Origin of the sequence: Bacillus sp. AR13-1 (assembly GCF_008042285.1) — a bacterium.
GTDB classification, from domain to species: Bacteria; Bacillota; Bacilli; order Bacillales; family Bacillaceae_G; genus Bacillus_A; species Bacillus_A mycoides.
Genome location: NZ_QNUA01000007.1, coordinates 228,457 through 343,799 on the forward strand (window position 1 = coordinate 228,457; position 115,343 = coordinate 343,799).

The 115,343-nt window shown below is 36.1% G+C and carries 105 protein-coding genes, 4 pseudogenes and 1 riboswitch (2 of these 110 only partly in view); of the genes and pseudogenes, 31 read left to right on the forward strand and 78 right to left on the reverse strand.

Features of this window, described 5'->3' with window-relative positions; translation table 11 throughout:
• On the forward strand, positions 1-968 hold the 3' portion of the coding sequence (abc-f, locus tag DN408_RS05625; protein WP_147739988.1) for a ribosomal protection-like ABC-F family protein. It extends 667 nt beyond the left edge of the window; only the last 968 of its 1,635 coding nucleotides appear in the window; its start codon lies off the left edge, out of view; it ends in the stop codon at positions 966-968.
• A 281-nt stretch (positions 969-1,249) separates the two neighbouring features.
• Here abc-f and DN408_RS05630 read toward each other — a convergent pair whose 3' ends face one another.
• The 10 genes from DN408_RS05630 to DN408_RS31905 all read right to left on the reverse strand — a co-directional run bounded on the left by DN408_RS05630 (position 1,250) and on the right by DN408_RS31905 (position 13,131).
• Complete coding sequence (locus DN408_RS05630; RefSeq protein ID WP_002112849.1) at positions 1,250-1,561, reverse strand: YbjQ family protein; 312 nt, start codon at positions 1,559-1,561, stop codon at positions 1,250-1,252.
• A 65-nt stretch (positions 1,562-1,626) separates the two neighbouring features.
• Entirely contained in the window at positions 1,627-3,342 is a 1,716-nt protein-coding gene (locus tag DN408_RS05635; RefSeq protein ID WP_002034767.1) for an ABC transporter ATP-binding protein, read from the reverse strand.
• A 128-nt stretch (positions 3,343-3,470) separates the two neighbouring features.
• Complete coding sequence (locus DN408_RS05640; protein WP_016121049.1) at positions 3,471-4,655, reverse strand: PDZ domain-containing protein; 1,185 nt, start codon at positions 4,653-4,655, stop codon at positions 3,471-3,473.
• Positions 4,656-4,750: 95 nt separating this feature from the next.
• Complete coding sequence (locus tag DN408_RS05645) at positions 4,751-6,187, reverse strand: S41 family peptidase (RefSeq protein ID WP_012261984.1); 1,437 nt, start codon at positions 6,185-6,187, stop codon at positions 4,751-4,753.
• A 118-nt stretch (positions 6,188-6,305) separates the two neighbouring features.
• Positions 6,306-7,199, reverse strand: coding sequence for a permease-like cell division protein FtsX (gene ftsX / locus DN408_RS05650; protein WP_002089596.1), 894 nt, complete (start codon positions 7,197-7,199; stop codon positions 6,306-6,308).
• Positions 7,189-7,875: a cell division ATP-binding protein FtsE gene (ftsE, locus tag DN408_RS05655; protein ID WP_003192357.1), complete on the reverse strand. Its 687-nt coding sequence runs from the start codon at positions 7,873-7,875 to the stop codon at positions 7,189-7,191. The genes ftsX and ftsE overlap by 11 nt, the downstream gene beginning before the upstream one ends.
• Positions 7,876-8,198: 323 nt before the next feature.
• The gene (gene cccB, locus DN408_RS05660; protein WP_002124013.1) at positions 8,199-8,522 is read right to left on the reverse strand and encodes a cytochrome c551; all 324 of its coding nucleotides are present in this window, start codon (positions 8,520-8,522) and stop codon (positions 8,199-8,201) included.
• Between the two features lie 453 nt (positions 8,523-8,975).
• Positions 8,976-10,074 (reverse strand): peptide chain release factor 2 gene (prfB, locus tag DN408_RS05670; protein ID WP_098632007.1). Its coding sequence is split into 2 segments (ribosomal slippage): positions 8,976-10,001 and positions 10,003-10,074, totalling 1,098 coding nucleotides; the frame shifts between segments, so codons are not numbered across the junction.
• Between the two features lie 143 nt (positions 10,075-10,217).
• Entirely contained in the window at positions 10,218-12,725 is a 2,508-nt protein-coding gene (gene secA, locus DN408_RS05675; protein WP_147739990.1) for a preprotein translocase subunit SecA, read from the reverse strand.
• 283 nt (positions 12,726-13,008) lie between these two features.
• Positions 13,009-13,131 (reverse strand): hypothetical protein, encoded by a 123-nt coding sequence (locus DN408_RS31905; protein WP_002167387.1) that lies wholly within the window; start codon positions 13,129-13,131, stop codon positions 13,009-13,011.
• On the opposite strand from DN408_RS31905, the pseudogene DN408_RS31910 reads away from it, so the two are divergent.
• Positions 13,094-13,294, forward strand: a pseudogene (locus DN408_RS31910) (tyrosine-type recombinase/integrase); the annotation flags it as partial. The gene DN408_RS31905 and the pseudogene DN408_RS31910 overlap by 38 nt on opposite strands.
• A gap of 55 nt (positions 13,295-13,349) precedes the next feature.
• Here the strand turns inward: DN408_RS31910 and DN408_RS05685 are convergent.
• The 14 genes and pseudogenes from DN408_RS05685 to DN408_RS05750 all read right to left on the reverse strand — a co-directional run bounded on the left by DN408_RS05685 (position 13,350) and on the right by DN408_RS05750 (position 24,661).
• Positions 13,350-13,877: a hypothetical protein gene (locus tag DN408_RS05685; protein ID WP_147740024.1), complete on the reverse strand. Its 528-nt coding sequence runs from the start codon at positions 13,875-13,877 to the stop codon at positions 13,350-13,352.
• A gap of 41 nt (positions 13,878-13,918) precedes the next feature.
• The gene (locus DN408_RS05690) at positions 13,919-14,557 is read right to left on the reverse strand and encodes an ATP-binding cassette domain-containing protein (protein ID WP_002129921.1); all 639 of its coding nucleotides are present in this window, start codon (positions 14,555-14,557) and stop codon (positions 13,919-13,921) included.
• A 3-nt stretch (positions 14,558-14,560) separates the two neighbouring features.
• The gene (locus tag DN408_RS05695; protein WP_002129923.1) at positions 14,561-15,325 is read right to left on the reverse strand and encodes a hypothetical protein; all 765 of its coding nucleotides are present in this window, start codon (positions 15,323-15,325) and stop codon (positions 14,561-14,563) included.
• Between the two features lie 71 nt (positions 15,326-15,396).
• Positions 15,397-16,092, reverse strand: coding sequence for a hypothetical protein (locus DN408_RS05700; protein ID WP_002129924.1), 696 nt, complete (start codon positions 16,090-16,092; stop codon positions 15,397-15,399).
• Complete coding sequence (locus tag DN408_RS05705) at positions 16,079-16,867, reverse strand: hypothetical protein (protein WP_147739991.1); 789 nt, start codon at positions 16,865-16,867, stop codon at positions 16,079-16,081. The genes DN408_RS05700 and DN408_RS05705 overlap by 14 nt, the downstream gene beginning before the upstream one ends.
• 31 nt (positions 16,868-16,898) lie before the next feature.
• On the reverse strand, positions 16,899-17,483 hold the full coding sequence (locus tag DN408_RS05710) for a hypothetical protein (RefSeq protein WP_002068272.1): 585 nt from the start codon (positions 17,481-17,483) through the stop codon (positions 16,899-16,901).
• 118 nt (positions 17,484-17,601) lie between these two features.
• Positions 17,602-18,096: a hypothetical protein gene (locus DN408_RS05715; protein ID WP_147739992.1), complete on the reverse strand. Its 495-nt coding sequence runs from the start codon at positions 18,094-18,096 to the stop codon at positions 17,602-17,604.
• 288 nt (positions 18,097-18,384) lie between these two features.
• A complete protein-coding gene (hpf, locus tag DN408_RS05720) occupies positions 18,385-18,927 on the reverse strand; it encodes a ribosome hibernation-promoting factor, HPF/YfiA family (RefSeq protein ID WP_002034758.1) in 543 nt (180 codons plus the stop codon).
• A gap of 320 nt (positions 18,928-19,247) precedes the next feature.
• Positions 19,248-19,445: a cold shock protein CspC gene (cspC, locus tag DN408_RS05725; RefSeq protein ID WP_001990088.1), complete on the reverse strand. Its 198-nt coding sequence runs from the start codon at positions 19,443-19,445 to the stop codon at positions 19,248-19,250.
• Positions 19,446-19,571: 126 nt separating this feature from the next.
• Complete coding sequence (locus DN408_RS05730; RefSeq protein WP_147739993.1) at positions 19,572-20,276, reverse strand: ComF family protein; 705 nt, start codon at positions 20,274-20,276, stop codon at positions 19,572-19,574.
• The gene (gene comFA / locus DN408_RS05735; protein WP_147739994.1) at positions 20,276-21,625 is read right to left on the reverse strand and encodes an ATP-dependent helicase ComFA; all 1,350 of its coding nucleotides are present in this window, start codon (positions 21,623-21,625) and stop codon (positions 20,276-20,278) included. The genes DN408_RS05730 and comFA overlap by 1 nt, the downstream gene beginning before the upstream one ends.
• Positions 21,626-21,755: 130 nt before the next feature.
• Positions 21,756-23,208 (reverse strand): annotated as a pseudogene (locus tag DN408_RS05740) (C40 family peptidase).
• Between the two features lie 133 nt (positions 23,209-23,341).
• Positions 23,342-23,656, reverse strand: coding sequence for a winged helix-turn-helix transcriptional regulator (locus DN408_RS05745; RefSeq protein ID WP_002089608.1), 315 nt, complete (start codon positions 23,654-23,656; stop codon positions 23,342-23,344).
• Positions 23,657-23,818: 162 nt separating this feature from the next.
• Entirely contained in the window at positions 23,819-24,661 is an 843-nt protein-coding gene (locus tag DN408_RS05750; protein WP_098167536.1) for a DegV family protein, read from the reverse strand.
• A gap of 238 nt (positions 24,662-24,899) precedes the next feature.
• Here DN408_RS05750 and DN408_RS05755 point away from each other — a divergent pair, with 238 nt between their 5' ends.
• Both DN408_RS05755 and DN408_RS05760 read left to right on the forward strand, forming a co-directional pair.
• Positions 24,900-25,535 carry a YigZ family protein gene (locus DN408_RS05755; RefSeq protein WP_002034752.1) on the forward strand — a complete coding sequence of 212 codons (636 nt, stop codon included), beginning with the start codon at positions 24,900-24,902 and terminating at the stop codon, positions 25,533-25,535.
• Between the two features lie 74 nt (positions 25,536-25,609).
• The gene (locus tag DN408_RS05760; RefSeq protein WP_002016146.1) at positions 25,610-26,737 is read left to right on the forward strand and encodes an LCP family protein; all 1,128 of its coding nucleotides are present in this window, start codon (positions 25,610-25,612) and stop codon (positions 26,735-26,737) included.
• 53 nt (positions 26,738-26,790) lie between these two features.
• On the opposite strand, the gene wecB is transcribed toward DN408_RS05760, so the two are convergent.
• A complete protein-coding gene (wecB, locus tag DN408_RS05765; RefSeq protein WP_002034751.1) occupies positions 26,791-27,906 on the reverse strand; it encodes a non-hydrolyzing UDP-N-acetylglucosamine 2-epimerase in 1,116 nt (371 codons plus the stop codon).
• Between the two features lie 75 nt (positions 27,907-27,981).
• Positions 27,982-29,352: a UDP-glucose dehydrogenase family protein gene (locus tag DN408_RS05770; RefSeq protein ID WP_033709574.1), complete on the reverse strand. Its 1,371-nt coding sequence runs from the start codon at positions 29,350-29,352 to the stop codon at positions 27,982-27,984.
• Positions 29,353-29,803: 451 nt separating this feature from the next.
• Between DN408_RS05770 and DN408_RS05775 the strand changes: the two genes are divergently transcribed.
• The 3 genes from DN408_RS05775 (at position 29,804) to DN408_RS05785 (ending at position 34,606) form a co-directional block, all read left to right on the forward strand.
• On the forward strand, positions 29,804-30,877 hold the full coding sequence (locus DN408_RS05775) for a glycosyltransferase family 4 protein (protein WP_147739996.1): 1,074 nt from the start codon (positions 29,804-29,806) through the stop codon (positions 30,875-30,877).
• A gap of 208 nt (positions 30,878-31,085) precedes the next feature.
• The gene (locus DN408_RS05780; RefSeq protein ID WP_002129943.1) at positions 31,086-31,823 is read left to right on the forward strand and encodes a polysaccharide deacetylase family protein; all 738 of its coding nucleotides are present in this window, start codon (positions 31,086-31,088) and stop codon (positions 31,821-31,823) included.
• A gap of 104 nt (positions 31,824-31,927) precedes the next feature.
• The gene (locus tag DN408_RS05785) at positions 31,928-34,606 is read left to right on the forward strand and encodes a sigma-54-dependent transcriptional regulator (protein ID WP_147739997.1); all 2,679 of its coding nucleotides are present in this window, start codon (positions 31,928-31,930) and stop codon (positions 34,604-34,606) included.
• A 73-nt stretch (positions 34,607-34,679) separates the two neighbouring features.
• Here the strand turns inward: DN408_RS05785 and exsM are convergent, their stop codons facing one another.
• Positions 34,680-35,093 (reverse strand): exosporium regulatory protein ExsM, encoded by a 414-nt coding sequence (gene exsM / locus DN408_RS05790; RefSeq protein ID WP_002166452.1) that lies wholly within the window; start codon positions 35,091-35,093, stop codon positions 34,680-34,682.
• 189 nt (positions 35,094-35,282) lie between these two features.
• On the opposite strand from exsM, the gene DN408_RS05795 reads away from it, so the two are divergent.
• Positions 35,283-36,464, forward strand: a complete 1,182-nt coding sequence (locus tag DN408_RS05795) for a chromate transporter (protein WP_147739998.1) — start codon at positions 35,283-35,285, stop codon at positions 36,462-36,464.
• Positions 36,465-36,504: 40 nt separating this feature from the next.
• Here DN408_RS05795 and chbG read toward each other — a convergent pair whose 3' ends face one another.
• From chbG to DN408_RS05820, 5 genes are all read right to left on the reverse strand, one after another.
• Complete coding sequence (gene chbG, locus DN408_RS05800; protein ID WP_147739999.1) at positions 36,505-37,209, reverse strand: chitin disaccharide deacetylase; 705 nt, start codon at positions 37,207-37,209, stop codon at positions 36,505-36,507.
• Between the two features lie 51 nt (positions 37,210-37,260).
• Positions 37,261-38,586, reverse strand: coding sequence for a 6-phospho-beta-glucosidase (gene celF / locus DN408_RS05805; protein ID WP_078177887.1), 1,326 nt, complete (start codon positions 38,584-38,586; stop codon positions 37,261-37,263).
• 3 nt (positions 38,587-38,589) lie between these two features.
• Positions 38,590-38,913 carry a PTS lactose/cellobiose transporter subunit IIA gene (locus DN408_RS05810; protein ID WP_000989054.1) on the reverse strand — a complete coding sequence of 108 codons (324 nt, stop codon included), beginning with the start codon at positions 38,911-38,913 and terminating at the stop codon, positions 38,590-38,592.
• A 183-nt stretch (positions 38,914-39,096) separates the two neighbouring features.
• Positions 39,097-40,404 carry a PTS cellobiose transporter subunit IIC gene (gene celB, locus DN408_RS05815; RefSeq protein ID WP_002129949.1) on the reverse strand — a complete coding sequence of 436 codons (1,308 nt, stop codon included), beginning with the start codon at positions 40,402-40,404 and terminating at the stop codon, positions 39,097-39,099.
• 16 nt (positions 40,405-40,420) lie between these two features.
• Positions 40,421-40,723 carry a PTS sugar transporter subunit IIB gene (locus tag DN408_RS05820; protein WP_001023565.1) on the reverse strand — a complete coding sequence of 101 codons (303 nt, stop codon included), beginning with the start codon at positions 40,721-40,723 and terminating at the stop codon, positions 40,421-40,423.
• A gap of 425 nt (positions 40,724-41,148) precedes the next feature.
• Here DN408_RS05820 and DN408_RS05825 point away from each other — a divergent pair, with 425 nt between their 5' ends.
• Together DN408_RS05825 and speD are read left to right on the forward strand one after the other, a co-directional pair.
• Positions 41,149-42,630, forward strand: coding sequence for a polyamine aminopropyltransferase (locus DN408_RS05825; protein ID WP_147740000.1), 1,482 nt, complete (start codon positions 41,149-41,151; stop codon positions 42,628-42,630).
• A 29-nt stretch (positions 42,631-42,659) separates the two neighbouring features.
• On the forward strand, positions 42,660-43,031 hold the full coding sequence (gene speD / locus DN408_RS05830; protein WP_002129953.1) for an adenosylmethionine decarboxylase: 372 nt from the start codon (positions 42,660-42,662) through the stop codon (positions 43,029-43,031).
• A 352-nt stretch (positions 43,032-43,383) separates the two neighbouring features.
• Here the strand turns inward: speD and DN408_RS05840 are convergent, their stop codons facing one another.
• Genes DN408_RS05840 through DN408_RS05850 form a run of 3 tightly spaced genes read right to left on the reverse strand, consistent with a single transcriptional unit; the run spans position 43,384 to position 45,329 of the window.
• Complete coding sequence (locus DN408_RS05840) at positions 43,384-43,701, reverse strand: PTS sugar transporter subunit IIA (protein WP_002016162.1); 318 nt, start codon at positions 43,699-43,701, stop codon at positions 43,384-43,386.
• Positions 43,702-43,710: 9 nt separating this feature from the next.
• Positions 43,711-45,012, reverse strand: coding sequence for a PTS cellobiose transporter subunit IIC (celB, locus tag DN408_RS05845; protein ID WP_002016164.1), 1,302 nt, complete (start codon positions 45,010-45,012; stop codon positions 43,711-43,713).
• 14 nt (positions 45,013-45,026) lie between these two features.
• Positions 45,027-45,329 carry a PTS sugar transporter subunit IIB gene (locus DN408_RS05850; RefSeq protein ID WP_002016166.1) on the reverse strand — a complete coding sequence of 101 codons (303 nt, stop codon included), beginning with the start codon at positions 45,327-45,329 and terminating at the stop codon, positions 45,027-45,029.
• Between the two features lie 224 nt (positions 45,330-45,553).
• Between DN408_RS05850 and DN408_RS05855 the strand changes: the two genes are divergently transcribed.
• From DN408_RS05855 to DN408_RS05870, 3 genes are all read left to right on the forward strand, one after another.
• Positions 45,554-46,771: a dicarboxylate/amino acid:cation symporter gene (locus tag DN408_RS05855; RefSeq protein WP_147740001.1), complete on the forward strand. Its 1,218-nt coding sequence runs from the start codon at positions 45,554-45,556 to the stop codon at positions 46,769-46,771.
• Between the two features lie 167 nt (positions 46,772-46,938).
• The gene (locus DN408_RS05865) at positions 46,939-48,096 is read left to right on the forward strand and encodes an acyltransferase (RefSeq protein WP_147740002.1); all 1,158 of its coding nucleotides are present in this window, start codon (positions 46,939-46,941) and stop codon (positions 48,094-48,096) included.
• A 195-nt stretch (positions 48,097-48,291) separates the two neighbouring features.
• Positions 48,292-48,672, forward strand: coding sequence for a VOC family protein (locus tag DN408_RS05870; protein ID WP_002034775.1), 381 nt, complete (start codon positions 48,292-48,294; stop codon positions 48,670-48,672).
• A 56-nt stretch (positions 48,673-48,728) separates the two neighbouring features.
• On the opposite strand, the gene DN408_RS05875 is transcribed toward DN408_RS05870, so the two are convergent.
• A complete protein-coding gene (locus DN408_RS05875; protein ID WP_147740003.1) occupies positions 48,729-50,729 on the reverse strand; it encodes a YhgE/Pip family protein in 2,001 nt (666 codons plus the stop codon).
• Between the two features lie 135 nt (positions 50,730-50,864).
• Between DN408_RS05875 and DN408_RS05880 the strand changes: the two genes are divergently transcribed.
• On the forward strand, positions 50,865-51,749 hold the full coding sequence (locus tag DN408_RS05880; RefSeq protein ID WP_002129960.1) for a LysR family transcriptional regulator: 885 nt from the start codon (positions 50,865-50,867) through the stop codon (positions 51,747-51,749).
• Between the two features lie 67 nt (positions 51,750-51,816).
• Here the strand turns inward: DN408_RS05880 and DN408_RS05885 are convergent, their stop codons facing one another.
• Positions 51,817-52,902, reverse strand: a complete 1,086-nt coding sequence (locus DN408_RS05885) for a hypothetical protein (RefSeq protein WP_002129962.1) — start codon at positions 52,900-52,902, stop codon at positions 51,817-51,819.
• Positions 52,903-52,991: 89 nt separating this feature from the next.
• Positions 52,992-53,141 (reverse strand): hypothetical protein, encoded by a 150-nt coding sequence (locus tag DN408_RS31310; RefSeq protein ID WP_002129963.1) that lies wholly within the window; start codon positions 53,139-53,141, stop codon positions 52,992-52,994.
• Between the two features lie 252 nt (positions 53,142-53,393).
• On the opposite strand from DN408_RS31310, the gene cydA reads away from it, so the two are divergent.
• The 3 genes from cydA to DN408_RS05900 all read left to right on the forward strand — a co-directional run bounded on the left by cydA (position 53,394) and on the right by DN408_RS05900 (position 57,345).
• Positions 53,394-54,749 (forward strand): cytochrome ubiquinol oxidase subunit I, encoded by a 1,356-nt coding sequence (cydA, locus tag DN408_RS05890; protein ID WP_002034780.1) that lies wholly within the window; start codon positions 53,394-53,396, stop codon positions 54,747-54,749.
• Positions 54,742-55,767 carry a cytochrome d ubiquinol oxidase subunit II gene (locus DN408_RS05895; protein ID WP_002089640.1) on the forward strand — a complete coding sequence of 342 codons (1,026 nt, stop codon included), beginning with the start codon at positions 54,742-54,744 and terminating at the stop codon, positions 55,765-55,767. The genes cydA and DN408_RS05895 overlap by 8 nt, the downstream gene beginning before the upstream one ends.
• 219 nt (positions 55,768-55,986) lie before the next feature.
• A complete protein-coding gene (locus DN408_RS05900) occupies positions 55,987-57,345 on the forward strand; it encodes an arsenic transporter (protein ID WP_050000986.1) in 1,359 nt (452 codons plus the stop codon).
• A 250-nt stretch (positions 57,346-57,595) separates the two neighbouring features.
• Here the strand turns inward: DN408_RS05900 and thiC are convergent.
• A pseudogene (gene thiC / locus DN408_RS05905) lies at positions 57,596-59,357 on the reverse strand (phosphomethylpyrimidine synthase ThiC).
• 112 nt (positions 59,358-59,469) lie between these two features.
• Positions 59,470-59,585, reverse strand: a riboswitch (TPP riboswitch).
• Positions 59,586-59,656: 71 nt separating this feature from the next.
• Positions 59,657-61,318, reverse strand: coding sequence for an L-lactate permease (lldP, locus tag DN408_RS05910; protein WP_078177883.1), 1,662 nt, complete (start codon positions 61,316-61,318; stop codon positions 59,657-59,659).
• A gap of 286 nt (positions 61,319-61,604) precedes the next feature.
• Here lldP and DN408_RS05915 point away from each other — a divergent pair, with 286 nt between their 5' ends.
• The gene (locus DN408_RS05915) at positions 61,605-61,922 is read left to right on the forward strand and encodes a magnetosome magnetite crystal formation protein family (RefSeq protein ID WP_002016181.1); all 318 of its coding nucleotides are present in this window, start codon (positions 61,605-61,607) and stop codon (positions 61,920-61,922) included.
• Positions 61,923-62,099: 177 nt separating this feature from the next.
• Here the strand turns inward: DN408_RS05915 and DN408_RS05920 are convergent, their stop codons facing one another.
• Positions 62,100-62,591, reverse strand: a complete 492-nt coding sequence (locus DN408_RS05920; protein WP_002089644.1) for a metal-binding protein — start codon at positions 62,589-62,591, stop codon at positions 62,100-62,102.
• 50 nt (positions 62,592-62,641) lie between these two features.
• Complete coding sequence (locus DN408_RS05925) at positions 62,642-63,007, reverse strand: YkvA family protein (RefSeq protein WP_002016186.1); 366 nt, start codon at positions 63,005-63,007, stop codon at positions 62,642-62,644.
• Between the two features lie 550 nt (positions 63,008-63,557).
• Here DN408_RS05925 and DN408_RS05930 point away from each other — a divergent pair.
• The 6 genes from DN408_RS05930 (at position 63,558) to DN408_RS05955 (ending at position 72,774) form a co-directional block, all read left to right on the forward strand.
• Positions 63,558-65,486 carry an LTA synthase family protein gene (locus DN408_RS05930; RefSeq protein ID WP_002129972.1) on the forward strand — a complete coding sequence of 643 codons (1,929 nt, stop codon included), beginning with the start codon at positions 63,558-63,560 and terminating at the stop codon, positions 65,484-65,486.
• 575 nt (positions 65,487-66,061) lie between these two features.
• Positions 66,062-66,946, forward strand: coding sequence for a D-amino-acid transaminase (locus tag DN408_RS05935; protein ID WP_147740004.1), 885 nt, complete (start codon positions 66,062-66,064; stop codon positions 66,944-66,946).
• Between the two features lie 211 nt (positions 66,947-67,157).
• A complete protein-coding gene (locus DN408_RS05940) occupies positions 67,158-68,885 on the forward strand; it encodes a C40 family peptidase (protein WP_147740005.1) in 1,728 nt (575 codons plus the stop codon).
• A gap of 362 nt (positions 68,886-69,247) precedes the next feature.
• Positions 69,248-70,459, forward strand: coding sequence for a NupC/NupG family nucleoside CNT transporter (locus DN408_RS05945; RefSeq protein ID WP_002016182.1), 1,212 nt, complete (start codon positions 69,248-69,250; stop codon positions 70,457-70,459).
• A gap of 261 nt (positions 70,460-70,720) precedes the next feature.
• Complete coding sequence (locus DN408_RS05950; RefSeq protein WP_078421824.1) at positions 70,721-71,476, forward strand: diguanylate cyclase domain-containing protein; 756 nt, start codon at positions 70,721-70,723, stop codon at positions 71,474-71,476.
• Positions 71,473-72,774 carry a glycosyltransferase family 2 protein gene (locus DN408_RS05955; RefSeq protein WP_078203610.1) on the forward strand — a complete coding sequence of 434 codons (1,302 nt, stop codon included), beginning with the start codon at positions 71,473-71,475 and terminating at the stop codon, positions 72,772-72,774. The genes DN408_RS05950 and DN408_RS05955 overlap by 4 nt, the downstream gene beginning before the upstream one ends.
• 153 nt (positions 72,775-72,927) lie before the next feature.
• Here DN408_RS05955 and DN408_RS31915 read toward each other — a convergent pair whose 3' ends face one another.
• Positions 72,928-73,062, reverse strand: coding sequence for a hypothetical protein (locus DN408_RS31915; protein ID WP_002034792.1), 135 nt, complete (start codon positions 73,060-73,062; stop codon positions 72,928-72,930).
• 306 nt (positions 73,063-73,368) lie between these two features.
• Complete coding sequence (gene opuD / locus DN408_RS05960; RefSeq protein ID WP_078177880.1) at positions 73,369-74,883, reverse strand: glycine betaine transporter OpuD; 1,515 nt, start codon at positions 74,881-74,883, stop codon at positions 73,369-73,371.
• Between the two features lie 665 nt (positions 74,884-75,548).
• Between opuD and DN408_RS05970 the strand changes: the two genes are divergently transcribed.
• Both DN408_RS05970 and DN408_RS05975 read left to right on the forward strand, forming a co-directional pair.
• Entirely contained in the window at positions 75,549-76,433 is an 885-nt protein-coding gene (locus tag DN408_RS05970; RefSeq protein WP_179957884.1) for a cell wall-binding protein EntA, read from the forward strand.
• A gap of 85 nt (positions 76,434-76,518) precedes the next feature.
• Positions 76,519-76,821 (forward strand): DUF3910 family protein, encoded by a 303-nt coding sequence (locus DN408_RS05975; RefSeq protein WP_002129987.1) that lies wholly within the window; start codon positions 76,519-76,521, stop codon positions 76,819-76,821.
• 194 nt (positions 76,822-77,015) lie between these two features.
• On the opposite strand, the gene DN408_RS05980 is transcribed toward DN408_RS05975, so the two are convergent.
• The 3 genes from DN408_RS05980 to DN408_RS05990 are packed head-to-tail and all read right to left on the reverse strand — an operon-like array spanning position 77,016 to position 80,456.
• Positions 77,016-78,395 (reverse strand): zinc ribbon domain-containing protein, encoded by a 1,380-nt coding sequence (locus tag DN408_RS05980; protein ID WP_078421823.1) that lies wholly within the window; start codon positions 78,393-78,395, stop codon positions 77,016-77,018.
• 13 nt (positions 78,396-78,408) lie between these two features.
• Positions 78,409-79,962: a zinc ribbon domain-containing protein gene (locus DN408_RS05985; protein ID WP_147740007.1), complete on the reverse strand. Its 1,554-nt coding sequence runs from the start codon at positions 79,960-79,962 to the stop codon at positions 78,409-78,411.
• Between the two features lie 5 nt (positions 79,963-79,967).
• A complete protein-coding gene (locus tag DN408_RS05990) occupies positions 79,968-80,456 on the reverse strand; it encodes a zinc ribbon domain-containing protein (protein WP_002034798.1) in 489 nt (162 codons plus the stop codon).
• 158 nt (positions 80,457-80,614) lie between these two features.
• On the opposite strand from DN408_RS05990, the gene DN408_RS05995 reads away from it, so the two are divergent.
• Both DN408_RS05995 and DN408_RS06000 read left to right on the forward strand, forming a co-directional pair.
• Positions 80,615-82,234, forward strand: coding sequence for an SWIM zinc finger family protein (locus DN408_RS05995; protein ID WP_002016258.1), 1,620 nt, complete (start codon positions 80,615-80,617; stop codon positions 82,232-82,234).
• Entirely contained in the window at positions 82,218-84,974 is a 2,757-nt protein-coding gene (locus DN408_RS06000) for a DEAD/DEAH box helicase (protein ID WP_078206540.1), read from the forward strand. The genes DN408_RS05995 and DN408_RS06000 overlap by 17 nt, the downstream gene beginning before the upstream one ends.
• A 99-nt stretch (positions 84,975-85,073) precedes the next feature.
• Here DN408_RS06000 and DN408_RS06005 read toward each other — a convergent pair whose 3' ends face one another.
• Entirely contained in the window at positions 85,074-85,559 is a 486-nt protein-coding gene (locus DN408_RS06005; RefSeq protein ID WP_001080696.1) for a VanZ family protein, read from the reverse strand.
• A gap of 111 nt (positions 85,560-85,670) precedes the next feature.
• On the opposite strand from DN408_RS06005, the gene DN408_RS06010 reads away from it, so the two are divergent.
• Positions 85,671-85,895 carry a DUF1659 domain-containing protein gene (locus DN408_RS06010; RefSeq protein ID WP_078177878.1) on the forward strand — a complete coding sequence of 75 codons (225 nt, stop codon included), beginning with the start codon at positions 85,671-85,673 and terminating at the stop codon, positions 85,893-85,895.
• 20 nt (positions 85,896-85,915) lie between these two features.
• A complete protein-coding gene (locus DN408_RS06015; RefSeq protein ID WP_002034804.1) occupies positions 85,916-86,131 on the forward strand; it encodes a DUF2922 domain-containing protein in 216 nt (71 codons plus the stop codon).
• 20 nt (positions 86,132-86,151) lie between these two features.
• Here DN408_RS06015 and DN408_RS06020 read toward each other — a convergent pair whose 3' ends face one another.
• Positions 86,152-86,550 carry a DUF4359 domain-containing protein gene (locus DN408_RS06020; RefSeq protein WP_002034805.1) on the reverse strand — a complete coding sequence of 133 codons (399 nt, stop codon included), beginning with the start codon at positions 86,548-86,550 and terminating at the stop codon, positions 86,152-86,154.
• 194 nt (positions 86,551-86,744) lie between these two features.
• Between DN408_RS06020 and DN408_RS06025 the strand changes: the two genes are divergently transcribed.
• A complete protein-coding gene (locus DN408_RS06025; RefSeq protein WP_002016252.1) occupies positions 86,745-87,221 on the forward strand; it encodes a competence protein ComK in 477 nt (158 codons plus the stop codon).
• 83 nt (positions 87,222-87,304) lie between these two features.
• Here DN408_RS06025 and DN408_RS06030 read toward each other — a convergent pair.
• The 29 genes and pseudogenes from DN408_RS06030 to DN408_RS06175 form a co-directional block, all read right to left on the reverse strand.
• Positions 87,305-87,737 (reverse strand): annotated as a pseudogene (locus tag DN408_RS06030) (sigma factor).
• A 213-nt stretch (positions 87,738-87,950) separates the two neighbouring features.
• Positions 87,951-88,619, reverse strand: a complete 669-nt coding sequence (yknW, locus tag DN408_RS06035; protein WP_078177877.1) for a YknW family membrane protein — start codon at positions 88,617-88,619, stop codon at positions 87,951-87,953.
• Positions 88,620-88,746: 127 nt separating this feature from the next.
• Positions 88,747-89,946, reverse strand: coding sequence for an ABC transporter permease (locus tag DN408_RS06040; RefSeq protein ID WP_078177876.1), 1,200 nt, complete (start codon positions 89,944-89,946; stop codon positions 88,747-88,749).
• Positions 89,943-90,623 carry an ABC transporter ATP-binding protein gene (locus DN408_RS06045; RefSeq protein ID WP_002130002.1) on the reverse strand — a complete coding sequence of 227 codons (681 nt, stop codon included), beginning with the start codon at positions 90,621-90,623 and terminating at the stop codon, positions 89,943-89,945. Before DN408_RS06045 ends, DN408_RS06040 begins: the two co-directional genes overlap by 4 nt.
• On the reverse strand, positions 90,620-91,804 hold the full coding sequence (locus tag DN408_RS06050) for an efflux RND transporter periplasmic adaptor subunit (protein WP_147740008.1): 1,185 nt from the start codon (positions 91,802-91,804) through the stop codon (positions 90,620-90,622). The genes DN408_RS06045 and DN408_RS06050 overlap by 4 nt, the downstream gene beginning before the upstream one ends.
• Before the next feature lie 249 nt (positions 91,805-92,053).
• Entirely contained in the window at positions 92,054-93,388 is a 1,335-nt protein-coding gene (pgtP, locus tag DN408_RS06055) for an MFS transporter (RefSeq protein WP_002130007.1), read from the reverse strand.
• Positions 93,389-93,407: 19 nt separating this feature from the next.
• The gene (locus DN408_RS06060; RefSeq protein ID WP_016102279.1) at positions 93,408-94,442 is read right to left on the reverse strand and encodes an ABC transporter substrate-binding protein; all 1,035 of its coding nucleotides are present in this window, start codon (positions 94,440-94,442) and stop codon (positions 93,408-93,410) included.
• Positions 94,439-95,221, reverse strand: a complete 783-nt coding sequence (locus DN408_RS06065; protein WP_016102280.1) for a DUF3919 family protein — start codon at positions 95,219-95,221, stop codon at positions 94,439-94,441. Before DN408_RS06065 ends, DN408_RS06060 begins: the two co-directional genes overlap by 4 nt.
• 66 nt (positions 95,222-95,287) lie before the next feature.
• A complete protein-coding gene (locus DN408_RS06070) occupies positions 95,288-96,718 on the reverse strand; it encodes a HAMP domain-containing sensor histidine kinase (protein ID WP_002034822.1) in 1,431 nt (476 codons plus the stop codon).
• A gap of 11 nt (positions 96,719-96,729) precedes the next feature.
• A complete protein-coding gene (locus tag DN408_RS06075; RefSeq protein ID WP_002166430.1) occupies positions 96,730-97,401 on the reverse strand; it encodes a response regulator transcription factor in 672 nt (223 codons plus the stop codon).
• Between the two features lie 112 nt (positions 97,402-97,513).
• Positions 97,514-98,344 carry an SGNH/GDSL hydrolase family protein gene (locus DN408_RS06080; protein ID WP_078177874.1) on the reverse strand — a complete coding sequence of 277 codons (831 nt, stop codon included), beginning with the start codon at positions 98,342-98,344 and terminating at the stop codon, positions 97,514-97,516.
• A 99-nt stretch (positions 98,345-98,443) separates the two neighbouring features.
• Positions 98,444-99,352, reverse strand: coding sequence for a polyisoprenyl-teichoic acid--peptidoglycan teichoic acid transferase TagU (gene tagU / locus DN408_RS06085; protein WP_078177873.1), 909 nt, complete (start codon positions 99,350-99,352; stop codon positions 98,444-98,446).
• Positions 99,353-99,494: 142 nt separating this feature from the next.
• The gene (galE, locus tag DN408_RS06090) at positions 99,495-100,517 is read right to left on the reverse strand and encodes a UDP-glucose 4-epimerase GalE (RefSeq protein ID WP_147740009.1); all 1,023 of its coding nucleotides are present in this window, start codon (positions 100,515-100,517) and stop codon (positions 99,495-99,497) included.
• Between the two features lie 222 nt (positions 100,518-100,739).
• Entirely contained in the window at positions 100,740-102,062 is a 1,323-nt protein-coding gene (locus DN408_RS06095; protein ID WP_147740010.1) for a UDP-glucose dehydrogenase family protein, read from the reverse strand.
• A gap of 61 nt (positions 102,063-102,123) precedes the next feature.
• On the reverse strand, positions 102,124-102,912 hold the full coding sequence (locus DN408_RS06100) for a glycosyltransferase family 2 protein (RefSeq protein WP_088291057.1): 789 nt from the start codon (positions 102,910-102,912) through the stop codon (positions 102,124-102,126).
• Between the two features lie 32 nt (positions 102,913-102,944).
• A complete protein-coding gene (locus DN408_RS06105) occupies positions 102,945-103,751 on the reverse strand; it encodes a glycosyltransferase family 2 protein (protein ID WP_147740011.1) in 807 nt (268 codons plus the stop codon).
• Positions 103,752-103,767: 16 nt separating this feature from the next.
• On the reverse strand, positions 103,768-104,982 hold the full coding sequence (locus DN408_RS06110) for an O-antigen ligase family protein (RefSeq protein WP_088291055.1): 1,215 nt from the start codon (positions 104,980-104,982) through the stop codon (positions 103,768-103,770).
• Positions 104,983-104,984: 2 nt separating this feature from the next.
• Positions 104,985-106,403, reverse strand: coding sequence for a flippase (locus DN408_RS06115; protein ID WP_088291054.1), 1,419 nt, complete (start codon positions 106,401-106,403; stop codon positions 104,985-104,987).
• A 47-nt stretch (positions 106,404-106,450) separates the two neighbouring features.
• Complete coding sequence (locus DN408_RS06120) at positions 106,451-107,110, reverse strand: sugar transferase (protein WP_131246487.1); 660 nt, start codon at positions 107,108-107,110, stop codon at positions 106,451-106,453.
• A gap of 18 nt (positions 107,111-107,128) precedes the next feature.
• Positions 107,129-108,007 carry a UTP--glucose-1-phosphate uridylyltransferase BpsC gene (gene bpsC / locus DN408_RS06125; protein ID WP_131246486.1) on the reverse strand — a complete coding sequence of 293 codons (879 nt, stop codon included), beginning with the start codon at positions 108,005-108,007 and terminating at the stop codon, positions 107,129-107,131.
• 250 nt (positions 108,008-108,257) lie between these two features.
• Positions 108,258-109,025 (reverse strand): tyrosine-protein phosphatase, encoded by a 768-nt coding sequence (locus DN408_RS06130; RefSeq protein ID WP_088291051.1) that lies wholly within the window; start codon positions 109,023-109,025, stop codon positions 108,258-108,260.
• Positions 109,026-109,084: 59 nt separating this feature from the next.
• Complete coding sequence (locus tag DN408_RS06135; protein ID WP_088291050.1) at positions 109,085-109,789, reverse strand: CpsD/CapB family tyrosine-protein kinase; 705 nt, start codon at positions 109,787-109,789, stop codon at positions 109,085-109,087.
• Positions 109,779-110,522: a YveK family protein gene (locus DN408_RS06140; protein WP_088291049.1), complete on the reverse strand. Its 744-nt coding sequence runs from the start codon at positions 110,520-110,522 to the stop codon at positions 109,779-109,781. The genes DN408_RS06135 and DN408_RS06140 overlap by 11 nt, the downstream gene beginning before the upstream one ends.
• A gap of 275 nt (positions 110,523-110,797) precedes the next feature.
• A complete protein-coding gene (locus DN408_RS06145) occupies positions 110,798-111,475 on the reverse strand; it encodes a CpsD/CapB family tyrosine-protein kinase (protein WP_012262036.1) in 678 nt (225 codons plus the stop codon).
• 365 nt (positions 111,476-111,840) lie between these two features.
• Positions 111,841-112,275, reverse strand: a complete 435-nt coding sequence (gene fabZ, locus DN408_RS06150) for a 3-hydroxyacyl-ACP dehydratase FabZ (RefSeq protein WP_000931959.1) — start codon at positions 112,273-112,275, stop codon at positions 111,841-111,843.
• Between the two features lie 564 nt (positions 112,276-112,839).
• Positions 112,840-113,841, reverse strand: a complete 1,002-nt coding sequence (gene mreB / locus DN408_RS06160; RefSeq protein ID WP_002130035.1) for a rod shape-determining protein — start codon at positions 113,839-113,841, stop codon at positions 112,840-112,842.
• A 161-nt stretch (positions 113,842-114,002) separates the two neighbouring features.
• Entirely contained in the window at positions 114,003-114,275 is a 273-nt protein-coding gene (gene spoIIID, locus DN408_RS06165) for a sporulation transcriptional regulator SpoIIID (protein ID WP_002089714.1), read from the reverse strand.
• 309 nt (positions 114,276-114,584) lie between these two features.
• Positions 114,585-114,716, reverse strand: a complete 132-nt coding sequence (locus DN408_RS06170; RefSeq protein WP_078178186.1) for an ABC transporter ATP-binding protein — start codon at positions 114,714-114,716, stop codon at positions 114,585-114,587.
• A 141-nt stretch (positions 114,717-114,857) separates the two neighbouring features.
• Positions 114,858-115,343, reverse strand: the 3' portion of a protein-coding gene (locus DN408_RS06175; protein ID WP_002143849.1) for a stage II sporulation protein SpoIIQ. It continues 510 nt past the right edge of the window; the window shows 486 of its 996 coding nt (coding positions 511-996); its start codon lies beyond the right edge, outside the window; it ends in the stop codon at positions 114,858-114,860.

The window sequence follows — 115,343 nt, forward strand, 5'->3', positions numbered from 1 at the left end:
TCCCAACACGGTTCAGTTCATCTGAATCTAAACTTTATAAGTGCAGCGGGGCTCATGGGCAAGAAAATGTTAGCAAAGTAGCGCAAGCACTAGAAACACGCCTTGAAAAGTTGGAACAGAAAGAAAAACCGAAGGACTTTTCTCAAGCTCAGTTTGACGTACAATACCACACACCAATTCATAGTAAAGCAGTTGTTCAGTTTAATAAAACAACGAAGAAAATAGGGGATCGCACATTATTTAAAAATATGAATGGAACAATTGTCCCTGGGGCAAAGCTTGCTATTTTAGGGGCAAACGGAAGCGGAAAAACAACTTTGTTCAAAATGCTTCTCGCGAACGAGCGTGGCATTCAGCTTTCGAAAAGTTGTAAAATTGGATACTTTGAACAAACATTATCTATTTTAAAAACAGATAAAACAATTTTAGAAAACGTTCTAGAAGAAACAAACTATACAGAATCGTTCGTTCGAACAATACTTGCACGGCTCCTATTCCGCCGTGAAGATGTTCATAAACCTGTGCACATCTTAAGTGGTGGAGAACGCATGAAGGTTGCACTCGCAAAAGTATTTTTAGGAAACTATAATATGCTTCTGCTCGACGAACCGACAAACTATTTAGACTTGGCAACGCAAGAAGAATTAGAAAGCATGTTACAGGAGTATCCTGGTACAATACTTTTCATTAGCCATGACCGTGCCTTTATTCGTTCTGTTGCAAACCATATTCTACAAGTAGATGAGAGCGAACCAAGAATATTCCACGGCAATTACGAGCAATACACAAAAAGAACCACCCAAGCTTCTGTAAACGTTACTGAACAAGAATTATTACGATTACAAACAAAATTAACAGAAATCATCAGCCGGATTTCTATCCCAAATCAGCATGATGACATCACATTTCTCGAACAAGAATACGAAAAATTATTAGTTCGAATTCGGCAGTGTAAAGAAGCGCTCTAATGTCTTCCCCATATATCGACGGGACCTTCCACATTTCCCAAGAAATATCGAGGCTTCGACATAGAATATCACCCTACCTATCATGTTAGACACAATAACAACAAAAAGCCGTGCACCAGCACGGCTTTTCACTTTATCCCGCATTAACGGGCAGTAAGACTCCCACCTCAAAATTCGGCTTGAGCAAAGAAATTAGGTGGGAGATCAACTGCCCGTAAACGCCCGATTGGTTCAACTAATAATCAGTGGGGGATGAACCCCCCACTGATTAAAGTTTCACTTTATATACGGACAGCAGTCCCGCTCACCGCAACCATTAGCATTCCTTCGCGAACTACTTCGTAGTCCACGTCGATACCAACAATGGCGTTCGCATTTTTTTGTCTTGCGAGAGTTTTCATCTCTTCCATTGCAATGTCGCGCGCTTCTTTTAATTTACTTTCGTAAGCGCCTGCGCGACCACCGACAACGTCGCGGACAGAAGCGAAAAGGTCACGCACGATATTCGCCCCCATAATTGCTTCGCCATTGACGATATCGATATAATCAATAATCTCTTTTCCTTGAATTGTAGAAGTTGTTGTTACAATCATGATTGATAGCCTCCCGTATAAGATTTCCACTTACTTATGGTGCACTAATTCAGCAGAAATTATATTTACGAACTAAACTGCGCCTCATACAATCGGCTGTAACCCTCGCCTCGTTTAATTAGTTCCTCATGTGAACCTTGTTCTGCAATACCGTCTTTATTTACAACGACGATGCGATCTGCATTTTTAATAGTTGCAAGCCTGTGAGCGATAACTAATGTTGTACGGCCAACAGATAGTTCTGCAAGTGATTTTTGGATAGCAAGTTCTGTCTCTGTATCTAGCGCAGAAGTTGCTTCATCTAAAATTAAAATTGGCGGGTTCTTCAAGAACATACGGGCAATTGCTAAGCGCTGCTTTTGTCCTCCTGAAAGTTTCACACCACGCTCACCAATAACTGTATCTAAACCGTCTGGTTGCGAGTAAATTAAGTCCTCTAGCTGAGCACGTTTTACCGCCTGCCAAATTTCAGATTCTGAAGCTTTTAAGTTTCCGTAAGCGATATTTTCACGAATTGTTCCTGAGAATAAGAAAACATCTTGCTGTACAATTCCGATTTGCTTACGAAGTGAAGATAACGTCATCTCTTTGGTGTCAATGCCATCAATTTGAATTGATCCAGATGATTGTTCATAAAAACGAGGTAATAAACTACATAGTGTTGTTTTCCCTGCCCCTGATGGTCCAACGAAAGCAACTGTTTCACCTGCATGTATTTTCAAACTAATATCGTTTAAAATCGGCTCTTTATTTTCATATCCGAACGTGATGTTATTGTATTGAATATCGCCGTGTACATGTTTAACTTCTATTGCATCTTTAGAATCTACAATATCCGGCTCTGTTTCCAGAAGTTCTACATATCTTTTAAAACCAGCGATTCCTTTCGGATAACTTTCAATAACCGCATTAATTTTTTCAATTGGGCGGAAGAAAATATTCGTTAATAAAACGAATCCAATAAATCCACCGTACGTTAATTCACCTTGCAGAACAAACCATGTACCACATATTAATACAAAGAGTGTTACAAGACGCATCAGCATATAACTAATCGATGAATTTAACGCCATAATTTTATACGCCATTAATTTTGTTGTACGGAAACGAGCATTATTTACAGCAAATTGCTCTTTCTCAAACTTTTCATTTCCGAATGCTTGTACAACGCGGATACCACCTACATTGTTCTCGATACATGCATTGAAATCAGCAACGTCTGAGAATAAACGTCTAAACGTACCTGTCATTTTTTTATTGAAGTAAAGTGCCAACCATAATAAGAACGGGATTACGAAGAATGTTAGAAGTGCTAACTTCCAGTTAATCATCATCATAAATGAAAATGCTCCAACTAAAGTCATAATGGCAATGAATAAATCTTCTGGTCCATGGTGAGCAATTTCCCCAATTTCCATTAAATCGTTTGTAAGACGTGAAATTAAATGACCTGTTTTATTATTATCAAAAAATCTGAATGATAGCTTTTGAATGTGATCAAACAATTTCTGCCTCATATCTGTTTCAATGTTAACCCCAAGCATATGTCCCCAATATGTAACGACATATTGCAAACCTGCATTTAACACATAAACTACGAACAAACCGAAACAAGCCCATAAAATAAGCGTCCAGTTTTGTCCTGGTAATAACTTATCAATAAATTGATTTACGATAAGCGGGAAACCAAGTTCGAGTAAACCTGCGATAACTGCACAGGAAAAATCGAGTACGAATAAACCTTTGTACGGTTTATAGTAAGAAAAAAATTTACGTAGCATATCTTTCCTCCCTTTTCCAAATTAAAAGACTCTCTAAATGATAACCATTATCAAATAATTATTCAAGTTATCCGTCTATGAAACTAAAAAAACCTTCATCTATATTTGATGAAGGTTTCCATTTTATTTTATATAGCTTCCGAATCCCACTCGTGCTCTTGCTGAACAAATACAACACCTAATTCATGATGTCCCCCGGCGTATAATGCCGTTTGAGCAAGACGAAGCTCACCATTTGTATCTACTACTTCTAATTTACAAAACGCTCCTGTCGTCTTCGTTTGAAGCGCGTCATAAAACTCTTCGGTACTTCTTGGAATGATTCCATTTACTTTCGTAATAACTTCTCCAGGCTTTAAATTCATCTCTGCCCCAATTGTATTAGGAATTGTATCTAACACAACAAGTCCATCATTACGTGCTGCAAAGTATGCTGGTCTTTTCTCGTCTGCAATTTTCTCTTGCATCGAGATTGTAAAGCGCCCAAGCATTGCGACTCCCATCGCGATAATTGCGAATACGTGCCACCAGTAACTTGCGATACCTAAAACGAGTACGAGCCCCGCTAAACCATAGACACGTCTTCCTGTAAATAATAAAGCTTCCGTCGGCTCATAACTTCTAACCTTTCTCATAAATCCAATTAAAAATGGAACGAGGAATAAAGAGTATGTAGTCGAACCTATTGAAACGACAGGCCACCAAGAAATAAATCCTGTCACCGCGTCTCCTGGTATAAGAATAAATACTGGTACAAGCCATAAACGATTGGATTCATGTAGTCCAATTCGTAGCCCACGCTTACCTTTGTTAATTTTCGGCGTAGAATAACGAACTGCATTTTTAGAGATTAATAAACCCTCTACAACGAGCATAACGCCTAGTAAAATAGCAAGGGATACAATCGTACCCTCTTCACCTTCTCCAAGCTGTAAGAAGGAAACTGGCATCTTAGACGATAACAACACGAGTGCAATCGCGATTCCGAAAGTATAAGCTACAGATAAATATCGATACATAGCAGTTAATCCGAATAATAACGTCCAAAGTAAAATTGCCCATAAACTCGCTTTTGAAACAACAAGCCCAAGCCCAATCGTAATAATAGATACGATTAATCCGTACCCAATACCTGCAAATAGAGTTGTTCGTAGTTCAAACCAAATATCATATACTTTAAAAGAAAAATCTTTTCGTTCTCGTAATATACGTAAGTATCCAACGAAGATACTACTAATTAAAAATACATAGACAGCAGGGTGTAAGAAAAAACGTCCAACTGCTCGTAGTATTTCAAAAAGCCATGCCTCCACGAATTCATTCACCACCATTTATATCATTCTTTCTTTTTATCTTATCATATTTAACACATAAAAAAATACAGGCATCAAAGTGCCTGTATTCTTTCTTATTTCGCTATTAATTTCAATGCCGTCTGTAATTGTAAATCATTTTCTCCAGAACGGATTTTTTCAATGATTTTAGTTTGAATCGCTTCAGCTGTCTTTTTATCAAGTTGTCCTGTTGCTTCCATCTCATTCGCATTTTGGAATGCTTTTAGTGCTGATTCTGTCTCTTTGCTAAAGTATCCATCTTCACGTCCTGGTACATATCCTAAGCTCTTAAGCATTTCTTGCGCGTGTTTTACTTGTACATCATTTGAATTGTATGAAAGTGTCTTTTCAATTTGAATTGGTGTCGCATGATAATAATCTGGTTGCTTCACTTCTACAGTTGGCGCGATTCCTTTTTTATGAATCCAATTGCCATCTGGTGTTAACCATTTAAACATTGTTAATTTAATGTTGCTGCCATCTTTAAATGGAACAGCCTGTTGAACAGTACCTTTACCAAACGTTTTTTCACCAATTAAATCGTATCCTTCTCCTTCTTTTAGCGCACCAGCTAAAATCTCTGAAGCAGAAGCACTTCCGTTATCAATTAATACTGAAATTGGATATGACTTTCTCTCTTTCAGTTCCGTAGAGAATTTCTTCTTCTCACCATTTCGCTGTTCTACTTGTAGCATTGGCTTTTTATCTGTCATGATGTCTCCTAGTATATCTTCTACACTATTTAAATAACCGCCAGGATTACCACGCACGTCAATAACTAAGCCCTTTATGTTTTTCTTCTCTAGCTCTTTTAACTGATCCTTAAATTCTTTCGCAGTATTTTCAGCGAAAGAAGTAATTTGCATATAACCGATATCTTTTCCGCTATCTTGCTTTACGGAACTAAATACAGTAAAAATCGGAATCTTTTCACGCTTAATTTTAAATTCTATCGGATCAGCCACTCCTGCGCGCTTAATTTCAATTGCAACAGTCGTTCCTTTTTTACCACGAATTTTTAATACTGCTTCTTCACGTGATAAATCTTTCACACTATTTCCATCTACAGATAAAATTTGGTCATTCGGTTTAATTCCTATCTTTTCTGCTGGTGAACCTTTAATTGGCGATACGATAATAAGCTTACCGTCCGTCTTGTTCACTTCAGCTCCAATCCCTTCAAGTTCAGGATCCAATGACTGACTAAACTGTTTTGCCGTTTCTTTATCCATATACGTGGAATAAGGGTCCTTCAGCGTAGACAACATTCCCTGTATCGCACCTTCGACTAATTTGTCGTCTTTCACGTCTTCCACATAACGTGAATCAATTAGTGCATACGCCTCATTAATCTTTACCAAATTCCCTTGCGCTGTGCCAGCATTACCATTCGATACTGTTTGCGTTACATACGCTGGGTTTATCCCAAACCAGTACATACCACCAAACATCCCGCCAGCACCAATTAAAAATGCAACAACCATTCCAATAATTGCAACTCTACGTTTCAATGCGGAATTCCCCTTTCCAGAACACACAGGTGGTGTAGCAAAAGGCATCACACGATGTGTGATGCCTTTACCTATTTCTACTATATGATAAGCTTGTACGAATTATGTTTGCAACTTTTTATACTTTTAAGAAGCGACGAATTGACATTACACTTCCCCACATACCGATTAATGCACCGATTAACATTAATAAACCAGCTAATTGGAATACGAATGGGTTGTATGGTAGAAGCTCGAAAATTGTTCCGCCAAGTTTTTCATTAAACACACCTTGCAATGAATTATACATAACTAAAATTAGGCCAATTGGAATAATTGATCCTAATACTCCTAGGAATAATCCCTCTAACAAGAACGGCCAACGAATAAACCAGTTTGTTGCACCAACAAGTTTCATAATTTCAATTTCAGTACTACGAGCATAAATTGTAATTTTAATTGTGTTAGAGATTAAGAACATCGCTGTGAATAGAAGACCCGCAATTAACGCAATCCCGATGTTACGACCAGTTTTTACAGTATCAAATAATTTTTCAACTTGACCTTTACCGTATTGAACATTACTTACAAACTGCATTTTCTCAATCTTTTTCGCAATTGTTGCCGTATCTGTTGGTTCTTTCGCCTTTACAACAAATACGTTTTTCAGTGGGTTATCTTGCTCAAATAACTCGAACGTTTTTCCACTATCGCCTAAGCTTTTAATTAAACGTTTCAACTCTTCTTCTTTAGAAGAATATTTAATAGAATCTACTTTCGCAATTTTACTCATATCTTCTTCTAATTTCTTTTGATCAGCTTCTTTTGCTGCTGGATCAACATGCACACGAATTTCTACATCTTGCTCTACTTTCGTCGCAAAATGGTTCATATTCATAATCGCTGTCAAAAAGACACCTACAAGTAATAATGTAACTGTTACTGCACTTACAGAAGCAAATGTCATCCATCCGTTACGGGATAGATTTTTCACACCTTCTCGCAAATGTCGACTAAGGGTTTTAGCCTTCATATCCGTATCCTCCCTCAATCTCGTCTCGAACAATTTTTCCGCCTTCAATTGCAATTACACGATGACGAATTGTATTTACGATATCTGCGTTATGTGTCGCCATAACAATCGTTGTACCACGCTCATTAATACGTTTAAAAATCTTCATAATATCAAGAGCTGTTTCAATATCTAAGTTACCTGTTGGCTCATCGGCAATTACAACCTTTGGCTTATTTACAATCGCTCTTGCAATCGCCACACGTTGTTGCTCTCCGCCCGAAAGCTCATTTGGAAGTGCATCGGCACGCTCTTCAAGACCAACAAGACCTAACACTTCTGTAACGCGCTCACGAATCGCTTCCTTCTCTTCTTCAATTACTTCTAAAGCAAACGCAACATTCTCATATACCGTTAATTTAGGTAGCAATTTAAAATCTTGGAAAATCACGCCTAATTGACGACGGAAATATGGAACATCTCTTTCTGCTAATGTTTCAATTACAAGTCCATTTACATTAATTGATCCTGTAGATGGCTTCTCTTCACGATACATCATTTTAATAAATGTAGATTTTCCGGCTCCACTCGGTCCAACTACGTATACGAATTCACCTTGTTTAATGTTAACTGTGAGACCAGCAATGGCTTTCATACCATTTGGGTACTCCTTATAAACATTCGTCATTTTTATCATTATTTATCACCCAATACTTAATGATTTTTTTAGAAATACTTTTCTGTACATTTGAAAATAAAAGAAAAACCTTTATTTTCATTCGACCATTCTTGTTGAAGGTAGCTTCCATACATACTTTTTATTAGCAATGCTACTCTATGTAATATATTTCATCAAAATTCTACAAACCCCATTGTAACATCAATCGGTTTCCAATTCGGATACAATTTTGTTACAGTTATGTTACATCCTAATAAAAGGTAAACGAGCTCATGTAATTACTTAACTCGAAGCACTTTTCGGTCAAGTTATACAATCAGCTCGTTTATTAATTACGTTTCTTATTTATGCTCCGCTAACCATTCAGCTACTTTTTTCGCATCTTCACCTTGAATAATTCCTGGTGACATTGAACCGCGGCCTTTTTCAATAATCTTTTCAATCTCTGCTGCGTCATATTTCTGTCCTACTTTTCGTAAATCTGGTCCAGTTGCTCCTGATAAATCTTTAGCGTGACAACCTATACAACTTTTTTGGAAAATTTGCTCTGCGCTATCTGTGCTTGCAGATTGTTTTGATGGTTTACTCTCTTCTTTATTTCCACATGCTCCTAAAGCAAAAACGACTGACGTCCCCAGCGTAATAGCCAACAATTTCTTTTTCACTTCTATCGCTCCCCATTGTTGATATTCTTTTCATTCATAACTAGGCAATAGTTTTCATAACACATTCAATATTCATTATAAGCATTATCTTTATATAGAAAAACTAAGGTGTATTTCATATTTTTCACAAATATAGTGAGAAGCCTAATAAAATAAGCTTTCATAAATTGTTTCAATTCTGTGAACACCTTAGAAAGTTCTATAAAGAGCCTTTTTCTCCAATCAAAACTGAGAAATTCTATATAAAGTCCTACTCTATTACCACTTTGTTTTACTATTTACCTTTTACAAAACAATATACGGCATTGTATTCTACATATAATCTCATCAAAAAGAGAAGTTGTCGTTTCCAACTTCTCTTCCTCTTTATTTCATCAATATAAATAAGATAAGCCTCTTTATATCCTCTTGGACCTCAGCATGTGCCAACAATTCTGTTGGCTTTTTCTCTTATTAAATACGAGAACGTAAATACGCATCAATAAACGGATTAATTTCTCCATCCATAACTGCTTGTACGTTACCAACTTCTGTATTTGTACGATGGTCTTTCACAAGAGAATACGGGTGGAATACGTAAGAACGGATTTGGCTGCCCCATCCAATTTCTTTTTGCTCTCCGCGAATCTCATCTAATTGTGCTTGTTGTTCTTCTAATTTCTTTTGATATAATTTCGCTTTTAGCATTTTCATCGCATGCTCACGGTTTTTAATTTGAGAACGCTCTGACTGACATGTTACAACCGTGTTTGTCGGTAGATGAGTTATACGAACTGCTGAATCTGTCGTATTAACGTGCTGTCCACCTGCACCACTTGCACGATACGTATCTATTTTCAAATCTTCTGTACGCACTTCAATTTCAACTTCATCATTGAATTCAGGTACAACTTCACAAGATACGAACGATGTATGACGACGACCTGAAGAATCGAACGGTGAAATACGTACAAGACGATGTACACCTTTCTCCGCTTTCAAGTAACCGTAAGCGTTATGACCTTTAATTAATAATGTAACACTCTTAATACCAGCTTCATCGCCCGGTAAGTAGTCAACCGTTTCTACTTTAAACCTACGTTTTTCAGCCCAGCGCGTGTACATACGTAATAACATAGAACCCCAGTCTTGTGACTCTGTTCCACCTGCACCTGGGTGTAATTCTAAAATAGCGTTATTTTTATCATAAGGATCGCTTAATAGTAACTGCAGCTCGTACTCATTCATTTCTTGAATTAAAGTTTTCACTTCAGATTCTAGTTCCTCATGTAAATCTTCATCATACTCTTCTTTAAGTAAGTCATGCGTCATTTCTAAGTTTTCGAACGTCTCATCTAACTGACGGAATCTTCCAACCATATCTTTCAGCGCATTCGCTTCATTAATTACAGCTTGTGCGCCTTGTTGGTCATCCCAAAATCCTGCGCCCATCATCGTTTCTTCTAATTCTGCAATTTGTTTTTCCTTAGCAGGAAGGTCAAAGAGACCCCCTAAAAGCCGCTAATCTCTTAGCCATTTTTTCTAATTCTTGCCTAATTTCTACTAATTCCATTTCCTTCACCTCTATGTAATTGCTGTTACTTTCATATGAAAACAAGGGAAACTCTCTCCGCTTATTACGGAGAGAGTTTAATCCTTTTCATTATACATTTTTGATGTAAAAATTTGCAAAGCAGTCTAAACTACAGTTTCTTATTACTGCCCAATGCCACAACAGTTTTTATATTTCTTGCCACTACCACATTTACATAAATCGTTGCGTCCCATTTGGTCACCTTTTACAACCGGTTTTTTCTTCGCGTCTTCGCCATCGCTTGATGGATGAACAGCTTCACCTTGAACAACTTCTTGACGCTCTAAGTTTTGCTCAATTTCAGCTTTCATAATGTAACGAGAGATTTCCTCTTCAATAGAAGCGATCATCGACTCGAACATTGCGAACCCTTCCATTTGGTATTCACGAAGTGGATCGATTTGTCCGTAAGCACGTAAATGAATACCTTCACGAAGGTGATCCATTGCATCGATATGATCTGTCCATTTCGTATCTACAACACGGAATACAACAACCTTTTCGAATTCACGCGTCTGCTCTTCAGGTAGAAGCTTCTCTTTTTCGTTATAACGCTCTAATAATTTCGCGATAATTGATTCGCTCATTTCTTCTGGAGCAAGGCGACGTAACTCTTCTTCTTTTACATCTCCTTCTTCAAGAAGGTTTGTATTTAAGTAATCGACAAGACCTTTAATGCTCCAATCTTCTTCGATTTCTTCTTGCGTATGAAGTGCAACAGCACGTTCTATCGTAGATTTCATCATACCTTCAATAATACTGCGTAAGTTCTCTGAATCCATTACTTCTTGACGCTGTTTATAAATTACTTCACGTTGTTGACGAAGTACATCGTCGTATTGCAATAGCTGCTTACGTGCATCATAGTTATTTCCTTCCACACGTTTTTGTGCAGATTCTACAGCACGAGAAACCATTTTACTTTCGATTGGCTGTGAATCATCCATACCAAGACGATCCATCATCGCTTTCATATTGTCAGAACCGAAGCGGCGCATTAGTTCATCTTCCATTGATAAGTAGAACTGTGTTACACCAGGGTCCCCTTGACGACCAGAACGACCACGTAACTGATTATCAATACGACGGCTTTCGTGACGCTCTGTACCGATAACTGCTAGACCGACGTTTCTAATATCCTCGCCTAACTTAATATCCGTACCACGACCAGCCATATTCGTCGCAATTGTTACAGCGCCTTTCATACCAGCTTCTGCAATGATATCTGCTTCACGCGCATGGTTTTTTGCATTTAAGATATTATGACGTACACCTTTACGTGTTAACATTTTTGAAATAAGCTCTGACGTTTCAATTGCAACTGTACCAACAAGAATAGGTTGCCCTTGCTTATGACGATTTACAATATCCTCAACAACTGCATTGAATTTACCTTCCATTGATTTGAAGATTAAATCAGCACGATCATCACGAATAATATCTTTATTCGTTGGAATTACGATAACATTCATATTGTAAATACTACGGAATTCTTCTTCTTCCGTTTTCGCTGTACCAGTCATACCAGATAATTTTTCGTACATACGGAAGTAGTTTTGGAACGTAATTGTTGCAAGCGTCATACTTTCATTTTGAATTTCTACGCCTTCTTTTGCTTCAATAGCTTGATGTAAACCTTCGCTATAACGACGACCTTTCATGAGACGACCAGTGAATTGGTCTACGATTACGATTTCGCCTTCTTGTACAACATAATCTGTATCAAGGTGCATAACAACGTGTGCACGAAGCGCCTGATTAATATGGTGAAGAAGTGCTACATGTTTTAAATCGAATAAGTTATCGATATGGAAAGCTTTCTCAGCTTTCGTAATACCATCTTCTGTTAACATTACATTTTTCGTTTTCACATCAAATGAATATTCTTTTTCATTTTCTAATGTACGAACGAATGCATTTGCAAACATGTATAGCTCTGCTGATTTTTGAGCTTGTCCCGAAATAATAAGCGGCGTACGTGCTTCATCAACTAAAATAGAATCGACTTCATCGATGATAGCAAAATTAAGTGGACGCTGAACGCACTGCTCTCTATATAACACCATGTTGTCACGTAAGTAATCGAACCCAAGCTCGTTATTTGTGCTATACGTAATATCAGCAGCATAAGCAGCTTGTTTCTCTTCACGTGACATACTATTTAAGTTAATCCCTACAGTTAGGCCAAGGAACTCATGAAGTTGTCCCATTTCGCTCGCATCACGTTGCGCTAAGTATTCATTGACTGTAACAACGTGAACACCTTTTCCTGTTAATGCGTTTAAATATACAGGTAAAGTAGATGTTAACGTTTTACCTTCACCTGTTTTCATCTCAGAGATATTTCCTTCATGTAAGGCGATACCACCCATTAGCTGTACGCCATATGGACGCATTCCAAGAACACGATTCGCTGCTTCACGAACAACCGCAAAAGCTTCAGGAAGTAGATCATCTACTGTCTCACCTTTTGTTAGACGTTCTTTAAATTCAATCGTCTTTCCTTTTAATTGTTCATCAGTTAGCGGCTTAATAGATGATTCTAATGCATCAATTTGCTCCACTGTCTTCTGCATACGTTTAATTTGGCGTTGGTTGACATCAAATACCTTTTTTAAAATACCGATCATAGGAAATACGCTCCTCTTTTATTAAAATAAAACTTCCGATTGCTTTCTTTTTCTCTTTACAATCAGTCGTTATAAAAATCAAATTTATGTTATGCCAATTTTTCTCCTAATTAAAAAACTAAAATGTATAAACCTAATGATAATTGTAACACTTGTCTTATAACTATGACAACAATCGTCCAAATGTCGAGCCGTAGATTCAGAAAAAGTTTTTATTTTATTCGTTTCAACAAATTAATAATTCTTTTCCCTACCTCTCTATTTCAAATTCATATTCCAAATTTCATATTAATTCTAAATAATATTCTTTCCCGTTCCCTTTAAAGAGAGTAGCTGGAATGAACATATTAGTAAGATTCAAATCGACAATTACAAAAGCCAAAGATTTTGCCGGTGCAGCATCCATAGATACTCACACAATGCGCAAAACCTTCAGCTTTTGATTTCTATAAACAATATCTATCATTATATTGCAAGATATACTCAACCACAGCAACTCAAAAATAAACTTAAAATATATAGATATCAATAAAGAAGAAAAAGACACTCTACTTAATACATTTTATATAGAACTTTTTCTTTTTTTACAATTACACTTCAAATTAATACTACTAATAAATGTTATTAATTTATTGGTATTTCTAATTCATGATATTTCCCTTTCTTATCCTTCATAAAAGAAATGAATTTCACCTTAGTTGATTCATTTGAAAAGTTTTTATAATTTTTATAAGGGTCATCTCCTATAAAATAATTTGTCCCTATATATCCTCGTACTGTTTTACCAGCAGGTATTACAGGATCAAACTGATATTTTTCAGGTAATTCCATTGAATAAGGAACTAAATTATAAAACTCCCCTATTTTAGAATAAAACATTGTATTAGAAATAGACTTATTACTAAATAAGTTAATATCCCGATTTGTTGTATTTGTAATATTTAAAAGTAACACATACGTCACTACTTCACGGTCTTCATAAGGATCATAAACTTTTGTAGGATCAAGAGGCTCAAGTGCATGAAACTTCACTCCTTGTCCATCATCAAAAGTTCTATTAGATAAAAAATCATCTTTTACCACTTTATAAGATTCATTATTTTGATTTAATGTTTTAAATCTAAACAAACTAGCAAATGTACATAGCAACACACACAATCCAATGATTATTAAGACATGTTTTCTTGTCACTATTAATCTACCAACTTTCCATTATTAACATGTACAATACGATCTACTATTCCATTATTTAGAACATGCACATCATGACTAGCTACAATAATAGTCGTTCCCTTAGATTTTTCTACTTCCAAAATATCTAAAACATCTTTTATCCCATCACTATCTAAAGCATTAGTTGGCTCGTCTAATAACAATAATTTTGGTCGTTCCATTAAAGCTTGCGCTATCCCTAAACGTTGTTTCATACCTAAAGAGTATCTTTTATACTTTCTCTTATCTGCTTTATCAAGTCCAACCCTTTGAATAATATTATAAATTTCCTCATCAGAAATTTTATTGTTAATCGATGCTAAAAATTTCAAGTTCTGAAAACCAGTATACCCTGGAATAAAACTTGGATATTCAATCAATATTCCCATAGAATCAGGAAATTGCTTTTGTTTCCCAATCATTTTATTATCTATATAAACAAATCCAGAATTCAAACGCATTAACCCTGATATAGCTCGTAAAATCATCGTTTTACCAGAGCCATTATGCCCCTTCAAAACTAAAAACTCGCCTTTTTTTATCGATAAACTAATATTATCTAACACAATATTTCCTTTTAATTTTTTCATCATACATTCACATTTAATATAATTGTCCATAAATTATTCACCTATCACATCTAGTTTTTTAAAACAAAAACTACCTAATAAAATCATTACAACAACAATTACTACTCCTATTAAAAGTAAATCATTACATTGAATAGATTGATTATTACCTAAAGTCAATTGAATTGAACTGTGATCAACAAAATACCAGCGATTTGGCATAACAAAAGAGCCTAAAAAATAAATATTATGAAAGAAAATAGACATAAATAGGTACATCAACATCAGTACAAAAACAATAGTTATTGGTATATAAAACGTTAAAAACTCAAAAATTAAAGCTAATAAAAAGCTTATGATTATTTGAATTAGCATAGTACCTAATATTTTATAAGAAAATTGACTATATAAATTTAAAAAAGAATACTCGCCAAAAGAAAGCAAATAGTAAACAGTAAACCAAAGAAAATACATAACAATCCAAATACTAATTATATAAAAGACCAAAGATAGTATTTTCGTTAACCAAAGAAAATGCTTCTTTTTAACACGAGGAAATAAATAAACACCATTCTGTTGAATATCTGAAAAAGCAAAATTCCCTACAAGCAACAAAGGAGTGATTTGAAAAAAAATCCAATAAAAAGGGATAGAAAATCGCCCCTCCTTATAAAAGTGAGATAAATCAACAAAGTCTACTCCATGAAAAAATCGATAAAAGGTAACATCTACTAATCCAGGTTCTTTACCATTAATAAGAGACTGATTGTATAAAAAAGTAAATACAATCATAGCGTAAATTAAGAATAAAAAAGCCATTATCTTGATGGAATCTCTAAACCTTACATGTAAATCTCTTTTTAACAAATGATATAAAATCATAATGTAAACTAGATCACCTCTGTTTCATCATTCATAGAAATATAACTTTTTTTAGATAAAATCCATACACTTATAAAAAAGATAGAAAAACATCCAAATAAACGTATAAATAAACCCGTAGCATCTTCAAACACATTTATATAAAAAACATTTGTAAATAAAAATCCATGTAATATAAATCTATCTAGTAAAACAGCAGTGATCATACATATTATTGCAAGTAAACTAGGTAAAAATAATTGCAACAAAGCACTTATCATACATATGAAAATATTCGCAAATAATTGAATGCAAAATAATAATGGATAATTCACAGAAATACTGTTTACAGCCATCATATTTGACATCAAAAATAACTGTAAAATCATACTCCCCGCAAAAAAATAAACGAAAACTAATAATTTTAAATAATATATAGAAACTAATTTCAATGCATTATTCACTCTATAAACAACATAAATACTAAAAAAATTCGACATAGAATATACAGAAAAAACGATTGTTAAAGGAATAAATATAGTTGATAAATTATAAAACGACATAACCTTATACAAAGTTTCCAATTCATTCATTTTCTCTTTTACAATTCCAGGTTCAAAATAATTGAACAAACAACCAATGATACTGACATTAAGTAAAAAGAGAATACTTAACCAAACATATTTCATCCTTATAGTTTCTTTCATTACATTATAAAAGAACATGCTTCCTACTCCCCCGTAAATAAAGAACTACAGAGCAAAACCAAATACATAACAGTACACTAAGAAAAACTTGTAATTCAAAAAAGCCGAAATCTTTAATTAAATAATCTTTAGGATTGAGAATCCCTTTTCCAATACCAAGCCAAAAAATATGTAAAATAAATGGAACTAAATAAATAAAATAAACTCGTTTTATAAAAAACGAAACTGATAAAGCCAAACTTGAAAAAACTGCACCGTATAAACCATTTAAAAATACATACGTTAGAAAATATAAAGTAGGGTACTCATAATAAACTATATGAACTTGAGCTGTTGGTGAAACAGTAGAAGCCATATAATTTAATATTGGATGCGGAGTAACTGTTGGATAAGTCATTGCATATAAATAAAAATTAAATAGTATAGGGACACTTATAATAAAAAAAGATACAATGAAATTCATAAAATAAAGTAGCTTAAAATAATGACGTGTTCCCATTTTAGAAATAACAGGATAAATAAATCCATAATTTTTATCAGTTCTATAAATACCTGCTACAGCCATTGCAGAAAGCATAGGAAATATAAGTAGATAAAACTCACTATAAAACGATAATCTAGTAAAATATAAAATATTAGACAAATATGGGGATACCTTTATAATCCCATCATCGTTAAATCCTTTAGTTGTTACACACATAGCAATATATTGAGCAATAACAATTATTAACATAATAAATAAAGACAACCAAAACATCCTACCTTTTAAAATCCTTCCTAAAAAGTAACTCATCTATAGCTCCTCCATAAACCATTAATTAAATTTAAATCTTTTTTAATATGAATAATTGATCCGCAACACCATAACATTTATTTTCTTTATTTAACCAAATGTAACGAAAAGAAACATTTGCTCTCTCTCCTTCAAATTTAGGAAACTCAACTTCATACTGATAAACATCATACTGATAAACACCATTTGCATCTTTTCTTTGTACACTCTTAACTTCTTGTTTCCACTGAATTACTTTTCCATCAATTTGTTCAATCCGTCCCAAAAGATACGTTGGTTTTTTCTTATTCGTAACACCCGTTAAAAAAACATAATAATTTTCTGGTATAACTCCTGACTTTAAATTTTTATCTAAAAGCTTATCTTCTATTGCAATATCATTTCTATCTATTTGACCTTGAAAGAAATCATTACCATTTTCATTCCCAAAAAATACTTGTTCATAAATAGTATTTTTCTTAATTTCTTGCAACTGAATACTTTTTAAATTTCCTTTTTCCGTTAAAGTATCTTCAATATTTACAATAGGTTCATCTACTTTCTTTTGACAAGAAACTAAGAAACTAATACTCAATATAAAAAAACAAACTAAAATATATTTTGAAATAAGTTTCATTACAGCTCCTCCTATTTTTAAAAATTAAATAGCAGAAAAAGTCGTATAATCTAGATTAGAAACTATACGACTTTTTCTAGCGCTACAAAATAAATAATTTCAATTTATAATTTCTAAATCAATATTCGATGTAAGGTCCATTAGGTCTTACACTATCAGGGCTCCAAGCAGTAGGATAAGCATTATTTTCTCTAGAATAACCACCAAATCTAACAGGAACATTTTTCCCATAGTTTTCATGTGCATAATTTCTGAAAAGATATGTTTTACCTGGTTGCACTTCTCCTTCATGCTTACCTGAATCACCTGAAACATTTACCCATTTTCTATCTTCTGCATTTTTATTTTTATCCGCTTCTGTCCAAACGTTGAAAGAACCACCGCCCTTCTCACTGCTCTTCACACGCATATACATAGAAGTATCATTCTCTTTAGGACGTGCCTTAGTATAATCATATGCATTCCAAAGTCTAAAGGTAAATTCCACATGATCATCCCTTGTATTAGCCTTAGTATCAGCCTTAGCCGGTTCGGTTAAAGCAAAAGTACTAGCTAAAATACCTAAAGATAAAACAGATCCAAACATAAAACGACTTTTTTTCTTAATACTCACTAAAAACACCTCCGATAATTTGTAGCATTATATTGATTTTATTTTTTCACTGAAGGAATAAACTAAATCTTTATAATGCATTATTAGGATATCATGGTCGAAATGCACTATCACTTAATTCCAGGAAACTTAACATTTTATTTACAATTATAAAATTTTGTTAAATTAAACAAAATTAGTATCCTCATGGCAAGGAAATACTTGTAGAGATAATCACACTCAAAATCTCAATACAACCACTAAAACATATAAAAAAAGCGCAGCCATTTCGGCTGCGCTTTTGAATGATTATTTAGTTTCGATTAAACCATATTTCCCATCTTTACGGCCATATACAACATTAGTTTCATTTGTATCAGCATTTGTGAAGACGAAGAAACTATGTCCTAGCATATCCATTTGCAAGATCGCTTCTTCAACGTCCATCGGTTTTAAATCGAATCGTTTTGTACGTACAAGTTCTAATTCATCCTCTTCTACCGCATCCAGAACAGCTACTGCTTCCGGAAGGATAAAGTTAGTTTTCACAGAACCTTTCTCACGTAATTTACGGTTTACCTTTGTTTTATGTTTACGAATTTGTCGCTCAATTTTATCAACTACTAAATCAATCGCAGCGTACATATCGCTATTTGTTTCTTCTGCACGAAGTAATAAATCTGTAAATGGAATTGTTACCTCGATACGTTGCTTGTCAGAGTATACTTTTAAATTAACCTTAATCTCTGGGAATGTATCAAAATAACGCTCTAATTTACTTAGCTTTTTCTCTACATATTCCTTTAATGCTGGAGTTACTTCAATATTTTCACCACGAATGTTGAATTTCATAGATGAATTCCTCCTTTCAAGCCTATGTACTATAATTTCGACATTGGCTTAAAAACTCCTTCTAATTTTTTTAAAAAATTAGTGGAATTGCGATTTTTTTATCGTTTTTTGTTGAAATGAAAAGATGCATCGTTTCTATCTTTATTTTATCCTATTAACATCGTGAATAACGAATGTAACTGTGGACAATTAGTTACAGAAAAGAAACAACTTTTTGACAACTCCTCTAAAACAAAAAAGCCCTTGTTACGAGCAAGAGCTTTCGCCATCTATATAATGCTGCTAAAAATACAGCTCTATCTTTTCCAAAAACTTAATTTTTACAGTTTCACAACATTAGCCGCTTGTGGCCCACGTGCTCCATCAACAATATCAAACTCCACTTGTTGACCTTCTTCTAACGACTTATACCCATCTTGTTGAATAGCAGAAAAATGAACAAACACATCGTCACCATCTTCACGCTCAATAAACCCAAATCCCTTTTCTGCATTGAACCATTTTACTCGTCCTTGCATGTTCATTCCATTCCCTTCACTCTTAAAATCAGGGCATTCGCCCCATATTCTGACTATAGCGAATGACAAGACTGTAAGTCAAAGAAGACCTGTCGTCTTTTTATTACTCCTTTCGACATTCACATATTAACCTCTACAAAGCGTCAAACAAGAAACCTCTCTCGCTCCTCGATCATACAAAAGGCTTCCAATTTGCCTAACAGTAATTCCTGTCGTATACACATCATCCACGATTAAAACGTGTTGCTCATGAAACATCTCTTCTCCCTGAAAATAAAAAGGATTAACTCCCGATATCCTTTCTTTACGCTTCTTCTTACTTTGTTTTTCCGTTTCTATTCTTCTTAATGATGTACAAAACATTTTGATAGGCAAACAAGAAGCTAGTAACTCCGCCTGATTAAAACCACGCTCGTATTCTCGCTCTTCACTAAGAGGAACCGGAATGGCAACTGAAACATTCGCAAATTTTTTTTGAAAAAGACTTCGAAAAGGCTGATGAAAAATATGCACTAATTCAGCATCTCCTCGAAATTTAAACTGTGCTAATATTTCTTTCATCCCTTCATCATACACATGCAACGAACGATTTATGAGAGACGGAAACCCCTGCTCGTTCGTCCACCTTATGCAGTCCATACAAATATCCCCGTTTTTATATTCAGCTGGTACAAGTTCTAAAGGCCGACCACACTCCTTGCAAATATCTCCTATAATATAGGGAAGTTTTTGTTCACATCTATCACATATATACTTTTTATGAAGCTTAACAAAAAAAGTGTACCAACTAATCGCATATGAAATATACTCATCACAAAGTAGACAATGCATCAATCTATCAATCCTTGTTCTTTAGCATTCTTATTCATACTTTGAATATGTTTTTTCGCACGCACCATCGCCTCTGTCTTTCCATAATGAAAATAGATAACATCTCCATGCGGTTCATCAGAGCTTCTGCCAGCACGCCCTGCAATTTGAACGAGAGCACTTTCTGAAAATATTTCTTCCTCAGCTCCTAGAACTGCAACTTGTAAATTTTTAACAGTTACTCCTCGCTCCAAAATCGTCGTTGTAACTAATAAAGGGATTTCTCCATTTCTGAAAGCTGCTACCTTCTCTTTTCTCGCCGGATCTTCTGCATGCACACCGTCAATTTGATTGTTTAATGATTTTAATAACTGACTAATTTCTTCTACATATCGCACATGAGGAACAAATAGAAAAATGGGGTATCGTTTCGATAAGTACAGATTTAACCATTGTAATAAAGCACGAGGAATTTTTTTACGTATAAGACCCTTTTTCCAATTTCCGCACCACCGAAATATCGGAACTGGCAATGGATGACGATGGTATCGCCCTGAAATAATAACCCCTTTTTGCTTACCACTTCGCAACTTACGCTTCCACTTTTCATCTGGAGTTGCAGTTAAATAAATACGTGCTGCCTTCTCTTTCATCGCTTCGTTTACTGCATACTGCAACATCTTATCTGCATGATACGGAAAAGCATCTATCTCATCTACAATCATGACATGGAACGCCCTATAATAACGTAACAATTGATGTGTAGTTGCAACGATTAACGCCGCATCTTTTTCTCGGTCTAAACTCCCTCCGTATAAAGCAGCTACATTTATATTTGGAAACACTTCTTGTAATCTTGGTGCTAATTCAAGTACAACGTCCGTTCTCGGCGTTGCAATACAAACTCTTTCTCCCTTTTGTAGTGCCTCTGCAATTCCGCGAAACAACATTTCTGTTTTTCCAGCCCCGCACACCGCCCAAATAAAAAATGATTCTTTCTGCTTAACAGCGTCAACGACACTTTGCGCAGCTAACTCCTGACCGTCAGACAAAATGCCTTCCCACTGTAACGGATTCAAATAACTTTCTCCGCTTATTTCAGCAATCCCGCGAACAAGTACAGTACATTCACTTACCCTGCCCATCGTTATACATTTCCGGCAATACGTACATACTTCATTGCACCTTTTACATAGCAATGATGCAAATAGTCGCTGCTCTATATTTCCGCAGCGCTGACACGTATATTTTGAAAACTTCTTAATTACACCTTGCATACAAACGACTTCTCGGTGCTTTTTCAAATGATCCAATTTATCCTGCAAATCTGAAGAGAGTTCTTCTAACAATAACTGTCTACCAGCTAACATCATCAATAACCACCTCCAGCACTACTATAAATCCTTCTCTTTATCTCGTAAAAACTCAAAAAAGCCGATAACCTACTTATAAAATAGTAAGCTATCGACTTTATACACGTTTTTTATTCAATTATAAATCCTATAATCTACCGTAACCTAAGAAATGTTTTTGGTTGTAAGAGCTATTTACACTACCGTAAGTAACACCTGTTGACTCATCAGCAGCATGAATTATTTGACCGCCACCAATGTAAATTCCAACGTGAGATACGCCTTCTCTGTAAGTACCTTGTAAGAAGATAAGATCTCCTGGCTTCGCTTCAGATGCACTAATTTTTTGTACAGAGCTCCATAAGCTTCTTGTATCTTGACGACCTAAACCGTAAACATAAGAGATTAGTCCACTGCAGTCAAAACCACCATTTGAAATTGACGCACTACCCCATACATATTTTAGGCCCACTAAACCTCTAGCTTTTTCAACAACATCCTGTCTGCCACCTTGAGTATCCGGAACTGGAACTGGAGTTGGAGTTGGAGTTGGCTTTTTCGCTTCTTCTTTTTTAGGCTCTTCTTTTTGAGCTTGTCCAGCATTGTTTGCTGGAGCAGCTTGTTCTGCAGGCGCTTGCGCTGGTGCAGCTTGTTGAGCTTGTGCTTCTTTAGCAGCTTGCTCTGCTTGTTTTTGAGCAGCAGCTTCTTGTGCCGCTTTTTCTTGCGCTTCTTTTTCAGCGATTTGTTGTAATTTTAATGCCTGTTGTTCAAGCTCTTTCAATTGACCTTCCGTACTTGTCATTGTAGTTACAACTGTATCCATTTTACCACTTAAATCGTTTACTGCTGTTGCTTTTTTCTCTTTTTCAACGTCAAGTTCTTTCTTAGCAGTTTCAATTTGAGCTTGTGCTTCTTTTAATTCTTTTTGTTTTTCTTTTACTGTCTCAACATCTTTTTTCACGTTCGTTTGATCTTCTTGTTGTGTTTTCATGATATCTTCGTCAGATTCCATAATTTTAGACACAGAAGCTAAACGATCAACTAAATCTGCAACGTTTTTAGAGTTTACAAGAACTTCTGTTACAATGTTCGTATTTGGCTGTTCTTGTAGTGCAACTAAACGTTTTCTTAATAACTCTTCACGTTTTGCAATCTTTGTTTGTAGTTCTGCAATATCTTTATTTTTATTTTCGATTAATTGCTCAGTATCAGAAACTTTTTTTGTTGTTTCATCAAGTTTTGAAGCGTTCTCTTGAACAGACTTATCCAAACCTTGGATTGTTTTGTTTAAGTCATTCATTTGTTTTTGTAATTCATCACGTTCTTGTTGTTGTTTATGTAAAGTATCATTTTGTGTGTTAATTTGTGATTTCACGTCAGAAATTTTATCTTCTGCAAATACATTTGGTGTTAGCCCAGAAAACATTAACCCTGCAACTAATGCGCAAGATGCCATTTTTAGCTTTTTCATTTTATTTTTTACACCGCTTTCTTTTTTCATTTTCCGTATATAACCTATTAAAATTTATACCATAATTCGGGAGTTTTTTTGCTAATGTTACGGTTTTGTAAAATAAATGTAATATTACATTTATCTCTATAGCAAAGTATATCTAAATTTGTATATATATGTAGAATTTTAAGAGCCTTACACCGTTTTTTATAGGATTGAAAAAAAACGTAAGGGAACCCCTTACGTTTTGAAAATACTCCAATATGAATGAAATAGAAACGTTACTTCATCCATTTCTCAGCCCAATTTTGGACCTCATCCATAACACTTTCCAACGCTTTCCCTTTATCAGTTACACCGTACTCTATTCTAACTGGTACTTCTGGATAAACATTACGAACTACAATACCTTCGCCTTCTAATTCCTTTAAACGTTCTGACAACATACGATCGCTCATATTCGGTATAATATCTGCGATTTCTCTGAAACGTTTCGGCTCTTCGAGCAAAGATTTAATAATTAAGCCAGTCCATTTCTTACTAAGCATTGTAAAAGCTGACTCAAACTTTGGACATAAACAAGAATTATGCTCCATATGTTTCACCTCTCTTCTATTATAATATAGTTTCTTGTAAAAAGTAAGTAATAAAACTTTCCTCATTATTTAATTTTACATACATTTTACCATTTCCAAATATTAACTTGTCAAATCCCCGTAAAAAAACCCTCTTCAAGTAAGAGAGCTTTTATATCTTTATCACTTCGTATACCAACCTAAACCAAGCGCACCTTCACCTAAATGCGTCCCAATTACAGCTCCGAAATAACTCGTACGAATTGTAACATGAGGGTATATCTCTTCTAATTCTTGTTTCCATTCATTAGCTTCCTCTTCACGATTCGCATGAATAATAACAGCTTCCATAGGCACACCTTTATTTGCCTGCTCATCAAAGATTTCAACGATACGCTTTAACGCTTTTTTACGCGTACGAATTTTTTCGAATGGAATAATTACTTTATCTCTAAAGTATAATACTGGTTTTACTTGTAACAAACTACCAATGAAAGCTTGTGCACTATTTAATCTTCCACCACGTTGTAAATGATGTAAATCATCCACTACAAAATAAGCATCCATCGTTTGCTTCATTTCATCAAAGCGAGCGATAATCTCTTCTGGGGCTTTCCCTTCACTTACTAATTTCGCCCCTTCACGCACGTAAAACCCTTGTACTTCACAACTAATTTCAGAGTCGTACGTATATACATCAATACCATCTACCATCTGTCCAGCTGCCGTTGCTGTTTGATATGTACCACTAATTCCACTGGAAAGGTGAATGCTAATAACTGCATCATATTCTTTAGATAACCCTTCATATAACTCTAAAAACTTTCCAATTGCTGGTTGCGAAGTTTTCGGAAGTTCTTCTTGTTCACGTACTTTTATATAAAAATCATTTGCTGAAACTTCAGCCTCTTCTTGATAAGATTCCGTTCCAAACACAACGTTTAATGGAATCATATATATATTGAGTTCGTCACGAATATGCTTCGGTATATATGCTGTACTATCGGTAACAATAGCTGTTTTCATTTTCGTACCTGCCTTATAAAAAATTTTTATCCCCTAATTTTACACGAAAACTAGAAAAGGTGCATCCATACATAAAAATGCCGGCTAGAAACTACAATCACTCGCTCGACAAATTACAACAAAAAGATAAAATACTCACCAAAAATTTCAACATATTTGTAAAAAATGTTTGAATATAAAAACGCTCGCTTTTAAAATGTAAAGTACTAGTTATTTTGAAAGATAGGGGCGTATACCATTGTTATTACAATATTTAACAATAAAAGGCTATGGAGAGCACGAAATTGTGATTCAAAAATCAAGATTCATTTGCTATGTGAATCGCGCCACAACGGAAGAGGAAGCTCAAGCATTTATACAAAAAATAAAAAAACAGCATTGGAATGCAACACATAATTGTTCCGCATATTTAATCGGTGAACAAGATCAAATTCAAAAGGCAAACGATGACGGCGAACCGAGCGGCACAGCTGGTGTACCTATGTTAGAGGTATTAAAAAAGCGAGGTCTAAAAGATACTGTCGTCGTCGTTACGCGCTATTTTGGCGGTATTAAACTTGGTGCTGGCGGATTAATTCGTGCATATGGAAAGTGTACAAGTGAAGGTCTTAATCACGTAGGCGTTGTTGAGCGAAAACTAATGCGCGTTATGGAAACAGAAATTGATTACACATTGCTTGGCAAAGTTGAAAATGAATTACGTAATTCAGAATATAACATTAAAGATATACATTATCTAGAAAACGTCACATTCGATACGTATGTAGAAGAAAATCGAAAACAAACATTTACAGATTGGATGATTGAATTAACAAACGGGAAGTGTACAATTAAAGAAGGAGATATGTTGTACTTAGAACAAGGTGTTATCTAAGAATAGCTAACGTATCGCCTTTAAAGATTAATGTAGTGAATTAATTCCCTACAAATGAACTAAGGAGATTATATATGGAAGAACGTTATTATCATCTCCAAAATAGCAGAATAAAAAAGAAACGTAGAAGAAAGTTTTTCTTCTTTCTTATTTTCGCATTTTTATTTGGTAGCGTAGGACTTTATATGTTAAATTCCTACACTTCTCTCATGGGGATGTACAGTGGATTTAGCCGTGAAAAATCTAAATTACGAGCAGAAGATGTGGAAATCACAAAAAAACCTTTCACAATACTAATTATGGGTATTGAGGATTACGCAACAGATGGTCAAAACGGCCGAACAGATTCACTCATGTTCGCGACAGTTAATCCAAACTCAAAAAAGGTTTCACTTATGAGTATCCCACGCGATTCTCGTGTTAAGATTGTTGGCAAAAATAAAGAAGACAAAATTAACGCTGCCCATGCTTACGGTGGAGAAAAAATGGCAATCGACACCGTCGAAGAGTTTTTAAAAGTTCCTGTTGATCATTATATTAAAATTGATTTCCAAGGATTTAAAGGTATCGTTGATGCTGTTGACGGTATTACCGTTGATGTCCCCTTCGATTTCTGGGAACGCTCTGACGTGGATTACTATAAAAAAATCCAATTTAAACAAGGTCAACAGAACTTAAATGGTGAAGAAGCACTCGCGTACGTCCGTATGCGAAAGCAAGATCCTAACGGTGATTATGGTCGAGCTGCTAGACAAAGACAAGTACTGGCTGCTGTTGCCCAAAAGCTAAACTCTGCTTCTACCGTATTTAAAATTAAAGATTTAACAAAGGTAGTTGGAAAATATATAAAAACCGATATTCCTATTTCAGACGGACTTGCTCTTTACAATAAAATCTCTGGATTCGACCCTTCTACAATACAAACATTAAAACTTGAAGGAGAAGACAGAAAAATTGGCGGTATTTATTACTTCCTTCCAGATCCAATCAGTGTAGAGACTGTACGTAACGAAATTGAAAAGGAAATAGGAGAAAAAGCAAAAGTTCCAACAGAGACTACGAAAAATGAGAATACAAATTCCGATTCAAATTCTAACTCCAGCGCAAAAGCAAAGAAGGAGCCGAGTGAGAACAAAACACCACCGCCTCCTCCCCCTTCTACAAATGCTCATGCAGAGTGGATTATGAGGAATCATGAATAAAAAAAGAGCCAAATCTTATACGATTTGGCTCTTTTTATTTCACGCAATTGTTGTTACTTCTTAAAGTGTTGTAAAATCGCTTCTACAATACGCTCAGATGCACGACCATCGCCGTAAGGGTTAGATGCTTTCGTCATCTTATCATGAGCTTCTTTATCAGATAACAACTCATCAGCAAGACCAAAGATTGTCTCTTCATCCGTTCCTGCTAATTTCAGCGTACCTGCTTCGATACCTTCTGGGCGTTCCGTCGTATCACGAAGGACAAGGACTGGCACACCTAGTGATGGTGCTTCCTCTTGTACACCACCAGAATCAGTTAACATTAAGTATGAACGAGCTGCAACGTTATGGAAATCAATTACATCTAACGGCTCAATTAAATGAATACGGCTATGCTCGCCTAAAATATCATTCGCTATTTCGCGAACAACAGGATTCATATGAACAGGGTATACAACTTGTACATCTTCGTGCTTATCAACAAGACGCTTAATTGCACGGAACATATTGCGCATTGGTTCTCCTAAATTTTCACGACGGTGTGCTGTCATAAGTACAAGACGATCATTTCCAAGTTTCTCTAACACCGAATGGCTATAAGTTTCTTTTACAGTTGTCTTCAGTGCATCGATCGCTGTATTTCCTGTTACGAAAATGCGTGACTCATCTTTATTTTCTTTTTGTAAGTTCGTTGCTGATTTTGTTGTAGGTGAGAAATGAAGATCCGCCATTACACCTGTTAGTTGGCGATTCATCTCTTCTGGATATGGAGAATACTTATCCCATGTACGAAGTCCTGCTTCAACATGTCCTACTGGAATTTGATTATAAAAAGCAGCTAAGCTTGCAATAAATGTCGTCGTTGTATCACCATGCACAAGTACGATATCAGGCTTCGCTTCTTTCATTACTTTATCTAAACCTTCTAAACCACGTGTTGTAATATCGATTAACGTTTGACGATCTTTCATGATATTCAAATCGAAATCTGGCGTAATTCCAAAGATATTTAATACTTGATCTAACATTTGACGGTGTTGTGCTGTTACAGTCACAATTGATTCAATCTTTTCTGGGTGCTTTTGCAACTCTAATACAAGAGGTGCCATTTTAATTGCTTCTGGTCGTGTCCCGAAAATTGTCATTACTTTTAAACGTTCAGTCATTTCATTGCCTCTTTTCTTTCACTAGTTAAAACTTCTATTATCGCATATAAAAATATGCATGTGAAAATACACTTTTTAACGCACCTGAGAAACATTACTATTACAGGCGCCTTTTCGCCCAACTGAGTAATAATCTAATCCATGCTTCTCGGCATCCCCATTAGTATAACAATTTCTCCCATCAAATAGAATAGGTTCCCTCATAAGCTGTGCATACTTTTCTAGCGGATAATTTCGAATTGATTCCCATTCTGTTACGATAAAAACTGCATGCGCCTCTCTAATCGATTCATCTATACACTCAGTGTATCGTATCGTATTTCCAAATAAACTTCTTACATTTTGAATAGCTTGCGGGTCATATAAAACCACATCCGCACCTATATTAATTAATTCCTCTATTATAATAAGAGATGGTGCTTCCCTAATATCGTCAGTATTCGGTTTGAATGCTGCACCAAGAACCGCAATTCGCTTCTTCTTCATATCTATAATTTTCTTCGCTTTTTCAACTAACAACAACTGTTGTTTATTATTCACTTCAATGACTGCTTTCAACAAGCGAAAATCATGAGAAACATTCCCTGCAATTTGCACAAGTGCTTTCGTATCTTTTGGAAAACAAGATCCTCCATATCCGATGCCTGCATTTAAAAAAGATGCACCAATTCTCTTATCCATCCCCATCCCTGTAGCTACATCTACTATATCTGCACCCACTTGCTCACATATATTAGAAATTTCATTAATAAAACTAATCTTCGTAGCTAAAAAAGCATTAGATGCATATTTAATCATCTCAGCACTTCGAATATCTGTAATATACGTTTGTAAGCTTAATTTACTGTACAAATTCTCTACTTTCCTTGCAGCTTCTTCACTACATGCTCCAATTACGATACGATCACCATGAAAAAAATCATAAATACCAGAACCTTCTCTTAAAAACTCTGGATTCGATACAATATATAATTCATGTCTACCTTGTAGTTTATCCTCAATCCATTCTCTCATTACATCATTTGTCCCTACAGGAACCGTACTTTTCGTAACAACAATAATATCGTTATTCACATATATTCCAATATCATCACAAGCGCTACGAATATACGTTAAATCTGCTGTTCCATCTAATAAAGATGGCGTTCCAACTGCAATAAATATAAACTCTACATCATTAAATGCCGTTGATTTACTTGCTGTAAAAGTTAAATGATTATTCTCGTATGCTTCATTTATTAATTCACTTAATCCACATTCATAAATAGGTAACTCGCCTTGTTTAATCCGTTCAATTTTTTCACTATTTATATCGAAACATGTGACTGAATGTCCCAATCTCGCCAATCCTACTCCCGTAATCAATCCAACATATCCGGTACCTATTATCGTAATTTTCATTTTCCTTTCGCACAGGAATATACATAAGAAAATATACGAATACACAGAATTCTCCCTGTGCTTCCCCCTCTCACACTAAAAATGAGAAAACTCTTTCACTTCTTTATTATATGAATTGTTTTTTTATTATTTTTTAAGATTTTGTAAAGTTAAATGATGCAATATATACAAAATGTAAATTCCCACATTTTAACACGGAACTTACTCAATTTTACGTGCAACACTTATAATACTGAAACAAAAGTCATCGCTATATGAGAGGGAAGTACAATGTCACATTACAAGCCACAATATGAGATCAACCTTCTCTAAGGACACAACATTCCATATCCAATTGTCATATATTCAATTCACTCCCCTTTACAGCCGAAAGAAAAAAAGATTGAATTCTAATCTTTTTGTGATACCATATGTTATGAGCCTGTAAATAAACATCATAATTTTCAGATAAATACAATTAGAAAAATTACGTTAAACTATAAAGGGTGGGGTATTAATGGACTCACAAGTGATTTATGCCATTTTGGCATCTTTCATCACTGTAATCGTCGTTACTCCTTTAGTTATTAAATTAGCTTTCAAAATAGGAGCAACAGACAAGCCAAATGCGCGTAAAGTACACCAAAAAATTATGCCTCGTCTTGGCGGGTTAGCAATTTTCATCGGTGTAGCCGTAGGATTTGTTGTCGGTGGATTGTACGAACAAAGAATGTTATCGATAACTTTAGGTGCTATCATCATTGTTATCATCGGGATTTTAGATGATATGTACGAACTATCTGCGAAGGTAAAATTCGGTGGACAACTATTAGTTGCCATCATGATTGTAAAAAGTGGATTATTAGTGCAAGTATTATATATTCCAATTCTTGGAGATACTGAACTCGGATGGCTTGCTTATCCAATTACTGTATTTTGGATTGTAGGTATTACAAATGCCATCAACTTAATTGATGGATTAGATGGATTATCCGCAGGGATTTCATCTATCGTACTTGCAACGCTAGCATATATGGCCTTCACTAGCCCATGGGGTACTGGAGCAGCTATTATATTACCTCTAGCACTGATTACATTAGCAAGTACAATTGGATTTTTATTCTACAACTTCCATCCAGCAAAAATTTTCATGGGAGATACAGGAGCACTATTTTTAGGATACTGTATTTCTGTTATATCGTTACTTGGATTATACAAAAGCGTAACGTTATTCAGTTTTATCGTTCCAATCATTATTTTAGGTGTACCTATATTTGATACGACATTTGCAATTATCCGCCGTATCGTAAATAAAAAGCCTATTTCAGCACCTGATAAATCGCATTTACATCACCGTTTGCTTGCAATGGGATTCTCTCATCGTAAAACGGTACTAATTATTTACGCATTGGGTATTTTCTTTAGTGTAAATGCAATTATTTTCAGTAGTGCAACATTATGGTTATCCATTATTCTTCTTTTCATTTTAATCTTCTTTACAGAAATCATTGCTGAAGTAATCGGTCTTGTACACGAACGTTACCAACCAATTATTTCCTTCTATAAAAAAGTGAAAAAACGCGAAGACTAATTGTAGTATAGCCTTTACTATTATGAAATATTCAAATAGCATCCTCTTTTCATAAGAGGATGCTATTTTTTATTTTTTAATCCTTATTCCCCATTTCCAAAATATAGATTGTTTGAGAGTGCCTCTATTGGAGAAAGATATACGTATAACGAAAAAAGTATCAAATTTTCATTTTTACATCTTGATTGTCAAACTGAGGGTGAATGTTATGATCAAGCGATTACTTCAATGTATAATTTTATTTTTAACTATTACTATGTACGCATCATCGAATACAAAAGCAACTACAGACATTCAAGTAAAAGATTACCAAAGTATTCAAACTACCTCTCCTACAACAAAAATTGCGTACTTAACATTTGATGACGGACCAAATAAATACACACCACAAATTTTAAATATTTTAAAAGAGAAGAACGGAAAAGCAACTTTCTTCGTTATTGGCGGAAAGGTGCCACATTATAAAAAAACGATGGAGCGATTGATTAAAGATGGACATTATATCGGTCTCCATAGTATGTCGCATGATGTAAAACGTCTTTATACTGGCGATCCATCTGTTTTAATTGCAGAAATGGAGCAAACCCAAAACATTGTCCAGCAAGTTACACATTTAAATACACATCTCGTTCGGGTCCCATACGGTAGCATGCCTTACTTAAAAAAGAATTACCGTGATGCACTCGTATCTGCCCAGTATAAAATGTGGGATTGGACAATTGATACATATGACTGGAAAAGCTATGATAATCCTTCCGCAATACTAGAAAGGGTACGAAATCAAAGCGATGAACAAGTAGAGGTTATTTTAATGCATGATTCTAGTGTCACAGTGCAAATACTCCCAAAAGTAATTGATTATTTACACTCACAAGGATATAAACTACTTCCCTACAATCCATCTTCCCATCTCGAAGTGAATTTTTGGAAAGACACAAGATTGTAACAGCTTTAGTGCCTATGTACTAAAGCTGTTTTATTTTTCTCTTCCCACACTTCTCATTTTTGTGTAGAATTTTAAATAGTGATGAAGTTTCGAGGTGAATAGAAATGAAACGAATAGATCTCATTTTTAACGCAATACAAAAAGGGAATTATACAGAAGGTATAACAGCATCAGAACTCGCTACACTTCTACAGCTAGACCGTGCAAATGTTAGTAGCGATTTAAACAAGCTTGTGAAAGATAATCGTTTATTAAAAACGAGTACACGCCCTGTCCGTTTTTATATAGAAACGAACACTTCATTGGAAACGCATTCAACAAAGGGCACTTCATTAGATATATTTGCTATTGAAAATACAAGCCTAAAAATTGCAATTGAAAAAGCAAAAGCTTCTATTCTCTATCCTCCAAACGGTATGCATACTTTACTACTTGGAGAAACAGGTGTCGGAAAATCGATGTTCGCTTCTTTAATGCACGAATACGCAATTGAAGTGGAACAACTTCCAAAAGATGCACCTTTTATCGTCTTTAACTGTGCTGATTATGCAAACAATCCACAACTACTACTTGGACAGTTATTTGGGATAAAAAAAGGAGCTTACACAGGTGCCAGTGATCAAAAAGGGTTAATTGAAAAAGCACATGAAGGAATCCTCTTCTTAGATGAAGTACATCGCCTTCCTCCAGAAGGACAAGAGATGCTCTTCACATTTATTGATCGCGGAGTATACCGCCGCCTTGGAGAAACGGAAAATGAACGTAAGGCACGAGTGTTGATTATTACTGCAACAACCGAAGAACCAAATTCATTTTTATTAAAAACATTTACAAGACGTATTCCGATGACCGTTACGCTTCCACCACTTCGTGAGCGAACACATAAAGAACGGTTTGCTTTACTGCAACTATTTTTCACAAATGAAGCAATTCGTCTAAGGAAAGAGATTCATGTTAGTCCAAATACAATGCGTGCTTTCGTCTTTTACAATTGTCCAAATAACATCGGTCAATTGAAAACGGACGTACAAATTGCCTGTGCGAAAGCTTATTCTGATTTCGTAACAAAAAAACGTGATTCTGTCTGTGTTTCAAGTACAGATTTACCCTGGTATATGAAAGAAGGATTATTTATTGAAAGAAAGAGCCGTCATCTATATCAAATACCAAATGAAACATTTGTATTTACAGGTGATGAAGGTTGGAGTAAACATACAATAAAACCCGAAGGAAGTCGCTCTTCTATTTACGATTATATTGATTATAAATATGAAGAACTTCAAGCACGCGGCATTGAAGAGGAAGAATTAGAATTACTAATAGAAAATGATATTCAAAGCTTTTTCGTCCAATACTTTAACCAAATATCTAAAAAAACAAGTCATGAAAATGTTTTCAAAATTGTGGATCGTAATATCGTTTCCGTATGTGAAAAAATTGCGGAACTAGCTGAAAAATATTTATCTAAAACTTTCGATGAAAAAGTATTTCTCGCTTTAAGTTTACATGTACAGACAACTCTACAACGTTTGCAAGGCGGGAAACAAATTCACCACCCACAATTAAATCAAATTCGTACGAAATATAAAGAAGCTTTTTCCGTAGCTATGCAATGTATTCAGCTATTAGAAGAAGAATTACAAATAACAATACCTATTGATGAAGCTGGCTTTTTAACAATGTTCTTCGTTGTTGATCCAATTCCTGCCTCACAAACAGAAGTAAAAGTATTAATATTAGCACACGGTAATGGCATCGCAACAGAAATGGCAAACGTTGCAAACGAACTTCTCGGTATTGATGAAGTAACTGGTATCGATATGCCCTTGCATGAATCACCAAAAGACTTCTTAGAGCGTGTTAAAGTGTATATGAAAACACTTCAAAATGTAAACGGGCTTCTTTTACTTGTTGATATGGGATCTCTCGCTTATATTGGTGATATATTAGAAACTGAATTCAAAATCCCTGTACGTGTTCTTTCCATGACGAGTACACCACACGCACTAGAAGCAGCTCGAAAAGCTCAGCTTGGCTATTCATTAGATGCACTATACGAAACAGTTAAGAACTTAACGCCGTTCTATTTAAACGTACAGGAAGAAAAGAAAAAGCCACTATCGCCAATGAAATCCGTGATTTTAACAGCTTGTTTAACCGGCGAAGGAAGTGCTTTAGCAATTCAAAAAATGTTAGAGAACTATTTACGCTTTGATAAAGACTTAATTGAAATTATTCCGATTAGCATCGTTCATGAAAAAGATTTAACGAAAATGATCGAGAACATAAAAAAAGAGCGTAATATCATTTGTATCGTCACGAATTTCGATATGCAAATACCTTGCTTAACATATCATTTCCAAGACATTGTGAACTACACAGCTATTCAACCAATTCAAGAATTGATTACGTATGAAGAAACATATGCAAAAATGGCTGATATTCTTGAACAACAAATGCAGCGTAACGATGGAGCATTACTTATTAAAACAATTCGTTATGCATTAAATACAATTCAAGAATTGATTTCTTTACAGCTAACTCCCGACAGTTTAATGGGTGTGATTTTGCATATGAGCTGCATGGTTGACCGTCTTCAAAAAGGTGAAAGTCTCCTCCCTCATCCTGATAAAGAGAAACGAAGACAAGATGAGTACTGGATGTATATGAAAGTGAAAAAAGCATTGCAACCTATTGAAAATACATTTGAAATACAAATCCCAGATGACGAAGTATTTTATATAATGGACTTCTTCATTAAAAATCAGCCTGTAAAAAATTAAACTAGGCGATATTGTAGCACTCTATATAATTAGAAAAGGCTGTTCCAAAATGTTTTTTGGACAGCCTTTTCGCTTACTTCTTTACTTCCCTTATTCTCCCCCTTATTTCTCCCTTTTTATTAGATTTCGTATTAACATTTACATATACATTTGCCTGCATTATTTCTTGAAACAAGCTGTCAAATGCTCTCCCCTGTAAAGGCCCTTCAAAATCCTCTACTCTAGCTACACCAGTAACGACTCCTTCATTCACACTAATTCCTTGCTCTAACGGACCAAACAAACTTAAAATAACTGGACCAATTTGATTCGCTTTTCCTAAATGAATTTGGCATGACGTGATTTTTTTTATATTTTTTAATATGACCCGATATTGCAACTTCTTTAAATCTTCACTAAAAATGAGCTCTGTTACACCGTAAGCTTCTGTATTTACAGGAGGTACTTCCCTCTTCCCTGTTAACCTAGCAAAGAAATGTGTTGTCATACGGGCATTCTCCTCATATAAATTTCCCAGCACTACTTCTACTACTTTATGGTTTAGACATAATCATTTATGACTTTTTCAAATTTTAATTACGAAGAAAAGATTCACACAATCTTTACATTAAAATCGTTTCTTTTGCTTTACTCCCTCTTGTATAATGCACTTAGAAAAACAGTCTAGGAGGAAATTTTGAAAAATAATAACTACTCTTTCCAATCATTAATAGAGATTTTTCTCGTATCATTTAAATTAGGACTTACTTCATTTGGTGGTCCCGTCGCCCATCTTGGTTATTTTCATCATGAATACGTGCAAAAAAGAAAATGGATGGATGAACGAAGTTACGGAGACTTAGTAGCGCTATGTCAATTCCTTCCTGGCCCTGCTAGCAGCCAAGTCGGTATGGGAGTTGGCTTATTGCGCGGCGGATTATTAGGAGCCATTATTTCATGGATCGGATTCACTCTCCCATCTGTGCTCGTTTTAGTTTTCTTCGCTTCATTTCTTAACCAATTCGAGCTTGGAAGTACTGGCTGGATTCACGGACTGAAACTTGTAGCGGTCGCAATTGTCGCTCATGCAATATGGGGAATGGCTCAAAAGTTAACACCAGACCGAAACCGTGCAACAATCGCAATTGTAACTGCCGCAATCGCCCTATTATGGCCAAGTAGCTGGACACAAGTAATTCTCATTATAGTATCTGGTTTCATCGGTTGGTTTTTATATCGTGGTCAGCCAGTTAGCCAAGCTCATAAAATAAACGTACCTATTTCAAAAATGGTAGCCATATCTTGTCTCGTCTTATTCTTCGGACTATTAATACTGTTACCGATGTTACGACTATACTCTTATTTCATCTCTTTATTTGACAGCTTCTATCGCTCTGGTGCACTTGTATTTGGCGGAGGGCATGTCGTACTTCCTCTTCTTGAAAGTGAGTTTGTACAAAACGGGATGATGACAAAAGAACAATTTCTTGCTGGATACGGATTAACACAAGCAGTGCCAGGCCCACTATTTACATTCGCTTCTTATATAGGAGCAGTGCTAAATGGAACCGCCGGAGCAGTTGTTGCAACGATCGCTATCTTTCTTCCTGCCTTCCTGCTCGTTGTTGGCGTTTTACCATTTTGGGACAGTGTAAGGAGAGTATCTTACATACAAGGTGCACTACTTGGAGTAAACGCAGCCGTTGTCGGCGTTTTACTTGCAGCTTTTTATGATCCAATTTGGACGAGTACAATTATGAATTCTGTAGATTTCGTTTTTGCTTCTCTTCTATTTTGCTTACTCGCTTTTTGGAAAACACCACCTTGGATTATCGTTATAATCGGGGCCTTCGGTGGATATGTTCTATCCATTTTGTAAGCACAAAAAACGACGGCCCCATTTAGCCGTCGTTTTCCTATTAAAACTTCACAAGCTCCATTCCCTCAGGCAGCTCACTCTCCGTTAAAATACGCAACTCTTTCACGCGATCCATTACGTAAGAAGAACGTTTCACAAGCTCTGGGTCAATATAAGCTGGATGCACCATAATTTCTACCGTTTGCTCGTCCTGCACTCTTTCCTTTAACTTCACAAAGTAATCTTCCGTCACACCGTCAGCGTAAAAGTCACTGTAAAACACATCTGAAAATGGGCGCACCGCTCGCTCTTCTTCACAACGACGAATTGGAACATTATATTTACTTGCTAATCTCTCAAGAACGTCGTGTAAAAGCGGTAATCCATGCACGTGATGATGACTATCTAAATGAGTTGGTGTTAATTCGTAAGATAAAAACTTCTCAATTTGAGCAGTCCATTCTTTTTCTACCTCTTCTGGATTTATATTTCCTTCCCATACAACACTTTGTTTATGAAAAAATCCATCGCTACTTACAAGTGATGGAACGTCTTTAAGAAGCGGTTCTCCTGCCGTTAATACGAGATGAACTCCTATCCCTAACGTTTTATACTCTTTCGCTAAGCGTACGGCATGCTCTGTCCCTGGCATATTCATCATCATCGTCGTTGAATTTACAATCCCGTTTTTATGTCCATCAATAATTCCGTAATTTGTACCTTCCGTAAGACCGAAATCATCTGCATTTACAATTAGTTTAATCATCGCAATACCTCCTACTAGAATTAAAAAAAGCGGGCTAAACAGCGCCGCTTCTTATTTCTCTATCTTCTTAAAGAATTGTGGAAGATGTTCTTTATGTGCTTCCAACATTTCATCTAAAATTTGTTTTGCAACTTTATCTGATGGTACAAGTGGGTTAATTGTCATAGCAAGCAGCGCCTTATGATAATCCCCTGTAACAGCAGCTTCAATTGTTGTGCGCTCAAATGATTTAATTTGCTGTACTAAACCACGAACTGGTACTGGAAGATCTCCGACCGCAATTGGTTTTGGACCTTCTTTCGTAATAATACAGTTCACTTCAACAGCCGAATCATGTGGCAAGCTTGCAATTGTTCCGTTGTTTCGTGTATTAACAGGCTGGATATCACCTTTATTATTGTAAATAGACGTAATTAAGCTACATGCTGCGTCACTATAATAGGCTCCGCCGCGCTTTTCTAATTGTGGTGGCTTAATATCTAAATTCGGGTCTTTATATAGCTCGAATAAATCATCTTCTAATTGTTTTACTACTTCTGCACGTGTACCTTTTTCAATCGAAGCTGTTTTCTCTTCTTCCAACATTTCACGTGTTTTATAGTAGTAACGATGATATGGACACGGAATTGCACGAAGACCGCGAATAAAGTCTGGCTCCCAGTTAAGCGCAGCAATGTTTTCCATCGTAATTTGCTTTTCTGGATCTGTTACAAGTTCTAATACACGATCCATTACGCTTACGCCATCCAAGTATACATCTAATCCGTATACCATATGATTTAAACCAGCGAAATCAACGTGTACCCGGCTTGCATCTACTTCAAGTAATCTTGCAAGACCCATACGAATTCCGATTGGAACGTTACATAGACCAACTACTCGTTGAATGTTCGTGTAGCGAAGTACAGCTTCTGTTACCATACCAGCCGGATTCGCAAAGTTAATTAACCATGCATTCGGACAAAGTTCCTCCATGTCCTTACAAATATCTAAAATAACAGGAATCGTTCTCAGCGCTTTGAACAAACCACCAGGACCATTCGTTTCCTGACCAATTACATCATATTTTAATGGAATTGCTTCATCTTTTGCACGTGCTTCTAACAAACCAACGCGAAGCTGCGTTGTTACGAAGTCAGCATCTTTTAATGCCTCACGGCGATCAAGTGTTAAATGAATATCAATTGGTAAACCTGATTTTTTCACCATACGTTTCGCTAAGTCACCAACGATTTCTAACTTCTCTTTTCCTGCCTCAATATCTACTAACCAAATTTCACGAACAGGAAGCTCGTCATAACGTTTAATAAATCCTTCAATTAACTCTGGTGTATAACTAGAGCCACCGCCGATTGTAGCAATTTTAATTCCAGTCATGCTTTATTCCCCTTTCGCTTCTAGCTTTTTATAAAGGTCAATAAATTCTGCCGCTAATTCTTTTACCGTAATAGAATTCATTAAATGATCTTGCGCATGAATTAAAAGAACACTAATCTCTGTTTTTTCCCCTCTTGCTTCTGATTGTATGAGCTCTGTTTGGAAATGATGCGCTTCATTAATCGCTTCTTTCGCCTTTACCATCGCTTCATCAGCTTCTGCCATTTTCCCCTGTTTGGCGAATTGCAGTGCCTCCATTGCAAAGCTTCGTGCATTACCACTATTTAAAATCAATTGGAATGGAATTTGTTCTGCTGTAGTCATCATAATTACCGCCCTCTCTATTATGGTTCAACCGATTTAAATACCCCTTCAGTTTGAACATTTCTATTAAATTATTATTTTATTAATGATAGTTTGGTGTTCTTGTAGATGGGTCTCATCTTTCTGAACATGATATAAAAGTTAGTTGTTCTGACGAGCTATAAAAACTCGTCAGAACAACACTTTTTAAAGTGATACTGAATTGTCGTTTCCTTTTGTTTCAGCTTTCGCAGCTTGTACATACGTACGGTCACACATTAATACGAATGGATAGTAAATAACTACCGCGATTGCAAAGTTTACTAGCTGCAATGCAGCACCAGCAATACTTCCACCTGCTACAAGATAACCACTAAAGATTGGTGGCATTGTCCATGGAACTAAAGCAACTGTTTTTGGCACCCATCCTAAGGAAATTGCTGTATAAGAAGTAATAACTAATACAACTGGTGTAAGTACGAATGGAATGATTAACGCTGGGTTTAATACAATTGGTGTACCGAAAATAACTGGTTCGTTAATATTGAAGAAACCAGGACCGATAGATACGCGACCTACACCACGAAGTTGCGCACTCTTTGCAACAAGCATTACTGCTACTAAAAATGCTAATGTTGCACCTGATCCACCGATGTATACGTATACATCAAAGAATGGCTTTGTGAAAATGTGCGGTACATCATATGCAGACATACCATCGTTAAATAATTTAATGTTCTTTTCTAGTGCTGGTAAATAGATTGGGTCGATAATACCACCAATAATATTAGGGCCATGTAATCCGAAGAACCATAATACGTGAATAAGTAGAGCAACAATAATTGCACTTGGTAATGTACCTGCTAAACCTTGTAATGGTAATTGAATTGTTTCAAATACGATTTTATGAATACTTGTTCCCGCTAATTTCACAGCTAATTGAATACTTGCTGTTGCGATTAAAATAACAAATGCTGGTACTAATGCTGCAAAGGATTTCATTACTGCTGGTGGAACACCATCTGGCATCTTAATTGTAATATCCCTTTGAACAAAGAACCTGAATACCTCGGTTACAAGAAGAGCTACAATGATAGAAACGAATAAACCTTGTGATCCTGTCCAAGCTAAATCAATACCGCCTTCTTTTGGCGTTGTCGGAGATATAATAATTAATGCACCGAATGTAATAATTGCTGCTGACAACGCGTCTACACCGTAAGATTTCGCTAAATTATAACTTATCCCAACTGCGGCTATGAGGGCTAATATTGCAAAGGACCCTGTCCACATACCACCGCCGATATCTTTCCAAACATCCCCAAATGCACCCTTCATAAGTTTTTGGAATGCATCAACCGGTAGATTATTTATAAGTACTGCAAACGATCCAACTAAAATAAGAGGCATAACTGCGATAAAACCATCACGGATTGCAACTAAATGACGCTGCGATCCGATTCTTCCTGCGACTGGAACTAAATATTTCTCCATAAATGCAATAAATTTTTGCATTTCGCTTCCCCCCTAATTATTTTTTTAGTGTTAATGCGTGATCTAAAACTGCTTCTCCATTCATCATGCCGTAGTGCATTGGGTTAATAACATCGACTCCAACGTTTTTCTCATCGGCAAGCGTTTTCATTGTAGAAAGCATGTAACGAACTTGCGGTCCTAATAATAGTACGTCTGCTTGATCGATATTGTTTTTTACTGCATCCCCAGATACAGCCCAAATCTTACCTTCTAGACCACGAGCTTTTGCAGCCGCTTCCATTTTTGTAACTAGTAAACTTGTAGACATCCCTGCTGAACAACATAATAAAATATTCATTTATAAATCCCCCTTGTGTTGTATAAAAAATTTATGTTTTTTATTTTTCTTTACGCTATTTATTAATGCAATTACCGTGCCAACTTTTCAAAACGCCTAAAATCAGCGTTTTTTCGAGTGATTTCTTTGTGTGTTACCGCTTTCAATCAGTGTGTCCCCAAAAAAACACACAGTGTGTTATAAAACACCTCACTTTTAACACATAACTGTATGAAAATAGATTAGTGTTTAGTTGTCTAGTTGTGTTTAAAACAAAAAAACACTAATTTTTTTAAAAGTGTGAAAATATAGTACCAAAAAATATAATATTTCAACTCAAATCAAAACAAATACCTATTCAAGACACTCGTCTAGTTATTGTCCAGTCAAACTCTATTAAATTACATAGAATAGAATAAAATAAAGTATTTTGAAAGGGGATTCCAATGCCAAAGCATAGAAAAAAGAATAGAATGAAGATTTATAGAATACAGGTTCAAAATAAATGGTATAAACATGAAGAAGGTTCTGAATTAGATTCAAACACGTATAAACTAGACAAACAGGACACTGAAGATACGCCAGACGAGCAAGATAAACAAGACAAGCAAGATAAACAAGACAAGCAAGATAAACAAGACAAACAAGATAAGCAAGACAAACAAGATAAGCAAGATAAACAAGACAAACCAGGTAAACCAGGTAAACCAGACAAGCAAGATAAACACGACAAACAAGACAAACAAGACAAACCAGGTAAACCAGATAAACAAGACAAGCAAGATAAACAAGACAAGCAAGACAAGCAAGATAAACAAGACAAGCAAGATAAACAAGATAAACAAGACAAGCAAGATAAACACGACAAGCAAGATAAACACGATAAGCAAGATAAACACGATAAGCAAGATAAACACGATAAGCAAGACAAACCAGATAAACAGGACAAACACGATAAGCAAGACAAACCAGATAAACAGGACGAAGACGATAAACAAGTACAATCGGAAAATGTAATAATAGTACCCACAGATTCGCACAGCTTAGATGTATGGGATGAAATTTCGCTAAAAGAAATACAAGCTGGCGAACATACAAGTTTATTTGAAAAAAAAAGTAATTATCAAAACATTAACTTACTCCAAGTAAGCGATATTCGTTTATATTTGGATAAACAACTACAATTTAGTTCCGTTGATGAGCAAATCTATCATGAAGCACTAGTTCATCCGATTATGTCAAAGGTAATAGATCCAAAGCGTGTTCTCATATTAGGCGGTGGCGATGGTCTTGCTTTAAGAGAGGTTTTAAAATATGAAACGGTTCTTCATGTAGACCTCGTCGACTTAGATGAAGAAATGATTAAAATGGCTCGCAATGTTCCAGAATTAGTTGCTTTAAACAAACGCGCATTTTTTGATGATCGTGCAAATGTACATGTATGTGACGCAAAAGAATTCCTAAAATCTCCTTCCTCTTTATATGATGTAATTATTATTGATTTTCCGGATCCAGCGACAGAAGTATTAAGCACTTTATATACAAGTGAACTCTTTGCCCTTATAGCTACGTTCCTAACAGAGGATGGCGCATTTGTTTGCCAATCTAATTCACCTGCTGATGCACCTCTTGTATATTGGAGTATCGGTAATACAATTGAAAATGCCGGATTAACTGTAAAAAACTATCATATAATTGTTCCTTCTTTCGGAACTGACTGGGGATTTCATATTGCTGCTAACTCTTCACATGTACTCAATCAAATTGAACAACTATACGTAGTACCAACTCCTCGCACATTACCGTCTCTTCTTGCTCCTTTATTTCAATTTAAAGAAGAACATTTAGATCACCGTAACAATGCCGTTTTAAATTTAGAATCTGACCTTACCCTACATCATTGCTATCAACAAGAAATGCAATTTTGATGATATTTTAACAAAGGGGGTACAAGTAGATGGACTATTCTACATTTGGTCGGCATATAATAGTAGATTTATGGGGCGTGGACTTTTCTCTATTAAATGATATTCATTTTTTAGAACATCATTTAGTTTCCGCTGCGAATCGCTCTGGTGCCCACGTTTTAAATGTAAGTAAAAAGGAATTCCACCCATATGGAGTTACGGTATTAATTTTATTATCAGAAAGCCATCTCTCTATTCACACTTATCCTGAAAAGAAATTTGCAGCAATTGATTGTTATACTTGCGGCACATCTGTCGATCCTCAAAAAGCCATTGATTCTATACTAAGCGTATTAAAACCAGAACGTATGCATATAAAAAAATTAATTCGTGGTGTAGGAGAATTTATTACTATCGATTAATTCTCATCCATATTTATCCACAAATAAGGAGGTTTGTTAATATAAAAATACCATCAGTGGAACCTATAACACTCCACTGATGGTAAGCACACATACATAGTCTATTCACCCCGCTATTCGCCGGGCAGTAAAACTCCCACTGATTAAAGTTTCACTTTATCTTAATTGACGATTTAATTTTGCTATTTTTCGTTTCCAATATAAAGTCATCATAAACCATATAATGAAGCTCCCTTTACACTTTCATTTTTACATAAACTTGGAAATAATAAATAAAATCATGCGTAAGTGGTCTTCTTTTCGTCATAACAGTATCTTTGCAAAACATAAAAAAACCTCGCATAAGCAAGGTTCATTCATCCACCGACATCTTCCTATATAATTCTACAAACTCACTCGCCAATTCCTTCACTGTAATTGCGTTCATTAAATGATCTTGTGCATGCACCATCAAAAGGGTAACTTCGGTTTTTTCCCCGGCAGCCTCTTTCTGTATGAGCTCTGTTTGTAAACGATGCGCCTCTTGCAATTCATTTAAAGCTTCTTGTAGTTTCGCTTCTGCTTCCTGAAATTCACCGCGCTTTGCGCAATCAATTGCTTCCATTGAGCAGCTTCTCGCATTACCACCATGCAAAATTAAGTGAAAAGCTTTCGTCTCTATCGTATCCATTTTAGTTCTTTACTCCCCCTTTTCTTCCGCTACTTTTTGTTTATCCCATATTTTTAAGAACGGTAAGTAAATAAAGAATGCAAGTGCAAAGTTAACAAGTTGTAAAACAACACCTGAAATTTTCCCGCCTGATCCTAAATATCCACTAAAAAGAATAGGTGTCGTCCAAGGTACAGCCGCTCCGCTCGGACGTGCGACCCATCCCCATTCCATTGCAAAGTAAGAAACAACCGTTAACACAACTGGTACAAGTATAAATGGAATAAGTAAAAGCGGGTTCATTACTATCGGCATACCGAAAGTCACCATTTCATTAATATTAAAAATACCTGGTGCAATCGATAATCGCCCTAAACTTTTTAATTGCTGACTTCGCGCAAATAGTAACATTCCTACAACTAAAGCGAGTGTTGCACCAGAACCGCCCATATAAATCCATAAATCAAAGAACTGTGCAGTAATCGTATTCGGTACATCTTGCCCTGCTTGGAAAGCAACTCGGTTTTGATCCATTAACGACAACCAAACGGGGCTCATTACACCACCAACAATAGTAGCACCATGAATTCCACACGACCAAAGAACATGAACGAGAATAACTGCTATTATTGCGCCCCAAAGACTAGCACCAAGTACACTAAGTGGTTCCTGTAAAATTTGCCCCACAATATTATGGATACTGCCAAAAGAAGTATTTTCTATAATTAAGCGCAAAATCCAAATAACCGTTACAACAATAAAACCTGGAACAAGTGCCGCAAATGAACGTGTCACAGCTGGTGGAACTGTCTCCGGCATCTTTATAATCATCTTTTTTTGTACAATAAACCGATAAAGTTCAGTAGATATAATTGCAATAATCATCGCTACAAATAAACCTTGGCTTCCCATTAGCGCCGCTGGGATTGCTCCATCTACAATCACACTTTCCTTCGTGCTTGGTATAATATATGCAACTTGAAATGGAGTTGCAAGTAAAAACGTCACAAGCGACAATGCTCCGGATGCTAAAGCGTCCACTTTATAATATTCTCCAAGTCTGTAAGCGATTCCAAAAACAGCTATTAAAGCCATTATATTAAAAGTTGCACTAACTGGATACCCTAAAGCCCTCTGCCAATTCTCACCAAATAAACCTGCCATAAAATCATTATATCCTGGTATTGGTAATGCACTAATAATGAGGAAAAATGATCCAATAATCAAGAAAGGCATCGTTAAAACAATTCCATCACGAATCGCTTGCAAATGTCTCTGTTCTGCAACCTTCCCTGCCACTGGCATCACATATTTCTCTAAAAACCCTATCATCTATCCCACACTCCTCATGGTTTCATTAACAAAGCTGCTTGCAAGATAGCTTCTCCATTACAAAGCCCGTAATGGACAGATTGAATGACATCAACAGGTATTCCCTTGTCCTTACATAATTCTTTCATTTTCGGTAATAAATAACGTACTTGCGGTCCAAGTAAAAGTACATCTGCAGTATCAATATGATTTCGCACTTCTGAACCTGATACTGCCCAAATCTTTACCTGTATCCCTCTTGCCTCTGCTGCTTTCTCCATTTTTGTAACAATCAAACTGGAAGACATTCCCGCTGCACAGCAAAGTAAAATATTCATCTCGCTCCCCTCCCCCTTTTTCCAAACCTAAGTTATGGTGTAGCCCTTGCCACCACTAGGTTACAAATATATATGTCTAGATTTCTAACTGTATGCCGAGCTTAAAAACAAAAATTTCTCGGTTTTCACGCTATTCCATCTATCCGTATTTTCCTAGTAAAGAAGTCTCTAACTCGCTATAATGATTCAGTATGATTTTTTATAATCGATAGGAGGATATATTTATGAAGGCATATCGCTTTCCGCTTATTTTATTATCTTCTATCCTAATTGGTGGTTTCATTGGTTATTTCATGGGTGCCGATGCAGTTGCTTTAAAGCCGCTTGGTGACATTTTCTTAAACTTAATGTTTACGATTGTTGTACCGTTAGTGTTCTTTAGCATCGCGTCATCTATTGCTAATATGGATGGATTAAAACGTTTCGGTAAAATTATGTCTAGTATGGCTGGAACTTTCTTATTTACAAGTATTTTAGCTGCTATTTTTATGATTATTATCGTGAAAGTATTCCCGCCAGCACAAGGTGTTGTATTAGAACTAACGCAGCCTGATAAAGTTGAAAAAGCAGTTAGTGTTGCTGATCAAATTGTTGGTATCATAACAGTATCAGACTTTTCAAAGTTACTATCTCGCGAGAACATGCTAGCTCTTATTTTCTTCTCTATCTTAATGGGGGTTGCAACTTCAGCAGTTGGTGAAAAAGGGAAACCATTCGCTACATTCCTACAAGCTGGTGCAGAAATTTCAATGAAAGTCGTATCTTTCATTATGTACTACGCTCCAATCGGACTAGCTGCCTACTTCGCAGCATTAGTTGGTGAATTCGGACCACAACTTCTTGGAACTTACTTCCGAGCAGCAATGGTATACTATCCAGCTTCTCTTATTTACTTCTTTGTATTCTTTACATTCTATGCGTACCTTGCAGGTCGCAAACAAGGTGTACAAGTATTTTGGAAGAACATGGTCTCTCCTACAGTTACATCACTTGCAACTTGTAGTAGTGCCGCAAGTATTCCAGCGAACTTAGAAGCAACGAAGAAAATGGGTATTTCTTCTGACGTTCGTGAAACAGTTGTCCTTCTTGGATCTACACTTCATAAAGACGGATCTGTTTTAGGCGGGGTATTAAAAATTGCTTTCTTATTCGGTATTTTCAACATGGAATTCGAAGGACCGAAAACATTAGCAATTGCACTTGTTGTTTCTCTATTAGTAGGAACAGTAATGGGTGCTATTCCGGGCGGAGGTATGATTGGTGAAATGTTAATCGTTTCTCTATACGGATTCCCACCAGAAGCATTGCCAATTATCGCAGCAATTAGTACAATCATCGATCCTCCTGCAACAGTGTTAAACGTAACAGGAGATAACGCTTGTGCCGTAATGACAGCTCGCCTTGTAGAAGGTAAAAACTGGATCAAAAATAAATTTGCTTAATATATAGAAAGAGGATGCTCGGTGGAGCATCCTCTTTTTTGTTGTTATTTGTCGAAACGTCGATATAATCCCATCCCGCCACAATTTTGTTATAATCTTCACAAATATTCCACATCCATTATCCATTCTCCGTACTATAATCATGTATGGAAAAGGAGATGGATACAATGACTCGAAGCGCACCAGAATTCAAAGTTTTGCAAAGCATTGCATTTCTTGCTGTCGTTTTGCAAAGTTCCTTATTATATACAATGAATCAAGGAAATGTCTTACTCGAGCAATCCCTCATTATGGGCATGCTATTTAATCTTGCAAAATTTTCAGCACCTGCATTCATATTTATCGTCGGCTTCCATTTAATTCGGCTATATACGAAGCAACTCGTTTACAGAGAATATATTTATGAAAAAGCCGCACATTTACTCATTCCTTATTTCTTCTGGTCTATTCTTTACCTATTAACAACAAACGATGTCATTACACTACAAGGCGGAATAAAAAGTTTATTACTCGGAACAGCTGCACCTCATCTTTGGTACGTTATTATGATGTTCCAAATTCACTTATTGTTCCCGTTACTATGCACACTATTTTATTGGTTTCAAAAACGAACAGAAAATAAAAAAGACATATATAAATATATGACCATTTTCGCTTGTCTATATTTCTTCTTAATGTGGTACTCTTCTCACTACATTTTTAATGGAGAGAAACTGACTAGTTCAACCATTTTACATTATACAGATCGTTCCTTCTTCTTCTACTCATTCTATTTCGTCATGGGAGGAATAGCTGCTGTATCATTAAAAACTTGGCGTATATTTGTCATGAAACATATTCCGCTTATCACAATACTATTTTTCATCTTATTTTTATTCATCAATTATGAGTTATTTAGTTTTTACGGCGCCAATTCTATTCATTTAACGGTTTCTACTTATTTAAAACCGTCCATGTTTTTATATATTGTTTGTGAAATTATGATACTGTACGTGTTATCTATTACAATTGTACAGCGACGTGGTTTCTTATATAAAGCTTTACGTTTTATCGGGAATTACACGTATGGCGCTTATTTAGCTCATTTTTTCTTCTTGCAACTATGTACAAAATTTCTTTCCTTATTCGCATTGCAAGAAAACACAATATTATATAGCCTATTACTATTTATATTAACGACCACAATCTCTATTTCAGCAATGGTCATTGGTAGCATACTACCATTTCACACGTGGGTTACAGGGCCTTCCCCTACGACAAATATGAGATGGGCGAAGATTGCCATTCGGAAAAATCACGAAAAGGTATTCAAACCATATCTTTGATATAATAAAGTGAAACTTTAATTAGTGGAGGGGTTCTTCATCCCCCACTGATCATCAGCCCTCACCAATCGGGCATTTACGGGCAGCCCGATCCCCACCTAACTTCATTTCTTTTGCTGAATTTTGAGGTAGGGGTCTTACTGCTCGTTAATGCGGGATAGAATTCCATACAAGAAAAGAAAGTAGGACACACCTATGATTAATCAAATTGGACAAATTATGTTATATGTAAATAACCAAGATGAATCAGTACAATTTTGGACAGAAACAGTAGGATTCCAAATTGTTGCAGAAGAAAATAACGGTCAAGGATTTCGCTGGATTGAAATTGCGCCGGCAAAAGAAGCTGGAACAAGCATCGTCCTTCACGATAAGGCGTTAATTGCGAAGATGCAACCTGAATTAAACTTAAATACCCCTTCACTTATGTTCTTCTCTAATAACTTAGATCAACTGTATAAAGATCTTTCTGAGAAAAGTGTTACAGTTGGACAAGTTGTAGATTTACCTACTGGTAGAGCATTCAACTTTGCTGATAATGAAAATAACTACTTTGCAGTTATGGAAAAGAAATAAGAAAAAGCTATCCGAAAAGGTCATAATAAAACCTTTTATTCGGATAGCTTCTTTTATTAAGAAACTTGCTCTGCATTCGTTTCCTTATGCTGTATATGACTCGTAACCCATGTGATTCCGCCAGCAACAACGAGATAGCATAACAATATTAAAATTTGCATTTGTAATTGCGACCAATCGCCCAAAGAAATCACATCTTGTAACCCTCTAAGAGAATGAGACATTGGGAGAAATTGTCCAATTTTGCTAAGAACAGCTATATTTAATTCTCCTGGGAAAGTACCTCCGCTCGTCGCTAATTGAAGAACGAGAAGCGTTACCGCTGCGAACTTCCCAACAATGCCGAATACCGTTACTAACATAAGAATAAATGTCATGAACGTAAAGGAAATAACAATACTTGATAAAACAAAGAGTGATACACTTGCAACTTCTAATTTCATAACTCCTAACACCACCACATCTACAAGTAGTGCTTGAATGAGTCCAATTAAATATACTAATCCTAGTTTATTAATAAAATGTACTGTTCCGCTTACCTTCATATTTTGTCTACGGCCAAGAGGTAAAATATTCGATGCCATAATTCCGCCAACATAAAATGCCAGTGATAAAAAGTATGGTGCAATACCTGAACCGTAGTTAGGCACATCAGAAACTGTCGACTTCACTAATTGAACCGGCTCTGAGAACATCGTATTGCGTGCATCATCATTGCGAACATCCGCTATCTTCTCTGCGCCCTCTCCCAATTTCGTAGAAAGTTCTTTCGCACCATCGTCAAGTTTAACAAGTCCGTTCGTTAACTTATCAGCACCATGATTCAGCTCTGTTCCGCCACTCGCAAGGTGATTTACACCTTCTTGTAATGATGTAAATCCATTTCCCCACTTCGTAAATCCATCAGCTAAATTCGAAGTACCATCTGCTATCTTTTTCGTTCCAGCGGTAGCTTCGTTTAACTTAACTCCGAATGTATTCATGCCTTCCTCAATCTTATGCTGACCATCAGTAAGCTTCCGCGCACCTTGTGTCAATTGTTGTTGGCTATTATTTAAAGTGTTTGTTGCTTTAGCTAATCCGTTAGAAGTAGCAATGATCTTTTGAAAAGCAGGATCTTGCTGCACTTCTGGATGACTTTTCACGTACTCTTCTAATTGTTGTTTTACACTATTTGCTGCATTGTCCGCTTTCACTTGCCCTTCAGCAAGTTTCTCACTTCCGTTCACCCATTCATTTGTACCAGCACTTAATTCACTAACTCCTGATTGTAAAGACTTCTCACCCTGTGCTAGCAGCTCCATACCATTATGAAGTGATGTCGCTCCCTGACTAAGCTCATTTGCTCCCCCAGTTAAGGCCGATTGACTAGAGGCAAGCTTATCACTTCCTTCTTTTAACTTCACTGTTCCATCATTTAAACGATGAATACCATCTGTAAGCTGATTCGCCCCATTTTTTGCATCCGTCGTTCCTTCATGTAACTTCTCAGCGCCACTACTTGCATCACTCAACCCTTGTGCCAAATCTTGAAACTTTGAAAAGACACCTTCTGTATAAGATTTCGTAATACTATTTGAGATTTTTGTTTTCATATTTTCAACAGCTGTCGTTCCAATTTGAGCTGCTACAAAGTTTTTACCTGGATTTACTTTATACTGCAATTGTGCCGGCTCTGGTTTCTCATCCATTAGTGTACTTACCTTTTTAGAGAACTCCTCCGGAATCGTAACCACCATATAATACTTATCTTCTTTTAGCCCTTCATCAGCATCTTTTTCTGATACGAAATGAAACGCCAATTCCTTATTCTCTTTTAAATTTTTAACAAAATCGTCTCCAGCCTGGATTGTTTTTTCATCCATCACAGCACCCTTATCTAAATTAACAACTGCAACAGGTAATTTATCTAATTTTCCGTACGGATCCCAATATCCAGCTAAGAAGAATCCTGAATAAATTAAAGGAACGATTAATAAAAAAATTAAAGCGATACGTCCATGTTTATGGTTCCACATCGCCTTCCAATCTTTAAATATAAGTTGAATTCCCTTCATGAAACATACTCCTTCTCCTAATTTAACACCCTTCGAATGGTTTAACAGATTTACTATACACGTCACTTTCCATACTGTATAATACATCTTTAATTATCAATTCATTCCTTTTGGTCTATAGAAAGGAGATTCGAAGTGGAACTTCTTCAATTAAAATACTTTCAGACAGTCGCACGACTAGAACATATGACAAAAGCAGCTGAAGAATTGCATATCGCGCAGCCTTCACTCAGTAAAACAATCGCTAGACTAGAAAAGGACTTAGGCGTCCCCTTATTTGATCGCCAAGGTCGACAGATTACATTAAACTCTTTCGGCAAAGTATTTTTAAAACGAGTAGAACGCATTTTTCATGAATTAAGTGAAGGGGAACGCGAAATTAAAGATTTAGCTGAATTACAACAAGGCTCTATTACACTTGCAGTTTCTATTCCAAGAATATTACCCGAGCTACTCGGTTCTTTTTTACTAGAACATCCTAACGTTCGATTCCAACAATTTCTCGCATCTACTCCTTCTATGAAGCGGCAACTAGATAATATGGAAATTGATTTTTGTATCTCCTCTGTACCAATTGAAGGCGAGGAAATGGTTTGGGAACCACTTATCACAGAAGAAATTTTCTTAGCTGTTCCTTCAGGACATCGGTTATCAAACCGCGAAAGTATCTATTTGCATGAAGTAAAAGACGAATCGTTTATTAGTATGAACACTGGTTACGGATTTCGGCACTTAACAGATGAATTTTGTAAAAAAGCTGGTTTCACTCCACATATCGCTTTTGAAGTAGATGAACCAACCGTGATTAGCGATCTCATTAAGCAAGGTCTTGGCATCGCCTTTGTCCCAAGTTTAACTTTATTAAAAAACTCTACTTTAGCATCAAATAAGTTACGCATTATTGAACCTAATTGCGAACGAACTATCGGCTTAAGTTGGTCGAAGAAGCGCTATTTATCAAACACCGCCCAGCAATTTCGTGAATTCGTGATTGATTACTTCTCCAATATTAGGGCGTAAAATTATATCGCTTTACAAACAAATAACGACACAAATAAAAGGTACCATCCCCATAGGGTGGCACCTTTTATTTTTTACTCTTATCCAATTCCATTTCCGCTAAAAGCGGCAATACGTTATCGAAAATATGTGTATTATTATTCTCACCTGTTACATATCCACCATAATATCTACTAAATACATTATCATTTCGGAATGTAGTCATCCGCTCATACAATTCCTTCGCAAACTTTGTATCACCTGTTTGTAGTACGTACAAAATTGTTAATCCGTAAGATGCCGGTGATTCATAGTTCACAGCTTGTTTTCCCGTTTCTAAGTTATAACGACCATATAACTTTTCGTCTTCGCGAAATTTCTTCTTTATAAATTCCAAATAAGCATCTGATGAAAGACCGCCTAAACTACGATGATAAGCAACGTATGATTGATCAATAAGATTCACTTCTTTATCGTACGTAAATGTCCCATCATCTTTATACTCTTTCGGGAATGCCCAGCCCTGCCTTGGATAATCCGCTAAAAACTGAACAACTTCCTGATACTGCTGTGCAGAAATTTTTCCATACTTTTTCATATAAGAGAATGCATGCGGATTTATGTAAGATGTTGTTGCAAAGTTATTTTGTTTCCCTGTATCTGCATCGTAATAATCAACGTAATAATTACCTTTTTTATTATAACGAAGTACAGAATCACTCAATTGATCTGCAAGGTTTTTATAGCGATCTTCCTTGTACATTTCATAAGCACGATATAATTGTTCTATAATACGAAGATCATCGATAAGTGCATTAGTAGCTGACTGCATTTCTCCCTTTTCAGAGATTTTCCATATAACGATGCGATCCTTGTGTACAAAGTTATTTTGAATAACCTTCACTTGTTCATCAAATAAAGCTTGATCATCTTTATCAAGTGTATATTGTAGCCATAACCCTGCAGATTCTGATAAAGCTTCACGGCCCTTCGCTTCACCCTTACCTGCCTTTGTATCCTCTAAGCGATACGTTGCAAGTGTTCCATTTTCATTCACCATATGTCGTAAAACAAAATGCTCGGTACGATTTCCTTGTAAAGCTGACCAAAATACAACTCCACCTAAAGCGATTAAGAGAATAACCCCAATCCCTATATATAAACGTTTTCGCAAGCTTTTCACCTCCTTTTAAGGCTAACCTTAATTTTACCAGAACATACGCAAATATAAAAAAGACAATCCTTTAGATTGTCTCTCTCACCTTATCCTTCGCAAGCCTCTTTAGCAGGCCTATATAGCGATTCCACAAGTCGATCATATTCACGACGCGTAATTTCTTTATTATATAACTTTAATAATAAATCTCTATGCTCTCTTGAAAATGCCATCTTTTTAATGACTTCAGGATACATAAAACACCCTCTCCATTTCACATAAACTTCTTCATCCCGGAAACAGAACTTACGTTCGCATAAAAGATTATAAAAGATTCAGCCCTAAAAAACAAATAAAATATTACCAAATATCAATTTCTTTCTCTTTAGAATATTTAAACATTATATTACCGTACTCATTTTTTAAATACATATATATTTTTGGTAGTTTTTTGAATAAATTTTCCAATTCAATCAGAAAATAATGGCAAAAAGAAGGGGAGTATACATATGGATACCGTAACATTAGCAAGGGCATTTTTTGGTTCTTCATTAGCATTCCACATTATCTTTGCAACGCTTGGAGTCGGGCTTTCTTTAATGATTTTTATAAGTGAAATACTCTATCACTGGAAGAAAGATTCCGACTATGCCATTATGGCAAAAAGATGGACAAAGGCTTTTGCTATCCTTCTCGGTGTAGCAATTCCAACTGGAACAATTGTTGGTGTACAAATTTCACTTCTTTGGCCTGGTTTCGCCAAAATTGTTGGGCAAGTTATTTCCGTTCCGTTTCAAATTGAGATTTTCGCCTTCTTTTTAGAGGCTTTATTCATGTCTATTTACGTATATGCGGCTGATAAACTACCTCCAGTTATGAGATTAATCTCGCTATTTTTCGTTATGATTGGCGCCACTGCATCTGCCGTGCTTATTACATCGGCAAACACATGGATGAATACACCTGCGGGCTTTTCAATGAATCCAGATGGCTCAGTTTTTAACGTTGATCCGTGGAAAGCTTTCTTTAATCCGAGCTTTGGCACAAGTGCATTCCACGTCGTTATTACGGCCTATACAACTGGAGCAGCTGTTATCGCTTCTATCGCTGGATTTAAATTATTAAAGAAAAATTTAAGTGCTCGTGAAATTGCTTACCATAAAAAAGGATTACTGTTAGGGCTTGTCGTTACATTTATCACAGGTGCTACGATGTGGCTTTCAGGACACGAATCTGCTATTGCCTTACATAAACATTCACCTGAAAAACTAGCATCTGCTGAAGCTTTGTTTGAAACGACATCACACGCGCCTTTATCGATTGGCGGGGTTGTGGACCCTAACACACTTGAACTAAACTATGCCCTTGAAATTCCGAACATGCTTAGCTTATTAGTGGGACTAGACCCTAACACCGTTGTAAAAGGTCTAAAGGAATTCCCGCAAGAAACATGGCCACCATTTTACACACATACACTGTTCAATTTAATGGTCGGCACCGCTGCCTTTACCTTTGCAGTTGCAGCTATTGCCCTCTTATATTGGTACTTTGTTTACCGAAAAAAAGGAGTAGAGTTACCGAAGTGGCTTCTTTGGGGAGCTGCCGCCTGTGGACCCGTTATGTTGCTCGGTATTGAATTCGGATGGATTTTTAGTTGTAGTGGTCGTCAGCCATGGACAATTTATGGCATGCAACGCACAGTAGATGCTTCTACGCGCGCTGATTTCGTCGGTCCTTTATTTGTTTTATTCATCATTTTATATATCGGACTTGGTATTTTAACCGTCTTTGTACTACGGACATTCTTTAAGAAACATCCGTTAAAGAATGATTTACATCACGAAGGAGGCGATTCTCGTGCATGAGGAAAGCATTGCAATCATCATCTTATGGGCTCTTATTTTCGTATATAGCATATTAGGATCTATTGATTTTGGAGCTGGTTTTTGGGGCATGGTATACGCTAAACACCCGACGCTTGCTGCCAAGCTTGCTAATCGGTACTTATCACCAACTTGGGAAGTAACAAATACGTTTCTTGTCTTTGTCGTCGTTGCTTTTCTCGGTTTCTTCCCAAAAGCGGCCTTTACCCTTGCAACCGTTATGTTTGTACCAGTTATGTTAATTTTAGTACTCGTTGCGATTCGTAGTACATTTATGGTATTTGCTTACTCCCTGCCAAAATACCAACACCTTCTTCGGATTATTTCAGGTATTACCGGGCTCTTAATCCCAGCTCTATTAATTACCGTTCTGCCAGTTACAGAAGGTGCCTATATTACGATGTCTGAAGGAAAAGAAGTGCTCCTTTACGGAAAACTTCTTTCTAGTCCCGTTATTTATTGTTATATGCTCTTCGGACTAACTTCGGAACTATTTCTATCATCTCTCTTTCTTGCTGATTTTGCTAGGGAACAAGGTTCTGAAGATACGTACCGAATTTATAGAAGAAATGCCATCATACTTGGTCCTGCAACGCTCGTGACTGCTATTATCGCTCTCGTTGTAATGGACCCTGAAACACACTGGCTTATGCAAGGACTAATAAAGCAATTCCCATGGTTTACAGTCTCTATCATTTTATTTGTTATCGGATACTCTTCCCTTTGGTGGACAAATAAGAAATATGGCACACTAGGCTTTCCTCGCATTGCAGTTTTAGCTGTCGTCGCTCAATATGCATTTGCAAGCTACGCTTACGGCGTCGCCCATTTACCTTATATCATTTACCCGGACGTAACTGTATTTACAAGCTTTACGACGGTTGAAACATTCTATGCACTTCTTATTCTTTACGCAATCGGGATTGCAATTTTACTACCAGGATTTATTTTCTTCTGGAATTTATTCTTAAAAGATCGAACATTTTTAAAGGAAAAATAGTAAATTAGGGGCATTCACACATAGAATGCCCCTAATTTATTAGACTCCTCTCCTAATAGTTATTACACTACCCCTTATACTTGCCTTATTGCTCTAAATACACATATTCACTAGATTAAGGTAGATGCCTAGTTCTTCTTATTTTCTTTTGAATATAATGCTATATAAACTTGAGACAAGCTACATTTGTTCAAGGGAAAATAGAAAGGTAGGTTAAATATGAGCATTGAAATATGGATTACTATTATTGTATTCTTCTTAACGATGATTGTTATCTTTTGGCGACCTCGCGGTTTAAATGAGGCGTGGCCGGCAGCAGTCGGCGCTAGCATTATCCTCATTACTGGACTTGTATCAAAACCAGACGTCATGGACATTATAAGTAAAATCGGCGGTGCCTCTATAACGATATTAGCGACCATCGTTATGGCAGTTATATTAGAAAGCTTCGGCTTCTTCCACTGGTCCGCAGCGAAACTCGCAAATTTAGCGAAAGGTTCCGGACGACGCCTATACTGGTACATTCAATTACTATGTTTTCTTATGACTCTTTTATTTAATAATGACGGTAGTATTTTAATTACAACACCGATTTTAATTTTACTTCTGAAAAACCTTCAATTAAAACCTCATCAACAAATCCCTTATTTATTAAGCGGTGCTTTAATCGCCACTGCATCTAGTGCACCAATTGGTGTAAGTAATATTGTAAACTTAATTGCCTTAAATATCGTCCACATGACTCTTTATATGCATACTGCTATGATGTTTGTACCTGCAACACTAGGACTACTGTTTATGTCATGGCTCATGTATACAGTTTTAAAGAAAAAAATTCCAGAAAGATTGCCTGTTTCTTCATATGATATTGAAGAAATTTTCTTCACGAAAAACTTCCATCCGTTAAAAGGACAAAATTCTGTTAATACGAAACAAAAACGTACGAAATTCATGTTAAAAGTATTAGGCTTCGTCTTCCTTATGCGCTGTCTTCTATTCGTTGCATCCTTCTTATCGATTCCAATCGAAATTGTTGCCGTACTCGGTTCACTCGTTCTTCTCATCTGGAGATGGTACTACTTACGAACAAACCCAGTCGATATTTTGAAAAAGACACCGTGGCACATTTTAATTTTCGCCTTCTCTATGTACGTAATTATTTACGGGCTTCATAACGCAGGATTAACAGCGGCGCTTGTAAGTTGGCTCGAACCAGTTGTAAGTCAGCATCTACTCTATGCCAGCTTTGCAATGGGCGGACTCGTTTCCCTCCTCTCTAACGTCTTCAATAACCACCCTGCACTTATGATTGGTACAATCACATTAACAGAAATGGGACTAGATCCAGTCACATTAAAAACTATCTATCTCGCAAATATCATCGGTAGTGACATCGGTTCACTATTATTACCAATCGGTACACTAGCTTCCCTCATTTGGATGTATATCTTAAGACAAAACAAAATTAAAGTGAAATGGAAAGATTATTTAAGCGTATCTCTCATCGTAATCCCACTCACAACAGTCGTCACATTATTCCTCTTATACTACTGGGTACAATTATTCTTCACCTTATAAAGTGAAACTTTAATCAGTGGGTAGGTGTTCATCCCCCACTGATTATTAGCCCGCACCAATCGGGCGTTTACGGGCAGTTTATCTCCCACCTAACTTCCTTGCTCCAGCCGAATTTTGAGGTGGGAGTTTTACTGCCACAAATAGCGGGATAGACGACAGAAGCCCCCTTTGCTACCGTCTTAGCAAAGGGGGCTTCTTCTATATTTAAGTTAGGTACAGTGTGATCAATCAAGTAAAGAGGTGTAACGTGTTATTGATATAAGTGACTACCAGTTTCTTTGAATTCTACCGCTTTCTCTTTCATTCCTTTTTCAATTGCTTCTGTCGTTTCTAAGTCATTTTCTTTCGCATATTCACGAATATCATGTGAAATTCTCATACTACAAAACTTTGGGCCACACATTGAACAGAAATGCGCTGTTTTCGCCCCTTCTGCTGGCAACGTTTCATCATGGTACTCCATCGCGCGTTCAGGATCTAAAGATAAATTAAATTGGTCGCGCCAACGGAATTCAAATCGTGCTTTTGAAAGTGCATCATCACGCTGATGAGCCGTTTTATGCCCTTTCGCAAGATCGGCTGCATGCGCAGCGATTTTGTACGTAATAACCCCTTCGCGAACATCATCTTTGTTCGGTAAACCTAAATGTTCTTTCGGGGTTACATAACAAAGCATCGCCGTTCCAAACCAGCCGATCATCGCAGCACCAATCGCTGAAGTAATATGATCATAACCTGGTGCAATATCTGTCGTTAACGGCCCAAGTGTATAGAACGGCGCACCCTGACAAATATCAAGTTCTTTCTCCATATTTTCTTTAATTAAATGCATCGGTACATGCCCAGGTCCTTCAATCATAACTTGCACATCATGTTTCCAAGCAATTTTTGTTAATTCACCAAGTGTTTCAAGCTCAGAAAACTGCGCTTCGTCATTTGCATCTGCAATAGAACCTGGACGTAATCCATCTCCAAGAGAGAACGAAACATCGTACTGCTTCATAATTTCACAAATCTCTTCAAAGTGAGTATATAGGAAGTTTTCTTTATGATGGAATAAACACCACTGCGCCATAATCGAACCACCACGCGAAACAATACCTGTCATACGCTTTGCAGTAATTGGAATGTAACGAAGTAATACACCAGCGTGAATCGTGAAGTAATCAACGCCTTGCTCCGCCTGCTCAATTAACGTATCACGATACACTTCCCACGTTAAATCCTCTGCAATTCCGTTTACTTTTTCAAGCGCTTGATAAATTGGCACAGTTCCAACTGGTACCGGAGCATTACGAATAATCCACTCACGTGTTGTATGAATGTTTTTACCTGTAGATAAATCCATAATCGTATCTGCCCCCCCAGCGAGTCGCCCACGTCATCTTCTCTACTTCTTCTGCAATAGAAGACGATACAGCAGAGTTTCCGATATTTGCATTTACCTTCACGTGAAAATTACGTCCAATTATCATCGGTTCCGCTTCAGGATGGTTAATGTTCGCCGGCAAAATCGCACGACCTTCTGCAATCTCCTTACGAACAAATTCAGGCTCTACCCCTTCACGAATCGCAACATATTCCATCTCAGACGTAATAATGCCATTACGCGCATAATGCATTTGCGAAACATTTGCACCTTGCTTTGCTCTAAGCGGCTTACGATCCATTTGCGGGAAAACAGGTGTATGTTTTGAAGCTACTTTCACACCGTCATCCTCAGGTTTAATTTCGCGTCCTTCATAAGCTTCCACATCACCACGCCCCAAGGTCCAAGAGTGGCGCGGCGTTGGAATCCCTTTTTCCAGCTCCACTTTATACTCTGGATCTGTATAAGGTCCACTCGTATCATACACACGGATTGGCGGATTTTGAACACCGTTCGTATCGCTTTGTTCAATCTCGCGCATTGGTACTTTCATACCTTCACGTGTTCCATCCACATACACTTTCTTACTTCCTGGTAAACTCGATTTCAATTCAATTTGCTCAGCTGAAACAGACTGTTTCATAACCTTTGTTGCCCCCCTGTTCGTGACAAGGACGAGATATGGCCAGCGCATGCCAAAATAAAAAGAGCCAGGTCCATAAAAGAATAAGGACCTGGCTCATAAAGACATAATTATGTAAAGCCGTTAACTTCCCTACGCTGGTACGAGCCAGATCAGGTCCAAAGGGTTAAGAAGTTCACACGCTTCTCTCTCAGCCTACGCATACGTTAGGCACCCCTAGTTTATCACTGATTTAATTTTCAATACTTTCCAAGTATACACGTTAATCTGAAAAATGCAAAGGTTATTTCTTTTGTTGTTTACGGAATCATCCAAGTTAAATAATAAGCCTGCACATACGTCATAATCCCAATAATAGTAACGAAGAATAAACTATGCTTCAATGTAAAGCGGAACAAATCTGACTCTTTCCCAGCAAGTCCAACTGCCGCACAAGCAATCGCAATTGATTGCGGAGAAATCATTTTACCTGTTACACCGCCCGTTGTATTTGCTGCAACAAGAAGCACTTCAGATACACCGACTTGCTGCGCTGTAATTGCTTGTAAATTCGAGAACAGTGCGTTCGCTGACGTATCTGATCCTGTTAAGAATACGCCAATCCATCCTAAGAATGGCGAGAAGAACGGGAATAGTCCGCCAGTTCCTGCAAGTGCTAACGCTAATGTAGAAGATAAACCAGAATAGTTTGCGATAAATGCAAATCCTAATACGAATCCAATAGATAGAATTGGCATTTTTAGTTCGTTTAACGTTTCTTTAAATGTTGCTACTGCATCTTTTGCACTCATTTTTAAAATAAAGATAGAAATGATACAAGCAATTAAAATTGCTGTTCCAGTCGCTGATAAAATATCTAATTTCAAGATTGCTTCATAAGGTGTTGGTTTATTTACAATCGGCTCTGCCTTCATTACTAAATTGTGCAAGCTTGGAACTTCAAATTTAAATACGAGACTTTCTAAAGCGCCGCCCGGAGCGAATAACGCTTTAAAGAAACTCTGGCTCCAGATGACTACCATCACAGTCAAAATAATGAACGGAGACCACGCTTTTACTACTTTTCCTACTGTTAGTTTCGGCATAGATGTCGCCGTCGTCGTTGCTGCTACTTCACTATTCGCTTGCTTAGTTTGATAAATTTCTTTCGGCTGCCAAACTTTTAAGAATAGCGATAAACTTACTAAACTTACAAGCGCTGACGTAATATCCGGAAGTTCTGGCCCTAAAAACGTCGCTGTAATGAACTGTGTAATTGCAAATGAACTACCCGCTACAAATAAAGCAGGCCACGTTTGTTTTACTCCTTTAAAGCCATCCATTAAAAATACGATAAAGAACGGAACAAATAAAGATAAGAACGGTAATTGATGCCCAGCCATTTGTCCAATTTTATGCGGATCAATGCCTGTTACTTGTCCAGCAACTGTAATCGGAATCCCCATCGCTCCGAACGCTACTGGTGCAGTATTTGCGATTAAACAAAGACCTGCTGCATATAAAGGATTTAGCCCAAGGCCTGCCAGAAGCGCTGCCGTAATCGCTACTGGTGCACCAAATCCTGCTGCCCCTTCCAAAAATGCTCCAAATGAAAATCCGATTAAAATAACGAGTAAACGATGGTCATTCGTAATGGATAATACAGATGCACGAATGACATCAAATTGACCTGTTTTCACAGAAATTTTATATAAAAATACTGACATAATGATAATCCACGCAATCGGCCATAACCCGTATAAGAAACCGTATCCGGTCGCTGCCATTGCCATTGTGAATGGCATTTTATACGCAAATAGCGCCACCAAAATCGTTAATACAACTGTAATAAATCCTGCCACATACCCCTTCATGCGGAAAACTGCTAATGCTAAGAAAAAAAAGATGATTGGAATAAGTGCAACTGCTGCCGAAATCCAAATGTTACCGAACGGATCGTAAACTTGTGTCCATGTGTTCATTGTTCTCTCCCCCTAAAGAATCCCCTTTTAAATAAAAATAACCTTATCAATAGACTATCGGGTCATCATACCTTTAAGTCTAAAAATATAAAACGTTCAAGAAAACGTTTTCAATAATTTTATCACAACAATTTTCATTTAAAAAGATTTTTTTGAAAATTTCATCATTTAAAACAGAAAATCTTACAAAAACGTCACGTTCTTGTAATGTTAATCGATAGGAAGCTCGCCAAATCTACTGCATACTAAAGGTATAACAACGAACATTACTTATGAGGTGATATATATGAACGGAAACAAAATATTAGCAGCTTTATCATACTTTAGTGTATTATTTGCGCCTATCTTATTCCCTATTATCGTGTGGATTGTGGGCGATTCTGAAACGAAACCACATGCAAAACGTGCTCTATGGACACACATTATTCCAAGTATCGCAACATTTATTGGATTAGTTATTTTAGGAATTATGGGCATCGGATCTGATCAACCAGACGTAACACTTGGAATTGGAGCAATCATCGTCTTATGTATTTGCGGGATCATTAGCTTATACTACTTTATTTGGAATATTGTGAAAGGCATTAAGGTACTGAAAGCTTAGTTTTAAACAAACGTTTGATTAAAAAGGAACTGTCCAAAAATTGATGTCGCATGATCGTAAATGAAATTTTATCGGCGATTCGACAAGGAATATCGACTTAACTACAAAATACGACAAGAATAACCTACCTATTAATAACAAAAAAACCGTCCCAAAATACCTTTTGGGACGGTTTTTTTATCTTCTGCGTTTCTTCTTTTTTCTCATCATTTTCTTTCGGCGCGTATTCGCTTTATCCGCTATAATGTGGAGCGTACTCGCCACAACAATCCCCATTACAAACGTTACAATTTCAACCTCGTGTTCCTTCGCAATTTCTATTAAATTTCCACCGAATGCGATTATATTTAATAGGAATAAAAACGGAGAAAACACGATTAACATGTATGCAATACGAATAATATCACCAATTATAATCGTATGTGTGAAGAAGGAACGATGGGGCATTACGCTCCTATATGGATACCAAAAAATGCGGAGGAATCCCCATTTATTATACGCATTACTGTACGTATCTAAATCCGGTGTTAGAAATGAAGTACCTACTAAAAAGCCAATTGCAAAAGTTAATAAAAAATCAAAACTTGTTAATCCATACGAAAAGAGCATAAACAAAACAACCGGAAGGGATATTAAGTTTATTTTCGTATGCGTTCTTCCTGATGGCATAATGCACTTCCTCGCTTACGTTCGCCCTGTCATCCTATGACAGTTCTCACCTATTGATCTAATTTTTGATCGATAAATGATGTGTCTATATCCGAACCAAACCATTCTGCCAACTTCACTCGTGCCTTATCTTTCACATCTTCATTTACGTATATCGATGCTTGTAATAGTGCGGCCATTAACGCACCTAAATCATCCGTATAACCGACTCCAGCAATGAAATCTGGAATGGCATCAATCGGTGCAATGAAATAAGCAAGTGCTCCGATTACAATAATTTTCACTCGTTTTGGAACATCCGGTCTTTGCAACACGTAAAACAACAATAAACTCGCATAGATTACCGACTGCCCTGCCTGCTTCGCAACATGTTTTATTTTCTTCCAAAACGCTTCAACTGAAAATTTTTGTTTCATTCAAAAGCCTCCCTATTTTCAAAAGAAATAAGCTACAATATGTTATGTTATCAGTAAAAGTTCATCAAAATTACACATAATCTATCAATGAAATTTCATTGTAACAAACAAAACCGAAAAGAACAAGTGTTCGTTAATTTTTTCATATTTTCCTTCATATAATAGTTTTCTAGACAACCACTTAAAGATTTCTATTCCATATTTCTCAACCAAAAAACTTTCAATTCCGCTTAACATTCTTTTCTATTTTTGTTATATTTTCTAGTTGACGGGCATATAAACGAATGTTAAAGTTTTCTCTGGTAGTGACAAATCACATACAAAAAATGTAAAACGTTATAGTGTTTCTCAGAAATGAATTTTGTTGTATAATACAGAAATGACGTTATGCTTATGAGCAGCACAAGAAACCAAAAAGGGTATGCATAGTTAAAGTCGTATATGGGTGAATATAGAAACTCTAATTATGGCCAATAAAACTATGTATTTTTTATTTTAACATTTTTCGCTCCAAAATCGACCAAGCCTGATAGAGAAAGGGTGGAAATGAATGAAAGAAACCATGAAATCACAATTTCAAAATGTGCGTTTTACTTTATTCGTAGCTTTGGCCGTATGGCTAAAATCCTACATCATTACACGCACTAGCTTCGATTTAAAACTTGAATCTTTCATGCAAGAATTCATTTTATTCATTAGTCCATTAGCAGCATCATTACTGTTTGTGGGTCTTGCATTATTTGCAAAAGGGAAAAAACGTAACTATATAGCACTAGGAATTAACTTTATCTTAACGTTCATTCTTGTTGGTAACGTAATGTTCTACGGATTCTACAATGACTTCGTTACTTTACCAGTACTAGGACAAACGTCTAATTTCGGAAGTTTAGGTTCTAGTGTGAAAGAATTATTTAACTACAAAATCATCCTTGCATTTGCGGATATCATCGTATTCTTCGTTCTATTGAAGAAGAAGAAAGATTTTGCACCGACAGAACGTGTAGCGCGTCCGATGCGTTCTCTATACTTCGTGTCAACAGTTGCTATTTTCTGCGTAAACCTAGGATTTGCAGAAGCTGAGCGTCCAGAACTATTAACACGTTCATTCGACCGCGTTATGCTTGTTAAAAACTTAGGATTATATGTACACCAAGCATACGATCTTGGCTTACAAGCAAAATCAAGTTCACAAAAAGCGTTTGCTGATGGTAGTAAATTACAAGAAACAGAAAACTACGTGAAAACAACACAAAGTAAACCAGATCCAAATATGTTTGGTACTGCAAAAGGGAAAAACGTAATTGTTGTCTCTCTTGAATCATTACAAACATTCTTAATTGGTGCGCAAGTTAACGGACAAGAAGTTACACCATTCCTAAACCAATTTGCGAAAGAAAGTTATTACTTCGATAACTTCTTCCATCAAACTGGGCAAGGTAAAACGTCTGATGCTGAATTCTTAGTAGATACTTCAATGTATCCACTAGACCGTGGTGCTGTATTCTTTACACACGGTAATAACGAATATACAGCAACTCCAGAAATTTTGCGTCAGCAAGGATATCACACATCAGTATTCCACGCGAATAACGCAACGTTCTGGAACCGTAACATTATGTATCCGGCACTTGGTTATGATCGTTACTACAACGAGCTTGACTACAAAATTACGCCAGAAACAAAATTAAATTGGGGATTAAAAGATATCGAATACTTCGATCAATCTATCGATATGTTAAAACAAGTGAAGCAACCGTTCTATACTCGCTTCCTTACTTTAACAAACCATTACCCATTCACTTATGATGACAGTACGAAATTAATCGATGAATACAATTCTGGTGATGGCGTATTTGACCGTTACATGGTAACTGCTCGCTATTTAGATGAAGCAATGAAACACTTTATTGAGCGTCTAAAAGCAGAAGGTATTTACGACAACTCAGTTATCGTATTCTACGGTGATCACTATGGTATTTCTGAAAACCATAACCGTGCAATGGCACAGTTCTTAGGAAAAGAAGAAATCACTACATTTGACCATATGAACTTACAAAAAACACCGATGTTTATTCACGTTCCAGGTCAAAAAGAAGGTAAAACAATTTCAAAACCAACTGGTGAAATTGACATTAAGCCAACAATTCTAAACTTACTTGGTGTAGATTCTACGAATCAAATTCAATTCGGTCATGATGTATTCTCACCAGAAAATAAAGGATTCGTCGTTCTTCGTGACGGTAGCTTCGTTACAGATAAGTACATGTACACGAACAGTACATTCTACGATCGCCACACTGGTGAAGTTCTGCAGTTACCGAAAGAAGAAGCTCAACCACTTATTGATCGTGCACAAAACGAGCTAAATATGTCAGACAAAATTATTGAAGGCGACTTACTTCGCTTCTCTGAAAGCAATAAGATCAAAACTGGCGAAGTAAAAACGGCTATTAAAGAAGAAAAGAAGAGCGCTGAGTAATCTCAGCCTCTTTTTTATTTTCCTCTCTACAAATTCTTCTATACATTAACTTTAAAATTACATAACCTTCACCTAATATTTACACCACATTAACGAAACATCTTTATAATAAAATATGTAAACAAGGTTCCACATATTTCTTATCTCTCATCTTCAATAGGATCCCTTAGAGAAATGTGTGCATCATTTGTTTTCAACTTTCTTATAATTGTCTTTCCAAGTGTTTTGTTTGCATAAATGAAACCTTTAAAGACGATGTCCCTATGAATGATAGCTACCCTCCTTGTGCAGCATTCCATACGAATGTTGCTTTTTTTTTTTCAAAAAGCAGGATTCTTATTTCTCATTTCCGAATTTGTATATACAAAATGCTATAAAGTGAAACTTTAATCAGTGGGTGTTTTGTTCATCCCCCACTGATTATTAGCCCTCACCAATCGGGCGTTTACGGGCAGTTAATGCAGGATAAATCACCACTACTTCTCTGTGATTTACAAAATACATATACGTCATATGTATAGAATTGCTTACATAAAAATTACTATAGTGATTTTTATTCATGTACTAACGAAAGGATGGGACGAAAATTGGCATACGAAAGATTTGTACTATGGAATGATGCAGTTATTGATACAACAAAACATCGCGCGTACATAGAACTTGAAGAAAGAGGTTTACAATTTGGTGATGGCGTCTATGAAGTTATTCGCCTTTATAACGGAAACTTTCACTTATTAGACCCACATTTAACAAGATTATATCGATCCCTTGAAGAAATAGAATTATCACTTCCTTTCTCAAAAGCCGAACTCATCATCTTACTCTACAAATTAATTGAAAACAATAATTTCCACGAAGACGGAACAATTTACTTACAAGTATCTCGTGGTGTACAAGCTCGAGCACATGCATTTTCATATGACATATCTCCGACAATCTATGCTTATATTTCAAAAAAAGAAAGACCATCTTTATGGATTGAATACGGTGTACGTGCTATATCAGAACCTGATACACGCTGGCTCCGCTGTGATATTAAATCGTTAAATTTATTACCAAATGTATTAGCTTATACGAAAGCTGAACGCAAAGGTTGTAAAGAAGCACTTCTCGTACGAAATGGTATTGTAACTGAAGGTAGCCACTCTAACTTCTTTCTTATAAAAAACGGAACACTGTATACGCATCCAGCCAATCACCTTATTTTAAACGGCATTATTCGTCAGTACGTCCTTTCTTTAGCTAACACTCTTCAACTTCCTGTAAAGGAAGAGCTTTTCAGCGTTCGCGATGTTTATCAAGCAGATGAATGCTTCTTTACGGGAACGACTATTGAAATTTTACCGATGACCCATCTCGATGGAACTGCGATTCAAGATGGTCAAGTTGGCCCTATCACCAAATTACTACAAAGGTCATTTTCTCAAATCCTTTTAAAATCCAACAGCACATCTTCCTAAATACGAATAATCTTCTCATTTTCCACATCAAATATATGTATTTAAATGGAAATCAAGGTGCAGATTTATACCTTGATTTTTTTTTTGTAACCTTTTTGTCATATTCAGATTACCACATAAGTCTTGACAGTAATCGACATGCTCTTTAGAATTTTTAACAGTTGGTAAATATTTCTTCACTACATTACAGACAGAAAGGAATCGACAAATTATGAAAAAATACCTTGCCGGTCTTGCGGCAGTGTCTGTAGCAGGAGGAGCAGCCCCTACACTTGATAGCGTTCAAGCTGCCCCTGAACAAAATACACAAAAAGCTGCTACACAAACTGTCCAAGCTTCCGCATCAAACAATTCATCATATACGGTGAATGCTAGCGTACTACACGTTCGTGCAGGATCAAGTACTTCTCACGACGTCATCTCTCGCGTTTATAATGGTCAATCATTAAACGTAATTGGAGAAGAAAATGGTTGGTTCAAAATTAACGTTAATGGACAAACTGGTTTTGTTAGTGGCGAGTTTGTATCAAAAAACGGAGCAACGAATAACAATGTAAGCACAGGTGGAAACAATAAAGTTACTGCTGATGTATTACGTGTACGTACAGCTCCTAACACTTCTAGTTCTGTTTCAGGACGTGTATATGAAGGACAAACTTTAAACGTAATTGGAGAAGAAAATGGTTGGGTGAAAATCAACCATAACGGACAAACTGGTTATGTTAGTAGCCAATTTGTATCAGGCGCTTCTTCAAATACTGGCTCTACAAGCAATAACAACAATAGTAACAATGAAGCAACTGTTCAACCAGCAAGTGGAAACTATACAGTAAATGTATCTTCCCTTCGCGTTCGTACAGGTCCTAGCACTTCTCATCCAACTGTAGGTTCTGTTAAACAAGGACAGGTAGTACAAGTTGTAGGCGAAGTTCAAGATTGGTTCAAAATCAATTACGCGGGACAAACTGCTTACTTAAGCAAGGACTACGTAACAAAAGGCGGTTCTAACGAAAACGTCACTCAAGGTAACAACCAAGAGCAAAATAATAATGGAACTGTTCAAACTGGTGGTACTTACGTTGTTAACGCAACATCTCTACGTGTTCGTACAGGCCCTGCAGCTTACCATAGTGTAATTGGCGGCGTGTTAAATGGTACAACATTAAACGTAGTTGGATCTGAAAACGGCTGGTTTAAAGTAAACTACCAAGGAAAAACAGGCTATGTTAGTAGCGAATTTGTAAAATTCGTTAAAGGTGGCACAGCTACTCCTGAACAGCCAAAACAACCTGATCAAGGTGCAATTGGCGACTACTACATTAATGCTTCTGCACTAAATGTACGTAGCGGCGAAGGTACAAATTATAGAATCATAGGCGCACTCCCACAAGGACAGAAGGTTCAAGTAATCTCTGAAAACTCTGGATGGAGCAAAATTAACTACAACGGTCAAACTGGTTACATCGGAACACGTTTCCTATCTAAAACACCAGTTGGTGGCGCAGTAGATAATAAGCCTAACGACAACCAAAATAACAATCAAAATAATAACAACAATAATAATACTAATAATAGCGGTGACAGTTCTTCTCTACTTGCATACGCGAAATCTATGCAAGGCGTACCATACGTTTGGGGCGGTACTTCTGCTAATGGTGTTGACTGCAGTGGTTACATCTACCACGTATTTAAGAAATTTGGTCATAACATTAGCCGCCAAAGTGTTGCTGGATATTGGAGCAGCTTACCACAAACTTCAAGTCCACAACCTGGAGACTTAATTTATTTCAAAGATACTTATAAAGCAGGTCCTTCTCACATGGGTATCTACCTTGGCGGGGGATCATTCATCCAATCCGGAGATAAAGGTGTAGCAATCGCTTCATTAAACAACTCTTATTGGAAAAACCATTTCTTAGGGTATACGAAAGCACCTTAAGTTATAGTTTCAGAGCCTTCTAGTTTACTAGAAGGCTCTTTTTAAAAGACTCAACATAGTAATCCCCTTTCATTCTCTCTACGAAAAAATTATGCGTTCATTCTCCTATTTCATACACTATATTCTATTGAAATTGCCCAAAACGTTATCATAATGAATATATTTCAACAAAAAACATAACCTATTTCATGTCTATTCATTTTATATGTGTTTTTTCAAAGAATTTTCTTTTTATTTAAACTTTTCGTTAGACGTTTGACCTCCGATGTCCATTATGATAAGTTACTTAAGATGTTATATTCGCAAAAGTATAGACAACTGGTTTATACACTTTTTTACTATGAGGAAGGAGCATACACTGCATGAATGTTTTATGGGGAATTGGCGGCGTGATTGGAGTATTAGCAATTGCTTTCTTACTATCTTCTAACCGCAAAGCTATTAATTGGCGCACAATTTTAATCGCGCTAGCATTACAAATGACATTTTCATTTATCGTATTGCGATGGGATGCTGGAAAAGCAGGCTTAAAAGTTGCTGCTGACGGCGTTCAAGGATTAATTAATTTTTCTTACGAGGGAATTAGGTTCGTTGCTGGGGATTTAGTCAACGCAAAAGGCCCTTGGGGATTTGTTTTCGTTATTCAAGCACTACTTCCAATTGTATTTATTAGTTCATTAGTTGCAATCTTATATTACTTAGGTATTATGCAGAAATTTGTTAGTATCGTTGGTGGTGCATTAAGTAAACTTCTTGGAACTTCTAAGGCAGAAAGCTTAAATGCAGTAACAACTGTATTTTTAGGACAAACAGAAGCACCAATTTTAATTAAACCATACTTAGCACGTTTAACTAACAGTGAATTCTTCACTATTATGGTAAGTGGTATGACAGCTGTTGCCGGATCGGTTCTTGTCGGATATGCAGCAATGGGAATTCCATTAGAACATTTATTAGCAGCAGCAATTATGGCAGCTCCATCAAGTTTATTAATCGCAAAACTAATTATGCCAGAAACAGAAAAAGTAGATAATAACGTTCAACTTTCAACAGAGCGTGAAGACGCAAACGTTATCGATGCAGCTGCACGCGGTGCATCTGAAGGTATACAACTTGTTATTAACGTAGCTGCAATGCTAATGGCCTTCATTGCATTAATCGCTTTATTAAATGGCTTATTAGGATGGGTTGGTTCTTGGTTCGATATTAAACTTAGCCTTGATTTAATCTTCGGTTACTTATTATCACCATTTGCAATCTTAATCGGGGTTTCTCCAGGTGAAGCTATCCAAGCAGCAAGCTTTATCGGTCAAAAACTTGCAATCAACGAATTCGTTGCATACGCAAACTTAGGACCACACATGGCAGAGTTCTCTGCAAAAACAAATATGATTTTAACATTTGCAATCTGTGGTTTTGCAAACTTCTCTTCTATCGCAATTCAATTAGGTGTAACAGGAACGTTAGCTCCTACTCGCCGTAAACAAATTGCACAATTAGGGATTAAAGCAGTTATCGCTGGTACACTAGCGAACTTCTTAAACGCAGCAGTCGCAGGTATGATGTTCCTATAATTTTATATAAAACCTCCTCTTTTTAAAGAGGAGGTTTTTTTATATACTTTAAATATAATTTTCATATATATTAAATCCTTTATGTCTAGATGTATAGATGATATGTTACAATAATTAGTATGTCTGTTTATTTTTTCTTATAAAAGAGGGATACTACTTGATGTATCTCGCCCCAAAAAACTTCCAGCTACATGGTCATTTCTTAATAATTGTGCATACTACAAATATCCAGCACGAATTATTTTTAAGGAGGAAAGTTTCGTGAAAGATAAGTCCTATAAAGTCCTCTCTATGTGGATTTTACAAATTTTATTTTATTTTACTACTGTACATGTGACGAAATATGAGCACGCGCTCATTTTTACAATTATATATGTCATCATAAATGTACTATTCCTATTTTTACCTGATAAAACAGCATTTATTTTCTTCATACTAGGAACAATCATTTCAGTATTCTATTTATTTTATCAAGCGTGGCTGCACTTATGGAGTACATCAGATCAATGGGAATATATTATTACCCACTTCCTGATGGCAGCTAACTTCTTCATTGTTTATATTTCAACCCATCTATTAAAAAAGGTTATCCTTAAAAATAAAGAGTTAACTGAACGAGTGAGAGTGCTTGAGCAATACATTGGAGAATCAAAATTATTAACAAGACAAGAATTCGAAAGACGACAAGCTTTATTAACAACTGCGATGAATCGTCGTAATGAAACAGGCATTATCATTTTCTTTGATTTCACTTCCTTTAGTAAATATACGAAGGAAAGTGTCATGGATCGTGTAGCTTCATTATTAGTTGATACAGTCAGAGCTGACTTTGACCTTGCTGCTGAATATGACAGCAACACATTAGTTATTTTATTACAAAATACAAATGAAGCCGGTGCTGACATTGTAATGAACCGTCTACATCCAAAAATGGCACAATGGCTTGCTGCTGAAGCAATTCAAGATATTAAAATAAAACGAGAACAAATCAATGCAAAGGGACATATCACATTATGATGACACTCGTTATGCTTCTTTTATTTATTTTGTTTTGTGTACTTGTTTTCTGGATCAGCATCACATTTTCAATTAAATATGTATTGATTTTTACCGCCTTTCTATTCTCTGCTTTACTCGTTTATTACTCTTTCTTAACAATTGCGGGCTTAATTCATCGAAATAGTAAACGAAAAGATCGTACGCTAGAACATTATCCAAGTGTAGATATTTTAATACCTGCCCATAATGAAGGCGTCGTTATTAAAGATACATTAGAAGCAATGGCAAAGATTGAATACCCAGGCAAACTAAACGTTTATTTATTAAACGATAACTCTCAAGATGAAACACCTGAAATTGGCGATGATTTCGACAAAGCTTATGCTCATATTCATCACATTCGTGTACCACCTGGCGAACCGAAAGGAAAATCGCGTGTATTAAACTACGGCCTTAGCATTTCGGATGGTGAATATTTCTGTGTTTACGATGCAGATAATCAACCTGAACCACATGCACTGCGAATGCTCGTAGAACATGCTGAAACAACAAAGGATGCCGTTGGAGCAGTTGGACACGTTCGTACAGTAAATGAGAAAAGAAACTGGCTTACACGTATGATTTCATTAGAATTTCAGATTTTCCAGCTCCTTATGCAATCTGGACGCTGGCTATTATTCCAAACAGGTTCACTAACCGGAACAAACATGCTTCTTCGTCGTTCCGCATTAGAAGAACTTGGCGGCTATGATCCTTATGCAATTGCAGAGGATGCTGAATTAACATTAAGAATTACCCAAAAGGGCTATCTCTTACCAATCGTCCCGGAATCGATTACATGGGAACAAGAACCTGAACATTTAAAAATTCTTATAAAACAGCGGACACGTTGGCTTCAAGGAAACTTATACATTTTAGAAAAAATGTTTTCTTCATTAAGCTTTTTTAAAGGGAAACTTCTCGTCCATTCCTTACAACAAGTTTTAGTGTATGTCGTATTTTGGCTATTCCTAATCATTTCAAACGTTTGGTTTATAATTGGACTGCTCGGCATATTTCAAATTCAATATAGCATTCCATTACTATTTATGTGGTATGTCGCATATATTACATATGTTTCTCAATTATTTAGTGCTCAGAGCGTCGAACGAACCTTTACACCGACCAATATTTTCATAAGCGTCATTATGTACTTTACGTACGCACAGCTCTTTACGTATTTGTTTATTCGCAGTCTCATTCTTTACTTACGTGCAAAGAGCAAGAAACAAGTAATTGGTTGGGATAAAACAGTACGATTTAAAAAAGAAAAATAGATTTCATTAAAAAATAAGCACAGAGCGCCGTATGCTCTGTGCTTATTTTTTACCGTAATACTATATATCAGACAATACCCCTTAGCTGAAAGTTATTTCACGTCCATCCCCCAACGAACGATCGACCTTCATTTATATACGAAAAAGTGATTGCTATTTTTGTAGAACCAATTGCTTCTCTTTATGCTCTTTACGAGTTTCAGTCTTTGGTTCCGTGCTTTCTTGGACATTTCGATGTGCCACACGTTTCAAACAAATATGCTTCCACTTTCTTTCGTAACGTTTCATTATTCTAGTTGTCCCCCTTGAATGCGCTTTAAAACTATTTGAAATCGCTTACAGGAAATAATATAGCACATATACAGAAAAGTGACAACACATTTCCGACATATTTTTGTCAAAAATATGAATATAACGTGTAAAATATCAGATATTGTCGAACTATATCGATTTTTCTTTTTAAATTACCGATATCTATAGTATTCCGTAACAAAGTAATGCTTTTCCTACAATAGTATAGAACAGTGAAAAAGGACTGCCGACATTCGACAGTCCTAATACTATTTATATATACAGAATTTTTTTCTTCTATTATTAATGTTGTTTCATACGTCCTTCTTTTTGCAACTCTTTAAATAGTGCTGCAATCATAAAGAAAATAACAAATACGAACGGGAAGGCCGCAATAATCGACGCAGTTTGCAGCGCCTCTAATCCTCCGACATACAATAAGATCGAAGCTAACGCCGCTAGAACAATACCCCAAACCATTTTAATACGATTTGGTGGGTTTAAGCTACCATGTGTCGTTAACATCGCTAGAACAAACGTAGCAGAGTCTGCCGATGTAATAAAGAATGTTGAAATAAGTAAAATAGCTAACACACATAAAGCCGGTCCTATACTACCCATTTGGTCTAACATAGCAAACAATCCTACTTCTGTGCCCATTTCTTTAATTTGTCCATATATATTTGCACCATCAAATAGCTCCATGTGAATACCTGTTCCTCCGAAAACAGAGAACCAAAGCGCACCAATTACTGTTGGTACGAGTAACACACCAACAACAAATTCACGAATTGTACGCCCGCGTGACACACGAGCAATAAACGTACCTACGAATGGTGACCATGCAATCCACCATGCCCAGTAGAAAATTGTCCATGACTGAATCCATTGATTTCCGCCTTCATTTAATGGACTTAAACGGAAACTCATACTTGGCAATTCTTGAATGTATGAACCGATTGTTGAAGTGAAATAATTCATAATAAAGTTTGTTGGACCTGCAAATAATACAATTATCATAAGTGCAAACGCTAAAATAATATTCGCATTACTTAAATATTTAATTCCTTTATCGAGTCCCGTTTGCGCAGATAGCATATAAAGAACAGTTACAATTCCGATGATTACTAGCTGTGTCGGTAATGAGTTTGGAATAGATGTTAAATAACTAACACCACCCGCAATTTGCTTTGCCCCAAGTCCTAATGATGTCGCCACACCAAATACTGTCGCAAATACAGCTAGAACATCAAACATATGGGCAATATGGCCATGTTCACCGCCTTTAAATAGCGGACCCACAGTCGCACTAATTGTACTTGCTCTTCCTTTTCTAAATGTAAAATACGCAATACATAATGCTACAAGTGCATATAATCCCCACGGATGTAATCCCCAATGGAAAAATGAGAAACGAAGTGCAAGGCGTGCACTCTCTTCAGTCGCACTCTCTCCAAACGGAGGTGTGTATAAATGGTTCATCGGTTCTGCGACACCCCAGAAAACCAAACCGATTCCCATACCGGCACTAAATAACATAGCAAACCATGTCATATAACTATAATCAGGTTCATCATCATCTTTACCTAAACGAATCGAACCGTACTTAGAAACAATTAAGAAAATAGCAATTCCTAAGAAAATAGAAACAGAAATAATATAGAACCATCCAAACTTACTAACTAACGCAGCTTGAATTACAGTCGTTACATTTCCTAAGCTACCTTTTCCAATAATAGATTCGGGAATAATCCCCCAAAGTGTAAATGCAATACATAATGTTAATGAGACAATAAATGTTTTCGTCAGTTTCCTCATCAAATCCCCCTTCGTATGTTTCATTTCTTGTGAAAATCATAAATTCCGATATGTTAAATCGGATAGAAAACCATAGTTTTTTGTGGTGATTTTCTTTCGGCTCTCTCAAGTTTGCCTTCACCAATTAGAGTTCTTATGGACAGCCTTACCTTCCGTACAACCTTTCCACTCTGCAAGAGCTACAAGATTGGAATACTACTGTCAAATTGTGTGAGAAAAATGCGGATGGGAAGAGATTTTCCCAAAAAAGGATGTGTTACAGTTTTAAAAAAGGGCAGATTTATTCTTTACAACCCTTTCTTCTTGTAACAATTATGCGGTTTTTTGCTAGTATATAGCGCGTGTTTATAACTTCACAAACGAGATGTTTATGTTTATATAACTATATTACCCATAAAACGGTAAAATACTCAAGGAATGTAACTGTATAGTAATCATTATGTAATACCCCTGTAATATTTTTATTTACACCGAAAAAAATATGTTGTATTAAATATTTTGAATATAACTAGAAACCTACTAATTATATGGAATGAAAAACGCTTTCCTCTCATTCTAGCTATATTACAAAGTGTTAACGACTTATTACGAATGGTTTGTAATTGTGTGTTTTCCCAAAATCCGAAAAAATCTGTTGCTATAATGAGGACACGAAAACAAACGCAATGGAGGCTATCATGAAAAAATTAATTGGAATAGCAACAGCAGCAGTTTTTGGTCTTGGGATTTTCACCGCATCTGCTAATGCAGAAACTGTTGTAAAAACAGACGTACTAAACGTACGAGAAAACCCTACTACTGAATCAAAAGTTGTCGGTAAATTACAGAATGGTCATAAATTAGATGTTCTAAATACAGAAAACGGATGGTCACAAATCAAATTAGATGGTAAAGACGCATTCGTAAGTGCAGAGTTTACAAAGAACTCTTACTATGTAACAGCTAACGTATTAAATGTACGTGCTGAAGCGAACACAAACTCAGAAATTCTTGGAACGCTTAAGAAAGACGATATGATCGAAACAACGAACCAAGTACAAAATGAGTGGTTACAATTTGAATATAACGGGAAAACAGCTTATGTTCACGTTCCTTTCTTAACAGGTACAGCACCTGTTATCGAAAAACAAGAACAACCTGCTCCTGCTAAAACTGTAGCACCAGCTAAAGCACCTGCAGCACAAGCAAAACCAGCTGCTAAGCCTGCTGTGAAAGCTGCTGAGACTAGCACACCTTCTGGTGGTCGTGAGTTAACAGTTGTAGCTACGGCATATACAGCTCACCCAAGTGAAAACGGTGGCACATACGGCGGCCGTGTATTAACTGCAATGGGTCATGACTTAACAGCGAACCCAAACATGAAAATGATCGCTGTTGACCCGAAAGTAATCCCATTAGGATCTAAAGTATGGGTAGAAGGTTACGGAGAAGCTATCGCTGGAGATACTGGCGGTGCAATTAAAGGTAACCGTATCGACATCCTACTTGGATCAGATAGCGCTGCTCAAAAATGGGGACGCAAAACTGTTAAAGTGAAAATTTTAAAATAACCAATGACTGCTAAATTACAGCCGGTTCTCTTTATTGAGAGCTGGCTTTTATTTTTTATATAATGCATATAAGGAGGTGACGTCCATGAATTTACAAGCTAAGGTAGACTGGGTCGGTACACCAAAGCCGTACATATATAAAGATGATGTAACATATGATGCAATCGCAATTGACTTCTCACTAACAAACGATGACAATCGCTATAAATTAATTGTGCTCAAGTCTGAAGAAAATACACATTACAAACTCGTACAATACGGAATAAAACCAGGCTCTCAAAAACCATTCCCTATTGATATTCCATTCGAGCAAGAAATGCTACCGCTCATAGAACAAATATTAAATGATCCATATGTACAAGCGATATTAAAGGAAGCCCGCTTCTAATTGCAAAAAAGGATATCACCTAGTAGAATTTCCCAACTAGGTGATATCCTTTTTACTTTCCCTTCATGAACACGAGTAGAGAAAATTATATCAACGGTTCAACATGGAATATCGATTTACCGTCAAAGATTGACAATAACGGCAAGCTACCTAAAGAAAGAGGCTGTTCAAAATTGAACAGCCTCTTTCTTATATTAATGAGTCGGACCAGATACTTCCTCTGATTTCAGCGTATTATTCGCTCCAAGAGAATGGTACAATATCTTTCCATTTCCGTTAACAGTAACGATATGGTCATTATTAAAGCTCTTGAATTTTACAGAGCCGTCACCGTAACGAATATGATATTCTTCATATGTCGTTACTTTATATTTCGTCGCACTTTGACGTTCTACATTGCGAATATTCATTGTCAATAAATCTTCTGTAATTCCTTTTTTGTGTAGATATTGTAAGTAATCACGGTCTTCCTTATACGATTTCCCGCTCTTATCATAATCATTTTCAATTAAACTAAAATCGTTTAATGCAATTGCACGTACGTTATTATAAATATGATTTTGTACAAAATCTCCAACCGCTGAACTAGAAGCTTCTTTTGGGAACTTTAAGTAATATGTACTTTGATCTCCAACTTTAATACTTTCAGATTTCATCACACCAAATTCAGCGTTTTTCTCCAAATGTACTTCTACCGTTTCATCCGTCGGTACAGGACCAAGTTTATAACTTCCGTAATTTAACTTTCCGCGTTTCTTGCCATTAACAAATACCGTTGCATCGTTTTCATCAGACGAAATGGTTACATAATTTCCTTCAAGTGATAAATTCACTTCTACTGTCCCATTCTTTTCATCTGCTAAATCCACTTCTTTTTCTGTCTCTAATTCAGCAAGTTCCGTCTTCGCCTTTGCCTTTACAACATAAGCACCCGGGAAGTATGGACCTAATTCTTTCGAAGTTTTGTCACTAGAAAGCTCCGTTTCTTTTTTATCATTCACATATATTTCAGCATTCTTTGCAGTTGTGCTAACATTCATGTAATACGACTTCATGCTGAACTTATACTTCGGATACAAGAACCATTCTTTCCCGTCTTCTATAATTTTCCCATCTTTAAAAGATGCTTTATCACTTGCTAACTTTTGATCTACTGTCTCTCTTTGCAAATATGATAACAGTTCTTTATTATAAGAAGGATTCTCTTTTAAATAACGGATATACGCCTTAATATCTTCTGTCTTAACCTTTAAGGTTGGATCGTCTACTTTCAAAATCTCATCGATTGCATTCACATCTTTATTTTGGAATGCTTCAATCATTGCATTTACTTGCTTTTCCTTCGAAAACTTGCTAGCACCGAATTTATATGCGCCAAACAAAATAGCAAAAACAATGACAAAACCTATAAGTAAAAACATGTTCTTCTTACTTTTCACTGACTTTGTTTCTCTCCGCATTTCTGAGTGAGAAGAAGCTGTTTGATCAGCAATTTCTTCTACTTTACTTCCGCAATCAGGACAAAAGTTCAAATGATCCGCAACTTGTTTATTGCATGTTCCACAAAACTTCAAGTGTTTCTCCCCCTTATTTTTTTACTAATTTCATACCCGCGAATATTAATACGTAAGAAATAAGAAAACTACCTACTATTAAATATAGCGTGTTACTTTGAATAGATAATATCGGTCCAGAAATTCCAGCGAACTCCTTCATAATTTCCTTACTTCCTGAAGCTGTAATATGAATTTTTGCTAATCCATTTACACAAAGCATCATCACTGTATAAACAGCGCTAAACACTGCTATAGTTACGTACATATTTCGCATACGATATTGAGCCAATTTCATTCCAGCCCTAACTAGTAGAATACATGGTAGAAGAATTAATAATCCCCACCAATGTAAATATGAATTAAAATCATCAATATCTTTTATACGATCAGCACTAGCACCATTAACGATTTCCAGGTCTTTTAAAGACGTACCCTGTATTGATATGCCTGACATATACGATACATGCAGCGGCCCTTTTTCGACTGAATATCTATGCATTTCTCTCTCCATATTCCCCCACTCAATTTCAGTTGGAGAAAGGTGGGCCATATTCCACATGAAAGGTGTTGCTTCTAAAGAAAGTAATACTTTATACGCCTTCTCTGGAAAATCAATTGGACCCATTGATTTTGAACTACTAAATAAAATCGTAATAAGTATAATACCAAATGTAATAAGTAGTCCTTTCAAAACAGTCACTATACTATAATAAATAGACGTTACATACGGGACAAACTGACTAGTAGAAGAAAGCATACGATGTGGTCCTGCTTCAATACTCATACCAATAAAGCTGAATAATAGGCCAAATATAATACCAAACAATAAACTAACAACATGAGAATATACAACATCAATAGTCATCGTTTGATAGAAATAAGAAATAGATGTAGAAGAACTTGCCATAAAGCTTACAATACATAAGAAAATACCGTATATCATGCCAATTACACATGATGTCATGAACTTCTCTCGCCAACTAATTGAAGGTTTTTTTCTTTCAACAAAAAATCCACTTCCACCTAATATAAGTGCCGGAATAGTTACCAAGATGAATAATGGCATATGAAGAAGAAATGACATCGTGTATGCCCCGCTCCCGCTAATTTCAATACCTATTAAATGACACATTAAAATTAATGGTGCTATACCAATAAATGATTGATTAATGGTATTCATATTCAACATACCATCCGTATTTCTAACCGCTGTCTCCACTACATCATTTATAGCAGAATCTATTATTAAACTGCCAATGAAGCCTGCAATGAACATACATACAATTGCAAAAGCACCACCGAATAATCCTTTTTTCAGCATACTTCCTGATGCATTTACATGTAATTGCGCTCCTGCATTTGGTAATTTCATGTTCGATTCTTTTTGGGCAACTCCTAATAAAGAATCACCGCATTTCTCACAATATGTAGCATATTCTTTACTTTCCTGTCCACATGTTCGGCAATACTTCGAAGATTGCGGGACTAACATAACATGGCTATCTATACTAACCGTACTTGAGCCGTCATGTGTACAATAGTTTACTGCCTCCGGCTGTTCTAAACCGCAAATTTTACAATACATGTTCCTCACTCCTTACTTTGCTTCATACCACATGCTGGACAGAATGTAGCTTCCGTTGCAATTTGTTCACCACATGAAGAACATGCTTCTTTTTCAATATTTTTTGATTGAAGGAGTAACTCATTTTCTTTACCGCACTGCCCGCAAAATTTATCATTTAATGATAATGGACCACCGCAACTACACTGTCCTTTTTGTTCTTGTCTCTGTAAATTAGAAATTTGTCTGCGCGTGTTATAAATAGCAACATCAAGCTCTTGCACTGGTGCTACAATAGCTTTCAACAAATCTATTCGAACTTCATCATCACGAAGTTGCATATATACCGTTTGACCAAGTTCAAGTAAAATTTCAGTTTTTTCTTGTAACTTCTCTTGTGTAATCTTCTTTAATTGCGCCATTTCCTGTGCTACTTGCAACTTCATCTTGCCTTGCTCAATTCCCTCTTGCAACTTATTCATGCCATTACCAAACTTCGATTGTAAATCTGACAAACAAATTCTCTCCTTTTAATTACATAGTAATATACAAAATTAACATTATATATATTACCATGATTTTCTAATTGTGTAATTAGAATTTCATTTTTTCTGTTTTGAGCATTTTTTGTTTATAATGGTAAAGGAAAGAAATCTGTGTACGGAGGAATATTATGCTGCAAGACTCAATTACGAAAGATGAAATTATGATGATTGCGAATGAGTTCGTTCAAGGGCTTGATCCACAGCAAGTTGCTGATCAAGAGCATGTCGCTACAGCTCGGCAACTATATCGTAGTGGTGTTGTCTATAACGTTGACTTTGATGGCTATACGCTATCCGGAACTGTAAATGCTGAAGGCAGTGTATATAGTGTTCACATTCCGATTCGTAATGTCACTGAAAGCTATTGCGATTGCTTCGCGCCAACGCAATGTCAGCATATGCTTGCTGTGTTACTATCTGCAGCTTCTAGTTTTGGGCAAGTAGGAGATGTATTAACTTTATTCAAAAATAATACAAAACCTTCTCTTCCTCCTATTCGAACTGCACGACAAGTATTGCAATCATCAGCTTTTGAAGAAATGGATTATAAAAGTTGGCAAACATACTTTGAAAATGAATATGAATCATTTAAAAAAGAACAAGCGCGGCTCACTTATAAACAAATGTATTTTCTTATGAGTCTTTTTACAGACTTCTATACAAAATTAGAACGGAAAGCTCCGCGCATCGTTGCTATTCATGAATTATTTAAGTTGCACGCGGCACTTTATTGCTTTCAAAAATTATTAGAAGAAATTCAAGAATTTGAAGCAAACAAACTATATTCTTATCACCAACCAGTTAACGTCGTTCGCCTATTCGTTGATAAAGTTGAATCTACCGTTAGGGACCTAAAAACAGAGGCGATTCCAGAAGAATCCAAACCGATTTTAGAAGAAACAGCTCGGCTCATACATGAAGCATTCTTCTCTACCGATGCCTATACACAAGAGCGATTCTTCATTTATCGTCACGTATGGGGTGAACTGTTAAGAACAGAAGAGCAGCTACAAGAAGAAAAAAAACGAATCGATACTAAAATCAATCCACTTTCCAAAGCATTAGCATCTTCTCACCTGCTCTTTTTAAACGGTGAAGATGTATCGGCAATGGAATTACTGGAAAAACAGCCTTCTTCTGTTGTGAGCCTTTACTTCTATTGGTTAGAAGAGTTATTAAGTGCGATGGAGTGGGACCGCGGGAAAGATTGGCTTTCCTTTACTTATAAACAAGTAAAAGAAACGATAACGGAACAAGAAAATACCGTCTTCATACAAGATATCGTTCGATTATTTGTGATGATGTATGAGACATATGCAACACATACGAATGAACAAGCGGGATTAGAAATGATTTTACAAGAACTATTACCGTATAGTTTCACAAATTATGAACAATATGTACTTGCGAAGAAACAATACCATGCATGGACGGAACTTCAGCTCTTATATGGATTCGAAGTAATCGAACTTTTGAAAGAACCATTGAAAGATATTGAAAAAGAAGCGCCAGAAGCAGCACTTCCTCTTTATCACCATGCCGCAATGGAAGCAATTGAAGAGCGAAATCGCAAATCATATAAACGTGCCGTTCGTTACTTAAAGAAATTACGTATGCTTTATAAACGACTGAAGCGAACTGATGAATGGGATGCTTTCATTATTCATATCGCTAACTTACATTCACGTCTGCGTGCACTACAAGAGGAATTACGGAGAGGAAAATTAATCGATGATCATACAAACTGAAGTAACAATTAGGCTCCAGCACGTTAGTCAAGGTTGGTTCCTTTGGGGAGAAGATGATAGCGGTACGCTCTTATCCGTAGCAACTTGGAAAAAAAATGCATTCGCATGGCACTCTACTTCTTTCTACGGAACGTTTTTAAAAGAAGCAACGTATGAGGGAAAACAAGGCGTTATGTTAACGAATGCACAGGCATTTGAATACATCGCAAATAAACCGATGAATTCATTTGCAAATATGCAAATGAACGGTCCTATTACGGCACTTACAAAGGACGCAAGTGAATTATGGGACGCTTTCGTCAGCGGCGGCTTCGCACCTGACATGAAGCATTGGTCTCAGCAGCCATCTTGGAAAGTTCAGAATACCTCAATTGAAGATGACATGTTAGCATCTCTTTTCTCTGCCGCTGTGAACGAAAGTATTTTGCAAGATGCTCGCTCAAATGACGGATGGGAAGATGCAAAGAGACTATACGAACATTACGACTTTACGAAAAGGCAATTGGAAGCAGCACTACATGAAGAGGATTGGCTTCGAAAAATTGGTTACATTGAAGATGACCTTCCATTTACAGTCGGCTTAAGACTACAAGAACCGCAAGAAGAACTTGAAATGTGGAAGCTTGAAACAATCGTTACACCAAAACGTGGTGCACATCGCATATATGTATATGAAAGTATCGATTCCTTACCAAAACGATGGCACGATTACGAAGAACGGATCCTTGAAACACAAGAAGGATTCAGTAAGCTCGTACCGTGGCTAAAAGAGGACGACAAGTTCCGAGAAGAACTCTTTGAAACGGAAGCTTGGAACTTCTTAACCGAAGCAAGTAATGAATTACTGGCAGCAGGTATTACAATTTTACTACCATCATGGTGGCAAAATTTAAAAGCAACAAAACCGAGGTTGCGTGTACAGCTGAAGCAAAGTACAGCACAAACACAGTCTTTCTTCGGCATGAATACGCTCGTTAATTTCGACTGGCGCATTTCAACGGACGGAATTGATTTATCAGAAAGCGAATTTTTTGAACTCGTTGAACAAAACAAACGTCTTTTCAATTTAAATGGTCAATGGATGAGACTTGATCCTGCCTTTATTGAAGAAGTAAAAAAACTAATGCACCGTGCCGATAAATATGGACTTGAAATGAAAGATGTGTTGCAGCAACATTTATCTAATACGGCAGAAACAGAAATTGTAGAAGACGATAGTCCGTTTACCGATATTGAAATCGAACTAGATGGATATTACGAAGAGCTTTTCCAAAAACTTCTGCACATTGGAGATATTCCAAACGTAGATGTACCATCTTCGCTACAAGCAACACTCCGCCCGTATCAACAACACGGTGTTGAGTGGTTGCTATACTTACGAAAGCTTGGATTTGGAGCATTATTAGCCGATGATATGGGACTCGGAAAAAGTATTCAAACGATAACTTACTTACTATACGCTAAAGAAAACAATCTCCAAACAGGTCCTGCATTAATTGTGGCACCAACATCAGTCCTTGGAAATTGGCAAAAAGAATTTGAGCGTTTCGCACCAAGCTTACGTGTTCAGTTACACTATGGAAGTAACCGATCTAAGGATGAGTCATTTAAAGATTTTCTTCAATCAGCAGATGTTATATTAACTTCTTATGCATTAGCTCAGCTTGATGAAGAAGAACTTAGTACGTTATGCTGGGACGCTGTTATTTTAGACGAAGCACAAAATATAAAAAACCCACATACGAAACAGTCGAAAGCAGTAAGAAACCTACAAGCAAATCACAAAATTGCTTTAACCGGTACACCGATGGAAAACCGACTTGCTGAGCTTTGGTCTATTTTCGACTTTATCAATCACGGGTATCTCGGAAGCTTAGGACAATTCCAGCGCCGCTTCGTCACACCGATTGAAAAGGACCGCGATGAAGGAAAAATCCAGCAAGTTCAGCGGTTTATCTCGCCGTTTTTACTGCGTCGTACGAAGAAAGATCAAACGGTCGCATTAAACTTACCAGATAAACAAGAACAGAAAGCTTATTGTCCACTAACTGGCGAACAAGCTTCCTTATATGAACAACTTGTTCAAGATACATTACAAAATGTAGAAGGATTAAGCGGAATTGAAAGACGCGGATTTATATTACTTATGCTGAACAAGCTAAAACAAATTTGTAATCACCCAGCCCTTTATTTGAAAGAAGAAGAACCACAAAATATCGTCGAGCGCTCTATGAAAACAAAAACGGTAATGGAGCTCATCGAAAATATAAAAGACCAAAATGAAAGTTGCTTAATCTTCACTCAGTACATTGGCATGGGGAACATGCTAAAAAGTATGTTAGAAGAAACATTCGGTCAGCGCGTCCTCTTCTTAAACGGGAGCGTACCGAAGAAAGAGCGTGACAAGATGATTGAGCAGTTCCAAAACGGAACGTATGACATCTTCATCTTATCGTTAAAGGCCGGCGGAACAGGATTAAACTTAACCGCCGCCAACCATGTCATTCACTATGACCGTTGGTGGAATCCAGCTGTAGAAAACCAAGCAACAGACCGTGCTTATCGCATCGGTCAAAAACGCTTCGTTCACGTTCATAAGCTTATTACAACGGGAACACTTGAAGAGAAGATTGATGAAATGTTAGAACGAAAACAATCATTAAACAACGCCGTCATTACAAGCGATAGTTGGATGACCGAACTATCAACCGACGAACTAAAAGAATTACTTGGCGTATAAAGTGAAGGCTTTTACGGGCAGTTAATGCGGGATAAGATGGATGTTTCTATTCCCACAAATAGCGGGATAAATGAAAAAGGAGCAAATCTCTAACTGAGATTAGCTCCTTTTTCTATGCCAAAACCAATTGCTTATTATAATTCCTGTTAACCCGCCGCACGTATCAAGCAATGAATCTTGCCACATCGGTGTACGGTCTCCTGTAAACCATTGATGAATTTCATCAAATGTTGCATACCCCGCAACGAAAAGGAGGGCGTATGCAAAGCACCTTTTTCTCGAATAACCCGATCGATGAAAAGCATAATACGTCAATGAACCGAGCATAAAGAACACCATAAAATGAGCACCTTTACGAAGGAAAAACTCAACAAATCCACCTACACCTTTATTTGCGATACTAACAGGTGTACCTCCCCCATAATCGATAGATACCCATGAAAAATGCTCTTTCACAAACTCAGCATTTACATATTGCTCAATATCCGAGCGCATATCCTGTTTTTTATATGGCTGTGCTGAAGAATAGAAAATAATCCCCATCCATAGTAATACAGGAATCCAAAATAACCATTTACGATTCATTCTCCCGAAAACCCCTCTCTTAGTCTTTTAAGAGTACCAAAAAAAAGAAAAAATTTCACGCCAAAACATGACATTTACACCCTATTTATAAAGTGAAAGGGGGTGATAAACATGGCAGTTGAAACAATCGTAATGGATTTAACTTTACGCCTTGTATTAAACGGAGGATTAGAAAAAAACGGTAAAACAGTTTTTAAGAACAAACAATTCAAACGTGTGAAAACAAATGCAGATTTAGGAAAAGTACATGAAGTAGCACGTGCTCTTGCTTCACTACAACAATCATCACTTCACGCTTTACAACTTGTAAGCACGTCAGATCTTTCTAATCTATAATTAAAAGGAGGGAATAAAACATGCAAGTACTAGAGTTAATTTTCGTGAAAGAAGATGGAAAAACAGTTGCCTTTTCTATCGAAAATCCCATCACACCAGTAAATGAACTAGTCGTAAATCAAGTAATGGATACCATTCTTTCTTCATCTGTATTTTCGTCCATTAGTGAAAATACTCGTAAAAAAGGGGCTCGCCTCATAGAAAAAAACGTATCTGAAGTTCAAATCACTCCGTAAATCAAAAAGACGAATCTGCATTATTTTGCAGATTCGTCTTTTTTCTTCGGCATTTCAATTGGAATAAAGATGTTTGAAAAACCAACACAAACATACTTATAATTCTCTCCGCCTAAATCAAACTCTGTCGTATATGTTGAGAAGAAAATATAATCATTTCGCTTTGTATAATGCTCAATTAATAATCCAACTTGTGGTTCAACATACTTATTTGCTAATTTCTTTCCCGCCGATGCTAAGTCGCCAAGTATACCCTCTTTGTTTTCTTTCTCAACCTCTTCTAGCTTCTTACTCACATCATTACGCTTCATAAATTGTTTTGCTGCCCAATCCGTATATTCTCCCTTACCCGGATTACTGTTTGCTAAATAAACTAAGAGAACAACAGCTAGAGCCATAATAATATACTTTTTCTTCATGCTATATCACCGCCTACTCTTTTCTATTTTCATATATATGTACAAGCGATGCAAATTAGAAAGACTATCATCTATTGATTGTAAACGAACCGTAAAAATTTACAATACGAAACAAAAGATTAATAATAATTTTACATAATTCATATATAATTATATTAGGAATAACAATTTTTATAAGGGAGGATTTTAGAATCATGGATAATGAGAATAATATTTTTATTTCTAGTTCTACAATGATGCTCGAACCTTGCAAACACCCTTATTACCGGACAAAAATTATCGACAGTAGCGGAAACCCTCTGTACTCTTGCCAAACAGCTATCCAACTCATAAAGAAATCTTGTCTAACACATGTTCATTCTACTTATCAAGGTAGACGTCATGCAGTCCAAATAAACTTTAAGCTCAAACAAAATGTTCCAATTCCGATTAATCACAAAGAATATATTTGCGTTTTCCCAACAGAATCTCCTTCTTCTCCAAGCTGCATTTGGTTGTTCTATAACCATATAGATGAGATAGAGTTTTCCAAAAAAACTAACAAAGCTAACATTCATTTTTTTAACGGAACTACCATAACAATACAAATAGGTTCTCATAAGTTACAGCAACAATTTTTCAAATCTGGACATGTATTATCCCGAATGAACATGAAAGATTCATTACCTTAAAAAACCTCTTGCCACATTTACTGCCTTAATGTAAATAGAATGGAACGCAATATTTCCTTTGCCTTCCATTCTACTTATTATTCTTATCCCCTTACACTATCCCTCATTTTCTCAAGCGCTTGTCGATATACCCATCTCACTTGATAGTACGTCATCCCCATTTCAGAAGCTATCTCCCCCATATTTTTCCCTGTAAAAAATCGCTCTGAAATGATGTGCTTCTCCTTCTCATCTAACACACTCAAATCGTTCCTCATACTCATCGGTGCATACATACCTCTCTTGCACTACACATTCTTTCTCCAATCTTCCCAATATATAACCACGTACTGTTACGACAGCATAAGCAGGAAAACTCCCTTTCTCCTCCTCATACCTTTCATAAGCATGCCAAAGACCAATTAAACCACATTGATAATACTCTTCATAATCTTGGTAAATATTTAACCTCTTTATTTGATTTACAATCATACCTTCATACAAAACAACCGTATCTGCAAAAGTCGCTGGCTTCACACAGTGCCCGTTTCTAAAAGGTATACCTCTTCAGTATTCCGCGGTACCTCTACAATATAAAATGAGAAAGGAAATTTCATTGTGGGTAATTTCAAATACTGCTGCCAGAATTTGAAATTACACTAAGCAGTATTTGAAATTCTAATAGGGGTATTTGAAATAGGGGTAAAAATAAAAAAGGTGACTCTCGGAAGAGTCACCTTTTTTATTTTATTATTGGAACATACCTTTTACCGCACCAAATCCAATAGTTAAGATAAAGAAGACAACCATAAGAATTGTTGCTTTCTTTTTACTTAAACCAGCCGTAATTTGAAGACCTAACCATGTAATAACAAATCCCCAAATTGTGAACACTTCAATATTATTTGCAATACCTTTTGCAACACCACCACTTGAAGCGAAAATCGGTCCTAAACCAGTATACATTTCTTGTCCTGATCCGCCTAAAACAAGTGCTAAAACTGTGTTTATTAATAAACCAAGTAATGAAATAATGCTTGAGTACACACTGATTGTTAATAATTTCTTATAAGAAGTATCATTGCTCATTAACATCATAAATATTTTATACACTACTGCACTAATAAAGAAACTAATCGCCATACCAATAGCACCAAATACTGCACCCGTACCAAACGACATTATAGGTGTAACGCTAACACCCAAATCCTTATTCATCTTAATCGCCTCAGGGGTTAGGGAGTACACATAAGCAGCAAGGCCTGCAACAAGTCCACCTAATAAAACAAGTATCCAAAATGCACCCCATACCGCATTACTCGTCTTCATTCTCTCAAACTGTAAACCAGGAGAAGTAATCATTCCAAATAATGATGGCTTCTCTCCTTCAACCTTTTGCGTATTCAAATTCGCTTCCATTATAACGCCTCCTTCTATTTATATAACCCGTTCTAACGGGCGGTTCACATCCTCATTTAGAGGCTACGAACCGCCCACTAGAACGGTAATGTGTAGTAGAGACTCCCTTCTCTACTACACTAATAATTTACTCATAACGAAGTGCTTCAATTGGATCTAATTTCGCAGCTTTGTTCGCTGGAATTAATCCGAAGATAATACCTAGTGTCATAGAGAACAATACTCCCCCAACGACAACTTCCCATGAAACGAGCGGTGGCCACTTCGCAAATGTGGAAACGATATATGCCCCGCCATACCCAAGACCAATTCCGATTAAACCACCTAGAAGCGTTAGCATAACTGCTTCAATTAAAAACTGTAATAAAATTTTACTACGTGTTGCTCCAAGCGCTTTACGCACTCCGATTTCACGCGTACGCTCCGTTACAGATACGAGCATGATGTTCATTACACCAATACCACCAACGACTAATGAAATACCAGCGATACCGCCGATGATCATCGTCATAATATTAGTCATTTTTGAAATACCTTCTTGAAGTTCTTTTAAATTCATAACCTCGTATTTACCAGTTGCATCACTCGGTTTACGACTATTTAAGACATCTGCAGCTTTTTTACCTGCTTTTTCTAAATTATCTACATTTTTCGCTTGAACAGAAATATTTTGAATTTCATCTTTTCCATACAGTGTCGGCCATAATGAAATTGGAACTAGTGCTTCTGATGGTCCCATTCCCATAAACTCGTTATCTGATTTGTAGACACCAATAATTTGCATCGGTTGACCTTTCATTTCAATAATTTTACCGACTGGATTGGCATCCTTAAACACCTTTTCTTCCATTTGTTTACTAATCATGACAACATTATTACCTTGATCCACATCTGATTCTTGTAAAGAACGTCCCTTTAACAACTTTACTTTATTTACTGAAAAATACTCACTGTCTAATCCAGTAATACTCACCATTTCTATTTTATCTTCAATATCAAGTGGTTCCATACTTGAATTTGTTGTTACAACATGTGCGATATCTGGAATTTTTTTAATTTCAAAAATATCTTCTTCAGTTATCTTCGGTGCTTCTACCATCGCCATACCAAAAGGATCATTCATATCGGCACTATAATGAATCGGTACCGTTTGATTACCTGATCCAACAAATTGGGATTTCAGTGCAGCTTCCCCGCCTTGCCCAATCGCAACGACGGTAATAATAGAGCCTACACCGATAATAATCCCTAGCATCGTCAAAGCTGAGCGTAGTTTATGAGCTAAAATAGACGATAAGGCAATTTTCATACTATCTAGTAAACTCATACTGCACACCTTCTATCTTCTGTAACTTTCCCATCTCGCAGTACAATGCGACGGGAAGAATACGCTGCTACCTCTTCTTCATGCGTAACCATAACAATCGTCGTACCTTCTGCATTTAGCTTCGTGAAAATATCCATAACTTGTGCACCAGACTTCGTATCAAGTGCACCTGTCGGCTCATCGGCCATAATAAACGTTGGATTATTTGCAATCGATCTCGCAATCGCTACACGTTGCTTCTGTCCACCTGATAACTCACTAGGTAAATGATGGACTCTATCTGATAATCCAACTTTTCCAAGCGCTTCAAGGGCTCTCTGACGACGCTCTGCTTTCTTCACCCCACCGTAGATGAGCGGAAGTTCAACGTTTTCCACTGCGGAAAGACGCGGCAGCAAATTAAAGTGCTGGAACACAAAGCCGATATATTCATTACGAATTAAAGCTAGTTTTGACTCGTCTGCTGTTAAGATATTCACATCATTCAACATATATTCACCTTCTGTTGGACGATCTAAACAACCGATAATATTCATAAGCGTTGATTTACCAGAACCAGACGGTCCCATAATAGAAACGAACTCACCGCTTTGAATTGTTAAACTAATACCATGTAAAATCGGCACTGCCAATTTTCCTTGATAATATGTTTTAGCAATATTATTTAACGTAATCATTTCTCTTTCACTTCCATTCCGTCATGCACGTCGTCGGAAGGATTTTTAACCACCTTTTGCCCCACTGTTGTGCCTTCAACAATCTCTGTCCAGTCTCCATCAGTAGAACCTTTTTTCACATTTTGTTTACGAAGCTTTCCTTTCTCTTCAATATAAACAAATGCATCTTCGCCTTTTTCTACAATGCTCTTACTTGGAACAGCAATCATCGTCTTATTCTCTAAATTTACTTGCAGAGAAACGTGATAACCTGGAGATAAACCATCTTGGCTATCAAGACTTGCTTTATATGTATATTGAGACATATTTTGAGTTCCCTCACCAGCAGCTTGAGCCATCTCTGCACTCGTTGGGAATTCACTTACTTCCGTAATCTTACCTGTCCACTTCTTCTTATTATTTGCTTTCGCAGTTACAGTGAACGTTTGATCTTTTTGAATTTGTGACTTTTGAAGCTCTGTTAAAGTCCCTTGAACCTGGAACGGGTCTTTAGAAGCAACTTGTAAAAATGCTTTCCCTTGACCACCTAATGCCTGAGATGAACTTTGCGCTGCATCCTTATCTAACTTCTGTACAACACCAGTAAAATTACTATAAATCGTAAGTTCTTTCTGTTTTTTACTTAACTCTTCTTTTTGTAACTTCCCTTTTTCTTTCTCAAGGTCAGTTGTTTTCTGAGCCATTTCTAACTCGCTTACTTGCTCTTCCATCGGGTCTGTTACTTCTTTCTCAGCCCCACTATCTTTTACCTTCTTAATTTCTTTCTTCAATGAATCAATCTTCTTTTTCCCTTGATCGTAACGCATATCAGCCATCTTCTGATCAAGATCAGCTTGCTTCATTTGAAGATTAATTTCTTCATTATCATAAGAGAATAATTTCGTTCCCTTTTCTACCTCTTGTCCTTCTTTCACCGCAATATCTTTCACTTTTCCTTTAGTCGGATCCGCATAAAAACTTTCAATATTCCCTGGCTTCACCTGACCAGAAATTAACTTCGTATTATTAAGCTTACGCTCTGTCACTTTCTCAAAACTTACAGCATCTGTATTAGCCGTACCTTTCTTCTTACCTTGCATAACAAAAATATTAACTGCTGCTACAATAACAATTAGTGCAATAACTCCGATGATAATCCATTTCTTCTTCTTGTTTGGAGTACGAACCGTATTTGGTAACATATTCTCTCTCCTTTTATATCTTAATAGTTTAATAGATATTTAATTGTATAAAACTTTCGGGAAATTGCATCCCCACTTACATTGTTACACTCATTTTACAAAGTTTTACACAATCATTTATATTGTAACAAAAATACCAATGATTAGAAATATGACATTCTATCTTTTAAGATAGTTTTAAGGAAAGGTTTCCTTATATAAAAAAAAGCGATCCAAAATAATAATTGGATCGCTTTTCTGAATAAACTATTACGCCACTTTAGGACCTTTTCTCTCATGTCCACGTTGAACGATAAATAAGAATACTGTTGATAAAATACCGCCTGCTAATAGTAAGATGAAGCAGCCATCCCAGCCAGAACGATCAACAATAACACCAATTGCTGCGTTTGCTACAAGACTTCCGCCTACATAACCGAACAGACCACACATACCAACTGTTGTACCTACTGCAAATTTCGGTACTAATTCCATCGCACTTAAACCGATTAAAAACTGTGGTACGTAAATTAAACAACCGATAATAGAAACGGCAATACTTACAACAAGTACGCTAGATGCTTGCCAATATACAACCGTACCAACAACAACACCAGCCATACTCATAATACATAATGGCATACGTTTTCCTTTAAATAATTTATCACTTAAAAGACCAACGATTAATGAACTTGGAATTGCCATACCTTCAAAAATCGCGTATGCAGCATGTGCTTCATTTTTTGAAAAACCTTTAACTGTTGTTAAATAAAGCGGAACCCAGTTAATAACACCGAAACGAATTAAGTAAACAAATGCATTTGCAATACATAAATACCAAACGAACTTATTTGTCACTACATATTTCATTAAAATTTCTTTTGGTGACATCTTATTAGCATTATCTGCTTTTTCAAGATTTTCATAGTCATTACGATACTCATCAATTGGAGGAAGACCTTCAGATTCTGGTGTATCCTTCGCATTAATCCAAACAAGAACTGAAATTACCATTGCGATAATCGCTGGGAAAATAAACACGCCGCCTTGCCAATGATTTTCACCAAAAATACCTACACCAATTCCAACAAGTGGTGGCACTAGCATTCCACCAACGTTATGTGAAATATTCCAAATACCTGTTTTCGTACCACGTTCTTTCTTCGAGAACCATTTCGTCATAACGATACTACAAGGTGGTGCTCCCATTCCTTGTACAATACCATTTAGGACAAGTAATGTAACAATCATCCCAAATGAAGATGCAAAGCCGAAGCAAATATTTACAAGCCCTGATAAGAACAATCCGACTGCGATAAAACGCTGGGCGAAAGCTTTATCTGATAAATTCCCCATAAAGAACTTACTAAATCCATAAACAATCGCCATTACTGAACCTAGTAGTCCAATTTGAGCTGTACTAAAACCATATTCTTGCACTAAATACGTGCTTGATAACGTAAAGTTACTACGAACTAAATAATAAGCAGCATACCCAACTGAAATTCCCATTAGCACACGAATACGCAGTAATGTATATACTTTAGCGATCATATCCGCTGGTAACCTCTCAATTGCAGGTGCTGGCTTAAGCCATTTAAACATATTCTTTCGTCTCCTTTTCTCACTGCTGAGAGAGACGCTGTCTATTCCATATCTCGATTATTCCGCTATTTGATATATTTTGGTTTGCCCTTCTAACCGGCTGTCCTTCTATTTCTTTCTCATTCTTCGCAAACATCGTTGGTACGCCAAACGAAACTTTTTCTAAAATATGCCCCGCTTCTTCCGATAAACAATAATCAATAAATAAATCCGCAATAATACCACTCGGCGCACGCTTTAGTTTCGAAATCGCATTAACGGACAACCCTGTTTGCTCAGGTTCGTTACTTAAAATAGGAAAGCCTTGTTTTTGAAGCATTCTCTGATCTCCCGCAAAATTGATGCCTATCATATATTCACCGCTCGCAACCAGTTCTGCAGGCATATAACCATTCACCGTTACTTCACCAACTTGCCTTGCAAGATTCTTAACATACTCTTTCGCTTCTCTTTCACCTAAAGTATCAATAAGTGATTGAAACAAAGTATATGCTGTGCCGGAAACATTTGGATCAGGCATTGCAATCTTATCCGTATATACCGGATCTAATAAATCTTGCCACCTTGATGGATATGGAAGACCGAGCGGCGCTATTTCTTCATTCCACCGCTCTTTATTAATCGCGATTGCCAGTTTCTCCACTTCATAACCGTACCAATAACCATCTTTATCTTTAACAGTCTTTGAAATACGATTCGCATGCTGGGTCGTAACAGGAATAGAAAGGTTCTTTTGCTTCATCATTTGATGCGCATCTACTGTACCGCCAATAATAATATCCGCCTTCGGATTTCCAGCTTCCTCTTCTACTCTCCGAAGAAGTTCTTCTGTCGATAGACGAATAAATTCATATGTACACCCGCGTTGTTTACAAAATGACGAAAGCAAAGCTTCACCAACTTCCTCGCGGGCCGCTACATACGCAACGAGATGACGATCATCCAAAATAGGGAGACCACTTTTATTATATTTAATAGAGGTTGTATCTCGAGAGCAACTAGACATCGCTCCTCCGATTACTAGCAAAAAGAAGAAAAAGGCTATCTTTCTCATGACACACTCTCCTTTACAAGGAATTCTGCTAGGGAGCCCTTCATATACATGACATTCCCGTTATTATCACCGAGATATTGCACAACAAAGTACGATGGATACACAGAAATAGTTAGAATATCCTCCCGCTCATTCTTTACACGTTTGCCTGTTTTATAGGCAGTAATATAAGCAATCGGCTCATTCTGTGATTGTAATAATTTCTGAATTTCTCCGTAATCTGTAATTTGCCTTGCGTATCGAATAGAATCAAATATGTGTGTAAGATCTATAGTACGTATTACATCCCCTTGCCTCACTACAACTTCCTTTGCCTCCGCAAAGAAATTACTAATGCGCTCTGGTGTATAATACAGACTTAACAAATACGTTTGAAATGCTGAGATCATCGGATCCGTGCCATTCTTTCCGTATACATTAGTCTCGTACTGGAACAAGTCACCTACTGCAAAAGTACGTTTATGTCCATTCAAGTACGTTACTTCTCCAGTAAATACTTGTTCTTGATTCCTCGCTTCTCTCGGTTCTATTCGAATTCGGTCAAAGAATGAAACAATCGTATGCAAACGAACTTCATCCGTTACAACAATTTCTCCCCACTTCTCATGCCTTACTTTCACTTCAGTAGGAAGAGATTCATTCACTCTTTGTAAAACGGCTTGTTTGTCATCCACAATTGTGATTCGATTATATATTTGCTTCTCAATAACATAAAACAAAATAAGAGAAACGATCATACAAAAGACAAACATAAGAATTTGAAATGATAGCCTTTTCATTTCTGCCTACCTCCAAGATAAAAAAACGTTGTTTCGAAAATACCGCATAATTGTTTCATAAATGTATCATTTAACCGCTTTCAAGTTTTTTATGTCTTCCATCCGTCTCGGAAGTAAAAATGTAATGCATATTGTAGTTCCCATTTCTTCACTACTCTCAATTCGCATACTTCCGCCTTGCTTCTTCATAATCTCCTGACAAATGTATAAGCCATAGCCATTCCCGTAACTTGAAGGAAGCACCTTACCTTCCGGAGACTCATTCCATTCTGCAAGCACACCTTCATCCATACCAATACCATCATCATGAACAAAAACTTTCGCTTCCTGCTCATTTATAATTACATTCATACGAACTTGCGTAGCATCACTATATTTAATCGCATTATCAAGCACATTCAAGAAAATTTGCTTCGTCTTATCAAAATCCGCAACGACGTGTACTTCTGTTAACTCATTCATAACTTCAATTTCAAACTGCTGCAACCTAAGTTTCACAATCGAAACCGCTTCTTCTGCCAATTCTTTAATATTCACGACTGTAGGTGACACTTCAAACGTACTCTTCCCGTACTTTGAAGACTTAAGTAATTCCTCTACAAGTGATAATAGACGCTCACTTTCTACAGACACATAACGGAGGCTCTCCTGCACATCCTCCTTCGACTGCAACTTCGGAATTAAATCCACATAACCGATAATCGCTGTTAGCGGTGTTTTCAGCTCATGCGTAATGCGGTCCAAGAAATCTTTCTGTTTCTCTTTCTCTTCCTTCAGCTGCTTAATATGCAGCTCAATCCCATCAGCCATCGCATTAAAGGACGCTGAAAGCTGCGCAATTTCCACATACTCATTCAGCTCAATCTTACTTTCATAATCTCCATTCGCAAGCCGATATGCCATTTGCCTTAACTGATCAATTGGTTTATGAAGAGACTTCGCCAAACGAATCGCAAAGAAAATACCAGCAGCTACTAAACAAAGCGACGTCATTAAAAACGTCCAACTTACATTTGTTAAAACTTCCTTCTCATCCGTTAACTCATTTATAAAACGAATACTTCCAATGACATCGTTTCCATAATAAACCGGACTTGAAAACAAAAGAATTGGAGCTGGATCTCCCTCCTCGAAAACATACGATTTCTTTCCCTTCAAAGAACTCTCAATGTCAATATTCCGATGAAGTAACGCTCCTTTTTGTGTATCTGCAACAACATCCCCATTCTTCCCAATCATCTGCACCCGGACATCCATTCGCTTCGCTAAATACGAAGCAATTAAAAGCGAATTAGGACCTAATGTCTCCACTTCTGCTTCCTTCTCTAAATAATTCATCGTATAAATTTGCGCTTCCACACTTAACTTTTCTAAGGAATCCGCCGCATTATGATACACATTCTTCTCCAGTGCAATATAAACAACCGCATACAAAAGAACAAGAATTGGAATCAACAACCCAACTATTCCAAACACCATATTTCGTTTTAAAGACATATCATCACCTTTTAGCAATCAAGCTTATACCCCACACCATAAATTGTCTTAATATACTCCCCGCTCGCGCCGAGTTTCTTCCGAAGCCTTTGCACCATAATATCAACCGCTCTCGTATTTCCGATATACTCAAACCCCCATACCTTCTCTAATAGCTCATCCCTCATGAACACACGCTGCGGATTCGAAACAAACAACTGACATAAATTAAACTCTCGGTACGTTAACTGAATCTCCTGCCCACTCACATGAAGCTTTCGTTCCTTTGGACAAATAAGTAAATCACCAGCCCCAATCACCTCATGATTTAAAGGAACCTCCTTCTTCTTCACGCGCCGCGCCATATTCTTCACCCGAAGAATAAGCTCCGCATAATTAAAAGGCTTCGTCACATAATCATCAGCTCCAAGCTGAAGACCAAGTAACTTATCATTCATCTGACTCTTCGCTGTCAACATAAGCACCGGAATATCACGCTCCTTCTCTCTAAATAAACGTAACAACTCATACCCATCCGTATCAGGAAGCATCACATCTAAAATAAGTACATCCGGCTGCTCATTCCATCTCTCTAAAGCTTCTCTCCCATCAGCCGCCGTCAATACTTCATACCCTTCCATCTCTAACTGCATCCGAATCAAATTACGAATACTCGATTCATCATCTACTACAAGTATTTTCATCATTCTCCTCCTTCCATCCTGTATTATAGTACAGTTTAGTATAGCAAAAATAAAACAAAAAAAGAGAGGGTATTGTCGAACATATTTTGTCGACGATACCCTCTCTCATTTATTATTTAGCCACAAAATAATCCGTTACATATTGTGCCCAAACTTCATGTCCCTTAGCACTTGGGAAACCGAACTCTGTTTGTAAGTACGGTAAAATTGCTTTCGTTGTTGCATCAGGCCAAGCTCCCCAATGATCAACATATGTATAACCATTTTGCGTCGCAAATTGTTTTAAAGCTTCAATCGCTTTCGGATAATTCTTCGCACCATACACTGGGTTTGATGGTTGAATCATAATTGTAGCGCCTTTTGCACTAGTAGAAAGTGCTTGCACAAACTTCTGTGTACTCGCTACAGAATTTCCATTACCAGTTTTTCCGTTGTCGGTAATAAATGGTGGTTCAAATAAAATTACATCCGGATTGTCTTTCGCAATCTCTTTATCGCGTTTATTCGCAATTAATTCCTCTGTACTTTCACCCTTATATTCCTTTACCGTCACATCCCATAAACCTTTACCGTAAGAAGCCTCTAAATTAGCAGTGAACTTAGCTACCCAAGCATCTTTTTCAGATGAAGAAGCTTCATCACCAACAATAACAAGATTTACTGCCTTCTTATCCTGAGCAGCTTTCTTTAACTTCTCTTTCACTGCATCTGGCAAGTTCTTTGCGTATGCTTCATTAAAAGATGACTTTGCATCTTGTTTTTTCTCTTGTTTTTTCTCTTCCTTCTTCGCTCCGCTATCTTTCACTTCAGCCTTTGTTTTCGTTACTTCACTCGTTTGCCCTGTTGCATTCGCAATCTTCTTATTCCAATATAGTTTACCGCTCACAACCGAAGCAATAAACAATACAAAAATAAATAGGACAACTACTGCTTTCTTATTCATCGATTCACCTCATCTATTAATCTCACAATATATAATACTAATATAAATTCAAGCAAAAATAAACCCAACTCCTTCCAAGAGAGTTGGGTCCAATACATATTACTTAGTCAATTCAAGATGTGCTTTCAACTTATTCGTTAAATCTTGCTTTGCTGCATCTGGAACATAGTAGTACCAAATACCATCAGCGGCTTTGTGGCCGTCACCTGGGATTTGGATATCCTCACTGTTCTGCAAACAATTTTTATAATTCTTTTGCATATCAAACATTTGATCTTGCGTTAAGTTTGTCTTCACGTTCTTTTGAATCGCTGTAAGTACATCACCATAACTTGATAAAGAAGAGAAGCTTGCGCCTTTCTTAATAACAGCCTGCATCACTTGACGTTGACGCATTTGACGACCGAAATCGCCGCGAGGGTCTTCTTTACGCATACGTGTGTATGCTAAAGCTTGATCACCTGTTAAGTGAATATTTCCTTTTTCGAAGTGCTTTCCTTCTAGAGAGAACTCTAAATCATTATTAACATCTACACCGCCCACTGCATCAACGATATCTTTAAATCCTTCCATGTTTACTTCAACATAATAGTTAATAGGAATATTTAAGAATTTTTCTACAGTCGCTACAGACATATCTACGCCGCCAAATGCGTAAGCATGGTTAATTTTATCACTTTTTCCTTTTCCAACGATTTCTGTATATGTATCACGAGGGATACTTACTGTTTTCATTGAATTATTTTTAGGATTTAACGTGATGACCATTAAAGAATCTGAACGTCCTTTATCCTCGCCGCGCTCATCGGCTCCTAGTAACAGGATTGACACTGGTTCAGATTTAACGATTTTTTCTTCTTGTTTATTACCTTGATCACGTTTTAATGGTTTATGAACTTCATCTAATGTTTTTGAAACAGAGGAATATATATTATAAGCGTAAACTCCTCCTCCTATAATTAGTACCCCTATAATTCCTAATATCCAAAATAAGATTTTCTTTTTCATAGTTTTAACCTTCTTTCTTTAGGCACTGTTATCAAATTATTATGACGACAAAACACAAAATACATTATACATGTAATCGGATTTTAAAGCCAAACCATATTAATAACCTAAAAAATGAATTCAGTACCTTTCAACAAATCTCCTAGTTATTGATTTGCTCATATCCACTCTTATTTTCAGACTGCCATCTCCAAGAATCTGCGCACATCTCTTCTAATCCACGTGTTGCTTCCCATCCTAATTCACGCTTTGCTTTCGATGCATCCGCAAAGCATACTGCCACATCACCAGGGCGACGCTCCGAAATTTTATAAGGAACTTTCTTGCCTGAAACTTTTTCAAATGCTTCAACCATTTCCAACACACTATAACCAGTACCAGTCCCGAGGTTATAGGTATCTATTCCCTTTGCAGTAAGTACTTTCTCAAGCGCTTTTACGTGACCATTTGCTAAGTCTACAACATGAATATAATCACGGACACCCGTGCCATCTTTTGTTGGATAGTCATTTCCAAATACACTCAATTCCTTTAGCTTACCTACTGCTACTTGTGTTACATATGGCATTAAGTTATTTGGAATTCCGTTTGGATTTTCTCCAATACGTCCACTTTCATGCGCACCAAATGGGTTGAAATAACGAAGTAATGCGATACTCCATTCTGCATCCGCAAATGCTACATCACGCATAATTTGTTCAATCATTAATTTCGTTTGACCATATGGATTTGTTGCACTTAATGGAAACTCTTCCGTAATTGGTGATGTTTCTGGGATACCATATACGGTTGCAGATGAACTGAAGATCATCTTCTTCACATCATGCTTCTGCATCACTTCACATAGCACTAATGTGCTTGTAATGTTGTTATGATAATACGTTAACGGAATTGCTACTGATTCCCCTACAGCCTTAAAGCCTGCAAAGTGAATAACAGCTTCAATTATATTCTCTTCAAAAATCGTATCAAGTGCTTCTCGATTTAAAATATCTTCTTTATAAAATTTAAACTGTTTTCCTGTTATCTCTTTCACTCGATTTATAGACTCTACTGAGCTATTCGAAAGATTATCTACTACTATAATTTCGTAACCGTTTTTTAGTAATTCTACGCATGTATGACTACCAATATATCCTGCTCCACCTGTTACAAGTATTGCCATAATTACAAACCTCCCCTTTACTAAGAAGTGTCATTACACTAAACACATAGGAATTTTATTTTATAAAAAGCAAACTATATATCCACAAATGTAAATTGTAGCCTCTTATAATTAAAATTAACCTAGTTATTATTAATAAATAACTTGGTTAATAAAAATAATTCTTTTATTTAAAAACAAGCTATTCTTAAAGCTACTTATTTCTTCAAATTAGAATATATATTATAAAACAACCTTTTCTCGAACTATCGCTGGTCTTCCTACTGAATAGTAGTCTACATCAAATTTCTTTACATATTCTAAACCATGACAATTACGTCCATCAAAGATGATAGGTTTTTTCATTAATTCAATATATTTTTCAATAGGGAATGCTTTTATATCATCCCATTCGGTTACAATAAGCGTTACATCCGCATTTGTTACCGCCTCTTCAACAGAAGATACATACTGTACTTCGTTAGGTAATATTTTTCTTGCGTTTTCAATTGCAATTGGGTCATAGGCTACAACTTTCGCTCCCAATTCTACTAAATCACTTGCAATAACAATAGACGCGGCTTCTCTCATATCATCAGTATTTGGTTTAAAAGCTAATCCAAGCATAGCGATTTGCTTGCCTTTTATATCACCTAATATATCCTTCACCTTTTCAACTAGAGATGCTTGTTGGTTGTTATTCACTGTAATAACTGATTTTAACAAGTCAAAATCATGCTCTACATTACCAGCAATTTGTATTAAAGCATGTGTATCTTTCGGAAAACAAGAACCACCATATCCAATACCTGCTTTTAAAAATTGTGTACCGATTCTTTTATCTAATCCCATACCATTTGCCACATGCTCTACATCTGCACCTAATTTTTCGCAAATATTAGCAATTTCATTAATAAAGCTAATCTTTGTCGCTAAAAATGCATTTGCTGCATATTTAATCATTTCAGAACTCTTAATTGATGTTTTAAAAACTGGTACGTTAAATGGTCTGTTTACTTCTTCCATAATATTTGCAGTTTCTGCATCATCCGTGCCAATAACTATTCGATCTCCATAGAAACTATCTTGAATTGCCGAACCTTCCCTTAAAAATTCTGGATTCGATACCATGCTGATTTTTACATCTGCTTTTAAATTTTGATGTATTAAATTTTTCACATGATCATTCGTTCCAACCGGAACTGTACTTTTAATTACTACAATCGTATCCTTTGTAAGGTTGTGCGCAATATCTAATGCAACTTGTTCTATATATTTTAAATTAGCTGAGCCATCTGCTCGCTGTGGTGTACCTACCGCTATATAAATAATATCGGCCTTTTCAACTCCCTGGCGACAGTCTGTTGTAAATAAAAGTCTATTTTCTTTAATATTTTTACTCATTAATTCATCTAAACCAGGTTCATATATCGGTGAAATTCCTTCTTTCATTTTCGCAACTTTACTTTCATCAATATCAATACATGTTACGCGATGCCCAATATCCGATAAACACACTCCTGTTACTAGTCCTACATAACCTGTACCAAAAATAGCAATATTCATTTTATATCCTCCTTAGTTATTAACAAAAAAAAGCCTTTTTGAAAAAAAGACTTTTTAAAACTTATTTAACAAAGTGCTTTACAACTCCGTTTAACGCATAATTTCCAAAACACCAAGCAGATTTCAAAATACTCAATCCTTCGATTTCTCTATATAACTTCCAATTCATTTTAGCCATTTTGAATTTTTTACTAGAAATAGAGTTTTCAACTTTTCTATACTTAGATAAAACTTCATCTAAACCATAGGCATAATGGCCTTGTCTTAATATTTTCAGCCATGTTGCAGTATCCTGACGGGTTCTAATGTTAGGCATTTGTACTTTCCCCAACTTCTCAATATCCAACATAACCGTTAAACATCCAATTATTGTATTTTTTAATAATCCATTATAATTAATTTTCTCTGGCACATGCACAACCTTATCAGTGAGAGTACCATCTTGATTCATAATTTGATAACTAGTAAATGAAAAAGCTATATTATTATTCTGCATAAAAGCTAATTGCTTTTCTAGTTTTTCTGGTAGCCATAAATCATCACTGTCCAAGAATGCTATGTACTTTCCTTTTGCACAATTAATACCAGTATTCCTCGCTATCGCCGCTCCACCATTTTCTTCCAATTCGATTAACCGGATGCGATCGTCTTTTTTTATTTCTTCTTTTATTAATTCACAAGTATTATCTTTTGAAACATCATCTACAATAATCATTTCCCATTTTTTGTAAGTTTGAGATTGAACTGATTGAATTGTTTCTTTAATAAAGGAACTTGCGTTATAAGATGGGGTAACAATTGAAACAAGTGGTTGAAACTCTTTTTTAATCTCCCTTGAATTTACTTCCATTTTAATACTGCTCCTTTAAATCTATTTTGATATTACTGTTTAAAATCTAACAATTCTTTTAAACTTTTTCTAAATGAAGAAATGGGTTTTTCAGTTATAGAAAATTTTCTTAAGAGAAAGACAGTTAACATACATATAGCAGGTATAGTCCCTCTCATCCTCTTAAATAACGGCCCTTTCCCTATAAACGTCCTAGAACTAATTAACTTAGTTTCTGATGTTTTCTTTTTATGGAAAACAATAATTTGATTAATATAAGATACCTTGTATTTCTTTTGTAGCAGATCAGCCAATAATATATTCTCTTCCCCTGATGGATATTGCGCACCTAATCCAAATCGTTCATCAAAATTCAAATTTTCTTTTTTAACCTTATTCAGATTGATAAAGAATTCTATAGATGAGATTTTTAAAACCCCACGAAAGTCTAAAACATCTACTGAATTCTGTCGGTAGGCCTTATAATATTGCTCACTCTCTGGATCAAAAATTTGAAAACTTAGTGCCTCAACATCTCTATTTTCAAATTCTTTCACGACCAATTCAAGCGCATTTTCAGGATACCAACAGTCATCATCTGAAAAAGTTACAATCCCCCCTGTAATATGCTTTATCCCTTCATTTCTAGCAAAGGATAAACCTTTTCTATTTAATTTAATTTGCTTGTACTTAAAGTTACTTAGTGTAAGAATTTTTTCTAATTCATCATGATTACCTTGTGTAACAAAAACTACCTCAAACTCTTTGTATATTTGTTTATTCAAACTAACAATTAGTCTTTTGAACTCTTCTTCTCTCTCCCCTAATGTTGGAAGTATTAAGCTAATTTTATTGTTCACCAGCTACTGTACACCTCTACTTAATAATAGGTTTACCATTATTTTTATTATTGATTTTTTCCACATTTAAACACTTCCATAGTATAGCTAAATATAAAAAGAATGCTTCATTAATTATTACTGATAAAGTCATCATAAGAATAAAGTATCCCACTAATGTCGTAAGTAAATATGGATATTTTTTATACAAACTATTTTTTAATACTGTAAACATTATAAAAAGGCAAAAGATTGTATACAACGTGATACCAATTAATCCTGATTCCGTAAGAACTTCTAGAAAAGTATTATGCATATACATTTCTTTACCATAAAAATACAAATTATATTGTGGGAAGTTAAAAGCCCCGATCCCAAAAACTGGAGAATCTAACATATAACCTAATCCCCTTGACCATAAATCTAAGCGTCCACTTCCTCCATCACTTGTTGTAGAGTTTGCACGCTCAAGTATAATTGACAATAAATCGATGGAGAACCAATTTTCTACTATATAAAAAATAATAGGCGTTATTAATAACGCAATAAAGGATAACTTAAATAATACTTTGGGTTTACTTGTTAGCACATAAATAACCCCTACAAAAAATAGTGCTAAAAATGCTCCTCTTGAAAAAGTCAAAAGGCACGTGGTAACAGATAGCATTAATCCTATCTTGTTCTTCAAACCATCTAAATTATGGATATAAAAACATACAAAAAGCATATTATAAAAGACAAAAAGATTCGGATCACTTAAAAGTCCAACTAATCGGGGCGTATTACGATCCATTAATAAGCCATATACTTCAATTTGATTACCAACAAGATGAAAATTTAAACTCACAATTCCAATTAAGTATAAAATTATACTTATAAGATTAAATAAAATCCCTGCACTAGCTATACTTAATTGAATCTCGTTTATGGAGTAACCATCCAAAATAAACTTAAACATGAAATAACTTCCGAATATAATTATAACTCCCAGTATCATTCTGAAGCTGGCATTTGGAAATTTAGCAATTATCGCAGTACTACTATAATAAAAATAAAACAAAATCATTATTACTTCATATGTATATAATTTATGCATATAAAATCGATGTAAACTAAAAATCAGTACAAAAGCTATAAGAATCATATACGGTTTTAGCGAAAATCCAATATCTAAACTATATCTTCCTAGCATAACTGAAAAGACCAGTAAAAAAAGGAGAACCGTACTTCTTTTTTTATCAACTACTTTCATAATCAAACCTCTACATTTCTTTTCTTTTGAATATACTTCATTAATCTGGCTCTTAGTTCCTTATCTAGTAACACAATTAATGATACTACTGATAATAGATTGATTAGAGCTGCGGTTATAGGAAACGTATTTAAATAAAAAGCTGATGTTAATGTAAAAGCTATAAATACCGAAAAATAAGGTACCATAATTTTTATTATCAATTCTTTTTTATTAGGATTAAACACAATAAATCCTAATAACATAATTATTTCTATAGAAACTGCAGCAGTGGCACCACCTACCACTCCAAATTTAAGACTAAAAACATAATATAAAACTATTCCTAATAATACAGCTAAAAATTGTGTAATAGTACGTTTTGATTGAAGATTTCTTGTCGTTAAACCATCTGCTAAAGGAAAATTAAAACTTTGTAAAAATAACATAAGAGATAAAATTTTCAATCCAATTGCTGCTGCCCCCCACTCTTCACCAAATACAATTTCTACTATGATGTTAGATAAATGAAATAATGGAATACAAAGGCATATGCCCATTAAACCCATTATCTTTACTTGTAAAAAGTTTAATTCTTTATGTTTTATTAAATCTTTTGAATTATAATACCTAAATAAAACTGGATAAAAGGCCCCTGCAACTACCCCTGGAATCTGATATAATGCTGCTGGAATCCTATAAGCAACTGAAAAATTACCTAGTTCATTTAATGATACTGTTTTCTCTAATACTAATGGTCCCAGTTGAGGTAATATCATAATTAATAATCCACTAATAATAAATGCAGGTACTCCAGTTAATAAATTCTTATCAAATTCACTTGAAAAACGCAAAGAATTTTTAGTAAACAACATATATAACCCATATATTCCAGCTATAACATAAGAACATCCATATAAAAATGCAATACTATTAAGGTCAAACTTGCATAGCATTCCTAACACAACAAAGAAAACTGATAATACTGCTGATAACGTCCTAATTTTGGCAATTTGCTTCATTTCTTCTTTAAGTTGAAAATATACTACCGATATACTTTGCATAGATAAACCAATAACAGTTGGCAGTACTAGTAGAAACATTACTTTTGAAAGATTACCTTTACTATAAAGAAAATATATGATAACAGTTGATGCTAATAAAGTGATAATCAGTAACATCACCCTCATTTTAATATAAGTTGACATCACTATAGAATCATCTTTTTTTCCTTTTGAACCTTCTCTTAAAACAACATTACTTAATCCTACATCAGTAAAGTACCCCGCGACCATAGAAAAGGCAACCGCTACACTAAATGCACCGTATTCTTTTGCTCCCAAATAGCTTGCTAAGATAATTATTGAAAAAGCATTAACTGCTCTAGTAAATGCTGTACTAAAAAATAAGTAAAATATATTTTTTATAATTGAACTATTCAAGCATCTTCACCACAATCTTTGTTCTTTTTAAACCAATATAATACTTATTATCTGGCGCCGTCACCTGTAATAACAACTCTAACTGTTTTAATAATAATTTTAAAATCCAAGATTATACTTGCATGATTGATATAATAAACATCTAAGTTTAATTTTTCTTTCGGCGTAATTTCATAACCACCATTTACTTGTGCCCATCCAGTCAATCCTGGTTTGACTTCTAATCTTTTCTTAAATCCAGGTATATCTCTTTCAAATTTCTCCGTAAATATCGGTCTTTCTGGTCTCGGTCCTACAAGAGACATCTCACCCTTTAAAATATTAAATAATTGTGGTAACTCATCAATCCTCGTTTTACGAATAAATAATCCTATTTTTGTAACACGTGGATCATTCTTTTCTGCCCACTTTGCCCCATTTTTTTCTGCATCATTCCGCATGGAGCGTAATTTAATAACTCTAAATCTCTTCCCGTTCAATCCTAATCTTTCTTGTAGGTAAAAAGGAGACCCTGGAGATTCTAAAACAATAAGTATACTAAATATCAATATAACAGGCATCAATACAATTAATCCTACTAAAGAAAACATAAAATCTAATAAATACTTAATTCCTAAAAAGATTTTAGATTGATTACTTTCTACTTGAATAGTTTGAGCATCAGATGTAATTCGATACTCCCTCGCTATATTTTCACCAGTCTTCATATTCCCTCTCCCCTACAATTATTTGATTACTTCTTTATGTACTAGTTCATCCATATATTCCATGAGTTGTTCTTTCAATTCTTCATTTTGAAGTGCCATCTCAATCGTCGTCTTAATAAACCCAAACTTCTCTCCAACATCATAACGAGTTCCTTCAAAGTCATACGCAAACACTCGTTGAATTTCATTTAAACGCTGAATCGCATCTGTTAATTGAATTTCTCCACCTGCACCTGTTTGTTGATTCTCAAGAAACATAAAAATTTCTGGTGTTAATACGTAACGGCCCATAATTGCTAAATTCGATGGTGCCGTGCCTTCTTCTGGTTTCTCTACAAATTGACGTACTTGATAACGACGATTATTTTGTTCAACTGGATCAATGATGCCGTAACGATGTGTCTCATTTTCTGGTACTGTTTGTACACCGATTACAGATGATTGTGTACCTTCATATTGATCCATCAACTGACGTAAACAAGGTGTTTCAGCCTGTACAATATCATCACCCAGTAATACCGCGAATGGCTCGTTTCCAATAAATTTACGTGCGCACCATACTGCATGTCCTAACCCTTTTGGTTCTTTTTGTCTTATGTAATGAATGTTAATTTTTGAAGAAGCTTGTACTTTCTCAAGCATTTCGTGCTTCCCTTTTTCTAAAAGGTTTTGTTCTAACTCAAAAGAATGATCAAAATGATCTTCAATTGCACGTTTTCCTTTTCCAGTAACAATAATAATATCTTCAATCCCTGATTCTATCGCTTCTTCTACTATGTATTGAATTGTTGGTTTATCGACGATAGGTAACATTTCTTTCGGCATTGCTTTCGTTGCTGGTAAAAACCTTGTCCCAAGACCAGCAGCGGGTATAATTGCTTTTCTGACTTTTTTCAAATCTAGTCCCCCCAAAAGAACATTGTTTTATCTATATGTAGCAATAACAAAAACCCTACCTATAAAGTCATTTTTATAACTCCATAGGTAGAGTTTCTAATAGAAATAAATTTATGGGCATCCAACCCATCCTCACGCCATACTCCCGACGACAAGCGTCTAAGGTAGGTTCGAAATAAAAATTTCTACCCACAGCACGACCGAGTGCCCCCGTTGATAATGGTTAGGAGACATCACCCAAACTCTTCAATTAAAAAATACCAAACAATTTTTTACGACGAATTTGTTCTGGATCTTCTTTATAAATTGCTTTTCCGCTAATTAATAAATACGGATTCTCTTTTAAATCACTCATAACGTTCATTCCGAATTCTTTTCCGATTAATTCGTAACTTTCCGCTAGATGAAATCCTCTTGATGTTGTGTTATGTGCATCTGACGCGATCATATGCGTTAAATTATGTTCAACAAGTTGTAGTGAGAATTTTTTTATCTTTTTGCCGAACTTCCCCAGCAAACTTCCTGCCGTCACTTGTGTTAATGCACCCTTACTTACAAGGCTGTATAACTTATCTGGCCGCTCGATTAACTCGGCATTGCGTTCTGGATGAACGATAATTGGGATCATTCCTTTAACACGTAGTTCATATAATAGTTGCTCTGCATAGCGAGGTACGTGATTGGATGGAAACTCAATTAATATGTATTTATTCGTTTCGTTTAAAGTAACGATTTTACTAGCTTCATAGTCTTCTAATAAATCACCATATAACCTGACCTCTTGCCCTGGTAAAATTTTCAGTGGAATTTCATTTTGTTGTAGTTCATCATTTAGTTGTTTTACTTGATGAATAATTGAAGTACTTTCATTTGTATATTTCCCGTTTTGATGGTGTGGTGTTGCGACGATTGTATGTATTCCTTCTTGGACAGCCTTTTGTGCCATGGCCAGACTATCTGTTACTGTTTGTGCACCATCATCGATGCCAGGTAAAATGTGACAATGTAAATCAATCATTTGTTTCATCCTCTCAAAGGAAAAAAGGAGATATGTTCTTGCCATATCTCACTTTTTAATTAGTTCGCACCGTAGTAATAATATAAGCCTTGCTCACGTTCACGATCGTTTAGAACAACGCCTAACAATTTACCTTTTGCAGATTCTAATAATCCTTTTGCTTTTACCGCTGTTTCTTTTTCTGTCGATTCACTACGAACGACAAGAATAGATGCATCACATACATTCGCCATAATTTGTGCGTCTGTTACAGCTAAAATTGGCGGTAAATCAAAAATAACTAAATCGTACATACTATACGCTTGTGCAAGAAGCTCTTGCATCGATTTCGAACCTAATAATTCCGCTGGATTTGGCGGGATTGGGCCACATGCTAAAAAGTATAAATTATCTACATTTGTCGTTTGTACACACTTCTCTAAACGTTCACTATGTGTTAATACGTTCGTTAATCCGAAAATATTATCGACTTGGAACATTTGATGCATCGCCGGTTTACGCATATCCGCATCAATTAACAATACTTTCTTTCCTTGTTGAGCGAAAACAACTGCCATATTTGCTGTCGTTGTCGTTTTTCCTTCACTCGGGTTCGCAGATGTTACCATTAACGAATGTAAGTTTGTATCAACAGCTGCAAATTCAATATTCGTTCGAATATTACGATATTGTTCTGAAATTGGTGATTTCGGTTGTTGATGAGCAATTAATTGACGACGTTGACGATGATTTTTGTTCTTTTTAAATAAACTATTAAGAGCCAATTGTTTGCCCCCTCACTTTTCTTGATGATGAAGCATGTGATTTCACGTTCGTTGTTTCTTCATCCATACGCGCGACAATACCTAACACTGGTAATCCAAGTAAGTTTTCTACGTCTTCTTCTTTTTTCACTGTGTTGTCTAAGTATTCTAGTAAGAATGCAAGACCAACTGCAGCCATTAAGCCGACAAAGAAAGCAATTACTACGTTTAACATCGGACGTGGTTTAATTGGAGACTGATTTTCTCCAACTTCTGCTTTCGATAATACCGTTACGTTATCGACATTCATAATTTTTGCAACCTCACCTTTAAATACATCTGCTGTTGCATTTGCAATATCACGAGCTAACTTCGGATCTTTATCCTCCGCTGTAACAGAAATGACCTGTGAGTCTTTTTCGTTTGCAACATTAATCTTTTCTGTTAAAGCTTGTGCAGTCATATTTAAGTGTAATTTTTCATTCACTTGGTCTAAGACTACTGGACTTTTAATAATGACCTTATATGTATTCGTTAATTGAATATTTGTTTGAATTTCACCAGCTTGAATCATTGCACCCTCTTGCTTTTTCTGGTTAACAAGAATTTGCGTTGAAGATTGGTAGATTGGTGTCATGAAGAAGAAGCTAATGATAGCACTTACTATAGCTGCACCAAAGGCGATTACGAGGATCATTGCTAAACGTTTTTTTAAGATATAAAATAACTCTTTTAAACTAATTGTTTCTTCCATAAGTTCCTCCAACTTTCTAAAATTTGCACATAAGAAAAATTATAACATATAATCTTACATTTTTTTATTTTAGTAATATCGATGTACGATTGTTATTTGAAAACATATATAATCTTACAAAATAATCTTAAATATGACAACACATTCCATAGAATTTCCAAAATTTCTATTATATCATTTTTTTTATATAATTAAATATATAATTTTAAAATAATTCAAAAAAGCTGGTAAAAACACTTACCAGCTTTAAAAATTACTATTTTACACATTATTTTCTAATAATAACCATATTGTTCTTGTTCTTCTTTTTTATCATTTAAAACGACGCCAAGTAGTTTTCCAGATGCTTTATCTAATATTTGTTTCGCCTTTATCAGTTTATCTTTTTCTGTTTTTTCACTACGAGCTACTAATACAACTCCATCGCATTTGTTTGCAAGTATTTGCGCGTCTGTAACCGCCAGCACAGGAGGCGTATCGATTAGAATGACGTCGAACATCTTATATGCCTCTAAAAGCATTTCGTCCATTTTACGGTATCCTAGTAGTTCTGCAGGGTTTGGCGGAATTGGGCCTGCTGGCATGACATATACATTATCTATATCTGTTTTTTGAATACATTGCATAAACGAAGCCTGTCCTGATAATAAATTTGTTAAACCATTTGGATTGTGAACCGCAAATAAGTTTTGTAATGTCGGCTTACGTAAGTCCGCCCCAATTAACAATACTTTTTTCCCTTGTTGACCGAAAACAACTGCTAGATTGGAAATAGTCGTTGTTTTCCCGTCTCCTGGATCTGCTGAAGTGACAATAATAGAACGAATATGGTTATCTACAGATGTAAATTCAATGTTCGTACGAATGTTACGGTATTGTTCTGTAATACGTGATTTAGGCTCTTTATGTGTAATTAATTGTCGTAATGGTTTTCTTTTCTTTCTTCCGAACATGTTCTAGTCTCCTTTTTCAAAATGCGACTTTTTCCCTTTTTCTCTTTTATGCTCGATATGCTACGCCTATTTTTCATTAACTTCTACCGTTAAATTTCCCCATTACTTTCCTCTACAGTTCATCATAACGAATCATAATAACCTTTGTCCTATCTCATAACCTCTATAATGTGACAACGACATCTCTATTTTTGTCGCACTATCATTTATCTTAATTTCAAGATATTTACATCGATATTATATACAAACTTCCATTCATTTACAATAAATTTTCTGATTACTTTGTATTTTTATATTTAGAACAAAAAATATAGGTAATTAAAAAAATCCTTCTGTAATATGCAGAAGGATTTTTAAATTACTCTCTATTCTTTTTTATCACCAATTGCAAATGTAATTTCAGCTTCGCATGCAACTTCACCATCCACTGTTGCGATTGCTTTTCCTTTTCCGATTGGTCCACGTACGCGTGTCATTTCTACTTCTAAACGAAGTTGATCACCTGGGCGTACTTGTTTTTTGAAGCGGCAGTTGTCGATGCCTGCGAAGAAAGCAAGTCTCCCGCGGTTTTCTTCTTTCTTTAATACAGCAACTGCCCCAACTTGTGCTAATGCTTCTACAATAAGTACACCAGGCATAACTGCATAATCTGGAAAGTGTCCATTAAAGAACTCCTCGTTTGCAGATACATTTTTAATTCCAACCGCTCTTTTCCCCTCATCCACTTCTAATATTTTATCAACAAGTAAAAATGGATAACGGTGTGGAATGATTTCTTTAATTTGTTCTATATTTAGCATGTAACAATCGCCCCTTTCACAATATTGGTCTTACCACTTGGACATATTGTTATTATCCCATTTTGTTTATTATTTGTCATTATAAAGTGAAACTTTAATCAGTGGGGGGGCCATCCCCCACTGATTATTAGTTGAACCAATCGGGCTTTTACGGGCAGTTGATCTCCCACCTAACTCCCTTGCATTCGCCGAATTTTGAGGTGGGAGTCTTACTGCCCGTTAATGCGGGGTAAAGTAACACTTTACTCTCTATTATAAAAAAATGCATACACTCTATTCCATTAAAATAGTTGCACTTCCCGGCAACTGACACGGAGGTAGAAAAGAGTGTATGCCCAAATTAGGGAAAGGCAATATGTATTTGAACATTTTTTGCCTTAATGTCGTATTCCGAATCATTATATTACATACGTTTTCAAATAAGAAAACATTAAATTTAACTGTATATACGGATATATCACCTCATTTCTTTATTTTCCTCTATTATTCTTCCGTTTTCGTAAAAAATTAGAATTAAAAAAATAAAAAAAAAGAACTAAGGTTTTCCCTTAGCTCTTTCTCACTTTATTTCAATGCACGACGTGGTAATTTATCGATATTCTCTAACATAATACCTGTACCAATAGCAACACATTGCATTGGGTTTTCAGCGATTAATACTGGTACCTTTAATTCTTCTGCTAGAAGCATGTCGATACCGTGTAATAAAGCTCCACCGCCTGTTAGAATAACACCGCGGTCAATAATGTCCGCAGATAGTTCTGGTGGTGTGCGCTCTAGTACGCCTTTTGCAGCTTGTACAATGATAGCTGCGTCTTCTTTTAGTGCTTCTGTAATCTCTTCAGAGCATACTGTAATTGTACGTGGTAAACCTGTTACCATGTCACGTCCGCGAATTTCAAGCTCTTCACTACGTGCACCTGGGAATACTGTACCAACTTTAATTTTAATATTTTCTGAAGTACGTTCTCCAATTAATAGCTTATACTTACGTTTAACGTAGTTTAAGATTTCCATATCAAACTTATCGCCAGCCATTTTGATAGAGGAAGAGGTAACAATATCACCCATAGAAAGTACGGCAATATCTGTTGTACCTCCACCAATATCAACAACCATGTTTCCGCTTGGCTGGAAGATTTCCATACCAGCACCAACTGCGGCTACTTTTGGTTCTTCTTCTAAAAATACTGTTTTACCACCTGAACGTTCAGCAGCCTCACGAATTGCTTTTTGTTCTACAGATGTGATATTTGTTGGACAGCAAATTAAAATACGAGGTTTTGAAAAGAAGCTCTTCACGTCCAATTTGTTAATGAAATACTTTAACATTGCTTCTGTAATTTCGAAATCTGCGATTACACCATCTTTAAGTGGACGAATTGCTACAATATTACCAGGTGTACGTCCCACCATACTTCTTGCTTCTTCACCTACTGCTAATACTTTTCCACTATTACGATCAATTGCCACAACAGATGGCTCATTTAATACAATACCCTTACCTTTAACATGAATTAATACGTTAGCCGTACCTAGGTCAATTCCGATATCTCGCGCAAACATTCCCGTCATTTCCTCCTCGATATTCAAAATCAGGTTACACCCGAATTCTTTTACACCTAATTTCTGATTTTATCATAAATTTAACAGAAACGTAATATTCGCAAAAAGAATTCTTCTGAAAAATATTACCGAATTCACAAGGAATGTTTGCTATTTTAGATTTATTGGCGCACAGGGTTTTCTGTATCTTCTTTTCGGTACTTTTGCTTTGTTGCTTCTCCACCTCTTAAATGACGAATAGACTTATGATAATCAAGAATTTCTTTCACTTCATTTGCCAGCTCTGGATTAATTTCTGGCAAACGTTCTGTTAAATCTTTATGGACTGTACTCTTTGATACCCCAAACTCCTTTGCGATTACACGCACTGTCTTTCTTGTCTCCACGATATACTTGCCAATCTTGATAGTTCTCTCTTTGATGTAATCGTGCACACCACTCGCCTCCCTAAATTGGATGTGAGAAGTGTGAAATGAGACTCGCTGCATACGACTATGAAGTAAATGTGAGTGCTGTTTGTAAGCGTTAAACATTCTTGGATTTATAATGAAATGATTCACGATTTCTCACCTCAAACACTCTCTTTGCATTGGTTTATACCATTGTATTGCCCGCACTACTGATATATGCTACATGTTCACTATTTTTGCGGACTAAGTTAAGAAAAATTACATTTTTTTGTGAGAAATACGTTAACGATGACAATTATGGCGAAAAAAAGTGACACCTCTTTATAAAAGGTGTCACTCTTCTCTTTCATATTCTTCTAACAACTGATGGTGGGGGACTTCTTTCTTACCGGCAATATAATAATATAAAGCGAATAAAACAAACAATAAAATGATAGCAATCGACAGAACAGATAAAAATGACACAGTATCCCCTCCCTTTTGTAATATATATTCGAGAATCTCGTCATTTTTCCTTGTTATTGCAACTTTTTTCTCGAAATTGATTATTTTTATATAAAAATAAAAAAATCAGCTCTCCTAATGAGAACTGATTTTTTCGCTTTATTATTCTTGTGAAGAAGAACCGTTAGATGATTCTGTAGAACCATTCGTTGATTTTTCTTCTTTTTGAGATTTGTCATCTTGTTTGCCGTTCGTCTCTTTATCACTAGTCGAACCGCTTGTTGATTTCTCTTCTTTTTGAGATTTCTCATCTTGTTTACCGTTCGTCTCTTTATCACTAGTCGAACCGCTTGTCGATTTCTCTTCTTTTTGAGATTTATCTTCTGTTTTACTTTCTGGTTTCGTGCTTGTTGACTTTTCTTCTTTTTGAGATTTGTCATCAGCTTTTTTACCAGAAGCATTTGTCGCCTTTGCAGCACCTGCATCAGCTTTAATTTCTGCTACTGATTTATTTAAATAACGCTCAGGGTTCACAGCCACATTGTCTTTACGTACTTCAAAGTGAACGTAAGAACCTGCATCTTTATTCATTGCATTTAGACCTGATTTTCCTAACACTTCACCTTGCGCGACTCTTGCACCTTTTTC

What these genes read in the sequence shown, in the direction of transcription:
- DN408_RS05630 (WP_002112849.1), bottom strand. Translation starts at nt 1,561, where the DNA reads ATGATTGTAACAACAACTTCTACAATTCAAGGAAAAGAGATTATTGAT.
- DN408_RS05635 (WP_002034767.1), bottom strand. Translation starts at nt 3,342, where the DNA reads ATGCTACGTAAATTTTTTTCTTACTATAAACCGTACAAAGGTTTATTC.
- ftsX (WP_002089596.1), bottom strand. Translation starts at nt 7,199, where the DNA reads ATGAAGGCTAAAACCCTTAGTCGACATTTGCGAGAAGGTGTGAAAAAT.
- ftsE (WP_003192357.1), bottom strand. Translation starts at nt 7,875, where the DNA reads ATGATAAAAATGACGAATGTTTATAAGGAGTACCCAAATGGTATGAAA.
- secA (WP_147739990.1), bottom strand. Translation starts at nt 12,725, where the DNA reads ATGATCGGTATTTTAAAAAAGGTATTTGATGTCAACCAACGCCAAATT.
- DN408_RS31905 (WP_002167387.1), bottom strand. Translation starts at nt 13,131, where the DNA reads ATGGATGCTGCACCGGCAAAATCTTTGGCTTTTGTAATTGTCGATTTG.
- DN408_RS05690 (WP_002129921.1), bottom strand. Translation starts at nt 14,557, where the DNA reads ATGGACAATTATATTAAATGTGAATGTATGATGAAAAAATTAAAAGGA.
- DN408_RS05695 (WP_002129923.1), bottom strand. Translation starts at nt 15,325, where the DNA reads ATGGCTTTTTTATTCTTAATTTACGCTATGATTGTATTTACTTTTTTA.
- DN408_RS05700 (WP_002129924.1), bottom strand. Translation starts at nt 16,092, where the DNA reads ATGTTCTTTTATAATGTAATGAAAGAAACTATAAGGATGAAATATGTT.
- DN408_RS05705 (WP_147739991.1), bottom strand. Translation starts at nt 16,867, where the DNA reads ATGAGTTACTTTTTAGGAAGGATTTTAAAAGGTAGGATGTTTTGGTTG.
- DN408_RS05710 (WP_002068272.1), bottom strand. Translation starts at nt 17,483, where the DNA reads ATGAAACTTATTTCAAAATATATTTTAGTTTGTTTTTTTATATTGAGT.
- hpf (WP_002034758.1), bottom strand. Translation starts at nt 18,927, where the DNA reads ATGAAATTCAACATTCGTGGTGAAAATATTGAAGTAACTCCAGCATTA.
- cspC (WP_001990088.1), bottom strand. Translation starts at nt 19,445, where the DNA reads ATGCAAGGACGAGTAAAATGGTTCAATGCAGAAAAGGGATTTGGGTTT.
- DN408_RS05730 (WP_147739993.1), bottom strand. Translation starts at nt 20,276, where the DNA reads ATGCATTGTCTACTTTGTGATGAGTATATTTCATATGCGATTAGTTGG.
- comFA (WP_147739994.1), bottom strand. Translation starts at nt 21,625, where the DNA reads ATGTTAGCTGGTAGACAGTTATTGTTAGAAGAACTCTCTTCAGATTTG.
- DN408_RS05745 (WP_002089608.1), bottom strand. Translation starts at nt 23,656, where the DNA reads ATGGAGCATAATTCTTGTTTATGTCCAAAGTTTGAGTCAGCTTTTACA.
- DN408_RS05750 (WP_098167536.1), bottom strand. Translation starts at nt 24,661, where the DNA reads ATGAAAACAGCTATTGTTACCGATAGTACAGCATATATACCGAAGCAT.
- DN408_RS05760 (WP_002016146.1), top strand. Translation starts at nt 25,610, where the DNA reads ATGGAAGAACGTTATTATCATCTCCAAAATAGCAGAATAAAAAAGAAA.
- wecB (WP_002034751.1), bottom strand. Translation starts at nt 27,906, where the DNA reads ATGACTGAACGTTTAAAAGTAATGACAATTTTCGGGACACGACCAGAA.
- DN408_RS05775 (WP_147739996.1), top strand. Translation starts at nt 29,804, where the DNA reads ATGGACTCACAAGTGATTTATGCCATTTTGGCATCTTTCATCACTGTA.
- DN408_RS05780 (WP_002129943.1), top strand. Translation starts at nt 31,086, where the DNA reads ATGATCAAGCGATTACTTCAATGTATAATTTTATTTTTAACTATTACT.
- DN408_RS05785 (WP_147739997.1), top strand. Translation starts at nt 31,928, where the DNA reads ATGAAACGAATAGATCTCATTTTTAACGCAATACAAAAAGGGAATTAT.
- exsM (WP_002166452.1), bottom strand. Translation starts at nt 35,093, where the DNA reads ATGACAACACATTTCTTTGCTAGGTTAACAGGGAAGAGGGAAGTACCT.
- chbG (WP_147739999.1), bottom strand. Translation starts at nt 37,209, where the DNA reads ATGATTAAACTAATTGTAAATGCAGATGATTTCGGTCTTACGGAAGGT.
- celF (WP_078177887.1), bottom strand. Translation starts at nt 38,586, where the DNA reads ATGACTGGAATTAAAATTGCTACAATCGGCGGTGGCTCTAGTTATACA.
- DN408_RS05810 (WP_000989054.1), bottom strand. Translation starts at nt 38,913, where the DNA reads ATGATGACTACAGCAGAACAAATTCCATTCCAATTGATTTTAAATAGT.
- celB (WP_002129949.1), bottom strand. Translation starts at nt 40,404, where the DNA reads ATGCAAAAATTTATTGCATTTATGGAGAAATATTTAGTTCCAGTCGCA.
- DN408_RS05820 (WP_001023565.1), bottom strand. Translation starts at nt 40,723, where the DNA reads ATGAATATTTTATTATGTTGTTCAGCAGGGATGTCTACAAGTTTACTA.
- DN408_RS05825 (WP_147740000.1), top strand. Translation starts at nt 41,149, where the DNA reads ATGCCAAAGCATAGAAAAAAGAATAGAATGAAGATTTATAGAATACAG.
- speD (WP_002129953.1), top strand. Translation starts at nt 42,660, where the DNA reads ATGGACTATTCTACATTTGGTCGGCATATAATAGTAGATTTATGGGGC.
- DN408_RS05840 (WP_002016162.1), bottom strand. Translation starts at nt 43,701, where the DNA reads ATGGATACGATAGAGACGAAAGCTTTTCACTTAATTTTGCATGGTGGT.
- celB (WP_002016164.1), bottom strand. Translation starts at nt 45,012, where the DNA reads ATGATAGGGTTTTTAGAGAAATATGTGATGCCAGTGGCAGGGAAGGTT.
- DN408_RS05850 (WP_002016166.1), bottom strand. Translation starts at nt 45,329, where the DNA reads ATGAATATTTTACTTTGCTGTGCAGCGGGAATGTCTTCCAGTTTGATT.
- DN408_RS05855 (WP_147740001.1), top strand. Translation starts at nt 45,554, where the DNA reads ATGAAGGCATATCGCTTTCCGCTTATTTTATTATCTTCTATCCTAATT.
- DN408_RS05865 (WP_147740002.1), top strand. Translation starts at nt 46,939, where the DNA reads ATGACTCGAAGCGCACCAGAATTCAAAGTTTTGCAAAGCATTGCATTT.
- DN408_RS05870 (WP_002034775.1), top strand. Translation starts at nt 48,292, where the DNA reads ATGATTAATCAAATTGGACAAATTATGTTATATGTAAATAACCAAGAT.
- DN408_RS05875 (WP_147740003.1), bottom strand. Translation starts at nt 50,729, where the DNA reads ATGAAGGGAATTCAACTTATATTTAAAGATTGGAAGGCGATGTGGAAC.
- DN408_RS31310 (WP_002129963.1), bottom strand. Translation starts at nt 53,141, where the DNA reads ATGTATCCTGAAGTCATTAAAAAGATGGCATTTTCAAGAGAGCATAGA.
- cydA (WP_002034780.1), top strand. Translation starts at nt 53,394, where the DNA reads ATGGATACCGTAACATTAGCAAGGGCATTTTTTGGTTCTTCATTAGCA.
- DN408_RS05900 (WP_050000986.1), top strand. Translation starts at nt 55,987, where the DNA reads ATGAGCATTGAAATATGGATTACTATTATTGTATTCTTCTTAACGATG.
- lldP (WP_078177883.1), bottom strand. Translation starts at nt 61,318, where the DNA reads ATGAACACATGGACACAAGTTTACGATCCGTTCGGTAACATTTGGATT.
- DN408_RS05915 (WP_002016181.1), top strand. Translation starts at nt 61,605, where the DNA reads ATGAACGGAAACAAAATATTAGCAGCTTTATCATACTTTAGTGTATTA.
- DN408_RS05920 (WP_002089644.1), bottom strand. Translation starts at nt 62,591, where the DNA reads ATGCCATCAGGAAGAACGCATACGAAAATAAACTTAATATCCCTTCCG.
- DN408_RS05925 (WP_002016186.1), bottom strand. Translation starts at nt 63,007, where the DNA reads ATGAAACAAAAATTTTCAGTTGAAGCGTTTTGGAAGAAAATAAAACAT.
- DN408_RS05930 (WP_002129972.1), top strand. Translation starts at nt 63,558, where the DNA reads ATGAAAGAAACCATGAAATCACAATTTCAAAATGTGCGTTTTACTTTA.
- DN408_RS05935 (WP_147740004.1), top strand. Translation starts at nt 66,062, where the DNA reads ATGGGACGAAAATTGGCATACGAAAGATTTGTACTATGGAATGATGCA.
- DN408_RS05940 (WP_147740005.1), top strand. Translation starts at nt 67,158, where the DNA reads ATGAAAAAATACCTTGCCGGTCTTGCGGCAGTGTCTGTAGCAGGAGGA.
- DN408_RS05945 (WP_002016182.1), top strand. Translation starts at nt 69,248, where the DNA reads ATGAATGTTTTATGGGGAATTGGCGGCGTGATTGGAGTATTAGCAATT.
- DN408_RS05955 (WP_078203610.1), top strand. Translation starts at nt 71,473, where the DNA reads ATGATGACACTCGTTATGCTTCTTTTATTTATTTTGTTTTGTGTACTT.
- DN408_RS31915 (WP_002034792.1), bottom strand. Translation starts at nt 73,062, where the DNA reads ATGAAACGTTACGAAAGAAAGTGGAAGCATATTTGTTTGAAACGTGTG.
- opuD (WP_078177880.1), bottom strand. Translation starts at nt 74,883, where the DNA reads ATGAGGAAACTGACGAAAACATTTATTGTCTCATTAACATTATGTATT.
- DN408_RS05970 (WP_179957884.1), top strand. Translation starts at nt 75,549, where the DNA reads ATGGAGGCTATCATGAAAAAATTAATTGGAATAGCAACAGCAGCAGTT.
- DN408_RS05975 (WP_002129987.1), top strand. Translation starts at nt 76,519, where the DNA reads ATGAATTTACAAGCTAAGGTAGACTGGGTCGGTACACCAAAGCCGTAC.
- DN408_RS05985 (WP_147740007.1), bottom strand. Translation starts at nt 79,962, where the DNA reads ATGTATTGTAAAATTTGCGGTTTAGAACAGCCGGAGGCAGTAAACTAT.
- DN408_RS05995 (WP_002016258.1), top strand. Translation starts at nt 80,615, where the DNA reads ATGCTGCAAGACTCAATTACGAAAGATGAAATTATGATGATTGCGAAT.
- DN408_RS06000 (WP_078206540.1), top strand. Translation starts at nt 82,218, where the DNA reads ATGATCATACAAACTGAAGTAACAATTAGGCTCCAGCACGTTAGTCAA.
- DN408_RS06005 (WP_001080696.1), bottom strand. Translation starts at nt 85,559, where the DNA reads ATGAATCGTAAATGGTTATTTTGGATTCCTGTATTACTATGGATGGGG.
- DN408_RS06010 (WP_078177878.1), top strand. Translation starts at nt 85,671, where the DNA reads ATGGCAGTTGAAACAATCGTAATGGATTTAACTTTACGCCTTGTATTA.
- DN408_RS06015 (WP_002034804.1), top strand. Translation starts at nt 85,916, where the DNA reads ATGCAAGTACTAGAGTTAATTTTCGTGAAAGAAGATGGAAAAACAGTT.
- DN408_RS06020 (WP_002034805.1), bottom strand. Translation starts at nt 86,550, where the DNA reads ATGAAGAAAAAGTATATTATTATGGCTCTAGCTGTTGTTCTCTTAGTT.
- DN408_RS06025 (WP_002016252.1), top strand. Translation starts at nt 86,745, where the DNA reads ATGGATAATGAGAATAATATTTTTATTTCTAGTTCTACAATGATGCTC.
- yknW (WP_078177877.1), bottom strand. Translation starts at nt 88,619, where the DNA reads ATGGAAGCGAATTTGAATACGCAAAAGGTTGAAGGAGAGAAGCCATCA.
- DN408_RS06040 (WP_078177876.1), bottom strand. Translation starts at nt 89,946, where the DNA reads ATGAGTTTACTAGATAGTATGAAAATTGCCTTATCGTCTATTTTAGCT.
- DN408_RS06045 (WP_002130002.1), bottom strand. Translation starts at nt 90,623, where the DNA reads ATGATTACGTTAAATAATATTGCTAAAACATATTATCAAGGAAAATTG.
- DN408_RS06050 (WP_147740008.1), bottom strand. Translation starts at nt 91,804, where the DNA reads ATGTTACCAAATACGGTTCGTACTCCAAACAAGAAGAAGAAATGGATT.
- pgtP (WP_002130007.1), bottom strand. Translation starts at nt 93,388, where the DNA reads ATGTTTAAATGGCTTAAGCCAGCACCTGCAATTGAGAGGTTACCAGCG.
- DN408_RS06060 (WP_016102279.1), bottom strand. Translation starts at nt 94,442, where the DNA reads ATGAGAAAGATAGCCTTTTTCTTCTTTTTGCTAGTAATCGGAGGAGCG.
- DN408_RS06065 (WP_016102280.1), bottom strand. Translation starts at nt 95,221, where the DNA reads ATGAAAAGGCTATCATTTCAAATTCTTATGTTTGTCTTTTGTATGATC.
- DN408_RS06070 (WP_002034822.1), bottom strand. Translation starts at nt 96,718, where the DNA reads ATGTCTTTAAAACGAAATATGGTGTTTGGAATAGTTGGGTTGTTGATT.
- DN408_RS06075 (WP_002166430.1), bottom strand. Translation starts at nt 97,401, where the DNA reads ATGAAAATACTTGTAGTAGATGATGAATCGAGTATTCGTAATTTGATT.
- DN408_RS06080 (WP_078177874.1), bottom strand. Translation starts at nt 98,344, where the DNA reads ATGAATAAGAAAGCAGTAGTTGTCCTATTTATTTTTGTATTGTTTATT.
- tagU (WP_078177873.1), bottom strand. Translation starts at nt 99,352, where the DNA reads ATGAAAAAGAAAATCTTATTTTGGATATTAGGAATTATAGGGGTACTA.
- galE (WP_147740009.1), bottom strand. Translation starts at nt 100,517, where the DNA reads ATGGCAATACTTGTAACAGGTGGAGCAGGATATATTGGTAGTCATACA.
- DN408_RS06095 (WP_147740010.1), bottom strand. Translation starts at nt 102,062, where the DNA reads ATGAATATTGCTATTTTTGGTACAGGTTATGTAGGACTAGTAACAGGA.
- DN408_RS06100 (WP_088291057.1), bottom strand. Translation starts at nt 102,912, where the DNA reads ATGGAAGTAAATTCAAGGGAGATTAAAAAAGAGTTTCAACCACTTGTT.
- DN408_RS06110 (WP_088291055.1), bottom strand. Translation starts at nt 104,982, where the DNA reads ATGAAAGTAGTTGATAAAAAAAGAAGTACGGTTCTCCTTTTTTTACTG.
- DN408_RS06120 (WP_131246487.1), bottom strand. Translation starts at nt 107,110, where the DNA reads ATGAAGACTGGTGAAAATATAGCGAGGGAGTATCGAATTACATCTGAT.
- DN408_RS06130 (WP_088291051.1), bottom strand. Translation starts at nt 109,025, where the DNA reads ATGATTGATTTACATTGTCACATTTTACCTGGCATCGATGATGGTGCA.
- DN408_RS06140 (WP_088291049.1), bottom strand. Translation starts at nt 110,522, where the DNA reads ATGGAAGAAACAATTAGTTTAAAAGAGTTATTTTATATCTTAAAAAAA.
- DN408_RS06145 (WP_012262036.1), bottom strand. Translation starts at nt 111,475, where the DNA reads ATGTTCGGAAGAAAGAAAAGAAAACCATTACGACAATTAATTACACAT.
- fabZ (WP_000931959.1), bottom strand. Translation starts at nt 112,275, where the DNA reads ATGCTAAATATAGAACAAATTAAAGAAATCATTCCACACCGTTATCCA.
- mreB (WP_002130035.1), bottom strand. Translation starts at nt 113,841, where the DNA reads ATGTTTGCGCGAGATATCGGAATTGACCTAGGTACGGCTAACGTATTA.